The sequence below is a fragment of the Shouchella oshimensis genome (assembly GCF_002019765.1).
GTDB classification, from domain to species: domain Bacteria; phylum Bacillota; class Bacilli; order Bacillales; family Bacillaceae_D; genus Shouchella; species Shouchella oshimensis.
The window spans coordinates 1944198-2059540 of the sequence record NZ_KV917380.1 but is presented as its reverse complement, the minus strand read 5'-3'; the positions used below and the strand labels follow the sequence as shown (position 1 = coordinate 2059540).

The 115343-nt window shown below is 40.3% G+C and carries 123 protein-coding genes, 1 pseudogene, 3 riboswitches and 1 other annotated feature (2 of these 128 cut by a window edge); of the genes and pseudogenes, 16 read left to right on the top strand and 108 right to left on the bottom strand.

The genetic code is table 11. The features are described from left to right. On the bottom strand, positions 1-450 hold the 5' portion of the coding sequence (locus BK583_RS10415; RefSeq protein ID WP_038480061.1) for an alpha/beta hydrolase. The gene continues 165 nt to the left of window position 1, outside the view; 450 of the gene's 615 nt are visible here — the first part of the coding sequence; its start codon is at positions 448-450; its stop codon lies beyond the left edge, outside the window. A gap of 102 nt (positions 451-552) precedes the next feature. Further along, entirely contained in the window at positions 553-714 is a 162-nt protein-coding gene (locus tag BK583_RS20710; RefSeq protein ID WP_158318526.1) for a hypothetical protein, read from the bottom strand. A gap of 468 nt (positions 715-1182) precedes the next feature. Here BK583_RS20710 and BK583_RS10410 point away from each other — a divergent pair, with 468 nt between their 5' ends. The 3 genes from BK583_RS10410 to dapA all read left to right on the top strand — a co-directional run bounded on the left by BK583_RS10410 (position 1183) and on the right by dapA (position 3158). Beyond that, positions 1183-1707, top strand: coding sequence for a hypothetical protein (locus BK583_RS10410; protein WP_055737690.1), 525 nt, complete (start codon positions 1183-1185; stop codon positions 1705-1707). 97 nt (positions 1708-1804) lie between these two features. Further along, positions 1805-1957, top strand: a complete 153-nt coding sequence (locus tag BK583_RS10405) for an aspartyl-phosphate phosphatase Spo0E family protein (protein WP_078440115.1) — start codon at positions 1805-1807, stop codon at positions 1955-1957. A gap of 52 nt (positions 1958-2009) precedes the next feature. Beyond that, positions 2010-2184, top strand: a riboswitch (Lysine riboswitch). A 77-nt stretch (positions 2185-2261) separates the two neighbouring features. Next, on the top strand, positions 2262-3158 hold the full coding sequence (dapA, locus tag BK583_RS10400; protein ID WP_038480067.1) for a 4-hydroxy-tetrahydrodipicolinate synthase: 897 nt from the start codon (positions 2262-2264) through the stop codon (positions 3156-3158). Positions 3159-3204: 46 nt separating this feature from the next. On the opposite strand, the gene kapB is transcribed toward dapA, so the two are convergent. The 6 genes from kapB to gltB all read right to left on the bottom strand — a co-directional run bounded on the left by kapB (position 3205) and on the right by gltB (position 10962). Continuing rightward, on the bottom strand, positions 3205-3576 hold the full coding sequence (gene kapB / locus BK583_RS10395; RefSeq protein ID WP_038480070.1) for a kinase-associated lipoprotein KapB: 372 nt from the start codon (positions 3574-3576) through the stop codon (positions 3205-3207). 17 nt (positions 3577-3593) lie between these two features. After that, positions 3594-3779, bottom strand: a complete 186-nt coding sequence (locus BK583_RS10390; RefSeq protein ID WP_038480073.1) for a hypothetical protein — start codon at positions 3777-3779, stop codon at positions 3594-3596. Positions 3780-3785: 6 nt separating this feature from the next. Next, positions 3786-4040 carry a hypothetical protein gene (locus tag BK583_RS10385; protein WP_038480076.1) on the bottom strand — a complete coding sequence of 85 codons (255 nt, stop codon included), beginning with the start codon at positions 4038-4040 and terminating at the stop codon, positions 3786-3788. Between the two features lie 105 nt (positions 4041-4145). Next, on the bottom strand, positions 4146-4787 hold the full coding sequence (locus tag BK583_RS10380; protein ID WP_055737689.1) for a YpjP family protein: 642 nt from the start codon (positions 4785-4787) through the stop codon (positions 4146-4148). 72 nt (positions 4788-4859) lie between these two features. Then, positions 4860-6344: a glutamate synthase subunit beta gene (locus tag BK583_RS10375; protein ID WP_055737688.1), complete on the bottom strand. Its 1485-nt coding sequence runs from the start codon at positions 6342-6344 to the stop codon at positions 4860-4862. Positions 6345-6411: 67 nt separating this feature from the next. Continuing rightward, positions 6412-10962, bottom strand: a complete 4551-nt coding sequence (gltB, locus tag BK583_RS10370) for a glutamate synthase large subunit (protein WP_055737687.1) — start codon at positions 10960-10962, stop codon at positions 6412-6414. A 487-nt stretch (positions 10963-11449) separates the two neighbouring features. Between gltB and BK583_RS10365 the strand changes: the two genes are divergently transcribed. The 3 genes from BK583_RS10365 to BK583_RS10355 all read left to right on the top strand — a co-directional run bounded on the left by BK583_RS10365 (position 11450) and on the right by BK583_RS10355 (position 14453). Further along, positions 11450-12415 carry a toxic anion resistance protein gene (locus tag BK583_RS10365; RefSeq protein WP_051667740.1) on the top strand — a complete coding sequence of 322 codons (966 nt, stop codon included), beginning with the start codon at positions 11450-11452 and terminating at the stop codon, positions 12413-12415. 21 nt (positions 12416-12436) lie between these two features. Continuing rightward, complete coding sequence (locus tag BK583_RS10360; RefSeq protein WP_038480088.1) at positions 12437-13357, top strand: hypothetical protein; 921 nt, start codon at positions 12437-12439, stop codon at positions 13355-13357. 82 nt (positions 13358-13439) lie between these two features. Further along, positions 13440-14453 carry a DUF2777 family protein gene (locus BK583_RS10355; protein WP_055737686.1) on the top strand — a complete coding sequence of 338 codons (1014 nt, stop codon included), beginning with the start codon at positions 13440-13442 and terminating at the stop codon, positions 14451-14453. Positions 14454-14473: 20 nt separating this feature from the next. On the opposite strand, the gene BK583_RS10350 is transcribed toward BK583_RS10355, so the two are convergent. Genes BK583_RS10350 through BK583_RS10335 form a run of 4 tightly spaced genes read right to left on the bottom strand, consistent with a single transcriptional unit; the run spans position 14474 to position 17817 of the window. Continuing rightward, on the bottom strand, positions 14474-15946 hold the full coding sequence (locus BK583_RS10350) for a PH domain-containing protein (protein ID WP_055737685.1): 1473 nt from the start codon (positions 15944-15946) through the stop codon (positions 14474-14476). Further along, positions 15939-16421: a PH domain-containing protein gene (locus BK583_RS10345; protein WP_038480097.1), complete on the bottom strand. Its 483-nt coding sequence runs from the start codon at positions 16419-16421 to the stop codon at positions 15939-15941. Before BK583_RS10345 ends, BK583_RS10350 begins: the two co-directional genes overlap by 8 nt. A gap of 48 nt (positions 16422-16469) precedes the next feature. Then, the gene (locus BK583_RS10340; protein ID WP_038480100.1) at positions 16470-16688 is read right to left on the bottom strand and encodes a type 2 periplasmic-binding domain-containing protein; all 219 of its coding nucleotides are present in this window, start codon (positions 16686-16688) and stop codon (positions 16470-16472) included. A 13-nt stretch (positions 16689-16701) separates the two neighbouring features. Then, positions 16702-17817 carry a conserved virulence factor C family protein gene (locus BK583_RS10335; RefSeq protein WP_038480103.1) on the bottom strand — a complete coding sequence of 372 codons (1116 nt, stop codon included), beginning with the start codon at positions 17815-17817 and terminating at the stop codon, positions 16702-16704. 146 nt (positions 17818-17963) lie between these two features. Here BK583_RS10335 and BK583_RS10330 point away from each other — a divergent pair, with 146 nt between their 5' ends. Further along, positions 17964-18689: a metallophosphoesterase family protein gene (locus BK583_RS10330; protein ID WP_038480106.1), complete on the top strand. Its 726-nt coding sequence runs from the start codon at positions 17964-17966 to the stop codon at positions 18687-18689. A gap of 45 nt (positions 18690-18734) precedes the next feature. Here the strand turns inward: BK583_RS10330 and BK583_RS10325 are convergent, their stop codons facing one another. The 6 genes from BK583_RS10325 to ilvA are packed head-to-tail and all read right to left on the bottom strand — an operon-like array spanning position 18735 to position 22656. Beyond that, positions 18735-19142 carry a TlpA disulfide reductase family protein gene (locus BK583_RS10325; protein ID WP_038480108.1) on the bottom strand — a complete coding sequence of 136 codons (408 nt, stop codon included), beginning with the start codon at positions 19140-19142 and terminating at the stop codon, positions 18735-18737. 43 nt (positions 19143-19185) lie between these two features. After that, entirely contained in the window at positions 19186-19617 is a 432-nt protein-coding gene (locus tag BK583_RS10320) for a BrxA/BrxB family bacilliredoxin (RefSeq protein WP_038480111.1), read from the bottom strand. Further along, positions 19601-19930, bottom strand: a complete 330-nt coding sequence (locus BK583_RS10315; protein ID WP_038480114.1) for a thioredoxin family protein — start codon at positions 19928-19930, stop codon at positions 19601-19603. Before BK583_RS10315 ends, BK583_RS10320 begins: the two co-directional genes overlap by 17 nt. Then, positions 19923-20864 (bottom strand): ribonuclease Z, encoded by a 942-nt coding sequence (gene rnz, locus BK583_RS10310; protein WP_055737684.1) that lies wholly within the window; start codon positions 20862-20864, stop codon positions 19923-19925. The genes BK583_RS10315 and rnz overlap by 8 nt, the downstream gene beginning before the upstream one ends. 3 nt (positions 20865-20867) lie before the next feature. Continuing rightward, on the bottom strand, positions 20868-21392 hold the full coding sequence (locus BK583_RS10305; RefSeq protein ID WP_055737683.1) for a type 1 glutamine amidotransferase domain-containing protein: 525 nt from the start codon (positions 21390-21392) through the stop codon (positions 20868-20870). Positions 21393-21411: 19 nt separating this feature from the next. Continuing rightward, complete coding sequence (ilvA, locus tag BK583_RS10300) at positions 21412-22656, bottom strand: threonine ammonia-lyase IlvA (protein ID WP_095150307.1); 1245 nt, start codon at positions 22654-22656, stop codon at positions 21412-21414. A 194-nt stretch (positions 22657-22850) separates the two neighbouring features. Here ilvA and BK583_RS10295 point away from each other — a divergent pair, with 194 nt between their 5' ends. After that, positions 22851-23048, top strand: coding sequence for a hypothetical protein (locus BK583_RS10295; RefSeq protein ID WP_038480126.1), 198 nt, complete (start codon positions 22851-22853; stop codon positions 23046-23048). Positions 23049-23107: 59 nt separating this feature from the next. Here the strand turns inward: BK583_RS10295 and BK583_RS10290 are convergent, their stop codons facing one another. Both BK583_RS10290 and racA read right to left on the bottom strand, forming a co-directional pair. After that, on the bottom strand, positions 23108-23485 hold the full coding sequence (locus BK583_RS10290; RefSeq protein WP_038480129.1) for a YppE family protein: 378 nt from the start codon (positions 23483-23485) through the stop codon (positions 23108-23110). A gap of 42 nt (positions 23486-23527) precedes the next feature. Beyond that, positions 23528-24058 carry a chromosome-anchoring protein RacA gene (racA, locus tag BK583_RS10285; protein WP_051667522.1) on the bottom strand — a complete coding sequence of 177 codons (531 nt, stop codon included), beginning with the start codon at positions 24056-24058 and terminating at the stop codon, positions 23528-23530. A gap of 184 nt (positions 24059-24242) precedes the next feature. On the opposite strand from racA, the gene BK583_RS20445 reads away from it, so the two are divergent. Continuing rightward, a complete protein-coding gene (locus BK583_RS20445) occupies positions 24243-24353 on the top strand; it encodes a spore protein (RefSeq protein ID WP_139366181.1) in 111 nt (36 codons plus the stop codon). Between the two features lie 29 nt (positions 24354-24382). Here the strand turns inward: BK583_RS20445 and BK583_RS10280 are convergent, their stop codons facing one another. Then, positions 24383-25285: a DUF2515 family protein gene (locus BK583_RS10280; protein WP_055737681.1), complete on the bottom strand. Its 903-nt coding sequence runs from the start codon at positions 25283-25285 to the stop codon at positions 24383-24385. A 162-nt stretch (positions 25286-25447) separates the two neighbouring features. Between BK583_RS10280 and recU the strand changes: the two genes are divergently transcribed. Together recU and BK583_RS10270 are read left to right on the top strand one after the other, a co-directional pair. Beyond that, positions 25448-26041, top strand: coding sequence for a Holliday junction resolvase RecU (recU, locus tag BK583_RS10275; RefSeq protein WP_055737680.1), 594 nt, complete (start codon positions 25448-25450; stop codon positions 26039-26041). A 20-nt stretch (positions 26042-26061) separates the two neighbouring features. Further along, positions 26062-28761, top strand: a complete 2700-nt coding sequence (locus tag BK583_RS10270; protein ID WP_055737679.1) for a penicillin-binding protein 1A — start codon at positions 26062-26064, stop codon at positions 28759-28761. 23 nt (positions 28762-28784) lie between these two features. On the opposite strand, the gene BK583_RS10265 is transcribed toward BK583_RS10270, so the two are convergent. The 7 genes from BK583_RS10265 to BK583_RS10235 all read right to left on the bottom strand — a co-directional run bounded on the left by BK583_RS10265 (position 28785) and on the right by BK583_RS10235 (position 36454). Further along, entirely contained in the window at positions 28785-32333 is a 3549-nt protein-coding gene (locus BK583_RS10265) for a dynamin family protein (protein ID WP_055737678.1), read from the bottom strand. Beyond that, on the bottom strand, positions 32330-32845 hold the full coding sequence (locus BK583_RS10260; protein WP_055737677.1) for a YpoC family protein: 516 nt from the start codon (positions 32843-32845) through the stop codon (positions 32330-32332). Before BK583_RS10260 ends, BK583_RS10265 begins: the two co-directional genes overlap by 4 nt. Beyond that, positions 32838-33497 (bottom strand): endonuclease III, encoded by a 660-nt coding sequence (nth, locus tag BK583_RS10255; protein WP_055737676.1) that lies wholly within the window; start codon positions 33495-33497, stop codon positions 32838-32840. The genes BK583_RS10260 and nth overlap by 8 nt, the downstream gene beginning before the upstream one ends. Positions 33498-33507: 10 nt before the next feature. Further along, positions 33508-34224 (bottom strand): DnaD domain-containing protein, encoded by a 717-nt coding sequence (locus BK583_RS10250; protein ID WP_038485676.1) that lies wholly within the window; start codon positions 34222-34224, stop codon positions 33508-33510. A 151-nt stretch (positions 34225-34375) separates the two neighbouring features. Next, the gene (asnS, locus tag BK583_RS10245) at positions 34376-35668 is read right to left on the bottom strand and encodes an asparagine--tRNA ligase (protein ID WP_038480151.1); all 1293 of its coding nucleotides are present in this window, start codon (positions 35666-35668) and stop codon (positions 34376-34378) included. 103 nt (positions 35669-35771) lie between these two features. Continuing rightward, positions 35772-36266 carry a cell wall elongation regulator TseB-like domain-containing protein gene (locus BK583_RS10240; RefSeq protein ID WP_055737675.1) on the bottom strand — a complete coding sequence of 165 codons (495 nt, stop codon included), beginning with the start codon at positions 36264-36266 and terminating at the stop codon, positions 35772-35774. An 8-nt stretch (positions 36267-36274) separates the two neighbouring features. Next, positions 36275-36454: a YpmA family protein gene (locus BK583_RS10235; protein WP_035397952.1), complete on the bottom strand. Its 180-nt coding sequence runs from the start codon at positions 36452-36454 to the stop codon at positions 36275-36277. A gap of 127 nt (positions 36455-36581) precedes the next feature. On the opposite strand from BK583_RS10235, the gene BK583_RS10230 reads away from it, so the two are divergent. Continuing rightward, complete coding sequence (locus BK583_RS10230) at positions 36582-36761, top strand: hypothetical protein (RefSeq protein ID WP_038480161.1); 180 nt, start codon at positions 36582-36584, stop codon at positions 36759-36761. Positions 36762-36816: 55 nt separating this feature from the next. On the opposite strand, the gene BK583_RS10225 is transcribed toward BK583_RS10230, so the two are convergent. The 13 genes from BK583_RS10225 to BK583_RS10165 form a co-directional block, all read right to left on the bottom strand. Then, positions 36817-38130, bottom strand: coding sequence for an amidohydrolase (locus BK583_RS10225; protein ID WP_055737674.1), 1314 nt, complete (start codon positions 38128-38130; stop codon positions 36817-36819). Next, positions 38130-40916: an ATP-dependent DNA helicase DinG gene (gene dinG, locus BK583_RS10220; RefSeq protein ID WP_055737673.1), complete on the bottom strand. Its 2787-nt coding sequence runs from the start codon at positions 40914-40916 to the stop codon at positions 38130-38132. Before dinG ends, BK583_RS10225 begins: the two co-directional genes overlap by 1 nt. 15 nt (positions 40917-40931) lie before the next feature. Further along, positions 40932-41852 (bottom strand): tetratricopeptide repeat protein, encoded by a 921-nt coding sequence (locus tag BK583_RS10215; RefSeq protein WP_055737672.1) that lies wholly within the window; start codon positions 41850-41852, stop codon positions 40932-40934. Positions 41853-41916: 64 nt separating this feature from the next. Beyond that, positions 41917-42300: an aspartate 1-decarboxylase gene (panD, locus tag BK583_RS10210; protein ID WP_055737671.1), complete on the bottom strand. Its 384-nt coding sequence runs from the start codon at positions 42298-42300 to the stop codon at positions 41917-41919. An 11-nt stretch (positions 42301-42311) separates the two neighbouring features. Next, positions 42312-43154 (bottom strand): pantoate--beta-alanine ligase, encoded by an 843-nt coding sequence (gene panC / locus BK583_RS10205; RefSeq protein ID WP_055737670.1) that lies wholly within the window; start codon positions 43152-43154, stop codon positions 42312-42314. Beyond that, positions 43154-43990, bottom strand: coding sequence for a 3-methyl-2-oxobutanoate hydroxymethyltransferase (panB, locus tag BK583_RS10200; protein ID WP_055737669.1), 837 nt, complete (start codon positions 43988-43990; stop codon positions 43154-43156). The genes panC and panB overlap by 1 nt, the downstream gene beginning before the upstream one ends. A gap of 200 nt (positions 43991-44190) precedes the next feature. After that, a complete protein-coding gene (locus BK583_RS10195; RefSeq protein WP_055737668.1) occupies positions 44191-45162 on the bottom strand; it encodes a biotin--[acetyl-CoA-carboxylase] ligase in 972 nt (323 codons plus the stop codon). A 1-nt stretch (position 45163) separates the two neighbouring features. Then, positions 45164-46282 carry a CCA tRNA nucleotidyltransferase gene (locus BK583_RS10190; RefSeq protein WP_055737667.1) on the bottom strand — a complete coding sequence of 373 codons (1119 nt, stop codon included), beginning with the start codon at positions 46280-46282 and terminating at the stop codon, positions 45164-45166. Then, entirely contained in the window at positions 46275-47426 is a 1152-nt protein-coding gene (gene bshA / locus BK583_RS10185; RefSeq protein WP_038480187.1) for an N-acetyl-alpha-D-glucosaminyl L-malate synthase BshA, read from the bottom strand. Before bshA ends, BK583_RS10190 begins: the two co-directional genes overlap by 8 nt. A gap of 7 nt (positions 47427-47433) precedes the next feature. Beyond that, positions 47434-48132, bottom strand: coding sequence for a bacillithiol biosynthesis deacetylase BshB1 (gene bshB1, locus BK583_RS10180; protein WP_055737666.1), 699 nt, complete (start codon positions 48130-48132; stop codon positions 47434-47436). Between the two features lie 73 nt (positions 48133-48205). Further along, positions 48206-48619: a methylglyoxal synthase gene (locus BK583_RS10175; protein ID WP_038480193.1), complete on the bottom strand. Its 414-nt coding sequence runs from the start codon at positions 48617-48619 to the stop codon at positions 48206-48208. Between the two features lie 12 nt (positions 48620-48631). After that, positions 48632-49426 carry a 4-hydroxy-tetrahydrodipicolinate reductase gene (gene dapB / locus BK583_RS10170; RefSeq protein WP_055737665.1) on the bottom strand — a complete coding sequence of 265 codons (795 nt, stop codon included), beginning with the start codon at positions 49424-49426 and terminating at the stop codon, positions 48632-48634. After that, positions 49419-49769, bottom strand: coding sequence for a nucleotide pyrophosphohydrolase (locus BK583_RS10165; RefSeq protein ID WP_038480199.1), 351 nt, complete (start codon positions 49767-49769; stop codon positions 49419-49421). Before BK583_RS10165 ends, dapB begins: the two co-directional genes overlap by 8 nt. A 130-nt stretch (positions 49770-49899) precedes the next feature. Here BK583_RS10165 and BK583_RS10160 point away from each other — a divergent pair, with 130 nt between their 5' ends. Beyond that, a complete protein-coding gene (locus BK583_RS10160) occupies positions 49900-50766 on the top strand; it encodes a YitT family protein (protein ID WP_055737664.1) in 867 nt (288 codons plus the stop codon). Positions 50767-50814: 48 nt separating this feature from the next. On the opposite strand, the gene BK583_RS10155 is transcribed toward BK583_RS10160, so the two are convergent. The 57 genes from BK583_RS10155 to BK583_RS09875 all read right to left on the bottom strand — a co-directional run bounded on the left by BK583_RS10155 (position 50815) and on the right by BK583_RS09875 (position 104408). Further along, positions 50815-51510, bottom strand: coding sequence for a zinc metallopeptidase (locus BK583_RS10155; RefSeq protein WP_035398373.1), 696 nt, complete (start codon positions 51508-51510; stop codon positions 50815-50817). 80 nt (positions 51511-51590) lie between these two features. Continuing rightward, entirely contained in the window at positions 51591-52367 is a 777-nt protein-coding gene (locus tag BK583_RS10150) for a sporulation protein YpjB (RefSeq protein ID WP_055737663.1), read from the bottom strand. 61 nt (positions 52368-52428) lie between these two features. Then, positions 52429-53028, bottom strand: a complete 600-nt coding sequence (locus BK583_RS10145; RefSeq protein ID WP_055737662.1) for a DUF1405 domain-containing protein — start codon at positions 53026-53028, stop codon at positions 52429-52431. Between the two features lie 51 nt (positions 53029-53079). After that, entirely contained in the window at positions 53080-53865 is a 786-nt protein-coding gene (locus BK583_RS10140) for a menaquinol-cytochrome c reductase cytochrome b/c subunit (RefSeq protein ID WP_038480209.1), read from the bottom strand. Between the two features lie 35 nt (positions 53866-53900). Continuing rightward, positions 53901-54572, bottom strand: a complete 672-nt coding sequence (gene qcrB / locus BK583_RS10135; RefSeq protein ID WP_035398380.1) for a menaquinol-cytochrome c reductase cytochrome b subunit — start codon at positions 54570-54572, stop codon at positions 53901-53903. A 13-nt stretch (positions 54573-54585) separates the two neighbouring features. After that, entirely contained in the window at positions 54586-55077 is a 492-nt protein-coding gene (locus BK583_RS10130; protein WP_055737661.1) for a Rieske (2Fe-2S) protein, read from the bottom strand. A gap of 123 nt (positions 55078-55200) precedes the next feature. Beyond that, positions 55201-55668, bottom strand: a complete 468-nt coding sequence (locus BK583_RS10125; protein ID WP_038480215.1) for a YpiF family protein — start codon at positions 55666-55668, stop codon at positions 55201-55203. 60 nt (positions 55669-55728) lie between these two features. After that, positions 55729-56277, bottom strand: coding sequence for a ReoY family proteolytic degradation factor (locus BK583_RS10120; RefSeq protein WP_055737660.1), 549 nt, complete (start codon positions 56275-56277; stop codon positions 55729-55731). Between the two features lie 114 nt (positions 56278-56391). Further along, the gene (locus BK583_RS10115) at positions 56392-57645 is read right to left on the bottom strand and encodes a tetratricopeptide repeat protein (RefSeq protein WP_055737659.1); all 1254 of its coding nucleotides are present in this window, start codon (positions 57643-57645) and stop codon (positions 56392-56394) included. Positions 57646-57923: 278 nt separating this feature from the next. Then, entirely contained in the window at positions 57924-59015 is a 1092-nt protein-coding gene (locus tag BK583_RS10110; RefSeq protein WP_055737658.1) for a prephenate dehydrogenase, read from the bottom strand. A gap of 26 nt (positions 59016-59041) precedes the next feature. Further along, the gene (gene hisC, locus BK583_RS10105; RefSeq protein WP_055737657.1) at positions 59042-60139 is read right to left on the bottom strand and encodes a histidinol-phosphate transaminase; all 1098 of its coding nucleotides are present in this window, start codon (positions 60137-60139) and stop codon (positions 59042-59044) included. Positions 60140-60207: 68 nt separating this feature from the next. Next, the gene (gene trpA / locus BK583_RS10100) at positions 60208-61017 is read right to left on the bottom strand and encodes a tryptophan synthase subunit alpha (RefSeq protein WP_055737656.1); all 810 of its coding nucleotides are present in this window, start codon (positions 61015-61017) and stop codon (positions 60208-60210) included. Then, positions 61010-62212 carry a tryptophan synthase subunit beta gene (trpB, locus tag BK583_RS10095; RefSeq protein ID WP_055737655.1) on the bottom strand — a complete coding sequence of 401 codons (1203 nt, stop codon included), beginning with the start codon at positions 62210-62212 and terminating at the stop codon, positions 61010-61012. The genes trpA and trpB overlap by 8 nt, the downstream gene beginning before the upstream one ends. Beyond that, positions 62187-62840, bottom strand: coding sequence for a phosphoribosylanthranilate isomerase (locus tag BK583_RS10090; protein ID WP_055737654.1), 654 nt, complete (start codon positions 62838-62840; stop codon positions 62187-62189). The genes trpB and BK583_RS10090 overlap by 26 nt, the downstream gene beginning before the upstream one ends. Further along, the gene (gene trpC / locus BK583_RS10085) at positions 62837-63604 is read right to left on the bottom strand and encodes an indole-3-glycerol phosphate synthase TrpC (RefSeq protein ID WP_055737653.1); all 768 of its coding nucleotides are present in this window, start codon (positions 63602-63604) and stop codon (positions 62837-62839) included. The genes BK583_RS10090 and trpC overlap by 4 nt, the downstream gene beginning before the upstream one ends. After that, positions 63597-64622 carry an anthranilate phosphoribosyltransferase gene (gene trpD / locus BK583_RS10080; protein WP_055737652.1) on the bottom strand — a complete coding sequence of 342 codons (1026 nt, stop codon included), beginning with the start codon at positions 64620-64622 and terminating at the stop codon, positions 63597-63599. Before trpD ends, trpC begins: the two co-directional genes overlap by 8 nt. Beyond that, positions 64615-64803, bottom strand: a complete 189-nt coding sequence (locus BK583_RS10075; RefSeq protein WP_038480243.1) for a hypothetical protein — start codon at positions 64801-64803, stop codon at positions 64615-64617. Before BK583_RS10075 ends, trpD begins: the two co-directional genes overlap by 8 nt. 208 nt (positions 64804-65011) lie before the next feature. Continuing rightward, complete coding sequence (gene aroH / locus BK583_RS10070; protein WP_055737651.1) at positions 65012-65380, bottom strand: chorismate mutase; 369 nt, start codon at positions 65378-65380, stop codon at positions 65012-65014. Between the two features lie 2 nt (positions 65381-65382). After that, positions 65383-66459: a 3-dehydroquinate synthase gene (gene aroB / locus BK583_RS10065; RefSeq protein ID WP_051667524.1), complete on the bottom strand. Its 1077-nt coding sequence runs from the start codon at positions 66457-66459 to the stop codon at positions 65383-65385. Positions 66460-66461: 2 nt separating this feature from the next. Beyond that, entirely contained in the window at positions 66462-67634 is a 1173-nt protein-coding gene (gene aroC, locus BK583_RS10060) for a chorismate synthase (protein WP_038480252.1), read from the bottom strand. An 81-nt stretch (positions 67635-67715) separates the two neighbouring features. Then, on the bottom strand, positions 67716-68504 hold the full coding sequence (locus BK583_RS10055) for a CheR family methyltransferase (protein WP_055737650.1): 789 nt from the start codon (positions 68502-68504) through the stop codon (positions 67716-67718). Positions 68505-68662: 158 nt separating this feature from the next. Further along, positions 68663-69106 (bottom strand): nucleoside-diphosphate kinase, encoded by a 444-nt coding sequence (gene ndk / locus BK583_RS10050; protein WP_038485682.1) that lies wholly within the window; start codon positions 69104-69106, stop codon positions 68663-68665. A gap of 197 nt (positions 69107-69303) precedes the next feature. Beyond that, a complete protein-coding gene (gene hepT / locus BK583_RS10045; RefSeq protein ID WP_055737649.1) occupies positions 69304-70275 on the bottom strand; it encodes a heptaprenyl diphosphate synthase component II in 972 nt (323 codons plus the stop codon). Positions 70276-70439: 164 nt separating this feature from the next. Continuing rightward, the gene (locus BK583_RS10040) at positions 70440-71327 is read right to left on the bottom strand and encodes a UbiA-like polyprenyltransferase (protein WP_055737648.1); all 888 of its coding nucleotides are present in this window, start codon (positions 71325-71327) and stop codon (positions 70440-70442) included. 15 nt (positions 71328-71342) lie between these two features. Then, positions 71343-72059: a demethylmenaquinone methyltransferase gene (locus BK583_RS10035; protein WP_038480262.1), complete on the bottom strand. Its 717-nt coding sequence runs from the start codon at positions 72057-72059 to the stop codon at positions 71343-71345. Beyond that, positions 72056-72757, bottom strand: a complete 702-nt coding sequence (locus tag BK583_RS10030) for a heptaprenyl diphosphate synthase component 1 (RefSeq protein ID WP_055737647.1) — start codon at positions 72755-72757, stop codon at positions 72056-72058. The genes BK583_RS10035 and BK583_RS10030 overlap by 4 nt, the downstream gene beginning before the upstream one ends. Positions 72758-72845: 88 nt before the next feature. Next, on the bottom strand, positions 72846-73067 hold the full coding sequence (mtrB, locus tag BK583_RS10025) for a trp RNA-binding attenuation protein MtrB (protein ID WP_051667525.1): 222 nt from the start codon (positions 73065-73067) through the stop codon (positions 72846-72848). An 82-nt stretch (positions 73068-73149) separates the two neighbouring features. Further along, complete coding sequence (gene folE / locus BK583_RS10020) at positions 73150-73704, bottom strand: GTP cyclohydrolase I FolE (protein ID WP_038480271.1); 555 nt, start codon at positions 73702-73704, stop codon at positions 73150-73152. Positions 73705-73813: 109 nt separating this feature from the next. Further along, positions 73814-75292, bottom strand: coding sequence for a stage IV sporulation protein A (spoIVA, locus tag BK583_RS10015; RefSeq protein ID WP_038485685.1), 1479 nt, complete (start codon positions 75290-75292; stop codon positions 73814-73816). Between the two features lie 204 nt (positions 75293-75496). Next, the gene (locus BK583_RS10010; RefSeq protein WP_055737646.1) at positions 75497-76222 is read right to left on the bottom strand and encodes a YphF family lipoprotein; all 726 of its coding nucleotides are present in this window, start codon (positions 76220-76222) and stop codon (positions 75497-75499) included. A gap of 12 nt (positions 76223-76234) precedes the next feature. Then, positions 76235-76444 carry a DUF2768 domain-containing protein gene (locus BK583_RS10005; RefSeq protein WP_038480277.1) on the bottom strand — a complete coding sequence of 70 codons (210 nt, stop codon included), beginning with the start codon at positions 76442-76444 and terminating at the stop codon, positions 76235-76237. A gap of 196 nt (positions 76445-76640) precedes the next feature. Beyond that, positions 76641-76907 (bottom strand): stage VI sporulation protein F, encoded by a 267-nt coding sequence (locus tag BK583_RS10000; protein ID WP_035398737.1) that lies wholly within the window; start codon positions 76905-76907, stop codon positions 76641-76643. A gap of 73 nt (positions 76908-76980) precedes the next feature. Then, positions 76981-78009, bottom strand: coding sequence for an NAD(P)H-dependent glycerol-3-phosphate dehydrogenase (locus BK583_RS09995; RefSeq protein WP_038480280.1), 1029 nt, complete (start codon positions 78007-78009; stop codon positions 76981-76983). A gap of 12 nt (positions 78010-78021) precedes the next feature. Continuing rightward, complete coding sequence (gene plsY, locus BK583_RS09990; RefSeq protein ID WP_038480283.1) at positions 78022-78639, bottom strand: glycerol-3-phosphate 1-O-acyltransferase PlsY; 618 nt, start codon at positions 78637-78639, stop codon at positions 78022-78024. A 24-nt stretch (positions 78640-78663) separates the two neighbouring features. Beyond that, positions 78664-79977, bottom strand: a complete 1314-nt coding sequence (gene der / locus BK583_RS09985; protein WP_038480286.1) for a ribosome biogenesis GTPase Der — start codon at positions 79975-79977, stop codon at positions 78664-78666. Positions 79978-80041: 64 nt separating this feature from the next. Further along, complete coding sequence (locus BK583_RS09980) at positions 80042-80662, bottom strand: YphA family membrane protein (protein ID WP_038480289.1); 621 nt, start codon at positions 80660-80662, stop codon at positions 80042-80044. Between the two features lie 84 nt (positions 80663-80746). Then, entirely contained in the window at positions 80747-81877 is a 1131-nt protein-coding gene (gene rpsA / locus BK583_RS09975; RefSeq protein WP_055737645.1) for a 30S ribosomal protein S1, read from the bottom strand. A 45-nt stretch (positions 81878-81922) separates the two neighbouring features. Next, positions 81923-82504 (bottom strand): lysophospholipid acyltransferase family protein, encoded by a 582-nt coding sequence (locus BK583_RS09970; RefSeq protein ID WP_038480297.1) that lies wholly within the window; start codon positions 82502-82504, stop codon positions 81923-81925. Continuing rightward, entirely contained in the window at positions 82505-83176 is a 672-nt protein-coding gene (cmk, locus tag BK583_RS09965) for a (d)CMP kinase (protein ID WP_055737644.1), read from the bottom strand. A 125-nt stretch (positions 83177-83301) separates the two neighbouring features. After that, positions 83302-84651: a germination protein YpeB gene (ypeB, locus tag BK583_RS09960; RefSeq protein WP_055737643.1), complete on the bottom strand. Its 1350-nt coding sequence runs from the start codon at positions 84649-84651 to the stop codon at positions 83302-83304. A gap of 21 nt (positions 84652-84672) precedes the next feature. Beyond that, complete coding sequence (sleB, locus tag BK583_RS09955; protein ID WP_038480305.1) at positions 84673-85521, bottom strand: spore cortex-lytic enzyme; 849 nt, start codon at positions 85519-85521, stop codon at positions 84673-84675. A gap of 273 nt (positions 85522-85794) precedes the next feature. After that, positions 85795-89238, bottom strand: coding sequence for a methionine synthase (gene metH, locus BK583_RS09950; protein WP_055737642.1), 3444 nt, complete (start codon positions 89236-89238; stop codon positions 85795-85797). Further along, positions 89235-91091, bottom strand: a complete 1857-nt coding sequence (locus BK583_RS09945) for a bifunctional homocysteine S-methyltransferase/methylenetetrahydrofolate reductase (protein ID WP_055737641.1) — start codon at positions 91089-91091, stop codon at positions 89235-89237. The genes metH and BK583_RS09945 overlap by 4 nt, the downstream gene beginning before the upstream one ends. Positions 91092-91096: 5 nt before the next feature. Beyond that, positions 91097-92206, bottom strand: coding sequence for a methionine biosynthesis PLP-dependent protein (locus BK583_RS09940; protein ID WP_038480315.1), 1110 nt, complete (start codon positions 92204-92206; stop codon positions 91097-91099). A gap of 80 nt (positions 92207-92286) precedes the next feature. Then, positions 92287-92385: riboswitch (SAM riboswitch) on the bottom strand. A 125-nt stretch (positions 92386-92510) separates the two neighbouring features. Continuing rightward, positions 92511-92675, bottom strand: a complete 165-nt coding sequence (locus tag BK583_RS20705) for a hypothetical protein (RefSeq protein ID WP_164468425.1) — start codon at positions 92673-92675, stop codon at positions 92511-92513. A 14-nt stretch (positions 92676-92689) separates the two neighbouring features. Then, complete coding sequence (gene prsW, locus BK583_RS09935) at positions 92690-93358, bottom strand: glutamic-type intramembrane protease PrsW (RefSeq protein ID WP_038485688.1); 669 nt, start codon at positions 93356-93358, stop codon at positions 92690-92692. A gap of 85 nt (positions 93359-93443) precedes the next feature. After that, positions 93444-94403: an asparaginase gene (locus BK583_RS09930; protein WP_055737640.1), complete on the bottom strand. Its 960-nt coding sequence runs from the start codon at positions 94401-94403 to the stop codon at positions 93444-93446. After that, positions 94400-95374 carry a YpdA family putative bacillithiol disulfide reductase gene (locus BK583_RS09925; RefSeq protein ID WP_038480321.1) on the bottom strand — a complete coding sequence of 325 codons (975 nt, stop codon included), beginning with the start codon at positions 95372-95374 and terminating at the stop codon, positions 94400-94402. Before BK583_RS09925 ends, BK583_RS09930 begins: the two co-directional genes overlap by 4 nt. Positions 95375-95469: 95 nt before the next feature. Next, positions 95470-96732 carry a Glu/Leu/Phe/Val family dehydrogenase gene (locus BK583_RS09920; protein ID WP_038485691.1) on the bottom strand — a complete coding sequence of 421 codons (1263 nt, stop codon included), beginning with the start codon at positions 96730-96732 and terminating at the stop codon, positions 95470-95472. Between the two features lie 197 nt (positions 96733-96929). Further along, positions 96930-97553, bottom strand: coding sequence for a hypothetical protein (locus BK583_RS09915; RefSeq protein ID WP_038480325.1), 624 nt, complete (start codon positions 97551-97553; stop codon positions 96930-96932). Then, positions 97550-98998 (bottom strand): sensor histidine kinase, encoded by a 1449-nt coding sequence (locus tag BK583_RS09910; RefSeq protein ID WP_055737639.1) that lies wholly within the window; start codon positions 98996-98998, stop codon positions 97550-97552. Before BK583_RS09910 ends, BK583_RS09915 begins: the two co-directional genes overlap by 4 nt. Next, positions 98995-99684 (bottom strand): response regulator transcription factor, encoded by a 690-nt coding sequence (locus tag BK583_RS09905; protein ID WP_038480331.1) that lies wholly within the window; start codon positions 99682-99684, stop codon positions 98995-98997. The genes BK583_RS09910 and BK583_RS09905 overlap by 4 nt, the downstream gene beginning before the upstream one ends. Before the next feature lie 153 nt (positions 99685-99837). Beyond that, positions 99838-100440: a genetic competence negative regulator gene (locus tag BK583_RS09900; RefSeq protein ID WP_038480334.1), complete on the bottom strand. Its 603-nt coding sequence runs from the start codon at positions 100438-100440 to the stop codon at positions 99838-99840. A gap of 102 nt (positions 100441-100542) precedes the next feature. Next, on the bottom strand, positions 100543-101439 hold the full coding sequence (locus tag BK583_RS09895; RefSeq protein ID WP_055737638.1) for a MerR family transcriptional regulator: 897 nt from the start codon (positions 101437-101439) through the stop codon (positions 100543-100545). A gap of 271 nt (positions 101440-101710) precedes the next feature. After that, positions 101711-102913 carry a M20 family metallopeptidase gene (locus tag BK583_RS09890; RefSeq protein ID WP_055737637.1) on the bottom strand — a complete coding sequence of 401 codons (1203 nt, stop codon included), beginning with the start codon at positions 102911-102913 and terminating at the stop codon, positions 101711-101713. Between the two features lie 269 nt (positions 102914-103182). Next, positions 103183-104022, bottom strand: a complete 840-nt coding sequence (locus BK583_RS09880; protein WP_055737636.1) for a helix-turn-helix domain-containing protein — start codon at positions 104020-104022, stop codon at positions 103183-103185. Between the two features lie 182 nt (positions 104023-104204). Beyond that, on the bottom strand, positions 104205-104408 hold the full coding sequence (locus BK583_RS09875; protein ID WP_038480343.1) for a helix-turn-helix transcriptional regulator: 204 nt from the start codon (positions 104406-104408) through the stop codon (positions 104205-104207). A gap of 157 nt (positions 104409-104565) precedes the next feature. On the opposite strand from BK583_RS09875, the gene BK583_RS09870 reads away from it, so the two are divergent. Then, positions 104566-104862 carry a helix-turn-helix domain-containing protein gene (locus BK583_RS09870; RefSeq protein WP_038485697.1) on the top strand — a complete coding sequence of 99 codons (297 nt, stop codon included), beginning with the start codon at positions 104566-104568 and terminating at the stop codon, positions 104860-104862. Positions 104863-104876: 14 nt separating this feature from the next. Here the strand turns inward: BK583_RS09870 and BK583_RS09865 are convergent, their stop codons facing one another. From BK583_RS09865 to BK583_RS09850, 4 genes are read right to left on the bottom strand one after another with little or no spacing between them, the layout of a single operon-like run. Then, positions 104877-105290: a DUF2663 family protein gene (locus tag BK583_RS09865; RefSeq protein WP_038480346.1), complete on the bottom strand. Its 414-nt coding sequence runs from the start codon at positions 105288-105290 to the stop codon at positions 104877-104879. A gap of 43 nt (positions 105291-105333) precedes the next feature. Beyond that, on the bottom strand, positions 105334-105528 hold the full coding sequence (locus tag BK583_RS09860) for a hypothetical protein (protein WP_055737635.1): 195 nt from the start codon (positions 105526-105528) through the stop codon (positions 105334-105336). Continuing rightward, on the bottom strand, positions 105521-107038 hold the full coding sequence (locus BK583_RS09855; protein WP_055737634.1) for a RecQ family ATP-dependent DNA helicase: 1518 nt from the start codon (positions 107036-107038) through the stop codon (positions 105521-105523). The genes BK583_RS09860 and BK583_RS09855 overlap by 8 nt, the downstream gene beginning before the upstream one ends. Then, entirely contained in the window at positions 107025-108077 is a 1053-nt protein-coding gene (locus BK583_RS09850) for a YpbB family protein (RefSeq protein WP_055737633.1), read from the bottom strand. The genes BK583_RS09855 and BK583_RS09850 overlap by 14 nt, the downstream gene beginning before the upstream one ends. A gap of 115 nt (positions 108078-108192) precedes the next feature. Here BK583_RS09850 and BK583_RS09845 point away from each other — a divergent pair, with 115 nt between their 5' ends. Continuing rightward, complete coding sequence (locus tag BK583_RS09845) at positions 108193-108447, top strand: ferredoxin (protein ID WP_055737632.1); 255 nt, start codon at positions 108193-108195, stop codon at positions 108445-108447. A 146-nt stretch (positions 108448-108593) separates the two neighbouring features. Beyond that, positions 108594-108801 (top strand) — a binding site (T-box leader). Positions 108802-108858: 57 nt separating this feature from the next. Further along, positions 108859-110445 carry a phosphoglycerate dehydrogenase gene (serA, locus tag BK583_RS09840; RefSeq protein ID WP_038480359.1) on the top strand — a complete coding sequence of 529 codons (1587 nt, stop codon included), beginning with the start codon at positions 108859-108861 and terminating at the stop codon, positions 110443-110445. 45 nt (positions 110446-110490) lie between these two features. Here the strand turns inward: serA and BK583_RS20700 are convergent, their stop codons facing one another. The 6 genes and pseudogenes from BK583_RS20700 to BK583_RS09815 form a co-directional block, all read right to left on the bottom strand. Then, positions 110491-110664 (bottom strand): hypothetical protein, encoded by a 174-nt coding sequence (locus BK583_RS20700; protein ID WP_158318527.1) that lies wholly within the window; start codon positions 110662-110664, stop codon positions 110491-110493. A 53-nt stretch (positions 110665-110717) separates the two neighbouring features. Then, on the bottom strand, positions 110718-111269 hold the full coding sequence (locus BK583_RS09835; protein WP_055737631.1) for a cob(I)yrinic acid a,c-diamide adenosyltransferase: 552 nt from the start codon (positions 111267-111269) through the stop codon (positions 110718-110720). Between the two features lie 288 nt (positions 111270-111557). After that, positions 111558-111984: pseudogene (locus tag BK583_RS21440) on the bottom strand (ABC transporter ATP-binding protein); the annotation flags it as partial. Between the two features lie 85 nt (positions 111985-112069). Then, positions 112070-113116, bottom strand: coding sequence for a FecCD family ABC transporter permease (locus tag BK583_RS09825; protein ID WP_051667528.1), 1047 nt, complete (start codon positions 113114-113116; stop codon positions 112070-112072). Positions 113117-113219: 103 nt separating this feature from the next. Beyond that, a riboswitch (cobalamin riboswitch) is annotated at positions 113220-113349 on the bottom strand. A gap of 53 nt (positions 113350-113402) precedes the next feature. Then, positions 113403-115178, bottom strand: coding sequence for an ATP-binding protein (locus tag BK583_RS09820; protein WP_055737629.1), 1776 nt, complete (start codon positions 115176-115178; stop codon positions 113403-113405). After that, positions 115178-115343, bottom strand: partial view of a response regulator transcription factor gene (locus BK583_RS09815; RefSeq protein WP_038480367.1) — the 3' portion only. 551 nt of this gene lie beyond the right edge of the window; 166 of the gene's 717 nt are visible here — the last part of the coding sequence; its start codon lies off the right edge, out of view — the gene reads right to left on this strand; it ends in the stop codon at positions 115178-115180. Before BK583_RS09815 ends, BK583_RS09820 begins: the two co-directional genes overlap by 1 nt.

Genomic DNA, 115343 nt, shown 5'->3' with positions numbered 1-115343 from the left:
TGCGCCAACAAACACCGCTGTTTCACTTAAATTCGGTAATTGTTCTTTTTGTTGTGGAACCATTGCATGAAACAAAAATACGCCTTTAAAAACAGAACCGTGTTCATATAGAAGATTTGCGGCAATATTAGCACCGTTTGAATAGCCAATCGCATATACATCTTGATCTTGAAATTTGTACTGAGACGCTGCCTGTTGTAGAAAATCATTTAATTCATCTGTACGCTTCTTTAAATCTTCCATATCAAAAACACCTTCTTGCAAGCGACGGAAAAATCGAGGCATGCCATTCTCTAGGACATTGCCACGAACACCTAGCACATTCGCTTTCTCATCAATCATCTTAGCAAGAGGCAATAGATCATTTTCATTTCCACCTGTTCCATGGAGCAGCACAAAAGTTGGTCCACCATTTTCTTTTTCTTGGTACACATGTTTATGTTCACTCATTATTGATTTCCTCCATACGCATTATGATTTCCTACACTATAACAAAGAAGCCAATAGTTTACCACTAAACTGTACTCAATAAAAAAAGAACTAGCTTTTAGACTAATCCTTTTTTTCATTTTTTAGCACATCAATTTCTTTTTCTAAAACAGAGACGTATTCTTCGTAAATCTCAATAAACGCTTCTCGTCGGTATTGTTCTTCTTCTTTTCGCATTTCGTCAATTTTAAAACGGTATTCGTCTTTTGAAGGTGTAAAACTCATCTTTTCTCCTCCTTCATTCTTTTCAAACAATAAGTGCCCTACCTCTCACTTATCGTTACGGTTCCTAGACCGAGCCACTTGAATGAAAAAAATGTATGCCGTAAAGTCGCAAAATCAAAAAGCACCTCTCCTTTTCCGTGGACATTTATTCTATACCCGCTCTATCTGTTTTAAAAACAATCATTTATAAGAATCTGTATTACTACACAACAAAAAAAGAGCCAAGAGGCTCATTAGGCATAATAGCTATTAATCATGTCTAAAATCGTCATATCCTCTTCTTGATCCGTACGCTGCGTGTCTTTTTCAGTTGCCATAGTATCTCCTCCTGAAATTGTGCTTACTATTACTATATGCCATTGTATTATAACAGTCAATAGTTTTTTTGTTTGTTTTATAACAAACGTTCGTTGTATAAACCGCTTTTTTTTCCACAAACTAAAAAAAACGAGACAGAGGAGTTTTTACATGACACGTTTATTTAAAGTGTGCGCCACGTTTATGATGGTTGTGTTATTAGCAACTGGTTGTGTCCAGGGACAAACACCTCAAAAACAAAGTGATGACATAAAGAAATTATCAAATCGTCAAGAAGTTAATCACGTTAAGCTTGAACAAACAACAGAAAGTGAATGGTACGCAACTAACATTGAAGCCTATTTAGGTACTGTTTACTCACTACTTCCTGCACTTGGAACAGAGGTCGAAAATGGTAGCCAAGGTGCGCAACGACAACTTGATACGCTTTTAACAGAAGCAGAAACGTTTGAAACCATTCCACCAGTAGAACCGTTTCACACGTTAAAGGATTTGCACCACTCTTACCTTATTGCCTTACAAGAATTAGCTGCTGCAAAAGATGTAAATGATGCTCGCCTTCATTCTAGTTATGCGACATTAACGATTCGTCTCTATGCAATGGAATACCAATCAATAGCAGCCGAGAATGGTATTAAAGCGAAAAAAGATCTAGACATGTCGAGAATTGACTAAGAAAAGAACTATTTGACTAGTTTTGAATAAAGCTTTTTCTTAACAGAAATTCACGCTATAATACATCTTGTACTAATTCCATAGGTGGAGTGAAACCATGATTCATATTGATATAGAAGTAAAACGAAGTGAAATGCATATGATCGCAAAAAAATTCGGCTTAGGCGCTACTAAAACCGTTAAGTGTTCTCAAGAGCTTGATTCACTATTAAATTGTCTTCAACAACATCGTGGGAAATTTCATCGGTAACCTTGCTTTATACGATTAATTTTGGTATGGTAAAGCCATATTAATTGAACAGAATTATAGTAGAGGCGCATGATCAAAGAGTACATTCACTGAAGGATTAGGCCTGTTGATGTGAATGGAAAGGTGTGATTGCCGAAATAAGGAATGACCTACTTTCATTCTTTATTGGGGCTGTTTCTGAATAAGAGCAGTACTGTCATACATTTGTATGGGGGGCTACATGAAGGTAGGTACGACCTATGCAGCAATGGACTTGTCATTGTTGTTTTTTTATTCCTCTCTACTGTTCATAAGGAGGATTTTTATGCATTTCGGACAATTACTCACTGCAATGATTACCCCATTTTCACAAGATGGTTCCATTGACAAAGAAGGCACCTTTTCACTTATTCAGCATTTAGCGAGTACAGGAACGGATACACTTGTTGTAAACGGTACAACAGCCGAGTCACCTGTTCTAACCGCTTCTGAACGAAAAGATATGTTAAAACTAGCGATTCAAGCATCCACTAAACAAATGAAGGTCATTGCTGGAGTCGGTTCTAATAATACCGCTCACACCATTGAGTTGGCAAAGGAAGCGGAGGCTCTCGGAGCTGATGGTATTATGGTTGTTACACCATACTACAATAAACCTTCACAAGAGGGAATTTACCAGCACATGCTTCAAGTGGCTACCGCTGTCTCTCTTCCTGTTATGCTCTACAATGTACCCGGGAGAACAGGAGCCGATATGTCTGTTGAGACAGCCATAAGGTTATCGTTGATTCCGAATATTGTTGCCCTTAAAGAAGCAAGTGGAGATGTTGATAAAGTAACCGAGATTGTTTCGCAAACGACGGATCATTTCCAAGTGTATAGTGGTGACGATTCCTTAACGCTGCCGATGATGGCAGTCGGTGCTACTGGTGTAGTCTCTGTTGCCTCTCACATCGTAGGACTTGAAATGAAAGAAATGATGCAGGCACTTCATGATGGTGAATTCCAGCACGCTAAAACCATTCATCAGCGTATTTACCCAGTAATGAAAGGGTTGTTTATGGCGCCTAATCCTACAGCAGTAAAAGCAGCGTTAACTGCATTTAATTTACCTGCAGGTTCTGTTCGTCTCCCGCTCATTCCGTTAACAGACGAAGAAAATCATGCACTTCACGTACTATTGCAACCTTTTCTTCCACAAACAACCTTATATGCGAATTAATTTAAAAAGCGTATGTTCAAATGAACATACGCTTTTTTATGCTTTATTAAAACGAATAATCATGCCGTAAATCGTCTAATAAGTGGAGACTCTTTCTTGCCCATTCTGAATCATCTTGCGCTACAGTATCATAAGCGCGTTGCCATGCCTCTCGCAACGAAGATTCATAGTCAGCCGCCTCGGTCCCTTCATAAGACTTAACCGTTGTAAGTGGTACCCATGCTTTTTCTAAATAAGCAAGCGCTTTTCGTTGATGAAAATACGCAACGTCTACTTGTTTTGGATTATGTAAATCTCCCTGTTTCGGATGGGTTTCCACGGCCAATACTTTAAAAAGTGCACGATTTTGTTCTTCTTGTACGTCAATAAGTTCTCCAATGTAAATCCCTGTTTTGTACTTTGCTTTTACTAACTCCATGGTTACACCTACCCTTTTTATAAAAGAAACGTAAACATCATAATAATAAATAGTATGACACATACTAATGCCAATGGAATACTCCAATATAGAGGTTTTTTATTGCCTTTTAAGGCAGACGCTAACGCAATACCTCCAAAAATACCGGCGACGATAAAGCAAAGAATAAAAAACGCAAGAAACCCTATGTCTTGACTACTCATAACGCTCTATAAACCTGGCACAAGGCGAGTAAATAAGTCCCATAAAAATTCCGAGGACGGCACTAAATACTGTTCATTGATCGTTCTTAAGCTATCATTATCCATAAACAATTCGAGCACAATTAGGGTGAATGTTCCGGTCATCGTTAAAATGGCCGAAGCAAGAACAAGTACTAATAATCCAATATAGGCAAATACAATTCGTAAAAGCCACTTTAGCCAAGTCGGCCTTTGTTGTCTGCCTTTGTTTTCCGCTTCCATTAACCATACTCCTTTTTCGTTGGTATATCTCTACTGTACCAAAAGATTCGATATAAAGAGAACAAAAATGCGAAAAAAGAACGACTTTTTTAAAGAAAATGAACCTCACGCTTGATAAAGCGGAGGTTCATTTTTTCCCCAATAGATTGAGCCTAGTTCATAATGTTCATTAAAATCATCTTCGTATGAGTGATAGTGGAATTGAAACACATGACCTGTTTTTGGCGGTCGATCAATGCGAACGTGAAACCTAATTAAATCATCGCCTGTTTTTGCATGAACGATGTGCATAATCTTTTCACCCCGTCCAGTAGACGATGCTTCTGTCATACTAATTTCATGCCACATATTACGATCCGTCGTCTCCAACACCGTTGCCACCGCTTGTTTCAGTTCTGGTAAAATTTCATCTTTGTAGGCTGCTTCGATTTTTTCTCCAATCCGTTGACCAAATTTCTTCATACCTTGGCGATATGCTTCGTCCATTATCATGATCTCAGTCAGCCAGTGTGACTCTAGCTCGATATGCTCATATTGTGTCGGTGCACCGACAACAAACGGGAGTAACGTGTATTCTTCATCATTTGTTAAGTACACATTTGATTTCGAGTCATTCCACTGCCATGCTTTTGCTGTAGATAGCTCTCCAGAGTCTGCTTTTTCAACCCAAGGGTCCATAATTGAAAGATTGATAGAAAAGAAGCCAACGAGCACCATCATCATATGTTTTAAATACGTTCTGACCATATCCATCATCCCATTGGCTTTTTTCTTATTATGACACGGAGCGAAGCGGTTGGTCTAGAACATTTTTAGTCATTACGGTAATTGGCTACTTCCCATTAAGAAACGATCACATTCACGGGCTGCTTCTCTTCCTTCATGAATCGCCCACACGACTAAACTTTGTCCACGACGATTATCTCCAGCCGCAAATACATGAGCTTGATTCGTTTGATAACGACCATATTCAGCGTCAATGGTTTGGCGTTTGGTTTGATTAATGTTCATTTGCTCAAGTAGTTGTCGCTCTGGTCCAGTAAATCCGACTGCTAGTAAAACAAGATCCGCTTCCCATAGTTTTGTTGAATCTGAAACAGGATGACGAACTTTTTTTCCATCTTCTAGCGTTGTATTCACTTCAATCGTTTCAAGGCCGACTAACTCACCTTTTTCGTTACCGACGAATTTAGCTGTTTGCAGTTTATAGCTGCGTGGATCACGACCGTAAACGGCTTTAGCCTCTTTATGAGCATCTTCTTCACTATAAATATTCGGGAATAGCGGCCACGGATTGTCAATGTGACGAATTGTTTGCTTTTGCTCATTAATATCAAATTGTGTAACCGAACGTGCCCCATGACGAATAGATGTTGTTATGCAATCCGCTCCTGTATCACCACCACCAATGACAATAACATCTTTATCTTTTGCAGAAATGTAGTTTGCGTCTTGATGATTCGAATTTAACAAACTTTTCGTATTCGACGTTAAAAAATCCATAGCATAATGAATTCCTGATAACTCTCGCCCTTCTTGATCAACATCTCTTGGCATTGTAGCACCTGTTGCCAATATAATCGCGTCGAACTCTCGATCTAATTCCTCCGCTGTAACATCAACACCAACCTCGACGTTGGTTCGAAAGACAATTCCTTCTTCTTTCAATAGTGAAATGCGGCGATCAACAATTGTATAAGCAAGCTTCACATCCGGGATGCCGTACGTTAATAAACCACCTGGTCGATCTTCTCGTTCAAATACGGTTACGAGATGCCCTGCTTTATTAAGCTGAGCTGCACTTGCTAAGCCAGCAGGCCCTGAACCAATAACAGCCACTTTTTTACCTGTTCGCTCCTTAGGTGGATTCGGTTTAATCCAGCCTTCTTTAAAGCCTTTCTCTACAATACTGTACTCAATTGATTTAATTGTAACTGGCTCATCGCTAATGGCTACCGTACAAGAACCCTCACATGGCGCAGGACAAACTCTGCCAGTGAATTCAGGAAAGTTGTTCGTCTTATGAAGGCGATCAAGGGCTTCTTTCCACTTCCCACGATATACGAGCTCATTCCACTCTGGAATAAGGTTGTAGACTGGGCAGCCAATTTCATTTGACCCAGGCATAGTTGTGCCTGCTTGACAAAACGGAATGCCGCAATCCATGCAGCGGGCACCTTGACGCTTTAACTGTTGCTCTGGCATAACAATCTGAAACTCTTGCCAGTTCTTCACACGAGCCATTGGATCCTTTTTTCTAGGCGCCTCTCGCTTGTATTCCATAAACCCCGTTGGCTTTCCCATCGTTTGCTCACTCCTTACCTAACTTGATTAATGGAAGAGGGTTCTCAACCACTCTTCCCTTTTCTATTTAAACATTTGATAGCTTCGTTATTTTTTCATCAAAGGCAGCGAGCGCCGCTTCATCATCATTTAATCCTTCTTGCTTCCGTCGCTCAATCGCAGAAAGCATTTGCTTGTAATCTTTAGGGATCACTTTCACAAAATACTCTTTGTGCTCTTCCCAATTTGAAAGAATCATTTCTCCGTGGGTGCTGCTTGTAAAACGAACGTGCTCTTCTATAAGTGTTTTTACCAACGATTCGTCACCTGATGCTAACGATTCTAACAAAATCATTTCATGGTTGCTCTTTTCCGCAATACACGCCTCTGGGTCATACACATAAGCTGTTCCACCGGACATACCAGCTGCGAAGTTTTTGCCGACATTACCTAAGTTAATACAAATGCCACCGGTCATATACTCAAGACCATGATCGCCCATTCCTTCAATTACGACTTGTGCACCAGAGTTACGAACGCCAAACCGCTCACCTGCTTGACCTGCGATAAATGCTTTCCCACTTGTCGCACCATAGAAAGACGTATTCCCTATAATGACGTTATCTTTCGCTACAAAAGCCGCTTCCTTAGGCGGAAATACGTTAATTTGACCACCTGATAAGCCTTTTCCAGTGTAATCATTCGCATCTCCTTCAAGTGTTAGCGTTACACCTTTTGGAATAAACGCTCCAAAGCTTTGACCAGCTGAGCCTGTAAAACAGAATTGAATGGTATGTTCACTCAATCCAGCTAAACCATAAGCTTTGCTCACCTCACTACCAACAATCGTTCCAACAACTCGGTCAGTATTCCGAATAGTTGTTTGATAGGATACTTTTTCACCATTTTCAATAGCTGGTTTTGCTTGTTCAAGTAATTCCCGGACGTCCAGAGACTGATCTAGCTTGTGATTTTGTTCAACTTGTTTGATTTGTTGCTGCTCACTTGTATTGGCTGGACGATAAAGCACACTTGATAGATCAATTGAATTGGCTTTCTCATTTGTCGTTGTACGTTGGGTTAATAAGTCAGAGCGACCAACCAGTTCGTCAATGGTTTTAACGCCTAATTCCGCCATAATTTCACGCATCTCTTCCGCGATGTACGTCATGAACGTAACAATTTGATCAGCTTCACCAGTGTATTTTTTTCGTAATTCAGGATTTTGAGTCGCTATTCCAACTGGACAAGTATCAAGATGGCAAACTCTCATCACAACACAGCCAAGCACAACGAGTGGCGCAGTTGAAAAAGCAAACTCCTCTGCACCTAAAAGTGCGGCAATGACAACATCTCTTCCTGTCATTAATTTCCCGTCTGTTTCAAGAGTCACGCGGTTGCGTAGATTATTTAACAATAAAGTCTGATGGGTCTCCGCAAGACCGATTTCCCACGGTAAGCCAGTATGTTTAATACTTGTGCGTGCTGCTGCACCTGTTCCACCATCGTAGCCACTAATGATAATTCCGTCAGCACTTCCCTTGGCAACACCAGCGGCAATAGTGCCTACCCCAGTACCCGCTACAAGTTTTACGCTTACTTTGGCAGACGGGTTAGCATTCTTTAAATCATGAATGAGCTCAGCTAAATCTTCTATTGAATAGATATCATGGTGAGGCGGCGGTGAGATTAGTCCTACGCCAGTTGTCGATCCCCGAACTTCTGCAACCCATGGGTACACTTTTTGCCCAGGTAATTGACCACCTTCACCAGGCTTTGCGCCTTGCGCCACTTTAATTTGAATTTCATCTGCGTTTACCAAATAATTGCTCGTTACACCAAAACGACCTGAAGCAACCTGTTTGATAGAACTTCTACGTAAATCACCATTCTCATCTGGTGTAAAACGAGATGGATCTTCCCCACCTTCACCGGTGTTGCTTTTCGCTCCAAGGCGATTCATCGCAATCGCAAGAGTCTCGTGGGCTTCTTTTGAAATGGAACCAAATGACATCGCGCCGGTACGGAAACGCTTTACAATAGAGGAAGCCGGCTCAACTTCTTCAATTGAAATAGGTGTTGCTTGTTTAAACGATAAGAGACCACGTAAAGATGTTTGCTTCTCGTCTTGTGTATTAATTGCATTTGTATAATGTTTGAATAAATTGTAATCAGCAGTTCGACAAGCTTGTTGCAGCATATGAATGGTATGAGGGTTGTATTGATGCGCCTCACCATCTCTTCTCCACTGTAAATCATCGCCAGAGTCTAACTGGTCATCATCCCCTGCACGAGTCGTAAAACCTCGGCTATGACGAACGAGCACTTCTTTGGCAATGTCTTTTAACTGAATCCCACCAATACGAGATGGTGTCCAAGTAAAATGTTGGTCAATCACATCAGGGTGAATGCCAATTGCTTCAAAAATTTGTGCCCCTCTATAACTATGAATCGTCGAAATTCCCATTTTTGATAATACTTTCATTAATCCTTTTGTTACACCGTTTACATAGCGGCTACAAGCTTCAACATAATGATACTCTGTTAACAATTCTTCCTGAATCCACTCATCAATTGTATCGAATACAAGATAGGGATTAATCCCTTCTGCGCCATAACCAATTAATAACGCATGATGATGAACTTCTCTCGGCTCTCCTGATTCAAGAAGGAGACTGACGTCTGTTCGTTTTCCAGTGCGAATAAGATGATGGTGCAGACTGGACACAGCTAATAAAGCAGGAATTGGTGCTTCATCAGCCGTTACATCTCGATCACTTAAGATAAGGAGGGTTTTTCCTGCCTCAATCGCTTGATCTGCTTTCGTGCATAGTGTTGCTAATCCTTCTGCTAGACCTGCTTCATTAGCTGGAAAAAGCATTGGGATGGTTTCCGCTTCAAATCCAGCTAATTGATTAGAGCGTAACTTTGCTAATTCTTCATTATTTAAAATCGGTGTAGGTAAATGAATATGTTGACAACTTTCTTTTTTCGGATCTAATAAGTTTCCTTCTTTTCCAATGGTCGTTCCTTGCGCTGTTACAACCTTTTCACGAATGGCATCAATAGGCGGATTTGTTACTTGCGCGAATAGCTGCTTAAAATAATTGTACAAAAGTTGAGGCTTCTTTGAGAGCACCGCAAGTGGCGAGTCATAGCCCATTGACCCAACTGGATCATTTTCTTCTTTCACTAATGGCATAATCATTTTATTTAGCTCTTCGTACGTATAACCAAAAATAAATTGTCTTAGACGAATATGCTCAAATTCTGTTTCTGGAACGTTTGCCGTTTCTAAAACATCATCAATATGGCGTAAACCATCACGCACCCATTCTTCATAAGGGTGTTCAGAAGCAATGGATTGCTTAATTTCTTCGTCAGGGATAAGGCGCCCTTCTTCAAGATCTATAAGCAATAATTGACCTGGATGAAGGCGTTCTTTTTTCACAATGGTATGAGACGGTAATTCGAGAACCCCTACTTCGGAACTCATTACAATCATGTCGTCACTTGTTAAATAATAACGAGATGGTCTTAATCCATTACGGTCAAGGGTCGCACCAATTTTTGTTCCATCTGTAAAGACAATGGCAGTTGGTCCATCCCACGGTTCCATTAGCGTGCTGTGATATTCATAAAAAGAGCGGCGCGTCGTATCGATTTGCGCATTATTTTGCCATGGCTCAGGCACCATCATCATGGCTGCATGGGCAAGGGATCTACCTGAAAGGGATAAAAATTCTAACGTGTTGTCAAACATAGAAGAGTCACTGCCATCCTGATCAATGATAGGATGTAATTTCTGTAAGTCATTCCCAAACACAGGCGTTTCAAATTTCGCTTCCCGCGCATGCATCCAATTAACATTCCCTTTGATCGTGTTAATTTCTCCGTTATGAATCATATAGCGATTCGGATGAGCACGCTCCCAGCTAGGAAATGTGTTTGTACTAAATCTTGAATGAACGAGTGCAAGTGCAGATGTAAACAATGGATCACTTAAATCTAAGTAAAATAGAGTTAATTGTGCAGTTGTTAACATCCCTTTATACACAATAGTCCGACTAGAGAAACTGGCAAAATAAAATGAATGCTCTGACGACATTTGGACTTCATGTTCAGCCCGTTTTCGGATTACGTAGAGCTTTCGTTCCAACTCTAAGCCAGTCAGGTTTGTTTTTGGTGAAACAAAGAGCTGTTCAATAACAGGCATGGATTGCAAAGCTGCATTTCCAAGAGAAGATGAATCAGTAGGAACATCACGCCAATGAATGAGATCAACTTCTTCTTCTGCTACAATCGCTTCAATTTGTTGTTTCACTTCGGCTCTCGTTTGTTTATGACGAGGAAGGAAGACCATGCCGACAGCATATTCGCCTTTATCCCTTTGAATAAGTCCTTTTTCACGAAAAAACGCATGTGGGATCTGTGTTAATATACCAGCGCCATCTCCAGTGTTTTCTTCATCTCCCTGACCACCACGATGCTCGAGGTTTTCAAGTAACAGAAGCGCGTCCTTTACTGTTTTATGTGTCGCTTTTCCCTTAACATTAGCTAAAAAACCAATGCCGCAGTTATCATGTTCAAAGTTCGGATCGTATAACCCTTGTTTTTTTGGTAAGTATGGGACTCGCATGGTTTCACCCTCTCTCTTATAAACTCTCTCCAGTAAACATTTTTTGTTTAGTACATCGTAAAACGGTCTTCACTAGCAAATTGTATAAATACCAAAATAACCGCATAAAAATTCATGATTGCTTACTAAAAGAACTGTCCGTCACCAACACACAAATGTGCAAAGACGAACATTTCGAAATAACCTAAAAAAATTATTCTGTGTTAGAAGTTTAGCGATTTTTTTGTTATTCGTCAAGATTGAAGTGCATTTTTGTTAAGATAATTCCCGATTTACCTGCAAATAAATTGCTTAACATTGCATTTTCGTTCATAATAGAAAGATAAAAAATGAAACGTTTTTCATTCCATTTCGTATATAAAGAAAACGAATCTATTAACCTGCTGGAGGTTCCACTATGAGTGATAAACCATTACAAAACCATAACCAAAATGATGCAATACAGTCTTCTGAAGGCATAGACAATCAATCATCACATCTTCCTTCCATGGAAAGTGAAACGGATTTACAAGATCTATTTAAGAAGCTCGACACTTTAGGAGAAGTAGAGCAACGTGAAGCTGGTGAATCGTTAGAAGCTTTAAAACGTCCGGTTCGAGAAATGATGGGCGATGAGTCAAATACATTACCAAAACAATTACATGAACTGCGGGAAGTCGTCGGACAGCTTGAGCCTGACCACTTAAAAGATTCACAAATCAAGAAACTATTCAATCGCCTCATTCGTCGTAACCCAATTGAACAATACGTACGACGCTATCAAACAGTCGAAGCACAAGTTGATCACATTGTAGAGGGCTTATTGACAGGAAAAGATAAACTGCAAGAAGATAACGTTATGTTAAAAGAACTAAAAGTTGTCGCAAGAGAGCGCATTGGTAATTTAAACGAGCAAATTTCAATGGGAAAAGAATTGCACGAAATGCTTGAAAAAGAGATGACGTCAGAAAAATGGGCGGATAATGCCAATGAATTGAAAAAAGGCCAATTAAAAGTGACGACTCGAATGAAAAATATGCAGCAAGCCGTTATGGTGTTGCAGCAATCTCTTGCATCTGTTGACCTTATAATGGAAAATAACGAAAAACTTGAAGAAGCCATTTTTAACGCTATTACGATGACAAAAAACATCATTACAGTAACAGCCTCCATTCAGCTTGCATTAACCAATCAGAAAAAGGTTATTTCTGCTGTCCAAAATGTGAATCAAGCAACAGAGTCTATGTTGCTCTCAAATGCGGAACTGTTAAAACAAAATACAGAAGAAACGTTAAAAACGTTAGAAGAGCCTGCGATTGCTCTTGATGCATTTCGAAAAGCGTACGATAATGTCTATAAAGCCATTGAACTTACGGAAGAATCAAATGAACGAATTGTTTCAAGCGGAAAGCAGTTTATAGAAGAAATGGATAAATTAAACTCAGAAATGCAAACAAAATTGCTAAATCGCTAAAACTGCAGGAGGTAGAGATGTGTGAAATTCTTTTCTACGACAGGACTACTTGATTTCTTCACACCTGCTTATAAGCGGCCTGTTGATGATCATATTATACAAGACGAGACAACGACTCGCTTAATAAACGACACAGAACGATTATTAAAACGAATGACTGAAAATGCGACGGGTAAAAATGAACGCAAAAATATCCGGCGACGTCAGAAAGACTGGGATATTCGTGTAAAGATTAATTACAACTATATTCGTCTTATTGTAGCTGATACAAAAAATTCTCGTTCTCCTATTCATAAACGGTTACGAATTGTTTGTTACCGAAAATATATTAAGTCTTCAAATGGAATGGGGAAAATTAAAGAAGCTACGATTCATTATTTAAAAGATGGACGGACACATGTACGCTCTCTCTTGAACGTCTCACACTTTAAAGGCATATTATATGGTATTCATCAATTAGACCTAGCGTATGTTGGAACGAAATCAACTGAAGTTTCACTAGAACGTTTGAGTGGTCATGAGCAACAATTAAAAAGTGAACACGCAAACGACATTCGGGTGCTTGTGCAAGAAGCGAAGCGCTATGTACAGGCAATGGACACCCTATCAATTGATCCAATGCTCGATAATCGCTTGCAACGAATTTTAACGCATGTAGGTAAACTGGAAGACGATTTTCAACTATTTGACTTTGAAGATAAACATACTGTACGACGATTATTACGAGAAGACATCCCTAACTTAATGGGTGCATTCTTTGCGCTATCTAAGCAAAATCAACTTGAGCAAAGGGATAATGTTTTTGTATCCCTTTCTAAAATGGAATTATCTCTCATCCGTCTCCTAGAAGAACTTGAGAAAACGAAAATTGAACGGATGAACCATGTGATGCGCTTGCAAGAATTACGCTACGGCGCTAATGAAAAGCAGAATGAAGAATAACGATTTAGGCGCTACACTTGCAGGAGTGTGGCGCTGTTCGTTATAATAGCAGTAAGATTTTAATGGTAAAGGTGAGGATGAAATGGATCGATATGAAGCGCAACAACAAATTGGCAGCCTTCTCGTCATCGATCTCGGTGAAAAGGGAACGTACTTAGGTGAGCTACTATCGGTACTGACCGAGCCAAAGAAACCATGGCGCGGACGTATTCAAATTAAATCTGTCGTAACGCTGCCTGAATTTATCTTCCAAAATGAAACGATTGCCATTCATGAAATTCCCTATTCGGAGGATGATGTCGATACGTTTGCGAGTCAGTATTTAACAACAAGATCGCCACATATACACGTAGAATCGTATATTGATTCCATTTTAACTGACTTAAAAAAACGGTATATTCGCTTGAAAAATAATGGTGCTCCTTCCGCTGTAGAGATAGAGGCTCTTGAAGTCTATATTAAAACAATGACAAGTCAAAAACGTAAAAAGAATCGTCTCGTAAAAAGTGAGCAACACGATGAAGAGCAAACGCCTTCATTTGTTGAGTATACCTTCCATGTAAAAGGTGACGATTATTTTCTTCAGGATTCTAAAGGTGAGCAACTACCGTTAACAGTCTCTCATTTTCACTATACTTGGAACCAACAAGGGCAGCTTGTTACTGGCCGCTACGAAGGTGACGGTATTTTTATTCGAGAAAACGGTAGCCGATTTATCCCAAACGAAGGTGATTTGATTCTCATTGATAAAGAACAGTTTAATCCGTACTCTATTTTCCAAACGGAATTAGAGCCAGCTGCCTTACAAGGTTTTGAGCACAACTTAGCGTTGCATCATGTATCTCATAAAGATCTGATTCATTGTTATAACGCTCTTATTGATCAACTGTTTCATTCTGAATCAACCACAACATTTCGAGGAGTTAATTTCTTAACGTATCAAACGGATGATCAGTTTGTTTTAGTACAACATCATTTTAAAAGAGAGCTTCGTTCACAACAACAGCCTACAAAGGACACTGTCTACGATCGATTTGAATTTACAACAGATAAAGGAAAACGAACAATCGCCCTTTATACAAATGCTTACCAATAAAAAGTGTAGTCCCATGAGGACTACACTTTTCTTGTTGAATCATGGCTCTCTTGATAAGAATACCATTTATATAGCTCATGACTCGTATCGTGACTAATATCTTTTACAGCAAAAGACTTCCCTGCCATACTTGATTGCACGTGTAACTCAAACGTTGCTAGTTCTTTACGCTTTTGTAGCCATGAAACTTGTTTTGCAATGGACTGAATTTTTCTTTTACGTGAAATGATAAGCGATTGCCCAATTGTCCGGTAGCGTAGCCAGACAAATTCACCTTCAGCCCCTGCACCTGCATCTTTGTATTGAAACCAAGCAAGGATGCTTGCAACAGCGATAACAATCAGTCCAAGAGAACCGATCCATCCCCAGAAGTATACTGCAGCAGCGGTTAACAGCACTGGAATGATTAGCATACGAATAAAAAAGCGTCTCGCTGCACGAGCTGGAGCTGCCGTTAACGGTGTGTCGATGGCATAGTCAGGAACAACGGTTTCCAAAAAACCTTGTAAATCCCTTTTATGGATAAGGGGTACGAGCAAGGTCGATCCTTGTTCATTGTTGTTTCCCCCTCCTGCCGACTCCACATATACAGAAACGAAACCAAATGGCTGTCGAATCACACTTCGAATGACTCGAATCGCTGTGATTCGACTATACGCTAGTGTTAATTGCCGTTTTTCTAACAAACCTCTTTGAATGACCATTTCTTTATCATACGTTTCAATATGAAAGTTTCCATAGGTAACAATGGTTATAATACTTGAAATGAACCAAGATAGAATTAGAACCACAATAGCCATGCCAATTAACAATAGCATACTTAAGCTAACGACTGTTTCAAAGGTATCTTCATATATAGAATCTGGAATAAATTGAGCTGTTTGCGAGAGCAACGCAATAACAGCAGATAAAACAAGACCAACACTACTTGAGGTGAGAGCAGTATACACTAATCGCCTTTTACCTAATTGCCAAACAGTACGGGGAGTCTGTTCTATTTCATCAAGTGGTTCTCCCTCATCATTCATATCTTCTTCTTCACCATTGGGCTGAGTCGCTGCACGTGGTTCTTTTAAAAGAAGCGTCCGAATCGAATCTGCTTCCTTTTTTGTAACAGCAACAAGCTCTGCCTCTGCTTCCATACCACCACCAGCTGTATCAATATTAACTTTCACAAGCCCAAAAATGCGTTGTAAAACGCCAGCCGAAATATTGATGGCTTGCACACGCTTTTTTTGAATGTACCGCTTTTTCTTTACAAAAACACCCTGTTCTACGTAAAGTTCGCCTTCTTCAAGAGAGTAGCGAAACTTATACCAGCTCAACCAGCTAAAGCCAATTGATACGAGGATTAATCCAGCTAACGCTAAGAAAAAAAGCCACAACAAGCCTTGAAAAAAAGCCACAATCGCAAACGGAACTGCAAGTTGAAAAAGTCCTTTAGCAGCATTAATAAAAATAGCTGCTACATGTTGCCGCTTTACCTCATTCATCTTCATGCACCGATGCAAGAGACGCAATCTGATCTCGCAATGCATCTGCCTCTTCTATAGTAAGTGTTGGAATTTGATGAGTTGTTGCGGCTGTTGTAATCGAGACCGCTGCCATTTTGTATCGTCTTAAAATTGGACCTTGTTCTGTATCAACGTGCTGTACCCGAACCATTGGCACAAGCGTTCTTCTCACGATTAAAACACCTTGTTGAATATCAATTTCATCGTCAAACACTTCGTATCGAAACCGGTACCATTGAATGGTTGGCCAAATGAGGATACGCGTTACACCATATACAATAACCAAACCGGCTAATACCCACGTAATCCAAGTAAAGAAACGTTCAAATATGTATGCCTGCACAAAAAAGTAGACAACTGGAACAAGAGCAAAAAACAATGTATCAAATAAATTCTGAATACGCCATACTTGAATTGCTTTTTTCGGTAATCGTAATTCAGGTTGCTTTCGCATACCATTCCTCCCTCTTTTAATAAAGGAATAACATGTCATTGCGACATGTTATTCCTCCTCATCAGTCACTTCAGTGATCGTTACACCTTGCTCTTCTAACCACGTTAACAATTGTTTATTTTCTTCTTGATCGTACAATAAGCCGATTGAGGGAACGATCTCGACCTCTTCTAAATGACCTTTTGCTGCATCATCAATAATTTCAACAATATCTTCTTTACCTTCTCGCTCTAGCTTCTCTCTTAGAGCATTTATCATCGGTGTCATGGTTTAACTCCTTTTATTTGTTTCGTGCTTCTGTCATTTGTTTCCAAACAGAGCCTTTTGCTTCTTCGCCACCTTGAATACGCTCTAACGCCATTTTCACTTGTAGCGCTACTTCGAATTCAGGGTCATCTTCCGCTGCTTGCAAAGCTGGAATTGCTTCGTCTGTTCCAACTTCATAAAGAAACATGGCAGCGCGCCAGCGAACAATTTTACTTGAATCTTGTAGAGAAGCAATCATAGCAGGAATCCCTTTTTCTGAACCAATATCAGACATACAATCGCCAGCTGTACGTCGTACCGTTACAGAAGGATCGTTCAACGCTTTTTCAAGAAGAGGTAATACACTTTCTGTTTCAATCATCCCTAAGTACATTGTTGCTAATCGACGAATGGACGCTTTATCATCTTGTAAAGCAAGCTCTAAAACAGGAAGGTCTTTTTCTTTTGGATCCATTTGTTCTAAAGATGCATAACGATTGCGCCAATCTGGATCTTGAAGCATTTCTCTCGTTACTTCTTTAAAACGTGCAGCAAACGCTTCAGCGGCTTCTTTTTCGCCTTGGGCAAGCTTCACTAAGCTGTCTAACCGTGTTTCTGAATAAGCGGCCTCTAACTCAGCTGTCACTTCATCAGCTACGTGCTCTAACTCACCGTAACGGGGTGCTTGATCATCCCACTTCCGCTCAAGTACGACGTTGTCCCCCTCTTGTTCAGCATGACCAATGGCTTGCACAAAGCGGTCAGGTAACGCTCTTCTTACTTCTCTTTCATCGTCTGTTACTTTTACTTGCATAGGAATTCCTTTAAACATCTGTACTTGAACACGGACTTCCCCGAAGCCTTCTTGAACAGATGCTTCTTGATTCTGATCTGACGCTTCACCAAATAATGCGCGAATTTCAGGTAAAACAACTTTCCAATCTGCTTTTGGGAATCGATCAACGGCTAAAAAATCACCTACGTGATAAACAGCTTTTATGCCTTCTACAGCTAGGATAGCTTGAATAAATGACGGTGCTTGATCTTTGTTTTTTTCGCTATAAGTGGTGCTAGCTCCGTCATGTGCTTCACTTAAATTCAATTTCATCGTATTGGGACTTGGTGTCGGTTCAATAGAACGAATATGCATACGTACGTTTCCTCCTTGAGGCTTTATTCTCAGCTAAATTTTAACATGTCTATTGTGCCTTTACCAGTCGAACGCCTCTCTCTATCATTCTAGTTCCCTAACTGCTGGTCCATCTGTTACAATACAAGAAAGGAGGCTTCATAACGATGAGATTTGCTTTTTTATCAGATATCCATGGTAACGCAACAGCTTTGGAAGCGGTTTTAAATGACTTGCGAACACAACACATTGATCAGATTTACATACTTGGTGACCTTTGTTTTAGAGGGCCTGAACCGAAGCGTGTTCTTGAGCTTGTACAAGGCTCTGGAGCAAACGTTCTAAAAGGCAACGCTGACGAATGGTTAATTCGTGGATTTAAAGATGGAGAAATCCCGAAGGAACGTCTTGAACTGTTTCAGAAAGAGAGAGACTGGACGTTAAGCCGTTTAGATCAAGAAGATCTTGACTACTTAAAAAACCTTCCAACAGAATTTCTTATTGACGATGGGCAAGATTTAATCGTTCACGCCTTTCACGCAACACCAGCTAGTTTATTTGATGCAGTTCCACTTGATGATACGGCTAAAATTGAAAATGACATTATGATTCGTGATGAAGCAGATATCTACATTTATGGCCATACGCACCACCCTTACATTCGTAGCATCCACGGCAAAAACGTTGTTAATACTGGTTCAGTAGGGATGCCATTTGATGGTCACCCACTCTCATCCTATGTCATTATTGATATTGAAGACGGGAATCATTCCATTCAATTAAAACGTGTTCCGTACAACCGTGAGCACGTTGTAGAAATTTATAAGCAAAGTGGCTATCCAAACATTGAAGAAATGGGCGCAGTTATCTACTACGCAGTACAGCCAAAATAAAAAAGAGACGTCGCTTCCCGTTTGTGGACAAGCGACGTCTCTTTTTTAAACAATCGTTGTTAAACTAGCCATAATGGACGCTATCGAAGCGTTTTCTCCGAACCTATTCACAACGAGTAGTTCTTTATTTAACAATACGGTTGTCGGTACACCTTCACAGCCAAACTGATCGTATACAGTTGTTCCGTCATCTTTTAGCACGAGGAAATGGTGATTGTGCTGTTTGAGCCACTCTTGCAAATCGACTTCGCCTTCACGCCCTGTTACATTAATAGTGACAAAACAAAGTTGATCTTGGTCCATCGTTTGATAGAGTGCTCTTTTAGCAGCTAGATCTTTATAAGAATCTGGGCACCAAGACGTCCAAAAAGTGAGCATAACTGGACGCCCTTTCGCCTCTTTTTCCAATTCCCAACGTTCTCCACTACCTAATTTGTTTAATTTAAAATTCATAAAAACACCTCTAAGAAAAAAACGTTCTCTGTAAAAAGAACGTTTAACAATGTTCGTTGTATGCTGTCGCCAAGTTACGAATGATGGCTTCAGGTTCTGCTCCCTCAATCTCTTCTCTAGGTATAAAATGAACCACTTCATTTCCTTTCAGCAATGCCATTGAAGGAGATGATGGCGCATACTCTGGAAACTTCGCACGCATTTGCGCTGTCGCGTCGCGATCTTGACCAGCAAATACGGTCACCAGTTGGTCAGGTGTGCGATCATGTTTTAAAGAATAAATTGCTGATGGACGTGCAAGCCCTGCCGCACAGCCACAAACAGAATTAATAAACACTAGTGTTGTTCCCTCTGCATCAGCCATAAACGTGTCCACTTCATCAACTGTTTTTAATTCTTCAAAACCAGCGTCTGTTAATTCTTTTCGCATCGGTAAAACGACTTGGCGCATGTATTCTTCATATGCTGTTGACATTAGTAGTAACCTCCTTTAAATGGTGCTGCAAATCGATCACAGACTTAAATTGATACGATAAGCGAATCTTTCTTCCATCCTTATAATAAATCATCGCTGGTACACTTTCAATTCGATTGCTCATCGCAAATTCAGGCGCAAGCTGTAGATTAAGTTTTAAAATAGGATCTGTAAACTCTTGAAGGCTCTCAACAACGTGAAGCATTTGTTCTGCTAGTTGACACGTTCCGCAAAATGGTGAGGAAACATAAACCCAACCTGTCCAATTCTGTTGTAGCCGCTTGTTAAGCTCTACAATGGAAGTTTCAATCATGAGTTGTTAATTCACCTTTCTTAGATAAGTTCAATACAAGCATGTCTTCTGCCACAATGACTGAAGGGAATGCTGTCTTAGCCTCATGAAGATAAAACGTTTCATTTTGGGCATAACGTGATGAGATGTGGGTTAAAACAAGGTGTTTTACATGGGCAGAAGTCGCCAGCTTTGCCACATCTTGAATGGTTGAATGTCCAAAGTCTCCTGCATGGGCTTGGTGATCAGAAGCAAATGTTGCTTCATGAACGAGTACATCGGCTTCCTTAGCTTGTACACTTACTTCCTCCACCGGAGCCGTATCTCCGCAAATAACCACCGTCCTACCTTTGATTGGCTCCTCGACGTAAAGAGAGCCATCAAGCCACTCTCCGTTTTCAAGTTGAACATGCTCACCTTTTTTAATCGCTGCATACAAAGGTCCAGGTGAAACGCCTTTCTCTTTTAATGCCTCTACATCGAGCTTTCCCGGCTTCGCTTGTTCTTCTATACGGAAACCAAAGCTTTGAACAGGGTGTTGTAAAGAGAACACCGTAATAGCACAGTCTTCATGTTCGAATTGACAAGAGCCAGCCAATTCAACAATGGTAAACGGGTATTTTAAAGCTGTATTCGTTGCCGCTAAAGAGCGCTCTATATACGCTTTAATACCTTTAGGGCCATAGAGCGTTAATGGTGTTTTCCCACCTTGAAAAGAGCGACTACTTAATAATCCAGGTAATCCATACACATGATCACCGTGAAGATGGCTTATAAAAATCGTCGAAATGGCCGGTATTGACAATGCTGAATGAAGAAACTGATGCTGTGTAGCTTCCCCACAATCAAATAACCAGACACCTCTTTTTTGTTCTAAAAACCGTAAAGCAAGTGCACTAACGTTTCGCTTTTTTGCCGGAACACCTGCTCCTGTTCCTAAAAAATGAAATTCCATCGCTTATTGTTCCGCCAACTTATCCGCAAACGCTTTAGCATAGGGTGGTAAATCTGGTGGGCGTCTGCTTGAGATAATATGTCCATCACCGATAACGGCTGTATCGTGCCATGTAGCCCCTGCATTAACCATATCGTCCTTAATACCTGGTGTGCTAGTTACATTTTTTCCTTGTAGGATATTTGCCGAAATTAATACCCAGCCCGCATGACAAATTTGTCCAATTGGCTTTTGAGCTTGATCCATTTCCTTCACAATAGAAAGCAGGGTTTCATAGCGTCGTAACTTATCTGGTGCCCATCCACCTGGAATTAAAATACCGTCATAATGAGAAACTTGCACTTCATCAAATTCGTACGCAGCCGTTGCTGGTACTCCATACTTACCGATATAGGTCTTTCCTTTTTCATGTCCTACAAGATCAACAATGGCACCTTCTTCTTGTAAGCGAAGAATTGGATACCAAAGTTCTAAGTCTTCAAATTCTTCATCTACCGCAGCGATAATTTTCTTTCCTTTTAACCTCATATTGTCTCCTCTTCTTCTATTAAATTAGTAATGAAAATAGACTTTCATTTTTATTTACTTCTTCGTAACCAAAGCCTAGCTCGTTCATTCGCTGAATGAGCCCATCATAATCTTTATTCGACTTTAACTCGATGCCAATTAACACCGGTCCGCTTGATTTATTGTTTTTCTTCGTATATTCAAAGCGGGTTATGTCGTCTTCAGGTCCAAGTACATAGAGAATAAATTCTTTTAACGCTCCAGCCCGCTGAGGAAATTCTATAATAAAGTAGTGTTGTAATCCTTCATATACGAGAGAGCGTTCGCGTATTTCTTCCATACGACCAATATCGTTATTTCCACCGCTAACCACGCAAACGACGGATTTCCCTTTGATTTTATCCGCATAAAGATCTAAAGCTGCTATTGGCATCGCACCAGCAGGCTCGGCAACAATCGCATTTTCATTGTACAGTTTAAGAATCGTCGTACATATTTTTCCCTCAGGGACTAAAATAATATCATCTAAGTATTGTTTACAAATATTGTACGTTTTTTCACCGACACGCTTAACTGCAGCTCCATCCACGAACTTATTAATTTCAGGGAGCTCCACTACACCGCCTTGCTTGATCGCTTCTTTCATCGATGCGGCGCCAGCTGGTTCACAGCCAATCATTTTAGTGGCGGGACTAATGCTTTTAATATATGTTGAAATGCCGCTAATCAAACCCCCACCGCCAATGGATGAGAAAATGAAATCAGGGGTTTCTTCCATATCATTCAATATCTCCAAGCCAACTGTTCCTTGACCAGCGATAATGTGATCCTGATCAAATGGATGAATAAACGCTAGGTTGTGTTCATCGCGGTAGCGCATAGCCTCTGCATAAGAATCATCAAACGTATCGCCAGTTAATCGAACATCAACATAATCTCTGCCGAAAAATTCTACTTGCGCGACTTTTTGCTTCGGTGTTGTTGAGGGCATAAAAATAACGCCTTTAATTTTTAATGCTTGGCAAGAATACGCAACACCTTGGGCATGATTCCCTGCACTTGCACAGACTACACCAGCGTTTAATTCTTCTTTTGACAGCGAAGAAATTTGATAGTACGCTCCTCGAATTTTAAAAGAACGGACAACTTGAAGATCTTCACGTTTTAAATACACCGTACAACCGTACCGCTCTGAAAGTACTTGATCCTTTTGCAATGGCGTATGAGTAATAATGTCTTTAAGCATTTGATTTGCTCGAATAATATCTTGTAGGGTTGTCGCCATTTTACTACGTCCTTTCAGCTTAAACATTTACACATAAAATACTTCTTATAATGAAATAATCTTACCATAGTGTCGTACAAATAGAAATGGAATAGTGCGCTTGCACAAGCTGCATTCATCTCTTATAATAGAAGGTGTGAACGTTTGCACGTCCCTATACATAGTTGTAAACCGTCATTAAAGGAGGTTATGTCGTGTTCAAAAAAAGCGTTGTTGCTCTAATTATGATTGTGATTCTTTCTGTTCTTGTTTATGAACCAACTGCTTTAGCAGCTGCTGCAGAAGCTAGTGAAGGCGATAGTCCGGATACGATGTTACGATGGACGTTAAATATATTGTCTATTGCTACTCTAGGATTTTTGTCGTATTTAATTATTTTTGATCGTAATTAAAACCAATTAAGTATACTTAATTGGTTTTTTTGCGCAAAAAACCATCTAACGAATGGTCGTTAGATGGTTTTGTTGTTTGCATGCTTAATTTCTTCTAAAACTGCGTCAAGTACAAACGTAACAGATTTAAACGTTTCTCTTTGCCTTCTCATTCCAGAGGATGGATAAAAAGACTTAATCGCAACTACGTCTAAATTTTCAACTGTTTGTTCTACTTGGCTCACGTGAACAAGCTTTGTATAATGCTGCATCAGAAAAGGCTTTACTAGGCTTGCCCATTCCTGTGCGAGTGGCTGTACTTGATCAGCAAAGGGTTTTACTTTTCCATAAAAATCAACTTCATAAGCAGGATCCTTTTTTACAACATCAATATAGAAAGTTTCTGCTTCTTTTGTAAGCGCGCGTAGCGCTTCCGTCGTCTGTTTTAACCTGTCCATTCGTAACACCTCGACTGTTAGTGTAGCAAGGAATAACGAATTTTAAAAGCTAAAAAAAGAAAGAATGGCTTTCCATGTCCGATGAGGATAACGCTTTGGCTCTTTAAACGGTCTACCATTGCCATCGTCTTCTTGTTGATACCGCTCTTCCATTTGAATTAAACGATTTTCAAGCCGATCCAAAACCTTCATCATATCATCAAGTTCTGAACGATGCTTTAAAAGCTGATAGCTAACAACATCATCCGCTTTCGTCTCTAATCGTTGCTCAAGTACGTGAACTTGCTGGTACATTTGCTCTAACTTTGCGTCATATTGCTTCTTTGGAACTGATGGGATACGCTTTTCCTTTTTGTGCTTCGAATCCGAATCAAGTGATATGTCTTTTAACTTTTTTCCTGCTCGCAACTGTTCCTGTATAGAGCGAAATAATGGTACATGTTCATCTGTATATAAAAAATGTCCCTGCTCGTTTACATCGCACGAAATCTTAAAAAACTTTGTCCATCGTTGAATGGTCGTTGGGTTGACACCTAGCTCCATTGATACTTCCTTTGTTTTATAACTCGCCATTTTCGGTTCACTCCTCAACCTTTTGTCGTTGCTATACACATTCTCCCTTCACTCTGTTATTCCTACAAGGCTGACAAAACTAGTTTTCATTCAACAAAGATTGTAGAAATCCATTTTATCCCCATTTATTCGACGGATAATTTGCGATTTGTTGCCTCATACTGTTGCTAAGGGGGTGATTTTGTTGAAAGAGAAAAAACAACGACAAAAAGAATCAAAGAAAACCACGAAAAGAGAGCGTGCCACTACGGATTTAGACAAAAAACTAGGTGGTCCAAATCGACCAGCGGAATAAATAAAAAAAGCTGTATCACACAGCTTTTTTTATTTGTCTTTTGTTAGCCAGTTCAACCAAGCTAGTTCCATTTGAGCTACGTACACATTGACTTTTTTCGGCTTACATACTTCCAGCGGTGTAAAAAGCCGCTCTACTTTCTCTGGTTGCTGGGACTCATACCAATCCGTTTGTTCAACGTTAGCATGTGAACATCGAGGGTACACGACTCGAAGAGGTAAACTTTTTCTCGTGACACCATAATCGCCTCTTGAGCCAGTTGGTTCTACTTCATCCATAAATTGATGAAATGAATACTGTAGTGTTGGGTGATACAGTAAATGAGCTAACCGTTTTCCTAGTTCAATTCTTTTTATCGGGTTTGCAAAGTTTTTGACACATTCACCATACATTGTATTCACCGTACACGGTAACTGTGGGAAAAGAACATGGCTAAAATGAAGGTAAGACTCCATTTTATATAAAGCCGATTGAAAAAATGCTTCTACTTTTGATCGTTGAAACAACCGCTCCTCCACCATCATTTGTTCATTAATGATCAATGCAATTAAAAGACGCCATTCATCTTTCTCTTCTAAAAATCGATTCCACTCTCGTATCATAAAAATAGACACACCATGTTCTTGTAGCGATAACACGTTCCATTTTCCAGTTCGTTTATACGCTTCATACATTACTAGCTGAGGATAAGCGTCTCGAAAAATGAGCCAGTTTGCCCGTTCATAAATCCAAGCAATGTTCTGTCTTGTTGAACGAGATAATAAAGAACGGAAGGGTTCAATGGTTAAATCTGTTAAATTCCACCCCGCATTACGAGACACCATCCCGGCTAAACGTGCCCAACGAATTTCTGGATGCTTACGTCCAAATTGCTCATATGCCTTTGTTCGTGCTATATTGTCAACATTAAAAGTAGCTACTCGTCGATCCATTTCATGTTTTCCCTCATTTTTTCATTAATTTTTCAACAGATCGCGTGTTCTCTTCCGTTACTTTTTTCCATTGTATGTTAAACTATAGATTGGCTTACTAATTACCTTTCCTCGATATCTTCAAAACCATGCGAACAATTTTACCGGGAAGGTTGTGAGAACTTGTCTATTCAATATCCTAATGGAAAACGTTATCGGACGAATCAACAATTAAATAAGCCAAATGCATCTATTGCTTATGGTGGAAGAGGTATGTCTTTTGAAGCGGACATCGATGAATCGAATCAATTTTACTTAATGAAAGAAAAAGCTGTTATTCATAAAAAACCAACGCCTATTCAAATTGTACAAGTAGACTACCCAAAGCGTAGTGCCGCCGTCATTAAAGAGGCCTATTTTAAACAAGCATCTACCACCGATTATAATGGCGTATATAAAGGTCGTTACATTGATTTTGAAGCGAAGGAAACTAAAAACAAGACGTCCTTTCCTTTGCAAAATATTCACTTACACCAAGTCAATCATATGCGAACGGTTGTTCAGCAAAATGGTATTTGCTTTTTATTGATTCGTTTTTTCTATACACAAGAAGTCTATTTGCTCGATGCACCTACACTGATTTCGTTTTATGATAACCAAAAAGAGCGAAAGTCAATAAAAAAAGCAGATATCGAAACATACGGTCATATGGTTCATACAGGATATCAGCCGTTTGTTGATTATTTACGAACGGTCGACGAACTCTATATTAAGTAAGCATCAAAGGGGAGAAAAAGATGGCAGATGAATACAAATCACGCCAAGAGCGAAAAACTGCGCAAACAACGAGTAAAAAAAGTAAAAAATCAGCTGGAAACGGTGGCACTGGTGGCAAAAAGCCAAAAAGATCGTTAATAAAGAAAATTGTACTTGTCTGTCTTATTTTGTTCGGTATCGGTTTGATCGGTGGCGGTGTTGCCGTTGGCGTTATTCTTGCAAACGCCCCTGATATTGAAAGAGAAAAGCTAATGCTTCCTCAATCTTTACAAGTACATGATATGGACGATGAGCTTGTGTTCACGCTAACCGGCGGAGAAAATCGGATTAATGCGGACATTAACGATATGCCTGACCACCTTCAAAATGCATTTTTAGCAATTGAAGACCATCGCTTTCGTGATCACTTCGGTGTTGACGTCCGCCGTTTAGGTGGAGCCGTACTTGCCAATCTTCGAGAAGGCTTTGGTGCTGAAGGTGGTTCGACCATTACACAGCAGTTAGTAAAGAACTTATTTCTTTCGCAAGACAAACAGTTAACAAGAAAAATTCAAGAAGCGTATTTAGCGATTCAACTTGAACGAATGTACTCAAAAGACGAGATTTTAGAAATGTATTTAAATCAAATTAACTTAGGTCCGTCTGCAGGTTACGGTGTTCAGCTTGCTGCTGAAGCTTATTTTGGCAAAGATAACTTACAAGACTTAACGATAGCAGATGCTGCCGTACTCGCTGCGATTCCACAACGTCCACGTGACTTTGACCCTGTAAGAAACCCAGAAACGAATGAAAAACGTCGTAACGTCGTTATTGACCGAATGGAACGAGAAGGGTTTATTTCAGCTGAAGACGCTGAAGAAGCACGTACTACAGATATAAACGATCAAATTAATTATACCGAAACAGAAAACTCAGGTTGGTATACATTTTATGATGAAGTGTTAAAAGAACTTGATGACCTTGGCTTTACAACTGATGAAATTTACCATTCAGGATTAAAAGTGTACACGACACTTGACACTGAAGCCCAGGACTTAGTAGACGCTGTCTTAAAATCTGGAGAGTATGAAGGCCTACCATTCCCTGATAACGAAGATTTTCGTGTTGGTGTCACATTACTTGATACGAAGTCAGGTGCAGTCCGCGCTATGGGAAATGGAACAGAAGAAAATGATGCTCGGGTAAACAACTACGCTTCTATTCAAACGAATCATGGTTCGGTTATGAAGCCTCTACTTGGCTACGGACCAGTTATTGAAGAAGAACAATGGTCAACAGGTCATATTATTGCAGATGAACCTTATAACTACTTAACCGGCGAAAAAGGGCCTGTGCGAAATTTTGACCGCCAATTTAAAGGAAATATGCGCATGCGTCAAGCGTTAGCAGAATCACGAAACGTCCCTGCCGTTAAGGCGTTAAATGAAGTTGGTCAAGAACAAGCATACGAATTTTTAGAGCGCATGTTTGTACCAGGTGGGGCGCAAGTTGAGTCTGGTATATTAGGACCAGCAGAAGGATCGACAAAAGAAATTGCCGCAGCGTACGCTGCCTTCGGAAACAACGGTGCTTATACTGAACCGTACACGATTCGTAAAATCGTCTATCCTGATGGACGCGAGATTGACGTTCAGCCTGAAACAGAACAGGTAATGGAAGACTACACAGGTTATATGGTTACGGATATGTTGAAATCAGTCATGACAGACGGAACCGGTACGAGTGCACAAGTGCCAAATGTACCAATAGCTGGAAAAACAGGAACATCAAACTTTTCAGAAGCAGAAATTGCTAATTTAAATGCTGCTGCAGGTACTACTGTCTATCCAACGTCAGCATTTACAGGTTACAGTACAGAATATACACTGTCCACATGGATTGGCTTTACTGATCGACGGGGAGATAATTATTTAACAAACGACCACAATCAAATTACGCGTAATTTATTCCGTCACATTATGACGGGTGTCCACCAAGGTGTTCAAGCATCTGACTTTACCATGCCCGATTCGGTGGAACGTATTAGCGTCGAACGTGGAACAGGAATGTTACCAAGCGCAGGAACGCCAAGTAGCGAAATTGTCTCTGAATTATTTGTTCGTGGAACAGGACCTTCTCAAGTATCGGAAGAATTTGCTCAAGATATTCCTGACCCAAGCGGACTTGATTACAGTTACGATGAAGAAGCTGGCACCCTAACCTTCTCTTGGTCCTACCCTGCTGATTTATTAGATGATGTTGAGTTTGAAACTTCCATTAGCTCAGGTTCATTAGATGTTTCATCTGACTCGTTAACTGCTACTGTTAACGGCGTAAGTCCTGGAAGCTATACCTTTAGCATTCGTGCCCGGGCAACTGACGGAACGAGTGGAGCTAGTTCCTCGGTTTCAATAACAGCTACTATTGAAGACGAAGATGATGATGATGACGAGGAAGAAGAAATTGAAGAGGATGACCCAGTTGAAGAGGAACCAGCAGAAGAGGAGCCATCTCAAGATGAAGATGGTAATGATGATGACACGAACGGTGAAAACAACGATGGTTCATCAGATGACGATTCTTCAAATGACGACTCTTCGAATGATGATTCTTCTACAGATGATGGTTCAACCGATGGTGATGATACAGGCTCTGGAGAGCCAGCTGACCCTGGGAATGAAACCGATGATTCTGATTCGAACTCTGACCAACAAAATACAAATGATGACGATCAAGAATAGCAAAAAAGCATAGGGATTAATCCCTATGCTTTTTCATTTACCCATTGTTGTAAGGCACTACGTTCTGCTTGAATGCTTTCTTGAATCGTAGCTGTATAAAGCTGTCGCCGCTTCGTGATCTCTGCCACAACTTTTGCTTCTAACAGCTTGGCTTGTTTTTCAAACAATTTTGTACTTATTTCTTGTAACATTTGTTGAGTATGTTCCTCTTCTTTCCTTAGACCTGCACGTATTTGCTGAACGAGCTCTTCTACTAACGTTTCTTTCACTTGTTTCACTCGACTGCCTTCAAAAAAGTCTTTCAGAGATTGAAATGACCCAACGTTTGACTCAATAGAAAGTGTTGTTGTTAGCGTTCCTTGCAATGTCTCTAATTGGATCGATTGTTTTGCATGCGGAAATTGAAATCCAGGTACGGTAGCTTGAACAGACTGTTGCCATTCTTTTTTCCACTGCTCAAATGCCCGTTGAAGCATAAGACTAATGCGGGTCATCGTTGCTTTTAACTCTTGATTTAGATAAAAAACACTATCTTCATTCCATGTTGCTAACTGGGCAGCTAGCACTTCCTTCTGTTTTTTTCGAGATGGGCCAACAATCGTAGCCACGTTGATAAATTCAATGAAACGATCACGGCTTACATACGGAATGCGCTCACGTAAATAAGCAAATAACTCACTCGCCTCTTGCTCCACTTTCATATGGAATGACTTCCCGTAATCTTGCTTAAACGAATCCAGCATCGTACTTAACTGTTGTTCAAATTGTTGTTGCTGGGCTTGCTTTTTTTCATCAGAAAGCGCTGTAAACACTTCTGCTTCCTGTAAATACAGTACATATTGGTTTACATTTGCTACAAATAACGTTCGATTTGCTTCCTTTAAAGACGTTAATAATGGTCCATAAAGCTCTTGTTTAAAGTAATCAAAATCTGTTGATGAGGCTTGTTCTTCAAATACATTTTTGCTTGAAAGAGAAAACAGGGCAGGGTCATCAATTCCTGCTTCTTCAAGTGATCGCATGACAAATGATTCTACACCTTGGCGCTCTTGTTCATTTGCCGCTAAATCAATTGCATTTAAAATAAAATATAGCTTTTTTGAAGCAAACTGCTTATTCATTTTACCTAATTGCTCAATAAACTGGGCATCCGCTCGTGAAAATGAATGGTTATAGTACGTTACATACAATATGGCATCAGAGGCTTTTACTTGTTCATACGCAACATTTGTATGTCGTCCATTAATAGAGTTGACCCCAGGCGTATCCACTAAAGTCAAGCCTCTTTTCGTCCATTCGCACTCATAATAAATTGTCGCATTGGCAATCAAACAAGCAACATCTTCATTGACGATTTTCTCGCTTAAATCAGCCAGGGACACGACTTCGTCTTGCTCAACAAAGGACTCAAAACGTTTCATACTTTTCTGTAACGTTTCAATATAGGACAAAGCTTGTTTTTTTGCTGCCGTTGTGGCTTGATACGTTTTCGTGCGAAAGCGCTGAAACTGTTCAAGCGTAAGCGACACGTCTAATAACTGGGATATCGAAGTTAATTCCCCGCGTAATTGTTCATATGTCTTGTACTGGACAAAGACATCACCGTTTGCATAACCCGATGTGGGACGAGTTACAGTTGTCACCGTCGCTGTTGTTGGGTGAGGAGAAGCTGGTAATACTTTTCCCCCTAATAATGCGTTCGCCAAACTTGATTTTCCTGCACTAAACGCGCCAAATAATGACAAGGTAAATTGCTCTGTTTGAATATGTGCAATCTCTTGCTCAAGCTGTTCATGCCAATCTTGCGTATACGCTTTTTTTTCAAATTGATTCATCGTTTTGTGCAACGCTGCAATCGCTTCATCTGTTACGCGAATGTGTTCATTGGTCAATCGACGTTCTGTTTTAATCGTTGGTAGAAGAGTGGCTTCAGTGCTTTGTTTCACTTGCTCTTTCCACGATGACGGGCTGTCTTCAAAATGAACTTTTTTTGTCACTATTTCCTTTAACGCATTCGAAAAAGCCCCTTTATCATCTCTTCGGTTTGCTTCCTTCATTATTTCACGAATAACCGTTTCTTTTCGCTCTCTTGCAGATAAATAGTGAGACACATAAGGCTTCATCGCTTCAAGTTGATGTCGCCTCTTATGGGCTTCTTGCTTTTTCTGTTCATCGTAAACCCGCAATTGCTCTTCTGCAATGGAGAGTACATCAAGTGCTTGCTTCTTTAACTGCCGTTTAATGTCTTCTGTTCGCTCTTTTGTATACTGGTAGACAAATGAATCAGCGAATGTTGTCTTCGGCACGGCTTCCTCTAGAAAAGATGGCGTTGCCGTAAATGAAAGGGATTGAATAGCGTCTAAAAATATAGATTGGTTTGTCATTTCTTCTAAAGGAAGCGATTGCAGAGATTGTCTTAGATGAAACACAAGCTGTTTGTTAATTTGATCATTAAGCTCATGTAATACCTCTTCTTGACGATGTATTCTCTCTTGTGCCATTTTTCGCTTCGATGCAAAGAGACCCATTTTAAAATTCGGGCGCATAGCGTCAAGCCAGTTAGCTGTTTTTTCTGTTAAGATTGAATTAAATACCGTTGCTTGTCGAAACAAATTGTCCCATTCCTGTAAAAAGTGCTGATGGCGAGCCACTGAACCTTGTTCAGCTTGTGCTACTTTTTCTACATGCTCCTCATAATTCTCAATATCAGTTAACTGATATCCCTTATGTTGAAGAGTTTCAGTAAAACTGGCCCGTTCCTCAGCCCAATCATCCTCTACTCTTCGTTGAATCGATTTATAAAAACTGTGTTCAATTTTTGTTTTCCCTGCTTTGACTAATTCATGTCCATAAAAAAATAGCGACATTAAAACAGCTTTTAAACGCTCAAGCTCATCATGTGGTGACTCTTTAATCGTTGTAAAAAACAAATCGTGATACGCAATTCCCCATTCCGCAAGTGTATCTAAAATACTCTGTTTGTAGCTTTGAAAAGACAATTCGTCATCACGATGTTTATCAACTTGGTTGACAACAATAAAAAGGGGTTTTCCCTCATCAGAAAGTTGCTTTAAGAAACCTAGATTGGTTTCTGATTTAACGTGGTTGTAATCCATCACATAGAGTAAAATATCAGTCGTGAAAAGCGCTTCTAATGTCACATGTTGGTGGGTTGGATCAGTTGAATCAACACCTGGTGTATCAATTAAGCTACCCGCATGTTGCAAAAACGGTATCGGCGCATAGATCATTAGTTTCTCAACATTTGCCCCATCCATGGCGTACCTTTTAATTGCCGCCCAGTCAATTGTTCCTCGGAAAGACTTTTCCGTACCATCTGTATGCACAACTACTACTTCTAGATCACCATGAGCTATCGTAATTTGATTGGCACTTGTAGGTATTGGACTTGTAGGTAAAATGGGCACACCTGTTAAATGATTGATTAAAGATGACTTTCCAGCAGAAAAATGTCCACTTAACGCAATGGATAACGTGTTTTTACTTTGAATACGTTCCCACTGAAGCTGTTCGTTGTCTGTTAAATTCGCATGCTCTTTTACGTCATTCACAGCTGACTTCCTCTCTTTGACAATTTCTTCAACAGATCGACCCGCTCATTCAGTTTGTTCAGATCTTCCATAAAGGAGCAAAGCTGAACAAACCCTCGGTCTCCTTGTCCATGTAAAACAAATAACACACGATCCGCTGCATTTAAGGGTGCATGAGTAAACGTATGTACATCATGTGCTACTTGCGTTAACTTTACTCTTTGGCCATTCAACCAGTATAGGCTTTGTAGCATAAACGCTTTCATAACTAGCTGTTCATGAGCGATTTCTTTACCCTTTCCTTCTTTAAGTAAAGCCAGATGCCGATCTTTCTGACAGGTAAACGTGCGTTGGAGCTCACGGATTGCTTCTGTTGTATTGACTTGCCACGGCTTCGTAAATGCCGTTATATCTTCCATAAAGGGATAGCTTAGCTGGCGCGTTATAAAATCTTGTCCCTCGTCTACATAAACCTCTTCTCCATCACGATAAAAGGGAGCTACACAGAAAGAGGAAGGAACCTTTTTATACATGGTCCTTCACTCCTTTTAATCGTTTTTTCCCTTCTCTGCACATAAAGGCCAATGGACATTGCTGACATTGGGGGTTTTGTGCTTTACAATGATAGCGACCAAAGAAAATCATTCGGTGATGGGCATCAGACCAATCAGCTTTCTCAATTTTCTTTTCAAGTGTTTCTTCTACTTGTTTAACAGAGTCTTTCCAACGACATATACCAAGTCGCTTTGATACACGTTCCACATGTGTATCAACAGCAATAGCTGGAATATTAAATGCTACACTTGTAACGACATTGGCAGTTTTTCTTCCAACACCTGCGAGTGCTTCTAAATCTTCTCGAGCAGACGGAACCTCTCCGTTATGATCGTCGAGTAACGATTGCGCCATTTTTTTTATGTTTTTTGCTTTATTTCGATATAATCCAATTGAACGTATGTCCATTTGTAGTTCCTCAATTGGAACTGCACAATAATCTTCAGGTGATGTGTATTTAGCAAACAACCTTGGTGTTACCCGATTGACTAATGCGTCTGTACATTGTGCCGATAGCATCACTGCAACGAGTAATTCGAACGGATTAGCGTGAACTAGTTCACACTCCGCTTCAGGGAACATGTCTCCCATTTTATCGATGACAAATTGGGTATCTTTTTTCGATAACATCGTGCTCTCCTTATAAATTTTCTAACCAATTGAATCCCGGTATGTTTTCTGATTGCTTAGCCGTTTGTCGTTTTTCCTTGTTGATCGGTAAGTTGGTTTTCTGCCTAAACCGTTCACTATGGGCATGAGCCTGTTCTACCGTTCGAACGCCATTGCGTTGCCACTCAAACAAAATCCGATCAATGTAGCGGAAATTCAATTTGCCCGAAATAACGGCTTCCTTTAATGCAGCTTGAATGAGCTCTATCGTATAGGTATCTTGATCAATCCACATCGAAATGGTTTCCACTTCAATTGGTGAAAGTGGTCTGGCAAACTCTTGTTCAAATTGTTGAAACAGTTGTCCTTCAACTTCTTCTGTTTTTGTACCTTCATATTCACTTTGTTCAGTCTCTACATAATCAATTAATTGGAGCCATAGCGGGTCAAGTGAACAATATTCATACACCATATTCGTTTCATCATCCCGCTTATTTTTTATTGACAATAGCCGCTTACGTACGAGCTGGCCAATTTTTTCAGCACATTCTTCTATAGACAGCGTCATTTGTTCACTTAACGTTTGCGGAGTTGGAAACGAATCACCATTATCAATTAATCGTTGAATTTGTATTAGTAGAACGAGCTCCGTCTCGTTCATATTTAACTTTGTGTAATGCTTTAACAGTAAATGGGGCACAGTGACTTGCTTTTGCTGAACCCATTTTAATAAGACTGTATCGTCCACAGTTACCACCTCTAACAACTCTTAGTATAACACGTTTACTTCTCTTGAAGCAGTAGAAAACAAGTCGTGATTAAAAGGAATTCACTCTTTTTACAAACAAAAAAACACCTTACGTACATGCTATTACGCGGTAAGGTGTTTTTTGTTTTTCTTATGGGTACAAACGATTTAACAGGCGCGGGAACGCTATTGTTTCTCGGACATGTTCAATGCCTGAAAGCCAAGCAACAGTACGCTCTAATCCTAATCCAAACCCTGAATGTGGGACTGAACCGTATTTTCTTAAATCTAGATACCACTGATAAGCATCTAACGGTAATCCATGGGCTTCGATTTCTTGTTTTAACAAGTCGTAATCATGAATCCGTTCGGACCCACCAATAATTTCACCGTAACCTTCTGGCGCAATTAAATCGGCACATAATACAACATCATCTCGATCTGGAGCTGGTTGCATGTAAAACGGCTTCAGAGATTTCGGGTAACGGGTAATAAATACTGGTTTATCGTAATGCTCTGCTAACGCAGTCTCATGAGGTGAACCAAAGTCGTCACCCCAGACAATATCGTCAAACCCTTTCTCATGTAAAAGCTCTAACGCATCGTCGTATGTCACTCGAGGAAACGGTCCTTTAATTGCGGCAAGCTTTTCTTTGTCTCTTTCCAAAAGATCAAGCTCTAGATCACAATTCTTTCGTACCTGTTCAGCTAAATAACACACATATTCTTCTTGTATGTCTAAGCTTTCTTCATGCTCAACAAAAGCCATTTCTGGTTCAATCATCCAAAATTCAATGAGATGGCGTCTCGTTTTTGATTTTTCCGCTCGAAAGGTTGGTCCGAAAGTGAATACGCGATTTAACGCCATTGCACCAGCTTCAGCGTAAAGCTGTCCACTTTGGGATAAAAACGCATCTTCATCAAAGTATTTTGTATGGAATAACTCAGAAGTACCCTCAGGGGAGCTACCTGTTAAAATAGGTGAATCTAATTTAGTAAAACCTTTTGAGAAGAAGAAATCATACGTTGATTTAATGATTTCATTCCGTATTTTCATCACAGCATGCTGTTTTTTTGAACGAATCCATAAGTGACGATTGTCCATTAAAAACTCTGTCCCATGTGCTTTAGGTGTAATAGGATACCCCTCTGCTTCATGAATAACATTAAGATCCGTTACTGTCAGCTCGTAGCCAAATGATGAACGCTCATCTTTGCGAACAATGCCAGTAACATAAAGCGAAGATTCTTGGGTTAATGATTTTGCTTGTTGAAAGAGTGTTTCTGCTACTTCTGCTTTTACTACTACACCTTGAATAAAGCCTGTACCGTCTCGTAATTGCAGAAAAGCGATCTTTCCACTTGATCGTTTATTTGCAAGCCATGCACCGATGGTTACTTCTTTGTCTACATATTGACCTACTTGGGCAATCGTTGTTTTCAAAACTGTCATTCCTCCTGAACGTCTTTCTTTTCAACGTTTCTTTTTCCGACTAACATTATAACTGACCGCGGGATGAAAGTCGATAGAAGCCCACTCTTCGCTGTTAAGCTGCTGTGTGAATACTGTAGCTCTTTAAATATGCACCTGTTTCAAACAGTGTATAATAAAAAACTCTAGAACCATTTGTCACGTATGTAAATTCATACACTGGTTGTCCATTCTCAACACCAAGTCGGATTGATTCAAATGACGTTACGTTTAACTCTTGTGATACAGTATCAACCATTTCACTTTTTTCTACACCCTCATGAGGTGACAGCAAATAATATTCATCTGACTCTTCATAATCCTCATGTAAAAATAACAATTGATCTTCACCGTCATCATTTGTGCCTTCCAAGACCCAATAACTGTCACCACCATAGTAATGGGAGACATCGCTTACGGTCGTTAATAGATCATGGTTTAGCGCAACTGAGCGTGCGTCTTCCCCTTCTGCTGCTAACGGTGAGCGTATTGTGCTGTACAACCAAATACTTAAGCCACTTATTAGAAACAAACTAACGATTAACGAAATCATAATTCCTTTTTTCTTCATCTTATCCTCTACACTTCATAAATGGTAAAAACAATTTTTTCGGAGTCTTTTGCATCAAGAGCAAAACCAAATGTTAATCCTTTTTCTTTTAATGTTCGATTTAATTGATCAACGACTTTATAAAAATCATCTGTACGATCAATTGTCACTGTCGATAATACTTTCATTTTCATATCGGTATTTTCCATTTTTCTTCACTCGCCTCTCCATTAAAGTATACCAACCAAATTATAGACTTCTCCACAATCTTTACTAAACATAGCTTGCTTTGTTCGTGGCAAAATACAAATACGCCAGGAGAAGGGGGGCGTTTATATGGAACAACACGGCTTGGCCGATTGGTTTCAGCATCAAAAGGACGAATGGTCCTTGCTTCACAGAGGAAACCAAACGTTGGAGGACATATGCTGTTTTCCATTAAAGCAAACAGCGTTTCCTGCTGTGTTCTATCCACTATCTGTAAGTGCAGAGGATATGCAGGCTGATATCGATTAAAAACCTTCTACCTACACCTCATTGACGCTGCTATAACAGCGTTCCGCTTATCGACTTAGTCGATAAGCTTTTTATTTACCGCTGACATAGAACGAGCTTCTGCCATAATTTTTTCTTTATCCATCGTAACGAATTCTTTGTTTCGATACAATGGTTTTCCTTGAACAAACACATCTGTCACATCTGTTCCTTTAGCAGAGAATACGAGATGGGATAAGACACGTTGTTCAGGCAAAAAATGAGCTTGATTTGGAGAAAGCATAATAAAGTCTGCTTCATTACCAGGTTGTAGCACACCTACTTGATTGACATACGTTGCTTTGGACCCATTTATTGTAGCCATCTTTAAACCATCGTAAGTTTTGACAATATCCGCTTGCTCATTTACACCACGCTGCAATAAAACTGCAAAGCGCATTTCTTCAAACAAATCTAAATGATTATTTGCTGCAACTGAATCTGTTCCGATTGATACTGGGATATCGTGCTTTAGCATAGATGCAACTGGAGCTATCCCTGATCCTAATTTCATATTACTCATTGGGTTGTGCGAAACCATAGCTCCTCTTTGTTGAATGAGTTCAAAATGTTGCTCATACATATGAACGCAATGGGCAAACAGCCATTTTGTGCCTGCCAGCAAGTCACGTTCTTCTAATAACTCCAGTGGATGCATGCCGTGTTGATCCATAAAATCATGAATTTCTTTTCTCGTTTCGGCCAAATGCATATGAACAGGTAAATTGGCATCACGAGCCGCTTCGACAATACGCTCAATATAATCTGGCGGGCACGTATAAGGCGCGTGAGGAGCTAACATTGTTGTAATGCGTCCGTTTCCTTGACCGTGGAAGGCTGTCGCAAACGAAAGAGACTCTGCTAGCTTTTCATCTTGTTCTTCCTTAGAGCAAAGTCCAATGACTGAACGCATTAACGTTGCGCGTATACCGACTTCCTCTATTCTGTTAGCAAAAGACGGTAACCCGAGATGATACATATCGACGAATGCCGTTGTTCCGGAAGCAATCATTTCAATCATACTGACATCTCGCGCAACATGTAAAGTCTTCTCATCAAATTTCCGCTCTGCTGGCCAAATGGATTGTTCAAGCCACTCTTGCAATGGCTGATCATCACTAATTCCTCTTAAAAGCGTCATACCTGGATGACCATGTGTATTAACAAGTCCAGGCATTAGCCATTTTCCATCGGCATTCATTTGCGTCGTCTCTTCTTTTTCTTTTTGCGTTGGTTCTCCCTCTGCAATGGTTACAATACGTTCTTTATTAAACCGTATATAGCCACGGTCAATAACCGTTTCTTCGTCATCCATTGTGATAATGGTTGCGTTATAAATCAGTGTATCCACTACTCTTCCTCCTGATTATGAATATGAGCTTCCAATAAGTGTTCGAACTTCCCTTCGTACACTGGTGTAGTTGGTAGTGAAGCTAAAAACGTTTTTCCATATCTCGTTGTGACAACACGTCGATCAAATATAAAGAAATTGCCTTGATCCTTCGCTGTTCGAATTAAACGTCCAAACCCTTGTCGAAATCGAATAACCGCTTGTGGTAAAGAAAGGTCTGTAAACGGATTTTCCCCATTTGCCTTCGCTGCGTTAATTTGCGCTCTTGTAAGAGGTTGATTAGGAGGCGCAAACGGTAGCCGTACAATGATTAAATGCTCCAGTGCATCACCAGCCAAATCAATCCCTTCCCAAAAGCTATTGGTTCCAAGTAAAATACTCGCTCCATTTGCTTGTCTAAACAGTTTTAAAAGGCGAGAGCGTGATCCACTCGTAACCCCTTGGCCAATAAGCGTAATTTGCCTCTCATCATCAAGGTCTTTTACGTACTGATAAACTTGCTTTAGCATGTCATATGACGTAAAAAGTACAAGTGCTTTTTTATTCGTTGAATCAGTTAAGCGCCATAATTTAATCGCCACATCTTGAATAAACAACTGATCATTATGACCGCGTACGTCTGGTATGTCGGTTGGGATAAATACTTTCAACTGTTTTTCATAAGAAAATGGAGAGGGGATTTTTTTTGTCCGAACGCCAAAATCCTCTAATCCAAGTCGTTTTTGCGCATAGTCGAATGATTGATTAACGGTTAATGTTGCAGACGTCAACACCACACTCTGTTTCGTTGCAAAAAAGTCATCCGCTAACCTCTCGTTCACTCGTATAGGCTTTGCATATAAATAGATTGCATTTTTGGCGCCTTTTGGCTCAGCTTCTATCCAATAAACAAATTCTTTGTCATACTCTAGAAGTAATTCGTAGAGCTGTGTCACTTCCTCTTCAAATAAGGCGACCATTGATTTCACGTTTGCGATAAAGGAACGTTCTTCATAAGCAGGCTCATTGTCTTTTTCTTTATCGATTGCCGAATAAAGCTGTTCAATAACAGAAGAGCTATTCATTTGCACCCGCATGGCACATTCCAAAATACCTTGCCATAAAACGCCCTCTTCTTGAAAACTACGATACACATAGCTCATGCGCCCAACGTCTGTCGCTTCTGTTTGTCGTTCACTTACAAACGCATGAAGCATTCTAAACAATTCTTCCACATCTTCCTTTATCTCATTTAACACACTAATAAACCCTTCTGACTCATTCATAAACGACTTATTCTGAGTAACAGATTGGACTAAGCGAGACAAAGAAAAGCCAATGGATAAATAATTCACTGCCAAGCCAAAATAATCAATGGCTGTTTCCTCTAAATGATGTGCTTCATCTATAACAGCATGGCTATACGTCGGAATAATGGCTCTACGTTGATGTACATCCGTCATTAATAAAGCATGATTGACAATAATAATATCTGCTTCTTTCGCTTGTTTACGCGATCGATGATAAAAACAGCGTGTAAACCAAGGATTAAATCGACCTAAATCCGATGAAGCATCACTCTGTATCGTTTGCCAGAATAATTGTCCTCCGCTAGATAAGTTTAATTCTTCTACGTCTCCCGTTTGCGTTTCCAACAACCAAATTAAAATTTGCGCTTTTGTTAGCTGTACATCGTATGAACCTTCTTCACTATACAATGCTGCCTCTTCAAATTTTCTTAAATCTAAATAATGTTGTCTTCCTTTTAATACTGCCACACGGACCTGTATACCTGACGCTTGCTTCATTAGCGCTAAATCTTTACGGAGTAATTGCTCTTGTAATGGTATAGAATACGTTGAAAGCACAACCTTTTGATTTGTTTGCTTCGCATAATACACACTGGGAATTAGATAGCCGAGGGTTTTCCCAGTACCTGTTCCTGCTTCTATAAGTGTATGGGCGTGATCGGAAAAGGCTTCATACACAGCTGAAGCCATTTCTTTTTGCCCTTCACGTATTTCATATTGCTCGAATTGAGACGCTAGTTTTCCTTTTTCAGAAAAATACGCTTGCTCAAAGACTGAATAGGTTTCAGGCAGCTCTTCTTCAATGAATTCTTCTTCCTCGTCTTCAATGCGCTTTAACGCGAGCTGTCGAAACACATCTATTGATGCATCCTCAAACTGTGATTTTTTAAGAGCTTGTTGAATCCCTTCTTCAATCAAGAAATCCCAGTCACTCTTTAACGATGCCGTTATTTTCTTTAGCGCTTGAAGAGTGGGCAACGGCAGTTGAAGGATTTTATTATGTAAATAAATAAACAGCTCAGCTGTCATTTCAGCATCACTGTCTGCTTGATGTGGTCGAGAATGATCCATATCAAAGTAAACAGTTAGATCTGAAAGCTTGTAGCTATCTAATGTAGGTAGCAAGCCTCGACTTAACTCTACCGTATCAAAAGAATAGCAGTTCGGAAACTGGTAGCCAGCAAGCGCTAACTGTTTCTTTAAGAAACCTTTATCAAATGGGACATTATGAGCCACAAAATGACTACCATCCAAAAAGGTCAATACCTCTTCAGCAACCTCTTCAAATAGTGGTGCGCCACTAACATCCTTTTCTGTTATACCGGTTAATTCTGTGATAAAAGGCGGAATCTCACATTGAGGATCGACAAATGTTGAAAATCGATCCGTTATTTTGTGACCTTCCACCTTAACCGCTCCAATTTGAATAATTCGCGCGCCTTGCTCTGGAGCGTTTCCTGTTGTCTCCAAATCAAGCACAACATAAGATTGTGACACACTGACACCCCGTTCTTACTTTACTGTTGCTTGTATCCATTCAAATGATTTTTTTGCTTCTGGATCCGTTTGACCAAGCTCCTCTAATAAGTGAATCGCTCTTTTGTCTCCCGCTAATGCTTTATTCCATGCAAATCCATGTAGCCAGCGTGGGGTTTTACCTGTTAGCAACATTAAATGCTCGTAGGCATAACAGGCGAGTTCATGTTCCCCAATCCACTCTACTAACTGGGCAACAGCTAGTAAATCACCCTCTTGCTCAACGGATTCAATCACCTCTAAAAATGCGGCTCTAGCTTCTTCGATTTCACCCGTTTGCAAAAGCGCTAACCCTAATGCATAAAGACCATCACTGTCGTCTTTAACGTACGCATATCGCCTAAAACACGTAACCGCATACGTGTAATTTTCTAGTGTAAAATAACAGACACCTAAATTATACATGACTTCGTGGTTTTCTGCTAAGGGTTGTGCTTTTTCTAAATACTGAATCGCTAATTCCAATTTATTTTGAAGCATAGCAACTAAACCTAAACCTTGGTAAACAAGATGAAGAATCAACGGTTGATTACTGATGAACTGTACATAGCGGAAGTATTCTTCACTTCCAATGAAATCATTTGTATAAAGTAAAGCATATCCAAGATATAAACAGCGAACGGCCTCTTGTTTTTCTTCACCCTGTTCTTGTTTTAATTGTAAACAAGCTTGATCAAATTCACCTTGATCAAATAAATACGTCCCTTGTGACTGGTATGCATAGGGACCATTTTCAGCTTTCAACTTCTTTTTCAACTGTTGAAGCGCCTCATCTAACGATCCCCACGTCATGAGTAATTCCTGTGTTTTATTCTCTAATACCTCTACCTGATTATCAAGTGGTAGTTCCCAAACAGCTTGGTAAAGGCTGTACCACTCATCTATCCATTCCTTCAAAAAATCCCCTCCCATTTTCATGCGTTACTAACAGTTTGCATGTTTCGAGGAGGGAATATTCGAATTAGTAAACGGTAGAAGCTGGTTCTGTTCCTAACATTTCTACAATCTGATTACGTTCGTCTAGAATGGCCACTTTTGGCGAATGTTCATGGGCTTCTTCGTTGCTAAGAAGAACATAGCTTAAAATAATGATGACATCACCAGGCTGTACTTTTCTAGCTGCAGCGCCATTCAAACAAATGGCGCCGCTTCCTCGCTCTCCTTTAATTGTATATGTTTCAAACCGTTCACCATTATTGTTGTTAACAATTTGAACCTTTTCGTTTTCTAACAAGTCAACTGCATCAAGTAAATCTTCATCAATGGTAATACTACCAACATAATTTAAATTAGATTCGGTTACTCGAGCGCGATGTAATTTCGCTTTCATCATTGTTCTGAACATGGTGTTTCACCTCAGTTGTTAAAATCAATTACAATATGATCAATTAGTCGTGCTTTTTGAAACTGATACGCTAACGCCACAATCACAAGGGCATTGGCTTCATTTACTTTCTTTAGTGATGGGTATTCGTAGGCTTCCACATAATCAATCTCGCCAACCGGAATAGACGTAAGCGTAGCGAGAACATCGGATACGAGTACCGATGTATCTCTTTTCCTAGATGCTTTTGCTTTTTGTAATGCCTTATAAAGCACAGGCGCATAACGACGCTCTTCTGCTGTTAAGTTAACGTTTCGAGAACTTTTTGCCAACCCATCCTCCTCTCGGACTGTAGGGCAACCTGTTACGATTATTGGTAAGAAAAATTCTTTTACAAGTTGCTTAATAATGGCAAGCTGCTGGGCATCTTTTTCACCAAAAAATGCTTCATTCGGTTGGATAAGAGAAAACAATTTTAAAACAACCGTCGCTACTCCATCAAAATGACCAGGGCGACTTCTTCCGCACATCACGTCTGCTCCTTGCTTAACATGAACCACTTGTGGATAGCCACTAGGATACATTTCCTTAACAGTTGGGCAGAATAACACATCACAACCGCTCTCTTTTGCTACTTGTTCGTCAAGGGATTGCTGCCTTGGATACGTTTCATAATCTTCCCCTGGTCCAAATTGAAGCGGATTAACAAAGATGGACACAACCACAACATCATGACGCTCTCTAGCCGCAGAGAAGAGGGATTGGTGCCCTGCATGCAAAGCACCCATCGTTGGAACAAAGCCAATCGTTTGATTAGTAGAACGATACGGAGCGAGTACTTGCGTTAATTCCTTTATGGTGGTCACAACAAGCATTACTTCGTTCCCCCATAGAGTGTTAACCAGGCATCATCTTTCATTGTGTACTGATGCTCTGGTGCCGGAAAATCTCTTCCTTTTACTTCACGTACGTACTGACTAAGTCCATCCTCAATAACCGATGATATAGACACATACTGTTTAACAAATTTCGGTACACGAGGTGATTCGTATCCAATGACGTCGTGATAAACGAGCACCTGTCCATCTGTTTGATTTCCAGCCCCGATACCAATGATTGGTGCTGTTACTTGTTTTGATAAAATTGTACCTAGCTGATGAGGAATACATTCTGCAACAATGGCAAAGGCACCTGCTTCAGCAATCGCTTTTGCGTCTTCCACTAACTGCTCTGCCGTTTCTTGATCTTTTCCTTGCACTTTGTAGCCGCCTAGTACACCAACCGATTGAGGCGTTAGGCCAATATGACCGACAACAGGCACACCAGCTTGCACAAGTAAGCGAACCGTCTCAACGATTTCTTTTCCACCTTCAAGTTTAACAGCATCTGCACCTGCTTCTTGCATTAATCTACGTACGTTGGCAGCTGTTTCTGAAAACGTACTATGGTACGCAAAGAACGGTAAATCAGTCACGACAAAGGTATCTTTCGCGCCCCTTTTAACCGCTTTTGTGTGTAGTACCATATCATCCATTGTCACTGGAACCGTAGAATCATAACCAAGCATTACCATGCCTAAGGAGTCACCAACTAAGATCATATCAACTCCAGCACGTTCAGCAAGCTTAGCAGAAGGAGCGTCATATGCCGTAAGCATCGCAATAGGTTCGTGATCTTTCTTCATCTGTAAAAAGTGTGTTATTGTTTTCATGTCTCATCCTCCGGTTTCATGTGTTCAAATGTTGAACTGCATGAAACGGCGTAACCCCCCTTGCAAAAGCAAGGGGGGTTAAAAAACATCGTTATTGTCCCCGTTCTTAAAAGAATCGAAGCAACAGACGCTTTTTTGCCCATCCGTTATTGGGTGCCGTTCTCGCAGATACAGCCCTTGCTCCAACAGTATAACAAGGGTTAAGAGGTTGTGTCGAGTTCAATGTCTGCAGAATAGATCAAATGTTCTTGTCCATTTTCTTCCCGTAATCGTAACTGGCCTTCATCTGTAATACCGTAAGCAAATCCTGAAATCGTTCCTTTTGGGGTACGAGCAATCACTCGTTGCTGTAATGAAATGGCCCTTGCTTCCCATAATGTTTTTATCGCTTGAAAACCATCATCCACGTAGCTTTCATAAAGCCATTCAAATTCGTTCATCACTTCCGCAATCAATGTGGATCGGTTTATCTTTTGTTTGCTTTCCGCATAAATAGACGTTGCAACATCTTTCACTTCATCGTGAAAATCCGTATCCCCTTGATGACAGTTTATTCCCATTCCAACAATAACATAATGAAGTTGATCTGGATCTGCTGCCATTTCCGTTAGAATACCAACAAGCTTTTTCCCATTCACCATTAAATCGTTCGGCCATTTTATTTCACACTCAAGAGGTGCTACCTTTTCAATAGCACGTGCAACAGCAACAGCAGCAACAAGAGTCAGTTGAGGAGCACGGGTAAGTGGAATTGTCGGTCGTAAAATAAGAGACATTGATATGCTCTGTCCTTTTTCGACTACCCATTCTCTTCCTAAGCGCCCTCTTCCTTCTGTCTGTTCATTTGCTACAATTAGTGTGCCTTCATGACAACCATTTGTTGCAGCTTGGTGTGCCTTAGGTTGAGTCGATGATACGGATTCGTACGCAATCACTTCTTTGCCAAAGGTTTTTGTCTGAACTCTTGCTTCAATATCGTGTGCTTTGACTGTGTCTGGGGCCTGCAGTAGTTTATAGCCTTTATTGGTAGTTGATTGAATCATGTACCCTTGTTCTTTTAATGCGTTAATTTGCTTCCAGACTGCCGTGCGACTTACATGTAACTGTTCACTAATGGCTTCGCCGGATACATAATCACCTGCTAATAGCAGTCGCAAAAGTAATGACTTCATTTTATTCACTCTCTCGCTTATAGTAATGGATTAGAGCGTCTCGTTCATTTGGAACAACTCGTTCAATTACAGCCTTTTCCAACTGTTCTAAAGCTCTTTTTACCCAGGGACCTGGCTTTTTGTTTTCCATCTCAATTAAGTCTTTTCCTGTTAGTTGTAAATCTGATTTTGATTGAATAGGCAATTCTCGAAAGCGACTCTTTATGTTCTCCGTTGTTTCACATTCCATTTCTCGGTCTTCCCTAATCTTTTCGACTTCTATTGCCGAGCTTAGTCCAGCCTGATACAACGTCCAATTCGTCCAGTGTTGATTTAAACGATTATGATACAAACGATAAAGCTGCTTCACTTGTTTTTTAATCTGATTTGAAAACGGGAGAGCAGTTAATACATCTACTGTTCCAGCAATTAAGCAATATTCCGTTAGCGCTCTTACGTCCGAATCCCATGAAATAGACTTATTTGATTTGAATACATGATAGACGAATGGAGAAAGGTTAAAAAAAGGCAGTACTTCTTCTAATCGAATCGCTTCCAAAAAGGAAAATGCTTTTTGTTTATAACGACCTTTTAATAATCCAATCCATTCCGTTACTATTCGCTCCTTTGCAACACTGCGAAGGCCATTGGCATACGTTTGACATGCTTGTAATGTTGCTTCTTCGACTTCAAAGCCAAATGTACTAATAAATCGTGCTGCTCGAAAAATGCGGAGCGGGTCAGACTGCATCGTCGCATCTGGACGATAGGAACGAATACAATGATTGGACAAGTCAGTTGTTCCATTTACCAAGTCTATTACGCCTTCTTCATGACTGTACGCTAAACTATTTATAGTAAAATCACGGGCTTCAACATCGTCGAGAAGAGTGTCTCCTTTAAACGTCGATACTTCTATTTGCCGATTGCTCTGATACACAAGCACCGTTTGAAATCGCTCATTGATTCGTGTCGTTTTTTGAAAACACGCTTCAATTTGTTCAGGTGAAGCATTAGTGGTAATATCAAAGTCTTTTGGCTCAAGCCCTAGTAGATGATCACGGACAGCTCCTCCAATGAGGTATGCCTCAAACCCCTTTTCATGTAGTTTTTGCAGGCATTGTTCAACATGCTTATTCATCCAAGGTTCCATCTTCCTGCAACATCTTTTCGTACAATCGCTCGTATTCACTAACAATTCGTTGCGAGTAAAATTCGTGCTTTACCCGCTTTAACCCACGCTCTCGAAAGCGTTGGTGCATTGTTTGATCTTGTAGCAACCGAAGCACTCGATCTGCAACAGCTTCTACGTCTCCTACAGGAACGAGGTAACCACTCTCTCCATCTTCAATAACTTCTGGAATACCACCTATTGCAGTTCCAACTACAGGGACACCACAAGCCATGGCTTCTAATGCCACAAGCCCAAAGCTTTCTTTTTCACTTAATAAAAGCATCACATCACTCATTGATAAAAGCTCGGCGATATGTTTTTGATTACCTAACACAAGAACATGTTTCTCAAGTCCATGTTCTTTTATGTATTGTCTTGCAATTGGTAATTCTGGTCCGTTTCCAATGAGCAGTAATTTCGCTTTTGTTTTCTTTAGAATGAGGGAGAAGCTTTTTAACACATCGAGTATACGTTTAACTGGTCGAAAGTTTGAAATGTGAATAAGAACGCGTTCATCCTTTGAAATACCGTAATGAGCAGCGAGCCCTTCCACCGGTTTAGGATAATACACGTCTTCATCCACAAAATTGTATACCGTTTCAATGGTTTTCGTCGTTTCCACTAATTCTTTCGTTTGACGAACTAAATCATGCGAGACTGCAGTTACACAATCTGATTGTTCAATCCCAAAACGAATTAACGGTTGAAGAGACGGGTCAAAACCTAGTACGGTAATATCTGTGCCATGCAATGTCGTCATAATTTTAATCTCTCTTCCGCTCATTTGTTTTGCCAAAATGGCGCAAACAGCGTGCGGAACAGCATAGTGAACATGTAAGAAGTCAAGTTCATGAGTGCGAATGACTTCTGCCAATTTACTTGCTGCCGATAAATCGTGAGGAGGATGCTTAAAAACAGCATATTGATTCACTTCAACTTCATGAAAAAAGATGTTTGGATAAACTTTATCGTCAAGACGAAACGGGATTTCTGTTGTTATAAAGTGAACTTCGTGTCCCCTTGAGGCGAGCTGCTTGCCTAATTCTGTTGCAACTACTCCTGAACCACCAACTGTAGGGTAACAGCTAATGCCAATTTTCTTTGGTTTCAATGTCCATTCACCTTTCAAATAAATTTGCCATTTTTAAAGGCTGATCCGTTTTGAACCCCTCTGCATAGGTTAAACCAACTTCTTTTGCAAACAAGCGATCTCGCGCCATGACTGATTCAAGATACTCATCGGTTAACGGTGTTAAAACGCCATCTTGTGGATGGAACTGACTTTGATAGGCTTGTAGAGCAGTCATTTTCTCTTCATAGACTGAGCTAACATCAATCACAAAATCCGGCTTAGCAAAGCCATTTATAAAATAGCTAAAGCAAGCATCAATTTTGTGCGGTTCGCTATCTGGTAAGCGATTTTTAATCCCAGCATCAAAAATAGCTTCCTTCATAATCGTTGCACACTCACCATGGTCCGGATGACGATCTGCTAAAGGAACAAAAATAAAGCGTGGTTTGCATGCTCGAATTAGTCTCACTAGCTCCTCTTTGTCTGCTTCAGTTATGCTTTTTAGTCCCCGGTCCTTTACGTTTAATTGCAAGCGATGTTGAACACCAAGTATGCTTGCTGCTGCCTCTGCTTCCTTTTGCCTTGTTTGAACATCACCATTGGAGGATAGTTCTGCTCGTGTTAACGTTAAAAAATGACACTGGTAGCCTTTCTTTACATATGTTGCAATTGTCCCACCCATGCCAATTTCGATATCGTCTGGATGAGCACCTACTGCTAATAAATCACAATGATACTCGGCCATGCTATTCTTCCTTTCTATCGTCATGAAAAAAAGGGAAGAGCGTATCTATCCCTTTTTCTTACAAATGGAAACATTACAATGTTGGTCGATTGTTTTTTTGAACAGATCGAAACTCAAAATCACCACGCTCAAGTCCTTTTATAAGTACTTCTGCTGTACCAATATTAGTTGCAAGCGGAACGGCTTTCACGTCACAAAGGCGAATCAGAGCGGTTACGTCTGGCTCGTGAGGCTGGGCCGTTAACGGGTCACGGAAAAAAAGGATTAGATCAAATTCATCTTCTGCGACAAGTGCTCCAATTTGCTGATCACCACCAAGGGGACCAGATTTAAAGCGCGTCACGTGTAGCTGTGTAGCTTCCATAATTCGTGTACCAGTTGTACCCGTTCCATAAAGCTCATGATTTCCTAGGATGGGTTCATACGCAACGCAAAAGTTAACCATGTCTTGCTTTTTTTTATCGTGAGCAATTAACGCAACTTTCAACTCTATCACCTCTTAGTCAATTAAATTTTCCAGTCCGTAAACAAGGGTATCTAGTTTGAGCACATGCTCGATGGAGAGCTTTACTCCAGGCATAAAGCTTCGACGATTTAACGAATCATGCTTAATAGACAATAGTTGTCCCTCGCCGCCAAACAGCACTTCTTGGTGTGCGACTCTACCAGGAAGCCTAACGCTGTGAATTCGCATGCCTTCAAAATTTGCTCCACGAGCACCAGCTAGATCTTCTTTTTCGTCTTTATGCCCTTGCTGCTTCTCTTTTCTTTCAGTTGCAATCAGTTGAGCGGTTTTGATTGCTGTTCCAGAAGGGGCGTCTAATTTTTGATCGTGATGCTGTTCAATCATTTCAACATCGGTTAAGTAACGAGCAGCTAATTGAGAAAACTTCATCATTAAAATCGCTCCGATGGCAAAGTTTGGTGCAATGATCGCTCCCAGCTCTTTCTCTTCAGCAAGCCGTGTTAATTCTTGAATGTCTTTGTCTGTAAATCCGGTTGTACCGACTACTGGTCGTACGCCGTGAGTAAGAGCAATCTCCATATGTTTTTTACCGAAAGCCGGGGTAGTTAGATCAACCAACACATCGACTTTATGATCGCTAAAGCACTCTTCCATATCGGAATAAATCGGTACCTCCTGATTACCAAAGCCTTCTAGCTCATTTAACGTTCTTCCATTATGTTTTGAATCAACGACTGCAACAAGATGTAAGTCTTGATCTCTTTCACAAAGCTGAACAGCCTCATAGCCCATTTTTCCTCTCGGTCCAGCTACAACAATATTAATCATTTTGTTGATCTCCTTCTTCTATCTTTGTCCAACGATCTGCATCGCGAGTCGTAAATTTATTCATGACACGTGTATGTGCTTCCTCTAAATCAATGTTCAACGAGTTGGCGAGGCAAATCAAAACAAACATCACGTCGCCTAACTCCTCTTCCATTGCTTTTTCTTTTTCTGTGTCTTTTTTTGGCTTCTCACCATATGTATGGTTTACTTCTCGTGCTAGTTCACCAAGTTCTTCTGTTAGCCTCGCCATCATAGCGAGTGGACTAAAATAACCTTCTTTAAATTGGCTAATATAGGCATCGACTTCTTGCTGCATGTGGGCCATTGTTTTTTGATTATCCATACGTCCACTTCCCTTCTACCTTATCCTAGCGAATTCGCGCTAAATCCGCAATTAAAATTCATTGCCTGCTATCTTTTTTTCCTTCGTTTGAGTACACTAGTAGAGCACCGATTGTAAAGGAGACTGTTTTATGGGTAAGCACATTAAGAACATTGTATTTATCTTGCTCGGCACAGCATTAATGGCGTTTGGACTCGTTTATTTTAATATGCAGTACAATTTAGCTGATGGAGGCGTTACAGGCATTACGCTCCTTCTTTACTTTTTGTTTCAGTTTAATCCCGCTATTTCAAACATACTTATTAACATCCCATTGTTTTTTATTGGTTGGAAAATGCTTGGTCGGACAACATTCTTTTACACCCTCATTGGCACGTTTAGTTTATCGCTTTTTTTAGACTTATTTCAACGTATTTCTTTCTCCGTAGCACTAGCTGATGATCTCATGCTGGCTGCTTTATTTGCAGGCGCGATTGTTGGAGTTGGTCTTGGTATCGTTTTTCGTTTCGGAGGAACAACTGGTGGAGCTGATATTATTGCAAAGCTATGCTTGCGCTATTTTGGTTGGAGCATTGGCAGAACTTTCTTAGTATTTGATTCCTGTGTTATTGTCATTTCTCTTCTATATCTCGATCTTAGAGAAGCCATGTATACAATCGTTTATGTTTTTATCGCTGCTAAAGTGATTGACTTCATACAACAAGGGTCGTACTCCGCTAAGGCTGCTTTTATTATATCAGATGATTTAGAACAAATATCGGAAGCGATTCTGCGAGAGATGGGGAGAGGCGCTACCGCATTAAAAGGAAAAGGCTCGTTTACTGGGAACGATAAAGAAATCTTGTATTGCGTTGTTGCACGAAATGAAACCGTTCGCTTACGTACGATCGTTCATCGCATCGATCCTCATGCGTTTATGGCAATAAATGATGTAACGGAAGCAGCTGGTGAAGGGTTTACCCTCGACGATAACAAGATGCCTTTACGAGTGGACTAAAAGACGCTAGCGACAGTCGCTAGCGTCTTTTTCTTAGCATCTTTAAAATTAATCTCGCTGTGCCAAATAAATTAAAATGAGACGAGCAAGTTCCATAACTGCTACAAGTGCTGCAGCAACATACGTCATCGCTGCGGCATTTAATACTTTCTTTGTCTCCCGCTCTTCATCATTACGAATAATACCGCTTGATACCATTTGAGCCATTGCTTGGTTGGAAGCATTAAATTCAACTGGCAACGTCACAATTTGAAACAGCACAGCAGCTGAAAACATGACGATCCCTGCTAGTAAAATGGTTGGTGATGCTGATCCAAAAAGGGTGATGAGCAACCCAATCATAATAAGCCATTGTCCTAAGCTCGTTCCAAGTTGAGCTGCTGGTACGAGGGCACTACGAAATTTCAAAAAAGCATACTCCTCGGCATCTTGGATAGCGTGTCCCACTTCATGAGCCGCTATTGCCGCTGCAGCAACAGAAGGTTTATGATAATTATTTGTAGACAATCGAACGGTTTTCGCTTTCGGATCATAGTGATCAGAAAGTTCCCCCTTGGTTTCTTCAATGGCTACATCATGTAATCCGTTATCGTTCAAAATTTTTCTTGCTACTTCTGCCCCTGTCATTCCAGACGAATTACGAATTTGTGAATACTTATTGTATGCACTTTTTACTTTTCCTTGTGCAATCATTGGAATAATAAGAAGAAGAGCGAGGTATATTAAATAACCACCTAAACTCACTATGAAATCACCTCTTTAGCTTAATAAATATAGTTCTATCATAAAATGAACGTCAAAATAAGTCAAACTAGACGCTCACTCTATTCGTTCTGTTTTACTTTCTTACGTTGCCCTCTAAATTTCCGAAATCCAACATAGCTAAGTGTTAAGAATACCGGTGTGCCGATAATAAACATCACGACATATAAACCTGGGTCAACGGTTTCAACTGAGGAGAAAGCAAATAACGTTAAGTACTCATGGCGCATTGCATCGAGATGGTTGTCAATTTCAACTTGAGACAGCTGTTGCTCTTGAAGCTTATAGTGCATGGCATCAAGCTCACTTACTTGCTCATATCCCTTCGAAATTAATACAGCAGGACGTACTGTTTCATATAGTTGCAACGTACGATTGACCTCATACATGTATTGTTGCGATTGAAATGGGTCATTCACTGCACTAATTCGATCTAAACTATCCAGCAATTGTCGATCCATTTGATTCCACAACGGTTGATTTACTTGTTGAACAGCATCGGTGCTAAGCCTGAGAGCCATTGCTAAGCGCACTTGCTCCTCCGTGGTGACATCCTCTGCAAACAGCGCCTCATAAGCAGATTCAAATGTCGTTACTAGTGTGCGCATTGATGAAAGAGTCCATTCTTCTTCAGAAAAAGGATAGACATTCATTTCATTTGACAGCACTAAAGCGGTTTGCTTCGCGTTATCTATATCTCCTTGCTTTAGTTGTTGAAGTAATTGACCGGCTAAGCCATCAAACTCGTTCCAAGTTGGGTTCTTGTCCTCTACCGCATCACTAAATACAGGCACCAACAAGACGCTCAAGATCACTGCTACTAACATTCTTCGCCACATCGCTCGTTCCCTCCTCTGATTGTTAGTCTATGAGAAGAGGGACAAGAGTAGACCAGTTGTGTTAAGGCAAGTTTAACCGAAAGGCACCTTTGCGAACATTTAAAAAGTAAACAAGCATAACCGAAGCCAACCCTAATAAAAATGTAAATACACCAATTTGATCTATATAAGGCATAATGACACGGCTAATCCATGGATGCATCCCAAATACATAGTCAATCACGTCATTCCATACTGTCCAAGTAAGAGCAACTCCAAGGTGCCAAGCTTTAATCCGCATAAACGGTAAGAAAAGAAGTGCTTGAAGGGCCATACCAGCGTGAGAAAGATTGAGCATGATAATTTGCCAATGCATCGGTGCACCTTCCATTACTTGAAACGTATTCATTGCAACCGCCCAAATCCCATATTTCAACAATGTAACAGCGGCTAACGCTTCTATGAGACCTACGTTCTTTTTCATTAGAAATGCAACTAGTACTACTACAAAAAACAGGCTGGCTGTTGGACTATCTGGTACAAATGGGATAAAATGCAAAGGCGTTTGAGCCAGTTGATTCCCATACCAGTAAAAGCCATAAATCGTTCCAAGCGCATTTACGACCAGTAATAGTAGCAATGTGGATCTTTTTGTTAACCATCCAAATAAATACGCAAGCATCTTTACACCCCTATGTAAAAAGAGCCACCTCTAAGGTGGCTCTCTCTAATCTTATTCCTCAGAATCTTGTCCGTGGTTCGCAATAAATTCTGCTAAAATTTCGAGCTCTTCATCTGTTCCCTCAAACAAGTCACCTGGCATAGCGCCTTGACCGTTTACAATAACGTCCATCACTTCTTCAGCAGATTTCTCTGTCTCTAAAAGGTTTGGAGCACCTGCACCACCAGTCATTTGATCACCATGACAGTTGATACAAGATTCGTTATTTGTATAGATTTCATACCCTTCAGCCTCGGTATCAAAATCAACATCTTCCGCAATAACAAGCTGTCCTTGCTGAGCCGCCGTCTCCCAATCGTGTTGATCAACAGATTCCCACGTTAAAAAGATGACTGATGCAACACCAAGCAACATTAACGCTGTTGCAATTGGGCGTTTGTGCGGACGACGCTCTTTTGATGTGTCCAGCCATGGCGCAAGCATTAAGGCACCAAATGCAATACCAGGAATGACAACCGTTCCTAATGTATTAAAACTTCCAGAAGCAAATTCATATTTAAGTAATTGATACAAAAATAAGAAATACCAGTCCGGTAACGGTATGTAAGCTTCTAACGGGTCGGCAATTGCCTCAAGAGGAGCTGGGTGGGCTAGGGTTAAACAAAGAAACCCCATGAGAAAAACAGCACCAACCATCCATTCTCGAAGTAAAAAGTTCGGCCAAAACGCTTCCGTCTTACCCGGATATTCCGAGTAATCCTTTGGCACATTCACTTTACGTCCGTCTGATTTTACACGAGAATCGCCGACAAATTTCATCCCTTTGCCTCGATGCATGAAATTCCCTCCTTTTTTATCAAATATGGGTTCTCTTATAGAGGTCCAGAGATTCCCTGTCTACGAATCATAATAAAGTGGGCACCTAATAGTCCAAGTAGTGCCGCTGGTAAGAAGAATACATGAATGGCAAAGAAACGCGTTAACGTCGCAGCACCAACGATGTCACCACCAGCAAGTAACGCTTTTGTGAAATCACCGATAATCGGTACACTTTCTGCAATTTCAAGTGTTACAACAGTTGCGAAGTATGCTTTCATATCCCAAGGTAACAAGTAACCTGTTAAACCAAGCGCAAGCATAACGAAGAAAATTAACACACCAACAACCCAGTTTAACTCACGTGGTTTTTTATACGAACCAGTGAAGAATACACGTAAAGTATGTAGAAACATCATGACAATAACTAAACTCGCACCCCAGTGATGCATACCGCGAACAATTTGCCCCATTGCTACATCATTTTGTAAGAAATATACGGATGCATGGGCATTAACAATATCTGGTACGTAATACATTGTCAGAAACATTCCTGACAAAATTTGAATGACCGTTACGAAGAATGTTAATCCACCGAAACAGTATATGAACGCCGAAAAGTGATGAGCTGGGTTAACGTGCTCAGGCACCTCGTGATCCGCAATATCACGCCACATAGGAGTAATATCTAGACGCTCGTCCACATAATCATAAATTTTTTGTAGCATTTTTGCGTCCCTCCTAGTCTCTTCGGTTTACCTCTCCAAGGTATACGGTTCCATTTTCAACACTGACTTCAAACACATCTAACGGTCGACGTGGTGGTGTTCCAGGTACGTTTGTACCATCTTCTGTAAATCGACCACCATGGCATGGACACGCGAATTCGCTCTCATCTTCGTTATAAGCAATTGTACAACCTAAGTGTGTACAAACGGATGAAAGCGCAACAACATCGTCACCATCTAAATAGATGTATGCTTCTTGCTCAACAGTTGATTCATACCAAGAATCTTGTTGGCTAAAGCTCCTTGTGAATCGCTGCGGCGAATCTGTTAATTCGTCTAGCTCGCATACCGCTACCATAGAAGACTCAGCGCCTGCTTTTAATGCAGGATCAAGGGCAAAACGAACCATAGGCATTAACATACCTGCAGCCATAAATCCACCTACTCCTGTGAGCGTGTACGATAAAAATTGCCGTCTCGAAACTTTGTGCTCTCTTTCGCTCACTTCTAAACCTCCTAACAGTTCAAAATCGACCAAGTTTAGCTTGGTATCATACAGATTAATACTAGGACGTTACTATCATACTATAACCGCATACATTAAGCAATATGAGTTAGAATAGCGCTTTCAGCGTTTTTTTTGCCATAACCCTGTAATTAACGGCAAAATTTGTTGCATTTGATCATCCATGACTTTTTTTCTGTTTTTTTGTTCAATGTATTCAAGGGCAATGGATGGCACGTACACTAATTGCAACGGCTCTAATGTTTGTTCATCCTGCTTCCAATTCGCATCTGATGTTAACAAAACGATATAGTGAAATCCTGCATCCCCTAATTCGGTTTGCCAGATCTGTAGACGCTCTCTTTTTGCTTCTGCTGATTCGGTATCATTGTAGCTAAATGGCGGAAACAGCATGACCCGTCCTCGAAATTGACGTTCCATTTCCTCACTTAAAATTGTTGTAAATTCAGTCGCTTGAATAGTTGACTTAATGTCTGCCGTTAACGATACCTTTACAAGGGGTACAATGGCTGTATCGACGTAATCTCGGGATTGTAAATACGTATCGGTGTCTTCGGTTCTAAAGCGCATCTGACCACTTCCTTCCTCTTTTTTAGTATACCAAAAAAAACAGAGCCTTCGGGCTCTGTTTTAGGAGTTTTTTAATAAATGATTTAGTTTTTCTGTTAAAGCGAGAAACGCTTCTTTATCATGTGCATCTAACGCTTGATTAATTTCATCATTTATTTTGTTCAACTGAAATTGGCGAATGCTCTCAGATAAGACAACGTTGGCCTCTGATTCAAAGCGTTGCTTTCGTTCTTTTGTTTCTGGTAAATATGGGTTGTCTTCGAGAACCGCTAGGTACTGCGCATGAAGTTCTTGATCCTTAAAATGAAGTTCAATGTAAATCTCTTCTGTATGATTTAAGCGAATATCGTGAAACGCTTTTTCACAGTCTGTTGTCACGTGGTGCTGCTTTCGAAACGAAAATGGAACGGTGTCGATTCCTTGAGTAGAAATGATAAGTGCCTTTGGCGTTTCATCGGAACGGTCTAAAAAATGGACTCGTTCCATTAAGCCATCATCGTTCATTAAATAATTTAGCAACCAAGCACACTCACGGCGTTTTAATTGATGTCGTTTGAGGAAACTACGCAAAAAAGACTTTTTATCCATTACAGGAATAATACTACCCAATTGCTTTCTCCCCTTTCCTTTTATAAAAGCACCAAATAAGATTCTCTTGTACATTTCGCCTTAAGATACAGCATTCCCTTTTCTATTGACTTGAATTCTTTTCAACAAATCTTGTCATTCCTCGTGTTGGAGCTGGTCAATCAGCTCAATTAAGTCTGTTCTTGTCGGATCAACGTGAAGCGCTTGTCCAAATAACTCAGCTGCTTTCGTTCGTTTCCCTTCTTCAAGGAGAAAATAGCCGTATTCAATTAAAAAGTCGGCATCCTCCTTAAAAAACGGTTCAGCTTCTTCATATAACAAACGAGCTTCTTCATAAGACTCCAATTGTGCTTTCGAAAAAGCGTGGTACCACGTTAGTACAGGGTCATGTTCTCCATACTCTTGAACGTGTTCAACAAGCTCTTGTAGCTCTTCAGCTCTCTCGTCTTCTTTTAACAGTGCAGCAAGTGCTTGAATACTAGTCATATTCGAGGGATTTAGTGCCAAAGCCTGACGAAAGTACTGCTCAGCACCGACAAGATCGTTCATTTTTGTCAGCACTTGACCAGCCATCATCGGGAGCTGGTCATTAAATTCATCCATTCGAATCCCATCTTTTAACGTCTCGAATGCCTCATCTAGACGATTTTCGGCTTCGTAAGCTTTTGCAAGTGGCATATAAACACTTGTAAAATCAGCGTCCAAACTTTTTACTGCACCGAGCTGTTCAATTACAACTGGGTAATCACCCTGTTGATAAGCAGTAAAGCCAAAGCTGAATAATTGGTCAGGGGTCATTTTATTTGTTTCTTGTTGATGGTATAAGTGTAATGCCTCTTCAAATTGTCCATTCCCACTATATGCTTCTGCCAGTGATAACCCAACGTTCACTTCACCTAATTGAGCGTGAAGAGATTGTTTTAAATACGGTATTGCCTTATTATATGCCCCTTGATTTAAATAAAATTCACCTAGCGCATAGATAAGGATCATTTCTTCAGGGTCTTTTTGTAATGCCGCAAGTAACTTTTGTTCGGCGACTTCATCAAGAGCTTGTAATTGATACAAATCGGCAAGTAAAAGTTGCGCTTGTACAAAGCTGTCATCCTTTGCGCCAACTTCTAGTAATAATTCAATTGCTTCATCCTCTTGATCTTCATCAATCATCATTTCCGCTGAAAGAATGGCTAAGGAGCCTTCATCTGGATAAAGGGAACGAAGCTCTTCAACAATGGTTCGTGCTTCTCGAATATGCCCAAGTTCGTAATAGAGCTCAGCCGCTTCAAACCGAATTTGATGGTTATCTGATAAAGCATGTTCGGCTATATACGCTAAGGCATCTTCAATGTTTCCAGCCTCTATTTTAGAAAAAACATGTTCTTTCAACATAAATGTTCTTGCTCCTTTTCATAACAAACGGTATACGTATAGTTTATATGATCATTCGTCATACGGGCAACCTTTCTGTTTCAGAAAAAAACAAAAGATTTTTATGAATAGTATTGACTTTGTAAGCGTTTTCTTTTATTATCTAATTAGCGTATGGTTTCTCTCCACTCCTATCCATACATTTTAGCTTTTATAGCTAAACCCCCTTGAAAAGCGTAAGCGTTTTCAAGGGGGTTTTTTTATACAAACGCCTGACCTGTTCAATCAGACGCTTCTTACTATTGTTCGTAAATTTGGTAATGGCGTTCGATTAAAACTGTTCGAGCGTGCGTTCGATCTTCTTCTGAGCGGAAGCTTAACCGTAAAACACCCATAATGTCTTCTCTTGCTTCGAGAATGCGAATGTTGGTCAAATGAATTTTATTTTCCGCAAGAACATAGGTCACGTCTGATACTACTCCGAGGTGATCGGGAACATCAACATATAAGTCATAAAACGCTGGAATTGCTCCACGAGATTTCTGCGGTAACCCCTCACGAATTTGACGAGCTCCTGCAAAAAATTGATAAATGCTCTCATGATCTTCTTCTTCAATGAATTCACGGATTTCATCCATCTCTCGCTGCCACTCATTCATTAATCGAATCATTTCTTCTTTATTATGTACTAAAATATCACGCCACATAATAGGACTTGCTGAAGCAATTCTTGTAATGTCTTTAAAGCCGCCAGCAGCAAGCGCGGTCACTTGATCATCTGTTGCTTGCATCTTTTCAAGTTGATGAACGAGTCCGGCTGCTACAATATGTGGAAAATGACTGACAACACCAACAAGTCGATCGTGTCGCTTTGCATCAAGTTCAATAAAGCGCGCTTTCGTCAATTTCAAAATATTTTTTAACGATATCATTTGGTCCCTAGGTGTCTTTGCCGTTGGTGTTAAGAGGTAGAACGCATTTTCAAATAAATGTTCTTGTGCTGCCGTCACTCCTGATTTATGTGAACCAGCCATTGGATGCCCACCAATAAAGCACACAGATGGTAAAAGCTGCTCAGCTTGCTCAACGATCGTTCGTTTCGTCGAGCCTACATCTGTTAAAATAACACCCTTTTTCAAGGACATTGTGCTTAGCTGCTCTATGATCTTTATGGTCACACCTACTGGCGTGGCAATAATAATAACGTCAGCACGTTCAGCCCCATCCTCTAAACGTGTTACACGCTCATCAATAATCCCTAACTGATGAGCCATATTCGTTTCATCCTCTGAAATATCAAAGCCTATTCGATGAAAAGTTGAATCCTGTTTCAAAGCAAGGGACAATGACCCCCCAATTAGGCCCATACCAATTATAAAGATGTTCGTCATGCTGTGGTCCTCCCTGCACTACTTCATTACGTTTTACATGTGTTAAAAATGGTCGGTGCCACTTCTAAGAAAGCATCATTTTCTTCTTTACTACCAATAGAAATACGAATACCGGTTGGATACCCTAGCGCTTCACCAGAACGAAGAATAAACCCTTTTTCAAGGAATGCTTGAAAAAGTTGATTCCCTGGAATGCCTGTCTCAACTAAAAGGAAATTCGTTTCGGAGGGATACACAAAGAAACCCTCTTTCTCAAAATACGCTCTTAAACGCTGCTTTTCTTGCTGATTTTTTTCTTTACACAATCGAATAAACGCTTCGTCCTCTAGTGCGGCTAGAGCAGCTTGATGCGCAATCGCATTGTTATTAAACGGAGGTCTAACAGGGTCAATCGCTTGTGCAACGCTCTCACTCGCAATGCCATATCCTACTCGTAAACCAGCTAATCCATACGCTTTTGAGAACGTACGTAACACAACTAATTGTGGATAGTGAGAAAGCAATGATACGCTATCAGGATAATCATCGGTTGTCACATATTCGTAGTAAGCCTCATCTGAAACGACTAAACACTCTTTTGGAACACGATCTAAAAAGTGTCTAAATGCTTCACGACTTAACGCGACACCGTTAGGATTATTTGGATTACAGACCCAAACAATACGCGTTTGCTCGTTAATCGCAGCAAGCATCGCTTCTAAGTCATGATCTCCACTGCTTGTAACAGGAACCTCTATAATTTGAGCATCTTCAATGGTTGCATTTAATTTATATTGTGAAAAAGAAGGCGTCGCCATAACCGTATTGGTATTAGACGATAAAAACCCACGACATAGAAATTGTATCACTTCGTCGGATCCATTCCCTAACATAATTTGCTTTTCACTTACTTGATGCTTCGATGCTAAAGCTTCCCGTAGCTCTGTTCCATAGCCGTCAGGGTAAATAGCCGTTTCGCTTGCAACCATCGCAATTCTTTCTGCTACTTTTGGTGACGCTCCGTATGGATTTTCATTTGAAGCCATTTTTATGACATGATCTAATCCATATTCGCGCTTCACCTCAGCAATTGGTTTGCCCGGTGCATACGCAGGTAGACCACGAATTTGTTTTTTAACGAGCATGTCCACACCTACTTTCAATAATATTACTAGTTATCCTACGAAAAAAGAGCTTTTTCTTCAACATTTTTTTAACGAGATACTGTATTTATTCCTTGAAGCTCACCAATATAGTGTTCAATCTCCGCAAGAGCCTTTTCTTTTTCTCTTTCAATTAGAAGTTGTTTTCCCCGCTTTTCTATTTCTTTCACAATCGCACTTCCAATTACAACTCCGTCAGCGTACTGTTGAATAGCTTCTACTTGCTCACGTTTATGAATACCGAATCCAACCACACAAGGAACCTGAGCGTGCTGCTTTACTGTATCAATAAACTTTTTTAAATCAGCAGGCAATTGGTCACGAGCACCGGTCACGCCGGTCGTTGATACACAATATAAAAAACCACTTGCAGATGAAGCAATTTTTTTAATCCGCTCTCTTGAAGTGGGGGCTACCATTGATATAAAAGACAAGCCATTTGCTTTACATAATGTGGCCAATGTCTGGGCTTCTTCAAATGGTAAATCTGGAACGAGAACACCGTCTACTTCAAACGTCGATGCCTGTTCAACAAAAGTTTCGAATCCGTATTGATAAAGAGGATTTGCATACGTAAACAAAATAATGGGTACATGGACACCTTTGCTTCGAGCTAATGGAATCATCTTTAAAATTTGCGGTAGTGTGGTTCCTGCTTTAATAGCTCGAATAGAAGCTGCTTGTATAGTAGGTCCATCCGCTAAAGGATCAGAGTACGGCACACCTAGTTCAATAACATCGGCCCCTTGCTTTTGTAATGAAAGCAGTAGCTCAATCGTCACGTCAAGAGAAGGATCTCCCGCCGTTATAAACGGAATGAACAAATCATCCTTTTGTAAAGCTTGCGCCAACCTATTCATGGGAAGAACCTCCTTCAACATTTTTGTAAATGGTATGCATGTCCTTGTCGCCGCGTCCGGATAAACAGATTAAAATTGTTTCATTTTCTCCTACTTTACTTTGTTTAATCGCTTGAGCAACAGCATGTGCTGATTCCAGGGCACAAATAATGCCCTCGTGTTCAGCGAGCATACGCAGAGCAGAGAGAGCCTCTTCATCTGTTACCGCTTCATACGTAACACGACCTGAATCTGCTAAATAGGCATGCTCTGGACCAATTCCAGGATAATCAAGACCAGCTGAAATAGAATATGGCTCTATAATTTGACCTACCTCGTCTTGAAGTAAATACGTTAGAGAACCGTGAATGATCCCTTTTGTTCCTTTTGTTAACGTTGCAGCGTGATGAGAAGAATCGACGCCAAGGCCGGCTGCCTCCACACCAACTAACGTAACATCGTCTTCAATAAATGGATAAAACATGCCAATCGCATTACTTCCTCCACCAACGCACGCAATAATAGTATCAGGCAATTTTCCGTAATCAGTGAGCATTTGCTCTTTTGCTTCATCACCAATAATACGTTGAAATTGACGAACCATTTTTGGATAAGGGTGAGGACCCACTACAGAACCAATAATGTAAAACGTATCGTCGGCATTCGTTACCCAATGGCGAATGGCTTCATTTGTTGCATCTTTTAACGTTTTACTTCCACTCTTAGCTGGGATCACTTTCGCACCAAGAAGCTCCATTCGAAACACATTTAACTGCTGTCGCTCCATATCGGTTTCGCCCATATAAATTAAACAGTCCATGCCAAACTTCGCGGCTACAGTTGCCGTCGCTACACCATGCTGACCCGCGCCTGTCTCAGCGACAATTTTCTTTTTACCCATTCGCTTTGCTAACAATACTTGTCCGAGGGCATTGTTCAGCTTATGTGCGCCTGTGTGCACTAAATCTTCTCGTTTTAAATAAATCGAGACATTTCCTAATGCTTTACTAAGCTGGTCGGCATATGTGATCGGAGTTTTTCGGCCTGCATACTGTGTTAACAATGTTGTTAATTCACTTGTAAATGCAGGATCTGCTAGTGCTTCATCCAAAGCCGCCTCTAATTCCTCTAGTGCACTCATAATTGTTTCTGGTACATATTGCCCGCCGTACTCACCGAAACGACCTTGTTCAGTTGGATAAAGATCCGTTTTCATCTCTTTTGATCACCTCTTCAAGCTCTTCCACTGCTCGTTTATTTTTTCGTCCGTTTTGCTCTATCCCGCTGGATAGATCTAAACCAAACACGTTATAGTGTTGTGCATCTTGGATATTGTCTTTGTTTATTCCACCAGCAATAAATAGAGGCGTGTCATAACGGTTTGCAATTTCGATAAACTTAGGAATATGCCTCCACTCAAATGTTTGCCCTGTTCCACCCCACGCTTGTGCGCTTTTTGTGTCAAGCAGAAGAGCATCTACATAAGGAGCATAACAGTGAAGCTGCTCAACTGTACGATCATCAACATGGATGGCTTTCCAAAGATCAATAGTTGGATAAGCATGTCGAATGGCTTTAACAGTGTCCACTGACTCACTTCCATGAAGTTGAAGAACGTGGAAAATATTCGCTTCGAAAAGGGGTTTTATTTGTTCTATTGTTGCGTTTACAACGAGAGCGACATTTTTCTTTTGATGAGGAACAGACTGAATCCAACCCATTACATCATCAAGAAACACTTGACGTTTACTTTTCGCAAATACGTATCCAATGTAATCACATAATGAGTGAGCGACAACTTCTAAATCTTCTTTCGATTGAATGCCACAATATTTCGTCTTCATCTCACTGTCCGCTCATTTGCAAACAGGCTTTCAATGGCTTTAGAACGATCTGTCGCTTTCATTAATGTCTCACCCATCAACACACCATGAACACCTAAATTTTTTAAGTAAGTAAGGTCATCCTTTGTACGGATGCCACTTTCCGACACAATAACCGCTTCTTTTGAAAGGGATGGTAAAATCAATTCTGTTTGGTTAATACTCGTTTGAAACGTTTTTAAATTTCGGTTATTCACACCAACAATTTCTGGTTTGATATATTGAAGCAATGTGTGCGCTTCTTCTTCATCATGTACCTCTACTAGACATTCAAGCCCTAATTCATACGCTTGTTCATAGAGCTCTCGTAGCTGATTGTATTCCATAACGCCTGCAATCAGCAAGATCGCATCCGCTCCAAGTCGATAGGACTCTTCCACTTGCTTGGCATCAATAATAAAGTCTTTCCGTAAGACTGGAAGGTCAACGGCGTCTTTTACTTGCTTGATATATTCTTTCTTACCTTTAAAATAGGGGTAATCGGTTAACACACTAATAGCAGACGCACCAGCCATTTGGTACGACCGGGCAATCCCTTTAACATCGAGGGTCTCAACTAACAGACCTTTTGAAGGCGACGCTTGCTTAATTTCTGCAATTAAACCTAGGTCAAAAGTAGACTCCAATAGAGCTTGTTTTAAACTGACTCGCTTTACCGCTACAGGAGCCGGCATTTCTAACAAACGGACTTCTTCTTTTTTGGTTGCAATAATCTGATCAAGCATGTTTTATCCCTCTCTTCTTAGATTGTAGCGAGGTCAAATAAAGTTGGGATTGACCATTTGCAATAGTCCGCTTTGCTTCTTCTATACCAACATGAATGGAAGATACATAATCACCTGCGTATAGAGCAACACCTGCATTAAACGCTACAATATCAATTGCTTCTTGTGGCGCCTCATTTAGGAGTACTTGATGAATTAAAGCAGCACTCTCAGCAGGGGTTTGGACTCGGATGGACGCTAAAGATCCACAGGTAAAACCAACGTCTTCAGGCTTTATAGTAATGGCATCAATTGTATCTTCCTTCACATCAACAAGGTACGTTTCACCATGAATCGCACATTCATCAAGTCCATCGGCACCACTAACAATAACCGAGTGTGTTGTACCGAGTCGCTGCAATACGTGTCCAAATTGATCAGCGGTTGCACGGCTATTAACGCCTACCAACTGATGTTTAGCGCCCGCTGGATTTGTTAGCGGACCTAAAAGATTAAAAATGCTTCGAAAGCCTAGCTCTTTTCTCGTTTTCATTACATGTTTCATAGAAGGGTGATACAGAGGGGCAAACATAAAGCATAGTGATTGCTCTGTTAGCATAGTTGCTGCTTCTGTCACAGATGTTTGAATATCAATATGAAGCGCTTCAAACACATCGGCACTTCCTGTTTTTGAAGACACAGAGCGATTGCCGTGTTTCGTTACAGGTATATTCATTGATCCAAGGACAATGGCAGTTGCAGTGGAAATGTTAAACGTTCCAAGTCCATCCCCACCAGTCCCACATGTATCAATCGTTCGTTCTAATTGAACAGGAAATGGTTCAGCCATCCCTCGCATTGCCCGAGCAAAGCCAACTAGTTCATCTGTTGTTTCTCCTCTAAATCGAAGCAACGTCATAAAACTAGCAATCTGGCTGTCTGCCAATCGTCCATGCATAATTTCGCCCATAAGCAACTCTGCTTCTTGTTCGCTTAGTGTACCATTGTCTAAACAGCGGTGTAACATCGCTTTAATCATGGCATACACCTACTTTTGTAAACGCAACAAGGTGATACCTACATACATAGCGAGTGCGCGACATGAAATTGGATAGTGGAATAAAAGAAAGGTGAAGCATTGGCATATCTTGATTACCCGTCTGCTTCTTACTTGTTGTACGTTTCTTCACTTGATCATTAAGGGGATTTATTTTCTTCATTTACCACTCACTCCTTGTGACGTGAAAATGAAGAGCGGTTGGAGGATTGACGCATCTCCAAATATATTTATAGGAAGGGTTTTTTACTTCGTCTACATTCTCTCCGCTCTGCTCATTCTCAACTAATCTCTACTCTAAACTCTACTCATCTAATCTTGCTTGCACGTAGTCTAACGCAAAAAACCATTGACGTCAACCCATTAAGTACCTAGCCCTTTTGCAGAAGATCTGGTCGAAGCGTGATCGCCTGATTTAAGAAAGTATGACAAACATCTTGCTGATCTCGATCCGTTTGTGCAGTCATCATCACCCGAATGCAACGAGGCAAACTTCCTTTCACAGGAATTTCTTGGGCACACATAACTGGTACAAAATCAAACCCTTTTAAATTACGTAAAGCTTTGGCTGGGAAGCAAGCATCAATATCATCTGTTACAGTGACAAGCACTTGCGCAATATGCTCTGGTTGAATCTCATTATCTGCTACCATTTTTCGAAGGAGGCGTTCAGTCTCACGTTCAATTTCTGTTGCTTCATTTTTTTCAACTGTCGTCGCCCCACGAATGCCTCGCATCATAATCAATGATCTCCTTTTTCTACTGTTAATTCTGCTACTAACTCTTCTGCAGTAATCGGTTCAATCGTCGCTTTACCTAATGCGTTTAATAATACGTAATGAAGCGTACCGTGACGTGCTTTTTTATCTTTCATCATACGCGAAATTAAATCCTCTACCCCTAACGAAGTAGGAATTTCAACAGTATACCCAAGAGATTGAATCCACGCTACGTACCGATCAGAAGCAAGATCAATGCTGTGGTAACGTTCACTAAACTTCAATGCAAAAGCCATTCCGACCATAACAGCTTCACCATGTGTCACCTTGCCGTAACCTAGCTCTGCTTCAATGGCATGACCTAATGTATGACCAAAATTCAAAATCCCACGAATGCCCAGCTCTTGTTCATCCTGCTGCACAATGCGCGCTTTTAACGCTATGGCTCGTTCAATCATACGTTCAAGCACCTCGTCGCTAATAGACGCCAGCGAATCAATCTCCTCTTCTAGCCATACTAAGAAATCATGATCCGCGATAAATCCCATTTTGACAATTTCAGCAAAGCCTGAACGCCATTCTTTTTCAGGGAGTGTTTTTAGAAGCTGGGGATCATAGAGAACCAGCTCCGGCTGGTGAAACAGCCCAACCATATTCTTACCCTTCTCTAAATTAATGGCTACCTTACCGCCAACACTTGAATCATGGGCTAATAATGTCGTTGGTACTTGTACAAAAGAAATACCACGCATATAGGTACCTGCTACAAAGCCAGCTAAATCACCAATAACTCCGCCTCCAAATGCGATAATGACCGATGAGCGATCAAGCTGATAGTTAAAACAATCATTTAATAGATCTTCATATTGAGCAAACGATTTAGACTGTTCTCCACTTGGAACAATTGACACATGTACAGCTGTGTGTGTGAACGTTTGAAGAAACGTTTGAAGATAATGAGTCGCAACCTGTTCATCGACAATGAGCATGTAACGCGAAGCAGGGGCAACTTTTTCAATAATCGATCCGGCTTGATTTAGGATGCCTTGTTCAATTATGACATCGTAGCTTTTATGCTCTGTTTGCACATGGACCTTCATAATTAAAACAGCCTTGCTTTTTCATTGTGTCGCTCTATAGCCGCTTGAAGATCTGAAAGTTGATCTGCCGGGAACGTGTCTAGCAGGCTGTTTGCAATTTCCCAAGCCACGACATTTTCACACACCACTGAAGCGGCTGGCACTGCGCAACTATCAGATCGCTCAACACCTGCATCAAACGCCTCTTTTGAATCAATATCCACACTTTTCAGTGGTTTGTATAAGGTCGGTATCGGCTTCATAACACCTTTTACAACGACTGGCATACCGTTCGTCATTCCACCTTCAAAACCACCTAAACGGTTCGTTTTTCGACTATAACCTGTTTGTTCATCCCAAATGATTTCATCATGAACTTGACTACCAGGTTTTCGCGCCGCTTCAAAACCTAGACCGATCTCAACACCTTTAAAGGCATTTATGCTCATAACCGCTCCGGCAATTTTCCCGTCTAGTTTTCGGTCATAATGAACATGGCTTCCTAATCCGATTGGCAATCCTTCGACCACTACTTCAACAACGCCACCAATACTATCACCATCTTGCTTTGCTTGATCAATGGCTGCCATCATTTTCGTGCCCGCTTCTTCATCAAGACAGCGAACCGGAGACGCTTCCGAACGTTCTTGAATCGTTTTAATAGGAAGGGACTCTCCCACTTTAGCTTCGATACCACCAATTATTCGAACGTGACCGGCTACTTCAATGCCAATGGCCTTTAAAATAACTTTTGCAAGCGCCCCACAAGCTACACGAACGGTGGTCTCTCTTGCTGAAGAACGCTCTAATACATCACGCATGTCGCGATGACCGTATTTGATTGCTCCATTTAAATCTGCATGTCCTGGTCGGGGACGGGTTAAGCGACGTCTCATCTTCTCTTCTTCTTCTTTGGAAATAGGCGCTGACCCCATAATTTTTGTCCAGTTTTTCCAATCATTGTTTTCAACAACGAACGTAATCGGAGCACCAGTTGTATAGCCGTGTCGAACCCCGCTCATAATTTTCACTTGATCCTTTTCGATTTGCATCCGGCGACCTCGACCATATCCACCTTGCCTGCGTGAAAGCTCACGATTAATATCCTCTTCCACCAGACGTATTTGAGCAGGAACACCTTCTATAATAGTTGTTAATTGCGGGCCGTGGGATTCACCAGCTGTAAGAAATCTCATTTTGTCCACTCCTTCTACCAATTGCTTTATCACTTTTACGCGCTAAATTATAATCGATTATACCAACTATATTGCAATTTTTCAATTTGTTTTCTGATAAAAAAAAGGAGCTATCGCTGTTAATCCATATGTATGAGGGTGAAAAATTTGCTCTGTACTTCCTACAAACAGAAGCCCTCCTTCTTTTAAAGCATCACTTAGTTTCATGAAAATACGTTCTTTCGTTTCTTCTGTAAAATAAATGCATACATTTCGACAAATAACCATATCCATCTGTTTTGGGAAATCGTCATGGATCAAATCTAAAGTAGAAAATGAAACCATTTCTTTAATCTCGTCTACGACGCAAAAATCAACGTCTTCTTTTTGAAAAAAGCGACTTAGCATCTCTTCTCCTAAAACGGTTTGTGCTGCTTGCGCCGAGTAACGGCCACTTTTAGCTTTACGAATCATCTGTTCATCTAAGTCTGTTGCTTGCACCTGATTATTCTCTAGGGGTAAACCGTTTCGCTTACATAGCATCGCTACAGTATATGCCTCTTCACCTGAAGAGCAGGCAGCACTCCAAATAGCTAATGGTTTTTTTGTCAACTGGTGGCGAGTAGATAGCCAATCTGTTACACGTTCCCAGCGATCTGCATTTCGAAAGAAAGAAGTAACATTAATTGTCATTTTTTCTTTACATTCAGACAAAAGAGCCGGGTCTTTTTTAAGTGCCTCTCCATATGCCTTCATGCTACTCATTCCATGTTTTACACTTAATGACCGTAAACGGCGTTCCATTTGCGAGCGTTTATACGCTTGTAAGTGAATGCCTGTTAACGTTGCGAAAAGATCAGAAAAGGCTTCGTAATCATCTTGATCGTGCATATTCAAACGCTCCATCTCTTTCATTTTTCCTATTAGTGTACCACGAAAATGCTTAAATCGGGTACATTCGACCTTTTAGAAGGATCTTGTCTAACATAAAAAAGTACGGAAGGATGAAAAGACATCCTTCCGTACCCTCTAACGCTTGTGCATGACACTTACACCCAAACGTTTGTATTTTTTTCATATGTTGAAAGCTCTTCTTCTGAAAAGAATATGCCAATTTCACGATCAGCACTTTCAGTAGAATCAGAGCCGTGAATCACATTCATACCAACTTGAATGGCGTAATCTCCACGAATAGAACCTGGTGTAGCTTCAGCCGGATTCGTCGCGCCGATTAAATGGCGAGAGATTTTCACAGCTTGTTCACCTTCCCAAACCATTGCAAACACTGGACCCGATGTAATAAAGGTAACAAGCTCATTAAAAAAGGGCTTTTCACGGTGTTCACCGTAATGAGTCTCAGCTGTTTCTTTACTTAACGTTACAAGTTTACCCGCCACAAGTTTAAATCCTTTTTGCTCAAAACGAGAAACGATTGGTCCAATTAAATTACGTTGAACTCCATCAGGCTTAATCATCACATATGTACGTTCCAACATTCCAACCCCACTTTATCTAGTTTATTCGTTAACTCTTTTAGTATAGCAAATGAAGTAAGCGCTAACAATAAAAATAGCGAAAATATTCGTTTTTCCTCGCACGTTGACACTTTTCTAGTAAAGAGAATATTCCCACTATTATCCACAAAAAAACCGGATGAGGAATGTTCTCAACCGGCTTTTTATAACGTGACTCAATACTTCCGTCGACCAATATAAGCGGCAACTTGTTTTAAATGGGTCTTCGCCTCACAATTAGGGAATTCATTTAGCAGCGCATACGCTTTGCTTAAATAACGGTCACTTAAGTCTTGCGCATACTCGATTCCGCCAGAGTTACGTACATCATTCAGGAACGGTTCCATCGTTATCGTTTTTGCTGTGTCTTTCGTTAATTCTTTCCTTAGCTTTTCTTTAAACGATGGGTTCGTATCCATCGCATACAATGCAGGAAGGGTTACATTCCCTTGACGTAGATCCCCACCAGCTGGTTTTCCGAGTTGTTCTTTTGTCCCGACAAAATCTAATATATCATCCATAATTTGATAAGACATGCCGAGGAAATAAGCAAAATAATACATTTGTTGTTGTAGCTCTTCTTCTACATTCGCTGCAATCGCACCTAACTGAGAGCTAACCGCAATTAAAAGAGCAGTTTTTCGTTTTATTCTCCTAAAGTATGTGCGAATGGTTTGATCCCAATTGTATTGATCTCTAATTTGTTCAACTTCGCCAAGACACATTTGATGCATTGCATCGGAAATAATTACATGTACACGCTTATCTTGAAACGCTTTCGTTGTTTCAATGGCATGACCAAAAATATAATCTCCTGTATACATGGCAACACGATTATCCCACCTTGCCATAACCGTCTCATTTCCTCTTCTTAATGAAGCATTATCAATCACATCGTCGTGAACTAAAGAACCCATATGAATTAACTCTAGCGATGCAGCGATATGCTTTAATTTTTCCAAGTCGTAGTTTCCAAACTTTCCAGCTAAAAGAACAAGAACTGGACGAATTCTTTTACCACCCGCTTTTAAGAGATCCGTCGATGCCTCGTTTAAAACGGGGTGTTCAGCTGAAAGTGTACGTTCTAATATGGATTCAATGTATTCAATATCTGTTTGAAACTCTTTATATATTTCTGCTAACTTCATGAACGCCACCCTTATGCAGCCTAAAGGTCTGCTCGTTTTATAAATGGTTTTCTTTTTTCTCACTAGTGATACGGTTATACGGGATGGTTACGCCCCTCTCTATCGTATAAGAGAAAGTTTTTTTCATTTTTCCCTAAATCTATCTGCCTTCGTCAGCCCGTTTTTTAAAAGTATCGCAAAAACAACATATCAACAAAAGCGAAGGCAAACAGCATGACAGAAAGGGTACCATTCATCGGAAAAAATGCAAGTTGCACTTTAGATAAATCATCCTTCTTCACTATGGAGTGCTGATAAATCATGATCATGCCTGCAACAAGTACGCCGATTAAATAAAACCAACTAAGTGGAGAATAGAAAAAGAGTAAAACAAAAAAAAGAAAACTAACAATGTGAAAACCTCTCGCGATTACAAGAGCTTTTGCAACGCCAAAACGGCTTGGTATTGAATACAACCCGTTTGAAGCGTCATAGTCGGCATCCTGAGTGGCATAAACGGTATCAAATCCAGCTAACCAAAAAAGGACGGCGCCAAACAACACGAAAGGCATCAATGATAATTCACCTGTAACGGCAACCCAGCCACCAAGCGGAGCAATTCCAATTGTCACACCTAGTACAACATGACATAGCCATGTAAATCGTTTCGTGTAAGAGTAGAATACGAGAAAAAAAACAGCAATTGGTAATAGATATACAGATAATAGATTAAGATTAAACGCAGCAAGAAATAGAAGGGCAAACGATACGGTAATAAAGATCCATACATCTGCTTTCGAAAGTAATCCTGCTGGTATCTCACGATTTGCGGTTCTTGGATTATGTTTATCAATTGTAGCGTCAATCACACGGTTCAACGACATAGCTGCACTTCTAGCCCCGATCATGGCAATCGTTACCCAAAACCATTGTAAAAACGTTGGAAAATGGCCGTTCACTACAAGACTGCCTAATAACATAGCAAAAAATGCAAATGGAAGTGCAAAAATCGTATGTTCGATTTTAATCATTCGCATAAACGTTTTTGTTTTTGATCCTACTGCTATCCCCATTAATGATAACTCCTTCTACGAGTCCTTCTGCGGCTTTTGTCCTAAATGCATAGAGGCAACACCGCCAGTATAACTCTTGACTTCAACGTTTATCATGCCTGCTTCACGAAACATACTCGCTAACTTCTCTCGATTGGGGAATGCTAACGTTGATTCATGTAGCCACGCGTATTCATCGTATTTTTTAACTAGCAGTTTTCCAGCAAGAGGCATGACATGTTTAAAGTAAAAGAAATAGAGTTGTTTAAAACCTGGAATAGTCGGCTGAGATGTTTCCAGACACACAATTCTTCCACCTGGTTTCGTTACACGTACCATTTCCTTCAAGACTTGCATGTAATCTGGTACATTTCGAAGTCCGAACCCAATTGTGACATAGTCAAATGTATTGTCTTCAAACGGTAGATCCATGGCGTTCCCTTGAATCAATTCAATGTTTTTCATGCCGTATTGCTTTACTTTTTCCTTGCCAACTTCTAACATGTTTTCACTAAAGTCTAAACCTACTACTCGTCCACCGTCTCCAACAGCTTCACTTAAAGCAATGGACCAATCGGCTGTCCCACAGCAAACATCTAGAGCAGAATTGTTTTTTTGAACAGCCATGCGTTTCATTGTATCTTTACGCCATGCTTTATGCCGTTGCAAGCTAATGACAGAGTTCATCAAATCGTATCTCTTATGAATAGACTGAAAAACGCTGTGAACGCGCTCCTCCTTAGACTGACTCATGTTGTAAGCCTCCCATAAAAAAACTGATCGAGAATATCATTGCGTTGGCTATTGAGGAACGACTTTAGTGATTGCTCCGTCTGGACAAGCTTTTTCTGTAACACGTTGATTGTTTCTTTATCGACAGTCGCTTGTAATTCCCTCTTCACTCTTTTGGTTAAAAAGAATCTCTCCAGTCGCTTTACATACGCTTCATCCGTCTCTTTTTGAATAATTCTTAGCAAGAGTAAAGCATCGACCGTTGCTTTTTGATCATATAGTACTTCTACTGTTAACGACTTGTCCATGTAATGAGCCATTTTCAATTCGTAAATCTCTTGAAGCGTGCTTCCAAATAATTCAACCATATCGACTGCATTCACGCCTGCTAACGATTGATAGTAACGCGCACTATAAAAATCTCCAGCAAGTACATTTAGCTGCCTTCTCTTTTTTAACCGATCGTCGTCCTCATTATGTAACGAAACAAGATCATGAATCATGACACCAGCATGAACAAAGCCCCAAGCCAGCGATATGGCCAGAGCTCGTTCTTCTGGCTCCACTTCACGAATGAGTTGGTAAGCAAGCCACAATTCATCTTGGTCCGGTCGAGTGTCGTCAATATATTGTTGTAAATAATCATGTTGCACTAGTTGGTCAAAATGCTGTTTTAATTCAGTAGCAGTTGAAATATCGACCGCTCCTTTATCTCTCATACAAACTTTCCTTTCTTTCGCCTGCTATACAGATGATCTCTATCAAGTATAGCACAGCAACCATTCATAAACACTACATCCTGCTAATTTACTCTTCATCTGTGTCCATAGTGCCATGACTTGTTTGAATAACAGCTTTTCCTCTTATTTTCACCGCAGACGTATGCTCTGTAAATTGCCCAATCATGACTTCACCTTTGTCAAGTTTTTCCGAGTGATGAAAACGTGTATCAGAACCACGTGTTAAACCAATGACTTGTACACCATTTTCCCTTGCTTTAATAACAAAAAAATCAGCGTTTTGACTCATCTTTTCTCCTCCACTATTAAACGAATTTTTTGCGTTGCATATGAACGAATAAAACCAACCATCTCTTATTAGAGGTTCTCACTTAAATAAATGACAAAACTTCTTGTCTTGCTATTGGGTCGTCTTTGAAAACACCGCGAGCAGCTGTTGTAACTGTTTTAGAGCCAGGTTTTTTAATACCTCTCATCGACATACACATATGTTCAGCTGAAACAACTACCATGACACCTTTTGCCCCTAACGTTTCTTCAAGTGCGTCAGCAAGTGTTTTCGTCATTCTCTCTTGAACTTGAGGCTGTCTCGCAATGCCATCTACGGTACGAGCGAGTTTGCTAAGCCCTGTCACTTTGCCTTCATTTGGAAGATACGCAATATGAGCTTTTCCGAAAAAAGGAACTAAATGATGCTCACACATAGAATAAAACGTTATGTCTTTAACAAGCACAAGCTCTTCGTGATCTTCCGTAAAGACCGTTTGCAAATGGGTTTTCGGATCTTCGCGCAATCCACTAAACATTTCTTCATACATTTTTGCAACGCGTCTCGGTGTATCAATAAGCCCTTCTCTCTCTGGGTCTTCACCTACTGCCTCCAGAATCATTCTTACTGCGGTTTCTATTTTATGTTGATCAACCATTCTTGTCCCTCCATCATCGTGCTATCCACTTCGAATCTCTTATAAAGATTAGCAAAAGTATCAAGGAAAAGCAAAAAGAACTCACTCCTAAGGGAGAGAGTTCTTTTATTCACAAAATAATCGCAATTAACCCACCAGAACCTTCGTTAATAATTCTCTCTAGGGTTTCTTGTAACTTATAACGGGCATTTTCTGGCATTAACGAAAGCTTTGCAGAAATCCCCTCACGTACAATCGAATTAAGTGATCGCCCGAAGATGTCGGAATTCCAAATTGAAAGTGGATTTTCTTCAAAGTCTTGCATGAGATAGCGGACGAGTTCTTCACTTTGCTTTTCGGTTCCAATAATAGGGGCAAATTCTGATTCTACGTCCACTTTCACCATATGAATAGACGGCGCTACAGCTTTTAACCGAACACCGAAACGCGACCCTTGACGAATAATTTCAGGTTCATCTAAACTCATATCGGCTAGTGACGGTGCAGCAATGCCATAACCGGTTTGCTTAACCATTCGCAAGGCATCAGCCACTTGATCATATTCGGTTTTTGCATGAGCAAAGTCTTGCATCAAAGATAAAAGATGGTCCTTACCACGTATTTCTACACCGACTACTTCTTTTAATACTTGATCGTATAGCTCATCTGGGGCATACAAATCAATCTCGGCAATACCTTGCCCCATTTCGATACCGGCTAGTTTGGCTTGATCAATAAATTCGAGTTCTGTAAATTGGCTAACAACACGATCAACGTCTCGCAAACGCTTGATATCTTTAACCGTTTCACGAACCGACTCTTCATAACTTTCTCGAAGCCAATGGTCGTTCTTCAGTACCATTACCCAGCTAGGTAAATTCACATTCACTTCATGTACTGGGAACTCAAACAGAACCTCTCTTAATACACTATTAATATCATGCTCGTTCATGCCTTCAACACTCATAGCCAGTACCGGAATATCGTATTCTTCTGAAAGCGAAGACCGAAGCTGCTCTGTTTCTGGGTGATGTGGTCTTACACTGTTAACGATCATAATAAATGGTTTACCAACTTCTTTAAGCTCTTCCACAACTCGTGATTCTGATTCAACGTAATCGCTCCTTGGAATGTCCCCAATTGTGCCATCAGTTGTCACAACAACACCAAGTGTAGAGTGCTCTTGAATTACTTTCCTCGTCCCAATTTCTGCTGCCTCTTGAAATGGAATCGGTTCTTCATACCAAGGTGTATGAATCATGCGAGGTCCATTTTCATCTTCGTAGCCTTTTGCTCCAGGTACAGCATAACCAACACAGTCAACGAGGCGAATATTTACATCAAGCCCTTCATCAACATGGATGGAAACGGCTTGGTTTGGTACAAATTTTGGCTCCGTCGTCATGATTTGTTTACCTGCTGCGGACTGTGGAAGCTCATCTTGAGCCCTGTTCTTATCTGCTTCATTTTCGATGTTAGGAAGCACCACAAGTTCCATGAATTTCTTAATAAAGGTCGATTTTCCCGTGCGAACCGCTCCAACGACACCGAGATAAATGTCGCCACCTGTTCGCTCCGCGATATCTTTGAAGATATCTACTTTTTCCAACAAGATCATTCCCCTCCCGGTCAAGTAAAATATGATGCAGCCGAGTCTTATACCTCTAACCACTACCAATTCTATGACATTGTCCTATTAATATGACTGACTACGGTGAATATTTTTCTGCATCCACTCTTGAAAGGGGAGACGATAAAGATAATGCCCCTTCCAATTCTATCTTACGAGTGGAAGGGGCAATCTAGACCTATTTTATTCATTTTCATAGAATTTTGTATCGTATTGAATCCCGTCAGCTTCTGAATACGTATACGGAACAGAGAACACAGGAACAAATGGTGCATCTTCATACAGATAAGTTCGCAAATCCGTTTCAGTCGCAAAAGATCCATCCATCTCTGATTGTAATTCAATTAAATCCAATCGATAGTCGATCATAATGTCACCACTATTTGTATAAAGCAATGGCAAGCGAGTTTGATTATAAGGACTATCAATATAAGGCTCTTCTTTATAACCAAGCGCTTCAAAATCCAATGTAAACAAGTCATAATCAAGAGATTCTTTAATAGGCGCATAGGTATGCTCGCGTCGATAATCATTAATTCGTTGAGTTAACGTATTGATCTCATTCATAATACGCACATCAATAACTTTTACCTCAGGCTCTTCTTCTACATTTACTAGGACATATTGATAAACTCCTCCATTTTCAAACGAAGACCCTGGTGCATCTTGCATATAGGTTGGGATAAGCTGCCTAAAATCAATGACATAGCGCTGATATAAGTTCGTGCTTTCGTCGAACGTTTTAATTGGCAATACCCCAGTTTCCTCTTGAAATTGATCAATTGCTGCTTGTACACTTGCCATTTGATCGGCATAAGGCACTTGATTTTCAACTCGCTGTTCGTTGGGTAGCATACAGCCCGCTAACAAAAACACAATGGCAACACTATAAATGGTCAAGCGTTTCATTCTATAACCCCTTTATCTCATGAAGTTTGACGTGGGTCCACCAATTACAATATAGGCGACAATTAAACCAGCCACAACCATACAGATAAATGAAAACGCTAAAACAATTCTCGCTAAAAATCCACTTAATTTTGTTCTAGCCAAAAAGGCTGTGCCGGCTGATACAAACATTAAAATAATTCCACCAAATGATATGTACATATTTAGCATAGCTAAGGACATTTTATACACCTCTCTTATCCTTCCATCCTTTCAAGTATAGCATATCAAATTCTGTGACAACAGCTAAAAAGCTAGACAGGAGTGGGGCTCTCCTCTCTAGCTTGACTAAATCCTTTTTCTTGCCCTTATAATAGTAGGTGTTCTATTGCAGTATATGCAGGCTTCGAATTTTTGTTTGGATGTTTGACTATTTTCTCTACTTTTTGTTGTTAAACATTTTTGTCAAAGACGACAAATCCGTTGGCATGTTATTATTTAAAATCGCAGAAACAATCTGATCTTCTTTTTCTTTTGAAACAGGTTTGTTTGCCATTGCAGCAACACGACTAATTAAATCACGCAACGTTGCTTCGTCTTTTAAGTTTGATTGACTAACAGAGTTTGCTAGTTTTAAAAGCTCATCCGGGCGAACCTTTGTGTTTTTTTGAACTTGATCAAAAAACGAATCATTTTTCTTAAACATCCAATCCCTCCTCATGCTTACGTTCCTTTCATCGTATGCATGGGGGAGAAAAAATGTGCGAACGTGGAAGCCGTTAATCGAGATGGTACAATTCCTCTACTTCATTTCGCTTTACACGACCCATCAAATCTTCAGCCGCTTTAATTGGGTCAACGCCATTAAACAACACAGCGTAAAGCGCCTCTGTTAACGGCATGTTAATGTTTTCTTTTTTGGCGAGTTCATAAGCAGCTTGCGTTGTCCGTATCCCTTCAACAACCATTCCCATTTCCTCAAGAACCTCTTCCATTGATTTTCCTTTTCCTAACATATGTCCAGCACGCCAGTTTCGAGAATGTACGCTTGTACAGGTAACAATTAAATCGCCTAATCCTGTTAAACCTGAAAATGTAAGAGGCTGCGCGCCCATATGAACACCAAGTCGAGAAATTTCGGTTAAGCCTCTAGTCATAATGGCTGCTTTTGTATTATCTCCATATCCAAGACCGTTTGTCACACCACAAACTAGGGCGATAATGTTCTTTAAAGCGCCACCAATTTCGACGCCAATTAAATCAGGATTTGTATACACTCTAAACTGCTGATTCATGAACAACTCTTGCGCGTACGCTGCAGCCGATTCAGTACGTGATGCGACCGTTACCGTGGTCGGTTGACGAAGGGCTACTTCTTCTGCATGACTCGGACCTGATAATACCGTTATAGAAGCCACATGAGGTGATCCTGCTGCAGCATCTTCAATAACTTCTGACACTCGTTTATATGTATTTGGTTCAATTCCTTTGCTCGCATGAATAATAGGAACTGGTTGTTCTAGAATTGCGACAAGCCCTTGAACTGTTTCGCGCATCGCTTTTGATGGAACGACGAGAATGATGGCATCTGCATCCCTTACCGCTTCTTCCATCTCAAGATAAGCCGTTAATGACTCAGGTAACTGTACTTGTCCTAAATATTTCTCATTCGTATGAAGTTGATTAATCTCATCTACTTGACTTTGTCTTCTTGCAACTAATCGAACATCGTGTCCATTATCAGCAAGAACGACAGCTAGGGCAGTACCCCAGCTCCCTGCACCAATTACAGCTAGTTTTTGCTTCATTTTTATCTACTCCTATGCATGCTTTCTGCCAATTTTATTTTCTGTCCCTGATAAAAGTCGGCTCACGTTCGTGCGATGACGCCACAGCGACATAACCGCCAATATAACGGTAAACAACATGTATTCAAATGGATAGGAAAAGCTTGGGATAAGCATTAATAATACGAGTGCTACAGGAGTTAGTACAGCAAATAATAAGGAACCTAGCGACACATATCTAGTAATGAAAATACTCGCAATGGCCACAACTCCTGCAAGCAAGGCTGGAAGGAATACAAGACTAACGAGTACACCGATGGAGGTTGCTACTCCCTTACCGCCTCTAAAACCGAAATAAATAGGCCAATTGTGTCCGAGAATAGCAGCAAAGCCCGTGAGCACGTGAACAAACGCAGCATCAGTGAAGAGCATAGCCAGTAGAACTGGTAAAACACCCTTCACCACATCGAGCAAAAGCACTGTAATAGCGGGTCCTACCCCTAAAACCCGCAACGTATTCGTTGCTCCTGCATTCCCACTTCCTTCTTTACGAATATCAATTTTTTTTATTTTCTTCGCAATAAGGTAACTAAAACTTACTGAACCGAGTAAATAACTGAACAACACGAAAAAAATGGTTGTGATAATCATGTGCTTCCCCCTTTACACACACCATTAATCATTTTTCTTACGAGAAATAATATGAATCGGCGTTCCTTCAAAGTTAAACGTAGCTCGCAAACGGTTTTCTAGAAAGCGACGGTACGAAAAATGCATAAGTTCCGGTTCATTCACAAAAAAGACAAATGTCGGTGGTTGAACAGCTACTTGCGTTACGTAATTAATCTTTAAACGTTTTCCTTTATCTGTTGGCGTTGGGTTCATTGCTACTGCATCCATAATCATATCGTTCAATACATGTGTTGACACACGTAAATGGTGATTCTCTGACACTTTCTTCACTTCTGGTAATAATAAATGAAGGCGTTGCTTTGTTTTTGCAGATAAAAAGACAATGGGTGCATACGAAAGGAACTGAAATTCCTGACGAATGTCTTCAACAAAACGTTGCATCGTTTTGTGGTCTTTTTCTAAAGCATCCCATTTATTCACAACAATAACAATTGCTCGTCCCGCTTCATGGGCGTAACCGGCAATTTTTTTGTCTTGTTCAATGATGCCTTCTTCTCCGTTAATCACGACTAAAATGACATCAGAACGATCAATTGCTTTTAATGAACGAAGAACACTATATTTTTCTGTTGCCTCATACACTTTTCCTCTTTTTCTCATTCCAGCAGTATCAATCACGACATACTCTTGCTCATCTTTTGTAAACGATGTATCAATTGCGTCCCGAGTTGTACCTGGAATTTGACTGACGATGACTCGCTCTTCGCCAAGTAAAGCATTTACGAGAGAAGACTTCCCAACATTTGGACGGCCAATTAATGCCATCTTAATCGCTTCTTCTCCATATGCCACTTCTAAGTCAGTAGGGAAATGATCAACAACAGCATCAAGTAAATCTCCTAAGCCTAATCCATGTGCGCCAGATATGGGAAACGGCTCACCAATACCTAAGCCATAAAATTCGTAAAGCTGGTCACGCATTTCAGGGTTATCCACTTTATTTACACCTAAAACGACTGGTTTTTTAGAGCGGAATAACATATTCACCACTTCTTGATCGGCTGCAGTAATTCCTTCTTTTGCGCTTACTAAGAAAATAATGACATGGGCTTCATCAATAGCAATTTCCGCCTGTTGGCGCATTTGCGCAAGCAACGGCTCGTCTCCAAGTTCAATTCCACCTGTATCAATTATATTAAACTCATGATTTAACCATTCCGCTTTATTATAAAGTCGATCTCTCGTTACGCCTGGCATATCCTCCACTATCGCAACGCGTTCCCCGACAATCCGGTTAAAAATCGTAGACTTTCCTACGTTTGGTCTTCCAACGATTGCAACGACTGGTTTTGTCACAATCTCACACCCTTCCTACTTCGTGCTTCTATAAATTTTGTCTAACTCAATTAGTTTACTAAACTCATGCATGCTTGTCTATCCTATTTCCGATGGATGATGGCGGAATATGACGTCTAACAGTTCGCTTTTCAAGTTGCTGAATGACCACTGTAATCCACGTGATACTCACACTGAAAATAAAAGAAAAGGCAACAAGGTCCCAGAAAGCCAGTGATCCGATTAAAACTGGCATTCCCTGAGACTGTTGAATTTGTACAAAAACCTCTCCGTGCATCATCCCGATTACAAGAACAATGGACCTTTTATACCCACGAAGTAGAAGAAGCGCTACACAAACTGGTAGAATAAGTTGAACGACATAAGGTCCAACTAATAAAACAACTGGATCCATTCGGATAAAAGCTTGAACGCCAAAATAAACGGCTGCAATAACAATCGAAACAAATAGAGGATAGATCAGTTGTTTCATTGCTCTTTGACCAATTGCCGCGTAGCAACAAACGAGCAAAAAGACAAAGCCAACACTGAAAGAATAGTGGGCATACGTCCATGTTAATGGTACGAATAGCAACAACGCTAAGACAATCACGCTACCAATGGCGCGAAAGATGGTTTTTGGCATAAAAAACGTCATAAGTCCAAACACGATCCACCCAAGCCAATAAAAATAAAAACCGTCCATTATAAATCACCTCTATGATGATTATGGACGGATTTTTACTAGATTAGACATGCAGCCGTTTCGCTCATTCACGAAAATGAACGATTACGGGCGATAGTTTTTTAATTGATCACCAATCATGTCTGCTAAAGAGAATCCAGATGACTCTTCTTGGTGCTCTTTTTCATATGCTTTCGTTTCGTTGCGAATTTCTTGTTCCTGCGCTTCTCGAATGCTTAGTGAAATCCGCTTGTCCGCTTCATTAATTTCAAGAATTTTCACTTCAACTGTCTGTCCAACTTCAAGTACCTCAGCCGGGTTTCCGATGTGACGAGTTGAAATTTGTGAAATATGAACAAGCCCTTCCACACCAGGAAGTACTTCGACAAAAGCTCCAAAATTAGCAAGACGCTTTACTTTTCCAGACACGATATCGTTCACGTTTAATGATGTACCAACATTCGCCCATGGTCCAGGAAGTGTCTCTTTAATAGATAGCGAGATTCGTTCGTTATCAAGATCAACAGAAAGCACTTTAACCGTTACCGTCTCACCTTCACTTAAAACGTCTTGAGGACTTTCGACACGTTCGTGAGCAAGTTGTGAAATATGAACTAACCCATCAACGCCACCAATATCGACAAATGCACCAAATGTCGCTAAGCGTTGGACCGTTCCCGTTACAGTTGAACCCACTTCAATAGATTGTAGCGTTTCTTTCTTCTTCTGTTCGACTTCATCTTCTTGTACTGCACGTTGGGAGAGGATAAGCTTGTTGTTAGCTCTATCCAATTCAATGATTTTCAATTGAAGCTTTTGACCAATATAAGTGGAAAAATCCTCTACATAATGACGCTCAACGTGAGAAGCAGGAACAAAGCCACGGACACCAACATCGACAACAAGTCCACCCTTTACAACCTCTGCAACAGTGGCTTCCATTTGTTCATCTTTTTGTTGGATCTCTTCTAAATGCTGCCATGCTTTTTCAGCTTGCACTGCTTTTTTAGACAGAACCAACTCATCATCTTCCACTTTTGTCACTTGTAATTCTAATTCATCGTTAACAGCGACAACATCACCTGCTTTTTCAATATGCAGCGCCGCCAATTCACTAATTGGTACAATCCCGTCTACTTTAAAACCAACGTCCACAAAGACTTGTTTATCTTCAACTTTTGTTACTATTCCTTTTACAAGGTCTCCTACTGAAAACACATTCATTTCTTCAGCCATTGCCAATTCCTCCTCATAGGGTTTATTCTACCAGCCCACGATTCATTACTGGTGTATGTCTTTTAAACGCTGAATTTCAGTCATAATGGTGTCTGTTATTTCTTGTGCGGATACTCGCTGCTGACGATACGCTTCCATATCTATTGGTTCCCCGTATGCTAAAATAACACGTTTACGAAATCGATAAGGACCAATGATGACGCAAGGAATAACGTATGCTTCGCTTTTTCCTGCAAAAAAACCAGCGCCTGCTAATCCATTCCCGATTTCACCTGTTTTGGAACGTGTTCCTTCTGGAAATAACCCAACCATGTCGCCTTCTTTTAAAATTCGTAAAGCCGTTCGCAATGATTCCCGATCACTTCCACCACGTTTAACAGGAAAAGCGCCTAAGCCTTTTAATAATTTCCCAATTCCTTTTTTATCAAACAATTCTTTCTTCGCCATGTAGCGCACTTGTCGATGGATAAACGCACCTAATAGAGGAGGATCAAAATTGCTAATGTGATTCGAGCAAAGAAGGACACCGCCTTCGGATGGGATATGTTCCTTCCCTCTAATCTCCACCTTAAATAGTGTTCGCAAAACAAGACGACAAACTGCTTGTCCAAAACGATACAGCTTCATTTAAACCGAGTGCTCCTTCACAAGATCAAGAATAGCGTCTGTCACTTGATTAATATCCATACATGTTGTATCAAGAACTTCTGCATCGTCTGCTTGTTTAAGCGGTGCAAATGCACGATTCGAATCTAACTCATCTCTTTTTTCAATATCTCGCTTAATAGCTTCTAAATCAGATGTAAGCCCCTTGTTTAATTGTTCGGTATGACGGCGTTTTGCCCGTTCCTCAACAGAAGCTGTAAGAAATACCTTTACGTCAGCGTCTGGGAGGACGTGGGTACCGGTGTCCCTGCCATCAAGCACAGCATTTTTTTCACTAGCTAGCTTCTGTTGCTTTTCCATCATATATAAACGTATTTGCTTATAGCTAGAAACAAGCGATACGGTTTGATTTACTTTGTTTGAACGTATGTCTTCTGTAATATCTTCTCCATCCCAATAGACGGTGGTGCCAGTAGAGGATGGCGCCAGTTCAAGATTGCTGTTTCTCAACAATTGAATTAAAGCCTCTTCGTCCTTTACATCGATTTCTCGTGCCAAAGCAGCTTGTGTTAAGGCTCGGTACATAGCTCCTGTATCGATATAAAGAAATCCTAGTTTCTCAGCTACCTGCTTTGCTACCGTACTTTTTCCCGCACCTGCAGGACCATCAATCGCCACATTAAAACTCGTCATGAATCGTTCACACACTTTCTTTTAAAACTTGTTTTTTATCTGCCCCTATTATCTCATACTTTTAAAAGATGGCAAGCATCCTGTAAAGAAAAGAACCCCCGTAACATACCGAGAGTTCGATCTTTTTATTCGTTACTATAATCAGGTTCTGTATCTTTCATTCGTTCTACTTTTTCTTCATCACCAGTTTGGGCATTAATGAAAATGCGGTACGTATCGTTGTTTTTTGTTCCATAAAACTCATAGACAAGGACGTCTTCATTTAAATCTGTTTCAATTACTGCTAGATGGTCTTCCATAACCTCAATTCGTGGATTAATCATCCCTTGAGCATCGGCTTTCGAAATAGCTGGATTTGGCAAGTTTCTTGAGTCAAGATGGTGTATAATATGCCCACGCCCAACATAGGATACGATGTCCCCATCATCTAAAGCTACTTCAAGGGTTATGGAATCTGGGTAAATTCGGACTCCATCCTCTTCATAAGCATACTCAAGAACAGCGCGATTATTGTATTGCGTACTCTCTACGAGCACCATACCTTCTTTATTTGCACGCTCTAAAAACGCATCTGCTTTTTGAACAGCTTCATTTAAACCGATGGTTTGTTTATCAATTTTGCGGCTTTGCATAAACCATATTGGCTCGCCGCCCTCAACGCTCATGTCCATATTGTAATTGGCTTTATTTTCTGGATCATCAATTATAAGAGAATAAGCAGGGTAGTCAAGAGCATCACTGGCATCATCAACTCTAACCGTTGCTTCTTTACCTAACTGAAGTAGCTCAAGAGCAGCTTGCTTCGCTTCTTCTTTTGATATCTCTTCTCGTCCCTCTAGTGCATCCTTTAACTCGCCATTTAAATTACGAATCGCCGAGTCTGTTGCTCCCCACTCTACTTCGCTAAAGCCTTGAACAGATTTATTCATTCGTTCAAAATGATCCGCAAATGAATTTTGAGCTGGCTCACTATCTTCTCTTTCTCGCTCAGCTAACCAGTGCATATCTGTATTCATCATCATAGCTTGTGTTTCGCGCATTGATTGGCGAATGGAAGCAGATTGCTCATAAAGTTGCTCTAGTGTTTTATACTCTTCATCAGTCAATGGGTCTTGGTTTAAGTCTCTTACAGAAGTCCGGTAAGAGAAGTCAGCTATTTTGTATAAGTATTTTTCTGTATCTTCCATGCTTAACCCTTGTACAGGAAGCTCTGCTAAACTTTTTTCAGCTAAACTAGTTACTCGCCATACGTCTGCTAAAGCTGGAGACAACTGCCTTTGACTATTCATCGCCAACGTCTTGCCTAATTCATCTTCAATTTGATCAATATGAAAGCTTAAATCGTGATACGCACGTTGATACATATTCTCTGCTGTTTGCGCCAAATGCTCTTTATCGTTTTTTTGTTGGTAACCCCATACACCTGTTCCGACTACCGCAACGGCAAGGGCTCCAATCATTAGATTTCGAATCACTTATTCCACCTCCGAAAAAAATTAGTAACAAAAGATATGTTTGCCAATGCGTTTAATTTGTGGTCTCGTCCAAATCCACGCTGATGTGGCGGTATCCGGATTAAAATAGTACAGGGCGTTATTAGACGGATCTTGACCGTTTAAAGCATCAAGTACAGCGTTTCGGGAAGACTCATCTGCACCTAAATTAATTTGTCCATCTGCAACGGCGGTAAACGCACGTTCTTCATAAATAACTCCAGCAACAGTATCTGGAAAAGTAGGTGAATTCAAACGGTTCACAATGACAGCAGCAACGGCTACTTGCCCTTCATATGGTTCTCCTCGAGCTTCACCATAAACCGCTTGTGCCATTAGTTGAATATCATTACTTGAATAACCTGACGGAACGTTCTGTGCCTTTTCAATAATTGGTTCACCATTATCGCTTCCTGCTTGCTCATTCGAACCATTATTTGACGTACCATTATTTGATTGATTTCCTTTTTGTTTTTCTAATGAAGTGCCACCATAATGTGTAACAGAACGCCCTTCATTAAGTGCATTTGTCACAAACTGCTTATCAAAATTCGTTGTTTCTACCAGCTTTGCTTTCATATTTTCGCCAACTAAACCATCAATATCAATACCATATTCATATTGATAATTGCGAACAGCCCAGTATGTACCCCATCCGAACACACCATCAATGTTCCCATTGTAGTACCCTACATATTGAAGTCTAGCTTGTAATTCAACGACATCTTCTCCCGTTGCGCCTTTTTGGATTACCTGTTCTGAGAACGCATCTGCATCTGACGCTGGAGTCAGGAAAGAGAGTAGTCCGATAACAATGATAAGACTGGTTTTTAAAACTGTATTCTTACGCATATGCTAGGTTCATCCTCCTTTGTTATGTGTATTGATTTCTTCTAGCTACCGCTAGTCTTTGTTATTCCTTTTATTTTATACAGCAGAAATTTCTACTAATGGTGGGCTCCTTGCAATGAACGGTAGAGAGCGTTAACCCTCTATCCATACCTTTTATCCAAAACATTCATCACTGTTGCGTTCTTGAATGATTGGATGTGGTAACACAAAAAAGTAGTACACACTAGTCGTCTAGTATGTACTACTTCTCTGTAAATCGATTATTTTTTGCATCTATAGTACGTTAAAATAACGTCCTTCCGGATGAGAAAAAACAAGTGCCGTCACGCTAGCTTCTGGCTCCATCATACATTCTTCGGTTAGTTCAATTCCAATTTTCTCTGGTTTTAATAGATCAAATAGCTTTCGTTGATCATCTAAATTTGGACAGGCTGGGTAGCCAAAGGAAACACGAATTCCTTGGTATTTTGCAGAAAAACGGTCTGACATCGACATTTCTGGTGTATCCGGGAATCCCCAACGATCGCGCATCTGTTCATGAATTCGTTCAGCCAACCCTTCTGCCGTCTCTAGTGCAGCAGCTTGCACTAAATGGCTTTTTAAAAATTCGCCGCTTGCCTTCGCCGCTTCTCCTAATTCTCGCACACCTTTGCCTGCAGTTACTGCTAGAAAGCCCACATAATCCATTTCTCCACCAACCGGCCGAACAAAATCAGCTAAGCATAAGAAAGGCTTTACTTGCTGTCTTGGAAACGAGAACCGCTCTAACTCCGTTGTTGGATTCATAGGGTCATAAATAATCAAATCATTTCCATCTGATTGAGCAGGAAAGAATTGATACATAGCGTTTGCCTGTAACGTTTTTAATTGATTCGCATCAGAAAATAAAGCGTCGACTTTTTCTTTTAATTCAACTGTTTTTTCATGACCTTCTGCCAGCAATTTTTCCACTTTTCCTTGAACGCCTAAATGCCTACCTAGAAGCATTTGCATATTCACGTAAGGGAAAATATGTTCAATATTATACTGTTTTATAATATGAGGCTCTAAATCTGCTGGTTTTACTACTGGGTGTGTATGTTTTATGGATGATTGAATCGGTTCAGACGATTGAACCACTTCTTTTTTTATTCGTTTTGCTACATAATCTTTTTTTAACTGGCGTTGCTCATTCAGCTCTAGTGCCAGTCGTTCACGCTTTTCATCTGTCGTAATTCGATTAGCCAGCTCTAACCCATTCATTGCATCTTTCGCATAAATCACAAGACCTTCATATTCTGGCGCAATGCGCGTGTCCACAAATTTTCTCGTTAAAGCGGCACCGCCTACTAGTACAGGAATCGAGATATCTTGTGATTTCAAATCTTGGGCCGTTAATACCATTTGCTGAGCGGATTTAACTAATAGCCCGGATAATCCAATAGCAGTCGGCTGTTCTTTTTTTATTGCATCAATTAATTCATTTGATGTTACTTTGATGCCTAGATTAACAATGTCAAAGCCGTTGTTACTTAAAATGATATCGACTAGATTTTTACCGATATCATGTACGTCTCCTTTCACTGTTGCTAATAAAATTTTTCCTTTTCGAGATTCATTTTCACTCTTTTCCATATGCGGTTCAAGAAATGAAACGGCCGCTTTCATCACTTCCGCACTTTGCAATACTTCAGCAACAATTAATTCATTGTTATTAAACAATCTCCCTACTTCGTCCATCCCATTCATTAAAGGACCATTTATGATGTCTAATGGCTCTGCATAGCTTTGCAAGGCGAGTGTTAAGTCTTGCTCTAAGCGTTGCTTTGTACCTTCCACTACATAAATCGCTAATCGTTCTTCTAAACTTAGCCCTTCGTACTCAATCGTTTTTTTTGCGCTTTTACCACGGTAATGGGCTGTAAATTCAGCAAGAGTTGCGTCATCCGTTTTAAAAAGCAGTTGTTCTGCTAATCGTTTTTCATGCTCAGAAATACTCGCAAATCGTTCTAATTTCTCCGTATTAACGATGGCATAATCAAGACCAGCTTGTGTACAGTGGTATAGATAAACCGAATTTAACACTTCCCGTCCTACAGGAGGCAAGCCAAACGACACATTGCTAACCCCTAAAATAGTTAAGCAATGGGGTAAATGCTCTTTAATAAGTTTTATTCCTTCCACTGTTGCCTTTGCTGAACCAATATACTGTTCATCACCTGTACCGACTGGGAATACAAGAGGGTCAAATATAATGTCATGAGCTGGAATTCCGTGTTTTTCAGTTAACAGCTTAAACGAGCGTACGGCAATCTCTAGTTTTCGCTCAGCGGAAACTGCCATACCCGTTTCATCAATGGTGCCAACAACAAGGGCTGCTCCATATTGTTTAACAAGCGGTAAAATGGCTTCAAACCGCTCTTCACCATCTTCTAAATTAATGGAATTAATAATGGCCTTCCCTTGTGAGTAAGTAAGAGCCTCTTGAATAACTGCTTCGTCGGTAGAATCAATCATTAATGGCACTTTCACCTTATTCGTAACAAATGATAAAAAAGCAGCCATATCTGTTGCTTCGTCACGATCCGGATCAGCCAAACAAATATCAATGACATGAGCACCTTTTTTCACTTGCGACCGAGCAATTTCTGAAGCTTCTTCGTATTTCCCTTCCTCAATAAGTCGCTTAAATTTACGTGATCCAATCACATTTGTTCGTTCGCCGACAAATAGTGGCCGCATTGAATCTTCGTAGAAAAGTGCCTCTAAGCCTGAGACCGCATGCTGTTCCCTTGTCGTTTCTTCTCTTGATTCATAGTGATTGACCATATCTTTAAGCGCCCGAACGTGAGCAGGTGTCGTCCCACAGCACCCACCGATGACATTTAACCAACCCTTTTGCACAAAGCCTTCTAATTTCTTTGCTAATGATTGTGGGGTTTCATGGTAATGTCCTTCTTCGTCAGGTAAACCTGCGTTGGGATAACAGCTTACATAGCTCTCTGCCATTTCCGCTAACGAACGAATATGGTCACGCATAAATTCTGGTCCTGTTGCACAGTTCAAGCCTACAACTAATGGTTTTAAGTGCTCGATGGAAAGGTAAAACGCTTCAACCGTTTGTCCTGCTAACGTCGTCCCCATCGGCTCAATTGTGCCAGAAATCATTAATGGAAGCTTTGTTTTCGTTTGAACAAATGCGTTCTCAATACCAATTGATGCTGCCTTTACATTACGCATATCTTGGCTAGTTTCTAGAAGCAAAAGATCGGCTCCACCATCAATCAAACCTCTTGCTTGCTCTTCATAAGTGCCAATAAGCTCTTGAAAGGTTGTGCCACCTGTAACGGAAAGAGACTTTGTTGTTGGACCCATTGCACCAGCAACAAATCGATGCTCATCAGCTGTAGACCATTTATCGGCCTCTTTCTTAGCCAGTTCCGCTGCTTTACGGCTAATTTTATAAGCAAGATGTCCAAGCTCATAGTCGTCAAGAACAATACTCGATGACCCGAATGTGTTCGTACTAATAATATCTGCTCCAGCTTGTAAATAAGCCTGGTGAATCTTTGTTATCACGTGCGGAGAAGTAAGGTTTAAATACTCATTACAGCCATCAAAGTCTGCACCACCAAAATCATCTTCATGTAAGTCCGCATCTTGAATCATCGTTCCCATTGCACCGTCAAGCACGATAATTTTTTTCTTTAGTTGTTCAATTAATCCATTCTGTCTCATTGTAACTTCCTCTCTTTAGACAACGGAGCTGTTGTGTGTGTGCGTAAGTAACGGGTTAATTCTACCGTCAATCGATAGCGTAAAAACGGTGTAATTAAATACAGACCATTAAAATAAGTAGCCGCTGCATCTGCTAATGATTTGGCCATAGCAAGCCCTTCTTGTTCTGCTTTCACTTTATCTTCACCTGCTCGTGCCATACGTACCCTTGTATCATCTGACAAAGATATACCCGGTACTTCATTGTGCAAAAACTCAGCGTTTCGACTACTTGTTAACGGCATGATGCCGACAAATATCGGTACAGATAAATGTTTGGTCGCTTCATAGACCTCCTCAAACTGTCTTTCGTCAAAAATCGGCTGTGTAAGAAAATAATGAGCACCAGCCTCAATCTTTTTCTCTAAGCGACGAACAGCCTTATCCAGATGTTTCACATTCGGATTAAATGCAGCTGCTGTTGTAAAGTTTGTTGCTCTTCCTAATGACTTACCTGAAAACGAAATCCCTTCATTCATTTGTTTAATCAGTGGCAAAAGCTTTGTTGATGATACATCATATACCGAAGTGGCTCCTGGAAAATCACCAATTTTGCTCGGGTCACCTGTAATGACTAAAAGATCATTTAGTTCTGCTAAATCAAGCCCCATTAAATGGGATTGTAAACCAATTAAATTGCGATCACGACACGTTAAATGAACAAGACTTCGAATGCCTTCTTCTTTCAACAACATCGCTAATGTTTGATTATCAATACGCGGACTTGCTAGCGAGTTATCTGCAAGTGTTAATGCATCTGCCCCTGCATCTCGAATTGCTTTTGCCCCTTCAATAAAAGGATCAATATGCAATTTCTTTGGAGGATCTAGTTCAACGATAATGGTCTGCTTTTCTTCTACTAAATCTTTAATTGATGGACGTTGCTCGTGGAAACGTTCAATCGTTTCTGTTTTTAATGACTGTAGCCGAATTTTACGTTTTACTGGTTTTCGACCGCTTGCTGCTTCTTTTATTGCTTTTATATGAGCCGGTGTTGTTCCACAACAACCTCCAATAAGATGGACACCTTCGTTAATAAACCGTTCAGACATTGATGTAAAATAGTCTGTATTTGAAGCGTACACAAACCGACCATCACGATAACCTGGTAAACTTGCATTTGGGTAGCATGCAAGCGGAATGTCATACGGGAGCTCAAGCTCTTCAATGGATCGTAACATGTGGTATGGACCCATTCGGCAATTTAACCCTGTAACATCAGCACCTACCTCATACAATTCTGTTAGCGCATCGCTTAATCGAATACCTCCTTTTAAGACACCAATATCACCAAGAGACACATTTGCAATAATAGGTAGCTGCGTTCGTTTTCTCGCCTCAATAACTAGTTGTTTAATTTCCGAGAAATCATAGAACGTTTCGAACAAAAGACCATCTACCTCTGCTTGCAAGAGTAGGTCTACTTGCTCCACTAATGCTTGCATACTTTCTTTATAATCAAGCTGCTCCGATTGGAAGCCTTGAATGCCACCTACAGTTCCGAGCACGAATACCTGTTTCTTCCCGCTATCTTGAACCGCTTTACGGGCTAGCTGAACAGATGCCTGATTTATGGCCCCTACACTCTCTTGGAGACCGTAACGTTTAAGCTTTTGTGCATTAGCAGCATAGGAATTTGTTTGAATAATGGTTGCACCAGCTTCTATATAGGCTTGATGAATCGCATAAATCTCTTCTGGCTTCGTTACGTTTAGCTCTTCAAAACATAAATCATAGCCTGCTTCATACAACAAAGTCCCTATCGCTCCATCTGCTACTGTCACAGAGGATGTTAATAGTTTTTTTAAATCCAATCGACTCATCCCTTCTTATTTTCCGCTGCCTGAAAAGCTTGTTGTATATCATTTATTAAATCTTCACAATGCTCTATGCCGACGGAGAAGCGGAGTAATGTATTATCAACGCCTTTAGCGATTCGAATTTCTTCAGGAATATCCGCGTGGGTTTGAGTTGCTGGATAGGTCATTAAACTTTCAACGCCACCAAGACTTTCCGCAAAAGAAATGAGCTTTAACGATTGTAAAATTGGATTAATAAGAGCTTCATCCCTTACCCTAAACGACACCATTCCCCCTTTACCAGGGTACAGAACTTCTTTTACAATGGATTCCTCATTTAAAACCTCCACCAACCGTTTTGCGTTTTCTTCGTGTTGTTTCATTCGTAGCGCTAATGTTTTCATGCCGCGCATTAAGAGCCAGGAGTCAAATGCACCAAGGATAAACCCAGCACCATTATGAAAATAAGCGAGCTGTTCGCTTATTTGTGTGCTTTTGGCAACGACAAGCCCTGCCACTACATCATTGTGGCCTCCTAAGTATTTTGTTGCTGAATGAACAACAATGTCTGCTCCTTCTTCTAACGGTTTTAATAATAGAGGCGTTAGAAATGTATTATCAACAATTAAAAGCAGGTTATGGATTCTACAATATGCCGCTAGATCTGCAATGGAAGCCTCTTTCATCAGTGGATTGGTAGGTGTTTCAACAAAAATGGCTTTTGTATTAGCTGTTCGTAATGCTTGAACGGCCTCTAAATCGGACATATCAACATAGTCAAACGTTAAGCCCCACTTTTTCCAGCCACCTTCAAAAAGTCGATATGTACCACCGTATAAGTCATCTGAACATAGAATATGGTCACCTTGTTCAAAGAGTGAGAAAACAAGCTGAATTGCCGACATCCCAGAACTTGTGGCAAAGCCTCTTTCTCCATGCTCAAGACTTGCAATTGCTTGTTCTAGAACTTCTCGAGTCGGATTTCCTGTCCGTGCATAATCATAACCAGTTGATTCCTGTATGCCCGAATGTCGAAAAGCCGTTGAAAAATAGACCGGTGTATTAACCGCGCCTGTTTCATCTTTTCGGCGATTACCAATTTGCGCGAGTATTGATTGATCATGTGTCATGTTGCCATCCCCTTTTTCCCTCTTATAAAACAATAAAAAACCTTTCTTCAAGATAATAAGAAGAAAGGTTGCTGACATTTCTCTTATCTTGCAGATTACTGCTGGATTTAGCACCTTGCCTATAAGGCTGGTTGCTGAGACTTCACAGGGCCATATCCCTCCGTCTCTCTTGATAAGATCTATTAAGTTTTTTTTTTTGTATTGTCACAACTTTAACGCAAAAGATACGATTCTGCAAGTCATTCATTTTATTTTTATCGAATAAAAAAACGTACGGCTATTGTAGCCGTACGTTTTCTCATGTTTATTCAGGAGACGCTTCAATAATTAATTGATCTTCGTTCCCACATACACACTGCTTAAATCCTGTTTCATAGTCTCCGTTCTCATTGCGTTTTCCACGTAAAATATATTTTTCTCCACATAAAGGGCAACGAATGACAATTCGATAGCGATTCGCTGTTGTCACGCTATACTCCTCCTTTAGTCCATCTGACTCTTCTCATTTTCATTGAGCTTGTTCGCTTTTTTGATTTTCCATATTGCCAATAGCCAAAGACCAACCATAAAAGGAATCATTAAAAGTAAAAAATAATGTCCAAAATCCATTAGAATATAGTCATAGCTTCCGTGTAAGATCATTGGAAGAACAGCTGCGAATCCAAGAAAAAGCAGCCTTTTAGATCGATGGTATTTTGCCCTTCCAATATAGTAGCCCATTACAATTCCATACACAGCATGAGCAGTCGTTGGCAATAAAGTACGTGGCAGGACATGATCGAATCCGTAAGCAATCATATATAAACTGTTTTCAACTGTTGCAAATCCAAGTGACAGCGCTACACCAAAAACAATTCCATCTAAGGGTTGTCTTAACTGACCGTGTTGATAGGCAAATATGAACAACATCAGCCATTTTAACCCTTCTTCAATCAATCCGTAAAGCAAAAAAGCTTTTACAAACGGTTCCGTAATCATTTCTTCTTCCGTTAACGCAAATTGAATGACGGATATCGGAAGAACGAGGAGAGCACCAATAATAAAAATTCGCAGAACTAAAAACATAGCCCCTCTGCTAAAAGAATCACGCAAGTAAACATAGGAGAACAACGCCATGGCTGGTGCCAGAGCTGCAATCACAAAAGAAATCAAGGCTTGTCGACCCACTCTCTAAAAAGGAAGTCCACTAATTACTCACAGTATACGCCTCACACTGATGAGACTCAAGTAACATCCCTTATGAAAAGCCAAGCATAACATCTTTCTTAGCAGCAGTTAATACGAGGGTTTTTACCCTTGCTTTTTTACTATCATAATCTGAACCTAAAACAACACCGAGTTGCTCAAGATGATGTGCACTTCCTTTATAATCGTACGTTGGATACACTTTCCCTTCTTCCGATGATGTTGTTAAAATAATTGGTTTTCCCGCGAGAATGGCCTCTTCAATCGGCGCCACTAGTTGCGGGGGAACTTGTCCACGTCCTACAGCTTCCAATACAAGTCCATCAACTGTTGCGATGATTGCACGTAGTGTTTTCTCAGACATACCTAAATATATTTTAGCAATACCAATCTCTTTAAAGCGAGGTTCCGTTAATTCATACATTTCCCGACGAATTGGTTTTTGATACGTAAAAATAACATCATTGTCAATAATTCCTAAGTATCCAAAACCAAACGCATTAAAACCTTGAATATTTGATGCATGTTCCTTTTTCACATAACGAGCAGAAAAAATGCGCTCATTAAAAACAACAACACAACCTGTCCCTTTTAAATCTGGTTCACATGCTGCATAAATGGCATGTCGTAGATTCATAAAAGCATCGCTACCCGTTTCTTCTGGTCCTCGCTGCGACCCTGTTACAACAACAGGCCTTTCATCTGTATTTGTTAAATCCACATAATAAGCTGTTTCCTCTAACGTATCTGTGCCATGTGTAACGACAACGCCATCCACCTCTTCCGATTGAAAGGCTTGTTTAATTTCTGTTGCCAGTATATGCCAATCCTCTGGCATAAGATGCACACTTGGTTTTTGTAAAACAGACCGCACCGTTACCTGTATATCCGTTGGCAAGCCACATAGCTCTGCAAGCTCTTCCCCTGTTAATTCACCTGCCACTAGCTTGCCGTTTTCACTAGTTGTGCTCGCAATTGTTCCACCTGTAGTTAAAAGTACGACGTGCCTCACTGCATTTCCTCCATTTTCTGCTTTTGGATAATAGCGGCAGCAATCTGCTTCCCATGCTCTCTGCCATTTTCAATAAAAATCTCATTGGCGTTATTCCCTGCTGCTATAACGCCAGCGATGAATAGACAGGCAACATTCGTTTCCATTGTTTCGCTTTGAAAGCTCGGGCGTCCTGTTGCTTCGTCTACTTCTACTCCCATACTTCGAATAAATGAATGATCTGGGTGGTAGCCTGTCATGGCAAAGACGAAATCTGCCTTCACAATACGATCTTGTCCATTTTGTTTATAATGAACGGCTTTCTCCGTAATCTTTGTAATATGTGCACCAAACTCTAGTTGAATACGACCATTATGAACGAGAGAAATCACTTCGGGTAGAATCCAAGGCTTCACGCTTTTTGAGTACTCATCCCCACGGTAAAGCATCGTAACGCGAGCCCCTGCTTTTTCAAGCTCTAAGGCTGCATCTACAGCCGAGTTTTTCCCGCCTATCACTACAACGTCATGATCAAAGAAAGGGTGAGCTTCTTTAAAATAATGCATCACATGCTTACTCGTTTCCCCTGGAACATTCATATAATTAGGGGAATCATAGTAGCCAGTAGCCACGACAATATTTTGAGCTTTATACTGTTGCTTTGTTGTTTTTACAGTAAACACATTGTTCTCTTTTCCTACATGTAGTACTTCCTCATAAGCGTGAACGTTTACCTTTTTACGCTTCGCAACCATGCGATAATACACTAGCGCTTGGTTACGTACTGGTTTTCTCTCTTCTGTAATAAAAGGTACGTCTCCAATTTCCAATCGTTCACTCGTACTGAAAAAAGTTTGATGTGTAGGGTACCGATAAATGGCATTTACAATATTATCTTTTTCAATGATTAAGGTGGACAACCCTTTTTTATCACACTCAATTGCTGCTGATAATCCACATGGTCCTGCTCCAATAATAATTACATCATACATACACTGATCAACCTCTTTTCAACGCTCATTCATAGCCAAAACCCTTGTGCGCAAAAAAACGATCACAAGGGTTCTCATAGGAAAAGTATATCAAATTAAACCCAACCACGAAAACGAGATGCTTCTGCCATTCGGCGAACCCCGACCATATAGGCGGCCAATCGCATATCTACTTTGCGCCTTTTCGCTAATTGATAAATATGGTCAAATGCTTCTACTAATACGGTTTGAAGTTTTCCTTCTACTTCTTCCGCTGACCAATAAAAACCTTGATTGTTTTGCACCCATTCAAAGTAGGAAACCGTTACCCCTCCAGCACTTGCTAAAACATCAGGAACAAGAAGAATGCCACGTTCAGATAAAATCTTCGTTGCTTCTAGTGTTGTTGGTCCATTTGCAGCTTCCACAACAATGGATGCCTTAATGTTCCCAGCATTACGAGCTGTAATTTGATTTTCAATTGCAGCAGGTACTAAAATATCGCATTCCATTTCTAGCAATTCTTCATTCGTAATCGTATCTTTAAACAGCTTAGTCACTGTTCCAAAACTATCTCGTCGATCAAGTAAATAGTCAATATCAAGTCCCTCTGCATCATACAAGGCTCCATATGCATCCGCAATCCCTACAACAAGCGCGCCTGCATCAGACATAAATTTTGCTAAAAAGCTACCTGCATTTCCAAACCCTTGAATAATGACTTTCGCTCCGTCCATATCAATGCCTTGCTTTTTCGCTGCTTCGTTTACACAAATAGTTACACCTTTAGCCGTAGCAGACTCTCTTCCGTGTGAACCACCAAGTACTAGTGGTTTACCTGTAATAAATCCTGGTGAATCAAACTCGCGAATGCGACTATATTCATCAAGCATCCAAGCCATGATTTGAGAATTCGTAAACACATCTGGAGCTGGAATATCTTTCGTTGGCCCAACAATTTGACTAATGGCACGTACATAACCTCGGCTTAGTCGCTCTACTTCCCGGAAAGACATCGTTCGAGGGTCACAAACAATGCCTCCCTTTCCTCCACCATACGGTAGATTCACAATACCTGCTTTTAAGCTCATCCAAATCGATAGTGCCTTCACTTCTTTTTCCGTTACATCAGGGTGGAAGCGAACGCCTCCCTTCGTTGGACCAACAGAGTCATTATGCTGGGCTCGATAACCAGTAAAGATCTTAGTCGATCCGTCATCCATTCTTACTGGGATACGAACCGTCATCATACGCATCGGCTCTTTTAATAATTCATACATTTCTTCCGGGTATCCTAATTTACTTAACGCAGTATGTATAATGGATTGAGTTGACGCAAGAACATCATTCGTACCTGTTCGATTCGCGCTTTCGTCCATTGATTCTGTCACCTCACGGAATTTTCCTTTTTTCATTTAACACTTCTAATGATAATGAAACAGGACAGGGAATGCCACCCTTATTTTGTCCAATTCATCATCGATGTCGTTCTTTTGTTCTCTATTCCACATATTAACCTTCTCAATCTTCGTAAGCAGCATTCCTATACGCTCACCATTCACCTGACAGCCAACCTTTATTCAGCCTCATTTACAAAGTGATAGGTTTGCTCATCGAGAATGAATACTTCTTCTGGAATAACCGGGTGAATCTTAAAATAACTTGCTTCAAGTCCAATTTGTTCACCATTTACATGTTCCGTTTGTTTTAAAACAACAAGCGATTGCTTGTCAACCCAAAGCTCATATTCTAAAACGTCATCCTGATAAAATTCCACATGAAAGACATTTCGTTTTAACAACTTATTGTTTTTACTTTCACTAAAGCGAATGTCGTGGGTCGAGGAAAGGTAATCAATCTCGTTGACTAAATAGTTGCGACCAGTTGAAATAAGTCCTTCTCGTTCATATTCGTACACTTCTTTTGTTTGATGATCAACTTCAAATAATTTTTGACCATCATAAAGCTCTGAATAAAGCAACGAATCGTCTATATAGGAATCAACTCGTTGTCTTCCCTCACTTTCAGCGAAAACATGCATTTTCCATCCTTCCTCATCTTCTAAAACCAGTTCAAACGGCAAAAATTCACTTTCTTGATTAAATGCCTCCTCTAACAAGGCGTTTGCATCCATTGACGAATAAAAGCAACCTCCCATGAATAAAAGCATCACTGCCCCTGCGATAGACCGTCCCTTCACTCTATCCCCCCTTTTTTGTTACGATTAGCTAATGGAAGCATAAAATAAAAGGTGCTTCCTTTTTCTAACGATGACTGAACCCCCATTTTCCCTCCATGTTTTTGAATAAGCTCTCGACAAATGGAGAGCCCTAAACCAACCCCACTTTCATTTGATTGATTTCGCGCTTTTTCTACTTGGTAAAACGAATCAAAAACAAGTGTCTGCTCCTCAAGTGAAATGCCTTTTCCTGTATCTTTCACGATAAAGTAAACATGCGCTTCTTCGTACGCTATGGAGTGAGAAACGAGTTTTTTTTCCTGCGTGGTAGCAAGTAATGTAATCCTTCCACCCTCTGGTGTATAGTTCACTGCATTAGCCACAAGATTATCTACGACTTGTATTAATCGATCCACGTCAACTTGAAGTTCTGCATGAGAACAATCTATGTCAATTGTAAATTGGTGGTTTTTCCACTGATCTTTATACCCATCAAAAAGCGTATCGGCAAGCTCTTCTGCATCCACTTGTTGTAAATCCAACAAAAAACTTGTTGCACGGATTTGGGAGTACATTAGTAAATCACCAATTAATCGCTGCATATAGCGGGTTTTAGTTAAAATAACAGACGCATACTCATCTTTCTTATCGTCACTTTCTATTAACCCTTCTGCATAAGCACGAATAGAAGTTAATGGTGTTCGTAAATCATGAGAAATAGAAGCAATAAGTTTTTGCCGATTCCCCTCCACTCGCTGTTTTTCTCGTTCGGTTTCAACTAGTTGAGCCGTCATAATAGCAAAATCATCCAGCAACACCCCTACTTCCGTTCGCCTATGAGTGGAGCCATGTAGTTTAATCTCTCTTTTTCCATCACCAATATGCTGCATCTGTTCTTTCATCCAAGTAAAAGGCACAAGCATATTTCGCTTAAACCAGTGTTGAACAATGTAAAACGTAATGGCGCTACTACAGACAAAAAATAAAAACGTTAACAAATAAATCAAGGATGCATCTTGTTGGATATCGCCTTGATGTAAGCGTATTTCGTAATACCCTGTCAACGTATCTTCAATAAAAAGTGGTTCCTTATAAATAAAGGCACCCTCCCGTGTTTGAAGTTCATAAAGGTTACTCATCATATCAGCTGGGCTTAAATAAGATGCAAACAGTCCAGGCTCCGATTGGGAAACAAGTATCCGTTGAGCAGAGTAAAGAGCAAGGTCTGCAACCTCACCATGATGGTGCTGGGTTTGCAACAGAACTGCTTCAGGATCTGTCTTAATAGCTTCTGCTTGTCTAGCAAGACCGCTGCCAATTGCTTTTGCTTTTGCAATCGCTTCAACATAAAGCTCACTTTGCCCTTGAACTGCGCGATTAATTTGTATGCTAAATAAACTAGTTGTGATAAAAGGAACAATTGCCGTAAGAATTAGTAGTAAATTTAATTGTCCTCGGAGCTTCATGCGCCAGGTGTAGCGATAAACTTATAACCAATGCCCCAAACCGTCTCAATGAAACGTGGTGCTTTTTTTCGATCATTTAGCTTATCTCGTAAGTTTTTAATATGTACAGTTACAGTGCGGCTATCGAATCCATCACTGTTCCAAATTTGATTATACAGTTCCTCTTTCGTGAATACAGTCCCTCTATTTTCTGCTAGAAATAAAAATAACTGATACTCTTTCGCTGTTAAAACCAGTGGTTGATCTTGAATCGTCAGCTGCCTTCCTCTACGATCAACTTTCACTTCATGAAACTGAAGCTCGTTCTCTCCCTGTAGCGATTGAACAGGAGAATGTCGACGTAATTGAACTTTCACACGAGCCACTAGTTCAGATGGACTAAATGGCTTTGTTACATAATCATCAGCGCCAATTTCTAAACTTTGTATTTTGTCTACATCTGTTTGTTTTGCACTAACGACAATAATGGGAACACTTGAAAAGGTTCGCGCTTCTTTGCATAGCGACAACCCATCTTTTTTTGGGAGCATTAAATCAATAATTGCGACTTTATATGCGTGCTCCTTTAGCTTTTTTAATCCAGTCTCTCCATCTTCACACCATGTGACGCACAAATTTTCTTTCTTTAAATAATCTGTAATAATTGTTGCTATTGCTTTATCGTCTTCCACTAAAAGCACATCCATAGTCCCACCTCATGTGCAATTTTTAATTCTATTTTACCAAATTTCAGCAATGAAATATAGTTCTTTTCCAGTCGTTCACTTTTCACTAAGGAATGAAGCCCATACAAAAAGCTCGTAGACTGTATCGTCAACAAGCTTTGCACGATCTTCATTTTACTTGGGTGCATAAAAGGTTTGGAATAAATACGCAATCGTATTCGTTTCAATTAGTTTCTTTCCGTACTCAGCGATGCGATGAAATGAAATAGTAGCAGGACTACCAAATTCAGACAAGATGGCCACTAATGCATCTTCATTTATTTGTTCTAGGTCGTCGTCGGATAGCTTTAGAAAAAAACGATCTTGATAAGAATAAAGTTCTCCTCCATCCATGTCGATTGCGTTTAAACGAGGTATGAGGCCAACAACATCTTCAAAAGATTTAAACTCATAAAAAATATCATCAATTTCATCTAACGTTAACTGCATTTCAATAAAGCCATCTTCATAATCCTCTGTATCATATTCATCTGACTGCGTACCTTTTGTTACAATAAAGACCATCCCTTGCGCTGGCATAGCGAATACTTCAACCGCAATCGGACCATCTACTTTAAAACCTAATTCATCATCTGCTTCAAGCATCATATCACGAAATAAGTCATGTACTTTCGGTACATCTTGCCACAAATCTTCTTTTGTTATTCCTCTTTCTTCCATATCATCAAAGGTTAAAAAAACCTTAAACTTATCAATCGCCAAACGCTCTAATCGCATTCCTATACCTCCTTATGACCAGGCTATCCCATCTCAAACATTTATACGATACTTTATGTTTGCATGCATTAGATGGTTCAACGTTTTTATCTAAAATTAAATCTAATTCATATGCTCTAGCCATAATTCCCAATCTGCTCTTGATTTTCCAACAAAGAGATGCGCATACTCCTTTTTTTGCTCATCCGTTAAACCGTTAAATGCCTCACCAATCATACCACTTTTTTTAATCGATGACTTTTCAGTTATATAGCGTACATACTTAACGGCTTGCTCAAAATGCACGCTCTTCATTGAAGAAACAATGATTAATTCAGGCTGTATTTGCTCCATTACTAGTTCAACATCTTCGACTGGAATCCCTGCATCTAAACAAATCACATCCATACCTTTCCGTTTTAAGTAAAACGAAAAAACACGAAGTAACATGGAATAGGAATCGCTTTCGTACGAAAACAATAACGCTTTAGGCATTTGGTTATTTTTTGGAATACTTAGCATGACATTCTTCACTTTTGCACCAAGTATTTGAAGCATATATTGTTTATGAATGGGTGTCATAGACGGCTGCTTGTCCATTTCTACTATTAATTTTTCCACTTGCATAAACAGATCAATGGTTACTCGGTCTACCGAATAGATGCTGTAGGCTTGATTTAACACCGCCTGCGCTCGATCTTCATCAAAGCTAATGAGCGCATCAGCAATTTCTCTCGCTATTTTAACAATATAATAGTGCCCTTCAGAGGCATGGTCTAAATCCGTTCCATTACGCTCTAATGACTCCACTGCTTGTTTAATCGTAAACCCTTCGTTTACTCTTTCGATAAGCGTCTGGAGCTTTAGTACGTGTTCTTCACTATACAAACGGTGACCACTTTCATTACGAAAAGGAGCTACCACATGGTAGCGACGTTCCCAAGCTCTTAACGTACCAGGTCTAATCCCGAGCTTCTTTGACACAGCCTTTATATTATAATTCCCTTCTTTAAAGGTCATATCCAATTCGCTCCTTACTAGTTCAACCAGTTGCCTGTTTAGTTGTTCGACTGTTTGCTAATATTCAATCCTATATATCCTTTTTTTCATTAGGTTAATCCTTTTACAGAAATCTTTTCTTAACGAAAAGGTATAGCAGTATCATACCACACTCTATTCAAACCACGCACACATGCACTTTAATGGCTACGATTCGAAATACACGCAGCTTTCAGCGATAAATAGACGCGCAAAAAAAAGCAGATCGAATAGGATCTGCTTTTTGACGTGCTTACTTTACCGCTTCTGTAGCAGCATTTAGTTCAGCCAATGCATATAACCCAACTGCCCCTAAATGTTTAGCTGCAATAAGCATAGATTCCTCGTCAATCGTAAACTTTGGATGATGGTGGGGATACGTGATACCTTCTTGTTCATTTCCTGCTCCAGTAAAGAAAAAGGCACCTGGCACTTTTTGCAAATAGTAGGAAAAATCTTCACCGCCCATGACAGGAGGAACCTCGTAGACATTAGCAGAATCAAAAAATGACTCCGATGACTGCTTTAACCACTCTGTTGCCTCTGGATGGTTAATAACTGCAGGATAGCCCTTACTATAATGAAATTCATACGAGGCGCCATATGCATCGCATACCCCTTTTATAACATCTTCCATTCGCTTGATTATTTGTTCTTGAACGGTTTTACTAAAGGTCCGTACTGTTCCAGATAAATTGGCTACATCACTTACAACATTAAATGCACCACCAGCATGAAAAGAAGCGATTGTAACAACTGCCGGTTCGAGGGGGTCCACATTCCGACTGACAACCTGCTGTAAAGCTAAGGAAACGGCTGAACCTACAATAACAGCATCAACCGTTTGATGAGGCATTGCTCCGTGTCCGCCAAAGCCTGTAATGTTAATATCAAATTTGTCTGCGGCTGCCATTAAACGATCATAGGAATACCCAACCTTTCCTTTTGGTATTGGCGTCCATAAGTGGGTTCCAAAAATGCGATCTACGCCATCTAAACAGCCATCATTAATCATTGCAATTGCACCACCAGGAGCTAGTTCTTCAGCAAACTGGTGAATAAACACAATCGTTCCTTCTACATCTGCTTTTCGTTCAGCAAGCACTTTTGCTAACACAAGTAATGTAGCCGTATGTCCATCATGGCCACAAGCATGCATTTTGCCAGGATGTTTCGAAGCAAACGGAAGTCCGGTTTCTTCTTGAATTGGCAATGCATCAAAATCCGCACGCAAGGCCACAGTTTTACCAGGCTTTCCTCCCACTAACGTTCCAACAACGCCTCTACCACCTACCTCGGTTCGCACGTCAATACCAATATTTCGTAAATATTCTGCTATTTTCGCTGGCGTATGTACCTCTTCATAAGACAATTCAGGTTCAGCATGAAACTCTCGTCTTAATTCAATCATTTCTGGGTAAAGCTCGTCTAATCGAGATAGTATGTCATTCAGCATTCTTCTTTTCCTCCTTATAACTAAAAAGGTATCCCTTATAGGAATACCGCCCATTACATCTATACAGAATCAATCAGAATTCTGGGACATTTTAAGTAACAGAATAGCCATAACTACCGCAAGTACGACAGCCGTTAAACCGATTCCTAAAATTGCAATTAATTGACCCGCGCTCATGCTCATCTTTCCTTTCACTCCTTGAAAGCATTTTCTTCTCTTCCTTAGTATAGCATAAGACAAGGAACTTTCAAAGGTGAGCATCCTCTCTCCTAAGTCCTACATAAAGCTAACAACGCATCAATTTGATCCATTTTCACTCGATTCTTTTCGATATAAAGCAACTTTTTTGCTTTTTTTAAATAGATACGTGCGTCATGATAATGAAATCGTTTTAATAGGCATTGTCCATATATAAAGAAAAATTGAGCTAGTCCAATAAGAACTTGGTAGTCCAAACACATTTGTTCTCCAGCTAAACAATAGTGTTCTGCTTCAGCATAATTACCTTTTTTAAATAAGTATTCGGCGTTACCGAGGTAAGCGCGGATGTACAAAGAAACGTAATGAACGTGAGGCGATTGTTCATCTAACCGATGAAGCAATGTTTGAAAACAATGATACGCATCTTCCTCCATCCCAACCTGATCATAGATAGCCCCTAGATCAGCAAGCATATAAAGTTTGTTACACATTGTTTCCTCTGTATCATAAGCCTTTTTTAGATTAGCAATAGCCTCTTCTGTTGCTTGATTCGTGTAATGTGCACAAAGCGCTTCATGCCATAGGGAAAAAGGGTCATCTGAGGATAAATTAGCGGCTTCTAATTGTTCCCGAACGTTTTCGTATTCACCTTTCATTGCATCAAGTCTTATTTGATCTTTAGTCGTTTGAGAACAATGAGCATGTTCAAGCTGGTTTTCGAAGAAATAATTCATGTCGACGTTTAAACGTTGGGCAATGTGAAAGAGCGTTATGCTAGAAGGGTTTAGTACACCTTTCTCAATGTTACTAATTTGTGCTTGTGTGCAAATGCTTTTTGAAAGTTCCGCTTGCGTCAAAGCATTTTTTTTTCGAAGATGACGAACTTTCCGAGCGATTTCCCCTTTCATTTTTAAAACCTCCTGACATTAGGAAAAAGCAGGCACTCTGCTTGTTTTGGAAAAATATTCTTTAAATCTGATTATAAAGGCTCTAATCTAGAATTCCTACCTTTTTTTTGAAAAAATAATTAATAAATCATTTTCTGAAAATAATATTAAAATAAAAAAACCTTTAAAAAGGTCTTAAGCTGTTACTTATTTATCTCATCTAGGAATAGATCATCAGGAGTCATCGTAAACACATTGGCAATTTTCACTGCTAATTCATATGATAGCCCTCTTTTTCCATTTTCAATTTGCCAATAAAATGGTGTACTGACATGAATCTGTTTTGCCACTTGTTCCAGAGTCATATGATGTTCTAACCGCACTTTTCTTAATTTAGTCCGCTGCATCTGATCACCCCACTAATTAATTAACCACAAGTTAACTAGATTATACTATTAATTGGTAATGCTGTAAATCATAAGTTTCTATTTAGTTAACAATTGTTTTCGTTAGCGATCTGTTAACTTATAATGAAAGAGACGAAATGAAGGAAGGGTGTATGTGATGGCGATTGATTCTAAGCGATTAAAGCAATTGCGTAAAGAACAGAAATTGACACAAGAACAGCTTGGGCGGCTTATCAATGTCACAAAGGTATCAATCTCAGGCTATGAAAATGGTAATCGAACGCCAGACACAGATACCATTAACCGCATTGCTGATGTATTTGGTGTGACGACTGACTACCTTTTTGGTCGAACTGACCGGAGAAAACCGGCCTTTTTGTACGAACCTGATTTAACGGAAAATGAAGAACAGTTGCTTCGTGAGCATTTACAAACCTTACGAAAGAATAAATAAGTAGTGACGACTCTTTAAGAGCGAAAATAGAGGTTAATAGAAAATTGTTGTTCCATTTCGTTTAAATAAGCTTCTTTTTCCCTATGGGACAAATGGTCAGGCATTATTTCATCTAAACGATCGATACATTCTTGTCTTAGAGTCTCGAATTCAGATTCTTTTTTGTCTGTTTTTTTCTTGCAGTTCAGCATTTGGCCAATGAGAACGATTAAACATACGAGTAACATCAAAGGAACTGGCGTAATAAGTAGGGTTGAAAATGAGGATGCTCCTGTTTGGATAAGCGGACTTATACTAATACCAAAAAATAAGCTTGTACATAGAGTTGCTCCTGCATAACGCTTGCTTTTCTTTTCAAAACGTTCGAGGATCCGCTTGCGATTAACGAGCTCCTGTGTCATGTGCCCTACTGTATCTACCTGTTGCACTCTATCACCTCTTTTTGTAAAAGGTATGTCTTACAAGTGCAAATTAGACTAAAAAGAGAAACGCCATGACTAAAATTGCTCCAACTAAACTAAAAAATAAGGCAAACAAAATTCTCGGCAAAAATAGTGGCTTCTTTTTCGTTGTTTTGCTTCGTTTGCGTTTTTGAGCATTCATGCGAGATGGTAGCCGATTCTCTTCACTTAACTCCTCAAACTCTTCCATTTTTACCTCATTCACCTTTTGTACCCCTTTCTATATACGGTTGATTAAAGATATAGGCAAGCTCTTCATCCCATTGAAAGAGACCCTTAGCTGGTTGTTGCTTTTGTTTTTGAAACGAATCGAGGGTCGCTCCACAAATATCACAACAATTGGCCTGCAACCTTGCATACTCATCAAAAGGACGAAGCAACAGGTTACGTCTGCACTGATTGTGATTTTCACTATATATTGTCATCGTATCAAGACGCTGTTGCCTTGTTTGTTCTTGTTTTTCAAAGTACGCTTTTAATTTAGTAATGGTTTCGTGTTGATTCTTCCATGTTCCTTTATCATCTACGATTACGCCCCATTTTTCAAGTAAAAATAAAATCATCTGACCTTGCTCACCGTACGATTGCTCAAGCCTTATTCGCAATTCACTTTTATTGGTAAAAGGCATTGCAAGAATATGCGGCAATGCTTCTAATAACCCCCTCTCTTCAACTCGATTTTGAATAAGTCGAGATGCATAAAATGGATCTTCAGGCGAAAGAAGAACGAGGGCTAAGCTTGGTAACCCGTCTCGCCCAGCCCGGCCAATCTCTTGTAAATAAGATGCAACATCAAGGGGTTGTTGTAAATGAATAATGAAACGAATGTCTTGTTTGTTTACACCCATTCCAAAAGCATTTGTTGCACAGATTAAATCTAACTGATTTGAAAGAAACTGCTCCTGTACGAGCATACGATCCATGCTATCCATACCACCGTGGTAATAGCCTATTGAAAGCTCTGGACAATCTCGCTGAAGTTGTTCACAATACCACTCAGCTTGTGCTCTTGTTTGCGCGTATACTAAACCAGGTAGCTCATATTGTTGAACAATCTGTTTGAGTCGAATTACTTTTTGTTCAGTCGTTTCATACTTTTCAACAAATAAAGTGATATTTTCACGATTCACACGATCGAGAATTTCAACTGGCTCTCGTAATTGAAGCTGATTTTTTATATCTGTGCGAACGGTCTCATCAGCGGTAGCTGTAATGGCTAAAGTCGGTGGATGGTCAAGCAGCGCCTTCACTTCTCTTAACCGTAAATAATCTGCGCGAAAATCATGCCCCCAATAGGAAATACAGTGCGCTTCATCGATAACAAAATACGAAATCTGCTGCTTGCTTAGCGCGTTCAGTACATCTTGTGCTTGGAGCATCTCAGGTGACAAATAGACAATTTTATAGTCATTCACTTGTTGAAGAAGCTTTTGCCGTTCTTGTTTTGAAGAAAAACTGTTAAGCGCTACTACTTGTTTTCGACCTGCTTTTTTTAATTGTGCCACTTGATCTTCCATAAGAGAAAGTAGTGGTGAAACGACAATTGTTAATCCCTCCGCTAAAAATGCAGGAAGTTGGTAGCATAAAGACTTTCCTCTACCAGTAGGTAACATGGCAAACACATCATTACCCGCCATGAACGCTTCAATAATTTCTTTTTGGCCTTCTTTAAATGACTGAAAACCAAACAATCGTTGTAAGTCACGCTCTAACATACTGATTCCTTTCTCTCTTTGCTAAAACGAGGCGAATTTGAAAATAACTTACGTGCTCCCCCATTTTGTTTCGTATGTCTCTAAGTTTCATATCGGCTTGCTGATGCAAAACCGTTTCAATTTGCTTTTGCATAGAGTGATGCACAAACGGCTCGATTGAAAATTGATTGTCACTCATTGCAATTTCAACAACATGATCTTCCACTGTTGCTGGTTTTAACTTTCGAATCGCTGCGATGCGTTCTAGTTTCATATTTTGATCTAATAGCTGCTTTGTTTTATTTGCAGACGCAGTTAATCGACTCACTTCATTATGTGCAAAGCATTGCGATAAAACCGGATAGGTATCATGCTGGTTGTATGCATAGGAACAAAACGTATGAATGACCGCCTGAGTACGAAGCTGGACCTCTAACGCGTCAAGCTTATAAATCTGCGCAAGCTGTGCTTTTGTTAGGCCTACCCGTTTTGGTCTAGAAAGCTGTCGAACAAATAGTTCAGCGTTTAGTGTAGACTGCTCACGTAAAATGGTATCACATTCCCAATAAAGTTGATTGTTTAATGGCGTTACATCATGTTCATACTGTTTTAAAATGCCACGTACCCATTGTTGGTTCCAAACATTATGAGTTGTTGGCGCAAATGGCGCTTTTTCATATACGTGATTAAGTGATTGAATGAGCAATGAGAACCGTTCCCAAAAACGACGTTCCACTTTACCAAACATCCACCCGTTTAATTGATATAAATAAGAATGCCCACGAAGATAGGCATCTTTTTGAGCCTTTGCCTTTTTCGTTGGCACACACACTTCGTTCTCAAACGTAATGATTTGATTCGTCTCTAGTGTTTCAAGTATATGTTGGTATGCTTCTTTTGTTAACTGTGGCAACGTGCCAAAAAGATAGAGTTGATTAAAAAACGTGCCATCTTGAACCGTTTGTATCGTTCGCTTTCCTTGTAGAAGATGATACGCAGCCATAGCGGAACGTTTCCCTCGGAATAACGCAAGTGCTGTAACGATTAGGTCTTCTCTCATAAGTAACCTCCATCCGTCCATCCTTTTATTTTAGCAAAGCTTTTTGCTTTTTTCATTGTTAAAAACTGAATATCTGCTACAATGGAATCCATTAGAGTCAAAGAGGAGTAAAAGGATGACAAACAAATGCTTTACCATTGTAGATATGGATACATGTATTGCATGTGGTGCATGCGGTGCTGTTGCTCCTGATATTTATGATTACAATGATGAAGGGCTGGCTTATGTCTACATAGACGATAATACTGGATCTGCGTTAATCCCGGATGTTCTTGTAGACGATGTTATTGATGCGAAAAATGGGTGCCCAACGGATTCAATTAAAATTGCATCAGCACCGTTTGATGGAGACCCAATGAAATACGAATGAAATAAACATAGAATGTGAAATCTTTCGTTATATAAGCAAAATATTCTTCAGAGAACTTGTTTTTTACAATATTAATATCAAATGACGAATAATTAGTAGTTGACGTTCAAACCTTTTATATGGTACAGTACTAAAAACTGAATCGTTTAAATACAATGATGAAGAGATGACAAGATAACGGTTGATCCAGAGAGCTGATGGTTGGTGAAAATCAGTGATACCTTCTTGAATAGCACTTCTGAGTAGGCTTATCGAATAACAGTAGGTAAGTTCCGGGATCTCCGTTATGAATTGAGTTATGTAATGAATGTACTTACATAAATGAGGGTGGTACCGCGCTTAATCGCCCCTCACAGCTTTCAATGGAAAGCTGTGTTTTTTTTTATTTTTTTTAAAAGGAGAGAAACAGAAATGGACAAAGAGAGACAGTATCGCGTTTTAGTAGCAGACAGTATGAGCGAAGCAGGGTTAGCACCACTATTACAAGCATCAGACGTTCGTGTTGATCAAAGAAGTATTCAAGATGCAGACGATCTAGCACAATATGATGCCCTTCTAATTCGTAGCGGAACAACTGTAACAGAAAAAACACTAGCACAAATGCCAAATGTAAAAATCATCGCCAGAGCCGGTGTAGGTGTTGATAACGTTGATGTGCAAGCCGCTACTAAGCACGGTGTTGTCGTCATCAATGCCCCTGATGGAAACACGATTTCAACTGCAGAGCACACATTTGCGATGATGTGCTCGTTATTACGTAACATCCCTCAAGCAAACGCATCATTAAAAGATGGGAAATGGGAACGCAAATTGTATCAAGGAGCAGAATTAAATAAAAAAAAGCTCGGTATTATTGGATTCGGTAGAATTGGTACGCAACTTGCTCGTCGCGCGAAAGCATTTGAGATGGAAGTAGTGGTTTACGATCCATTCTTAACAGTGGAACGAGCGGAGAAATTAGGCATTCAAAAAACAGATTTACACGATGTTTTACGGAAAGCGGATATTATTACTGTCCATACACCACTAACAAAAGAAACAAAAGGTTTATTAAATATGGAAACCATCCCATTAACGAAAAAAGGTGTTTATTTAATCAACTGTGCAAGAGGTGGCATTATTGATGAAAAGGCCCTTTATCATTTTCTAGAAACTGGCCACGTAGCCGGAGCAGCTTTAGATGTGTTTACAGAAGAACCAGTAACAGATCAAGCGCTTATTAAACATCCTAACGTCGTCGCAACACCACATATTGCAGCTTCCACAAAAGAAGCACAGCTAAATGTGGCGTCACAAGTGGCAGAAGAGGTTCTTGCTTTTCTTCAAGGAGAGCCAGCAAGAAATTCCATTAATCTGCCCACTCTATCAAAAGAGCTTTATGAGAAAATTAAACCTCAGTATGATTTAGCAAGAACGATGGGTTCGTTATTATCACAACTAATGCGCATTCCTGTCCAAGAAATTAATGTGTACTACAGTGGGTCAACAACTCAAGGAGATACGAGCATTTTAACAAGAAGCTTAATGGCTGGTTTTTTACAGCCACGAGTGGATGCCGCTGTCAATGATGTCAATGCGTCATTAATTGCTAGAGAGCGTGGCATTAATTATGGTGAAAAGCAGCTGACCGATCATTTTGGTTACGAAAATCTTATCCATGCTGTAGCGGTTGGTGAAGAACGTTCGTTTGAAATAAAAGCAACGTATATTAAAGATTATGGTCCTCGTATTGTTTCTCTTAACGAATTTTCTGTTGATATTGTCGCCCAAGGACATATTCTTTATATTCAGCACTTTGATCGTCCAGGTGTTATTGGCAAAATGGGGCAGTTACTAGCGCAGCACGATGTCAACATTGCAACAATGCAAGTTGGTCGGAAATCTGTTGGTGGCGAGGCCATAATGCTCGTAAATGTAGACAAACATGTTGAAGATGGAATCGTAGAGGAACTTGTAAAATTCGATGAAATTAAACTTGTGCATGTGATTGATTTATAAAGATGAAGAAACGGTTCACGCTTATCATGCGTGGACCGTTATTCTTCATGCGTACACATCATCCATTAAAGAAATACTCTTCACGCTATTATATTCGTCACTTCTAACGATTCGTTCTTCTTCTATCATCCATTTTACGCTAAAGAAAAGTAACCCGATAACGAACATCAGCATAAACACAATGCTAAACCGTTTAACAAAATCAACCATTGATGCCATAAAAGCCTCCCACTTTTTTTCTCCATGGGAACTATATGAAAACTATTTGTTTTTTATGAATCGAAATGCTTCTCCCCTTCATAAGCTACATCAACTACTCCTGTTTGTTTATTTGCTAACCGAGCTAAAGTGAAGAGGTAATCAGATAGGCGATTGATGTACACTTGAAGTTCTGGATGAATACCCGATTCTAGTTGATTTACTCGTCGCTCTGCCTTCCTTGCTTCTGTACGACAAACATGCAGTGCACAAGCAGTGGCGCATCCTCCTGGTAAAATAAAATACGCAAGTGGTTCCATTGACTCTGTGTGCGCATCAATTCGTTGCTCCAATTCTTCGGTGTGAGCAGTAGTGATTTTATACGGGATCGTCTCTTTTACGTTTGCTAAATCAGCCCCGTAATCAAATAATTGATTGGATACAATCATTAATTCTGTTGAGATGTTTGATAAATGCTCCTGATGTGCACAATAGATCGCTTGGCCAATGGCGCTATTTAATTCATCGACTGCACCAATCGCCTCAATTCGATTATCTGTTTTATTCAGTCGCCCTCCTAAAACGCTTGTTTTTCCTTTATCGCCACCTCGAGTGTAAATCTTCATGTTTTCATCCTCCGCCATCTACATAATAGGGTAGTACACTAAATTGTTTACGACCTGAATGCTGTTCGATTGTTTCTGAAAACGGCGTCCCATAAAGGGTCCTCAACCTATCCCTTGTTAGTTGTTGCTGTGTTTCGCCATAACCTTGAACATTTCCTGCTTTTAAAAGCAGGACGTTATCACAATATAAACTAGCTAAATTCACATCGTGTAAAATACAGACAACGGTTAAAGCATTTTTTTTGACTTGCTGATGTAAGTAATCCATAAGCACTACTTGGTGCGCAAGATCTAAGTGATTGGTCGGCTCGTCAAGTAATAAAAGTTCGGGTCCTTGCGCTAAAGCTTGCGCAAGCCACACTCGCTGTCGTTCTCCTCCACTGAGTGTCAGCATAGAACGATGTGCTAAGGTGTTCACTTTCGTTTCTTTCATCGCATGGTCAATCATGATTCGGTCTGCTTTAGAAAGCTGTGGGAGCAAACCATGTAAATATGGATAACGCCCCAACTCAACAACACTTTGAACCGTTGTATGAAAAGCGGAAAAAGGTTCTTGAGTTAAAACAGCCAGTTTACGCGCTCGCTGTTTTGCCTTCATTCTTTCAAGGGGCTCATCATTAAAAAGCACTTGGCCTGATTGAAACGACTTAACTCCTGTTATCCCTTGAAGTAAAGTTGTTTTACCGCTGCCATTCTCACCTAAAATGCCCACCATTTCTCCTTTTTTCACAGAAAACGAAATATTGTTTAACACTGTACGATCTCCGTAGCGAACACTCACCTCTTGAACATCTAACATATTAAGCCCCCTGCTTTCGTTTATTTTGCCGATAAAGCATCCAAGCAAAAATAGGAGAACCAACAAGTGCCGTAATCACACCAATTGGTAGTTCAGCTGGTGCCACGATTGTTCGAGCTGTTAAATCAGCAAGAATTAAAAACCCACCACCTGTTATTCCTGCTAAAGGCAACACATGTTGATGATTTGAACCCCATAAAAGTCGAACCATATGTGGTATAACGAGCCCAACAAAACCGATTGTTCCGGATACTGCTACTGCACTTCCGGTTAAAAGCGTTGCCGCTAAAAGAATAACAAATTTCTTTTTCTTAACAGCAACACCTAAATAGTGGGCACTCATTTCCCCGTACATTAGCGCATTTAATTCATTCCGACAAAACCAAACAAGTATAAATCCAAGTGCTAAAAATGGTGAAATTAAATACACATAAGACCAGCCGCGCATGCCTACACTGCCCATGAGCCAATGAATAATGTGGCGAAGCTCTTCTTGTGAAAGAGCCACCATTAATGATAAGCAAGCACCTAAAAAAGAACTTGCAATAATACCTGTTAAAATAATGGTTTCTGTTGCAAGCGAGCGTTGCACAAGACGAGTGAAAGACAGGACGAGGCATAGGGTCACAAAGCCAGAAACGATTGCAACAACCGGTAAGGTCCATATGCCGATAAAGCTAAGTTGAAAAAAAATAACCGTGACAGCTCCCAGTGCCGAACCTGATGAAACACCAATCGTAAAAGGGTCTGCTAACGGATTTCGTAAAAGCCCTTGAAAAGCAGCTCCTGCAATTCCTAAAGAGGCACCGACTAGAAACGCTAGCAGCACCCGTGGCAGTCTGATTTGCATAATAATTTGTGTATGACTATCCGTCAACTCGACACCAAGTGGGAGACGCGCCCCTTCTTGAACAATCGTTAAAAAAACGGTTCGTACTGGGATATGTACACTCCCTAAGCTTATAGCGAGTAGAAAAATAATGACAACCAAACAAATAGAGAAAAGGTAAGGTCCTATCGTCCTTATCCACGTCGTGTGAGCTTTCATTTTTCACTCCTTGCTTTCCTCAAGACAAAAAAAGCAGCACATATGAACGTATGTGCTGCTTCAACATTGCTACTTTTAACAATGGTTCTTTAGTCCACGAAAGATTACGTTCTACATAACGGCAGGTTATCTGACTTATACGAGTACGTATTTACAGTGGCGGGTCCGTGCTAGATTTTCACTAGCTTCCCCTGTTAGACAGCGCTTAGGCTGTATCCGTTTAGACGTTATTGGTTTCTTTTAGACTACCACGGTTTTGTTTCTTATGAAACAAAAAAGATCGTCTTTATTCGCCATCTCTATTCATTTTTCGAGGAATCGTGAACCGAAAGACTGTACCATCCCCTACTTTACTTTGGACTGATATCGTACCGCCGTGGGCTTCAACAATGTTTTTTGCTATTGCTAAACCTAGTCCAGTACCACCGCGCTGTCTAGTCCGTGCCTTGTCCGCTTTATAAAACCGTTCAAATACGTAAGGTAAATCTTCTTCAGGAATCCCAGAACCTGAGTCATGTACAGAGAAAATGTTCGCTTTTTCATCTCGTTCATAGCTAAGGTGCACATAGCCGCCTTTCTCAGTATGACGAATGGCATTATGAATGAGGTTCGTTAATACTTGCTCTATGCGATCCGGATCAAATAAAGCGGTTGTATCTTTTTGCTCATACAATAGCTGGATATCAATTTCTTCAGATTTTACGTAACTAGAAAACTTACGGACGATTCGCTCTAAGTAATCCTGGAGCCCCATTTCCTCCATATTTAACTCAATATACCCTGCTTCCATTCGAGCTAAATCTAGTAATTCATTGACTAGCCGCCCCATTCGTAACGACTCATCGTAAATAATTTGTGCTACTTCTTTTTGTTCCTTTTCCGTAGATGTGACGCCATCGACGATTGCTTCACTATACCCCTGTAGCATAGAAATAGGCGTACGTAATTCGTGTGAAACATTCGCGATAAAATCTTTACGTAACTTATCGTGTCGACGCTCTTCTGTCACGTCTCGCACAACAGCTACAGCACCACGGATATATTGACCTTCGTATAATGGCGCCATTAAAATAGCCATGCTTCTTCCTTGAACTGTTTTTTCAAGCAGTTCTTCATGCTCTTGTTCAACAACACGTTCAAAAAGAGGTCTCAATTGTGTTGGTACTTTTACTTTTGACCCTACGTCCGCCTCGCCTTCCTCATACAGCATCATTTGGATGACATGATCAGCTTGCGGGTTGGTAATTCGAATTAAACCGTGTTTATCAAATGTTATGACACCATCAGCCATACTTAATAAAATTCTCGATAACTGTTCCTTTTCCTGATTTAGCTCAGAAATGTTGCGATTCAATTCTCTACGCATCCGATTAAAGGCAATAGCAAGCTGACCAATTTCGTCTTGAGTCAAAATCGGTACTTTAGTATGAAACTTCCCTTGAGCTACTTCTAACGCAGCTTGCCTCATAATTCGAATCGGAGCCGTGATACGCGAGGATAAGAAAAAGGCAAAAATCGTTGTTAAAATAAGCGCGATACCTGCGGACAAATAAATGAGTCTACGCGTTTCAGATGCCGCTTCTTCAATAGCCGATAAAGGCTGATAGAGAAAAATCATGGCGTCTAGTTCATCTGTTTGCACAGGTGCTCCTAAAATAATCATTTCTGTTTTGTCATCTTCGCCTCCAGCAAGTGAGTAACTTTCGGTTTCAATCACACGTTCATCGAAAGAAGACCATCCTTCAATTAATTCAGAAGCAATCATTTCGCCTTCGCGACCTGCAGCTGTACTCCATACTCCTGTTTGGCTATCTACAAGCAATAGATGAACCGAAAACTCCTGACTAATCGTTTCTAAATACTCATACGAACCATCAAGACCATCGTGACTTTCTAGCGTTGAAATCGCCATATTTGCATAGCTATTAAGCCTTGTTTCAGCCTCTTCAATTGTACTAGTTTCCGTAAAGCGAAGCATCATCACCATTAAAACCGTTAACACGACCGTAACAAGTAAAAGAATGGTCAACCAAAGCTTCCCTACTACACTTTGCCAGAGCATTAGCCGCTAACTGCCTCAAATTTATAACCGACACCCCAAACCGTTGATATAATGGCTGAAACTTCTGGTGACACTCGATTCAATTTCTCTCGTAAGCGTTTAATGTGGGTATCCACTGTTCGCAAATCGCCAAAAAACTCATAGTTCCAGACGTCCTTTAATAGC

Bases quoted from the DNA above. Each gene is read 5' to 3' on its own strand.
- BK583_RS20710 (WP_158318526.1), bottom strand. From the start codon at position 714: ATGAGTTTTACACCTTCAAAAGACGAATACCGTTTTAAAATTGACGAA.
- panB (WP_055737669.1), bottom strand. From the start codon at position 43,990: ATGAAAACAATAACACACTTTTTACAGATGAAGAAAGATCACGAACCT.
- BK583_RS10010 (WP_055737646.1), bottom strand. From the start codon at position 76,222: ATGAAACGCTTGACCATTTATAGTGTTGCCATTGTGTTTTTGTTAGCG.
- panD (WP_055737671.1), bottom strand. From the start codon at position 42,300: ATGTTCAGAACAATGATGAAAGCGAAATTACATCGCGCTCGAGTAACC.
- BK583_RS10270 (WP_055737679.1), top strand. From the start codon at position 26,062: ATGGCAGATGAATACAAATCACGCCAAGAGCGAAAAACTGCGCAAACA.
- BK583_RS10075 (WP_038480243.1), bottom strand. From the start codon at position 64,803: ATGAAGAAAATAAATCCCCTTAATGATCAAGTGAAGAAACGTACAACA.
- BK583_RS09905 (WP_038480331.1), bottom strand. From the start codon at position 99,684: ATGGATGTGCTTTTAGTGGAAGACGATAAAGCAATAGCAACAATTATT.
- BK583_RS09895 (WP_055737638.1), bottom strand. From the start codon at position 101,439: ATGACCTTTAAAGAAGGGAATTATAATATAAAGGCTGTGTCAAAGAAG.
- racA (WP_051667522.1), bottom strand. From the start codon at position 24,058: ATGGCGAGTTATAAAACAAAGGAAGTATCAATGGAGCTAGGTGTCAAC.
- aroB (WP_051667524.1), bottom strand. From the start codon at position 66,459: ATGAAGGTCCATGTGCAAACAGAGCATAAAAGCTACGATGTCATAATT.
- BK583_RS20700 (WP_158318527.1), bottom strand. From the start codon at position 110,664: ATGGCATCAATGGTTGATTTTGTTAAACGGTTTAGCATTGTGTTTATG.
- kapB (WP_038480070.1), bottom strand. From the start codon at position 3,576: ATGGAGTTAGTAAAAGCAAAGTACAAAACAGGGATTTACATTGGAGAA.
- BK583_RS10150 (WP_055737663.1), bottom strand. From the start codon at position 52,367: ATGTGGCGAAGAATGTTAGTAGCAGTGATCTTGAGCGTCTTGTTGGTG.
- BK583_RS10030 (WP_055737647.1), bottom strand. From the start codon at position 72,757: ATGAGAGATAAAGGAGCGGTCGATATTTCAACTGCTACTGAATTAAAA.
- BK583_RS10195 (WP_055737668.1), bottom strand. From the start codon at position 45,162: ATGAAGTCATTACTTTTGCGACTGCTATTAGCAGGTGATTATGTATCC.
- hepT (WP_055737649.1), bottom strand. From the start codon at position 70,275: ATGAAGTTAGCAGAAATATATAAAGAGTTTCAAACAGATATTGAATAC.
- BK583_RS10380 (WP_055737689.1), bottom strand. From the start codon at position 4,787: ATGGTCAGAACGTATTTAAAACATATGATGATGGTGCTCGTTGGCTTC.
- BK583_RS09920 (WP_038485691.1), bottom strand. From the start codon at position 96,732: ATGGACGAAAGCGCGAATCGAACAGGTACGAATGATGTTCTTGCGTCA.
- cmk (WP_055737644.1), bottom strand. From the start codon at position 83,176: ATGACGAGTTTTAATGTGGCGATTGATGGTCCTGCAGGTGCGGGAAAA.
- BK583_RS09850 (WP_055737633.1), bottom strand. From the start codon at position 108,077: ATGAGAGAAGACCTAATCGTTACAGCACTTGCGTTATTCCGAGGGAAA.
- plsY (WP_038480283.1), bottom strand. From the start codon at position 78,639: ATGATTATCACAACCATTTTTTTCGTGTTGTTCAGTTATTTACTCGGT.
- BK583_RS10410 (WP_055737690.1), top strand. From the start codon at position 1,183: ATGACACGTTTATTTAAAGTGTGCGCCACGTTTATGATGGTTGTGTTA.
- panC (WP_055737670.1), bottom strand. From the start codon at position 43,154: ATGCTTGTTGTGACCACCATAAAGGAATTAACGCAAGTACTCGCTCCG.
- sleB (WP_038480305.1), bottom strand. From the start codon at position 85,521: ATGCGTAAGAATACAGTTTTAAAAACCAGTCTTATCATTGTTATCGGA.
- BK583_RS10165 (WP_038480199.1), bottom strand. From the start codon at position 49,769: ATGGATAATCAAAAAACAATGGCCCACATGCAGCAAGAAGTCGATGCC.
- BK583_RS09855 (WP_055737634.1), bottom strand. From the start codon at position 107,038: ATGTTAGAGCGTGACTTACAACGATTGTTTGGTTTTCAGTCATTTAAA.
- qcrB (WP_035398380.1), bottom strand. From the start codon at position 54,572: ATGCTACAAAAAATTTATGATTATGTGGACGAGCGTCTAGATATTACT.
- BK583_RS09925 (WP_038480321.1), bottom strand. From the start codon at position 95,374: ATGTATGATGTAATTATTATTGGAGCAGGACCATGTGGATTATCAGCA.
- BK583_RS10325 (WP_038480108.1), bottom strand. From the start codon at position 19,142: ATGAATTTTAAATTAAACAAATTAGGTAGTGGAGAACGTTGGGAATTG.
- BK583_RS10005 (WP_038480277.1), bottom strand. From the start codon at position 76,444: ATGTCCTTAGCTATGCTAAATATGTACATATCATTTGGTGGAATTATT.
- serA (WP_038480359.1), top strand. From the start codon at position 108,859: ATGGACAAAGAGAGACAGTATCGCGTTTTAGTAGCAGACAGTATGAGC.
- BK583_RS10385 (WP_038480076.1), bottom strand. From the start codon at position 4,040: ATGGAAGCGGAAAACAAAGGCAGACAACAAAGGCCGACTTGGCTAAAG.
- bshB1 (WP_055737666.1), bottom strand. From the start codon at position 48,132: ATGGCCGAGTATCATTGTGATTTATTAGCAGTAGGTGCTCATCCAGAC.
- aroC (WP_038480252.1), bottom strand. From the start codon at position 67,634: ATGAGATTTCTTACAGCTGGTGAATCCCACGGCCCGCAATTAACAACT.
- BK583_RS10110 (WP_055737658.1), bottom strand. From the start codon at position 59,015: ATGACGAACATCTTTATAATTGGTATGGGCCTAATTGGGGGGTCATTG.
- trpD (WP_055737652.1), bottom strand. From the start codon at position 64,622: ATGATTAAAGCGATGTTACACCGCTGTTTAGACAATGGTACACTAAGC.
- metH (WP_055737642.1), bottom strand. From the start codon at position 89,238: ATGAGACAGAATGGATTAATTGAACAACTAAAGAAAAAAATTATCGTG.
- BK583_RS10125 (WP_038480215.1), bottom strand. From the start codon at position 55,668: ATGCGCTTTAGAACCGAAGACACCGATACGTATTTACAATCCCGAGAT.
- folE (WP_038480271.1), bottom strand. From the start codon at position 73,704: ATGGTTGATCAACATAAAATAGAAACCGCAGTAAGAATGATTCTGGAG.
- BK583_RS10090 (WP_055737654.1), bottom strand. From the start codon at position 62,840: ATGAAGACGAAATATTGTGGCATTCAATCGAAAGAAGATTTAGAAGTT.
- BK583_RS09995 (WP_038480280.1), bottom strand. From the start codon at position 78,009: ATGAAGCAAAAACTAGCTGTAATTGGTGCAGGGAGCTGGGGTACTGCC.
- BK583_RS10260 (WP_055737677.1), bottom strand. From the start codon at position 32,845: ATGTATAAAAAGGTTCCTTCCTCTTTCTGTGTAGCTCCCTTTTATCGT.
- BK583_RS10235 (WP_035397952.1), bottom strand. From the start codon at position 36,454: ATGGAAAATACCGATATGAAAATGAAAGTATTATCGACAGTGACAATT.
- BK583_RS10335 (WP_038480103.1), bottom strand. From the start codon at position 17,817: ATGCATATTCGTTCTATTGAACCGACACCAAGTCCCAATACGATGAAA.
- mtrB (WP_051667525.1), bottom strand. From the start codon at position 73,067: ATGAGTCAAAACGCTGATTTTTTTGTTATTAAAGCAAGGGAAAATGGT.
- BK583_RS10040 (WP_055737648.1), bottom strand. From the start codon at position 71,327: ATGGGGATAGCAGTAGGATCAAAAACAAAAACGTTTATGCGAATGATT.
- BK583_RS10345 (WP_038480097.1), bottom strand. From the start codon at position 16,421: ATGCGAAAGCAACCTGAATTACGATTACCGAAAAAAGCAATTCAAGTA.
- BK583_RS09980 (WP_038480289.1), bottom strand. From the start codon at position 80,662: ATGGACGGTTTTTATTTTTATTGGCTTGGGTGGATCGTGTTTGGACTT.
- BK583_RS10115 (WP_055737659.1), bottom strand. From the start codon at position 57,645: ATGTTGAAAGAACATGTTTTTTCTAAAATAGAGGCTGGAAACATTGAA.
- BK583_RS10305 (WP_055737683.1), bottom strand. From the start codon at position 21,392: ATGAGGTTAAAAGGAAAGAAAATTATCGCTGCGGTAGATGAAGAATTT.
- rpsA (WP_055737645.1), bottom strand. From the start codon at position 81,877: ATGGCTGAAGAAATGAATGTGTTTTCAGTAGGAGACCTTGTAAAAGGA.
- BK583_RS10145 (WP_055737662.1), bottom strand. From the start codon at position 53,028: ATGCTTGCGTATTTATTTGGATGGTTAACAAAAAGATCCACATTGCTA.
- BK583_RS10340 (WP_038480100.1), bottom strand. From the start codon at position 16,688: ATGACACCGATGATAAATGCTCTAAGAGAGAAGCTAGAGCGAGAAGGT.
- BK583_RS09845 (WP_055737632.1), top strand. From the start codon at position 108,193: ATGACAAACAAATGCTTTACCATTGTAGATATGGATACATGTATTGCA.
- BK583_RS10330 (WP_038480106.1), top strand. From the start codon at position 17,964: ATGAGATTTGCTTTTTTATCAGATATCCATGGTAACGCAACAGCTTTG.
- BK583_RS10240 (WP_055737675.1), bottom strand. From the start codon at position 36,266: ATGAAGAAAAAAGGAATTATGATTTCGTTAATCGTTAGTTTGTTTCTA.
- BK583_RS09970 (WP_038480297.1), bottom strand. From the start codon at position 82,504: ATGAAGCTGTATCGTTTTGGACAAGCAGTTTGTCGTCTTGTTTTGCGA.
- BK583_RS09880 (WP_055737636.1), bottom strand. From the start codon at position 104,022: ATGAAAGGGGAAATCGCTCGGAAAGTTCGTCATCTTCGAAAAAAAAAT.
- BK583_RS09900 (WP_038480334.1), bottom strand. From the start codon at position 100,440: ATGCGATTAGAGCGTTTGGCGATTGATAAGTTTAAGGTTTTTTTAACC.
- dapA (WP_038480067.1), top strand. From the start codon at position 2,262: ATGCATTTCGGACAATTACTCACTGCAATGATTACCCCATTTTCACAA.
- BK583_RS10230 (WP_038480161.1), top strand. From the start codon at position 36,582: ATGGAACAACACGGCTTGGCCGATTGGTTTCAGCATCAAAAGGACGAA.
- trpB (WP_055737655.1), bottom strand. From the start codon at position 62,212: ATGAAAACGGATCTTTATCCAACTGAACAAGGTCGTTTCGGTGAGTAC.
- BK583_RS10390 (WP_038480073.1), bottom strand. From the start codon at position 3,779: ATGAGTAGTCAAGACATAGGGTTTCTTGCGTTTTTTATTCTTTGCTTT.
- ilvA (WP_095150307.1), bottom strand. From the start codon at position 22,656: ATGGCGACAACCCTACAAGATATTATTCGAGCAAATCAAATGCTTAAA.
- gltB (WP_055737687.1), bottom strand. From the start codon at position 10,962: ATGCGAGTCCCATACTTACCAAAAAAACAAGGGTTATACGATCCGAAC.
- BK583_RS09890 (WP_055737637.1), bottom strand. From the start codon at position 102,913: ATGCTGAATGACATACTATCTCGATTAGACGAGCTTTACCCAGAAATG.
- BK583_RS10035 (WP_038480262.1), bottom strand. From the start codon at position 72,059: ATGAGTCAGTCTAAGGAGGAGCGCGTTCACAGCGTTTTTCAGTCTATT.
- BK583_RS10315 (WP_038480114.1), bottom strand. From the start codon at position 19,930: ATGATTGAAACTTCCATTGTAGAGCTTAACAAGCGGCTACAACAGAAT.
- BK583_RS10365 (WP_051667740.1), top strand. From the start codon at position 11,450: ATGGAAAGTGAAACGGATTTACAAGATCTATTTAAGAAGCTCGACACT.
- BK583_RS09875 (WP_038480343.1), bottom strand. From the start codon at position 104,408: ATGCAGCGGACTAAATTAAGAAAAGTGCGGTTAGAACATCATATGACT.
- BK583_RS09835 (WP_055737631.1), bottom strand. From the start codon at position 111,269: ATGAAGATTTACACTCGAGGTGGCGATAAAGGAAAAACAAGCGTTTTA.
- BK583_RS10320 (WP_038480111.1), bottom strand. From the start codon at position 19,617: ATGTCAACAGCATATGAAGAATACATGCGCCAAGTCGTTTTACCGATG.
- dapB (WP_055737665.1), bottom strand. From the start codon at position 49,426: ATGATTAATATTGTTGTAGCTGGACCGAGAGGAAAAATGGGCTATGAG.
- BK583_RS09820 (WP_055737629.1), bottom strand. From the start codon at position 115,178: ATGCTCTGGCAAAGTGTAGTAGGGAAGCTTTGGTTGACCATTCTTTTA.
- BK583_RS09910 (WP_055737639.1), bottom strand. From the start codon at position 98,998: ATGAAGCTCCGAGGACAATTAAATTTACTACTAATTCTTACGGCAATT.
- BK583_RS10140 (WP_038480209.1), bottom strand. From the start codon at position 53,865: ATGCATCGAGGCAAAGGGATGAAATTTGTCGGCGATTCTCGTGTAAAA.
- BK583_RS10350 (WP_055737685.1), bottom strand. From the start codon at position 15,946: ATGAATGAGGTAAAGCGGCAACATGTAGCAGCTATTTTTATTAATGCT.
- BK583_RS09940 (WP_038480315.1), bottom strand. From the start codon at position 92,206: ATGACACATGATCAATCAATACTCGCGCAAATTGGTAATCGCCGAAAA.
- BK583_RS10160 (WP_055737664.1), top strand. From the start codon at position 49,900: ATGGGTAAGCACATTAAGAACATTGTATTTATCTTGCTCGGCACAGCA.
- BK583_RS10280 (WP_055737681.1), bottom strand. From the start codon at position 25,285: ATGGATCGACGAGTAGCTACTTTTAATGTTGACAATATAGCACGAACA.
- aroH (WP_055737651.1), bottom strand. From the start codon at position 65,380: ATGATGCGAGGCATTCGTGGGGCGACGACAGTTGAAAAAAATGAAGCA.
- BK583_RS09825 (WP_051667528.1), bottom strand. From the start codon at position 113,116: ATGAAAGCTCACACGACGTGGATAAGGACGATAGGACCTTACCTTTTC.
- BK583_RS10290 (WP_038480129.1), bottom strand. From the start codon at position 23,485: ATGGACAGGTTAAAACAGACGACGGAAGCGCTACGCGCGCTTACAAAA.
- BK583_RS10055 (WP_055737650.1), bottom strand. From the start codon at position 68,504: ATGCACGATCAAGATGATTACGAAGCCTTTTCTGATCTTTTCGCAACG.
- BK583_RS10355 (WP_055737686.1), top strand. From the start codon at position 13,440: ATGGATCGATATGAAGCGCAACAACAAATTGGCAGCCTTCTCGTCATC.
- trpA (WP_055737656.1), bottom strand. From the start codon at position 61,017: ATGAATAGGTTGGCGCAAGCTTTACAAAAGGATGATTTGTTCATTCCG.
- hisC (WP_055737657.1), bottom strand. From the start codon at position 60,139: ATGCTCGTTAAAAAACAAATTCGTGGTCTACCTGCGTATGCACCGGGC.
- nth (WP_055737676.1), bottom strand. From the start codon at position 33,497: ATGTTATCGAAAAAAGATACCCAATTTGTCATCGATAAAATGGGAGAC.
- trpC (WP_055737653.1), bottom strand. From the start codon at position 63,604: ATGCTTGATCAGATTATTGCAACCAAAAAAGAAGAAGTCCGTTTGTTA.
- BK583_RS10000 (WP_035398737.1), bottom strand. From the start codon at position 76,907: ATGTTTAAGAAAAATGATTCGTTTTTTGATCAAGTTCAAAAAAACACA.
- BK583_RS10190 (WP_055737667.1), bottom strand. From the start codon at position 46,282: ATGAATAAGCATGTTGAACAATGCCTGCAAAAACTACATGAAAAGGGG.
- BK583_RS10375 (WP_055737688.1), bottom strand. From the start codon at position 6,344: ATGGGAAAGCCAACGGGGTTTATGGAATACAAGCGAGAGGCGCCTAGA.
- BK583_RS09870 (WP_038485697.1), top strand. From the start codon at position 104,566: ATGGCGATTGATTCTAAGCGATTAAAGCAATTGCGTAAAGAACAGAAA.
- rnz (WP_055737684.1), bottom strand. From the start codon at position 20,864: ATGGAATTTCATTTTTTAGGAACAGGAGCAGGTGTTCCGGCAAAAAAG.
- BK583_RS10405 (WP_078440115.1), top strand. From the start codon at position 1,805: ATGATTCATATTGATATAGAAGTAAAACGAAGTGAAATGCATATGATC.